Raw genomic sequence first — 115,343 nt, 5'->3', positions numbered from 1 at the left:
ATCCATCGGTTTTATTTATTAAGGCTGCGATAAAGAAATCGTTACTACCAATGGTGGAAGAAGGATTAGAATGGGTACTGATCAGTGGTCAGTTAGGCGTGGAACTATGGGCTGCTGAGGTTGTTTTTGAATTACAGATGGAATTTCCTGATTTAAAACTTGCGGTAATTACTCCATTTCTAGACCAGCAAGCATCATGGAAAGAGAATAACCGGGAATGGTATGAATCGATCCTGGCACAAGCGGATTTCATTGATTCTGTTACGAAAAAGGGCTATGAAAAACCATGGCAATTTCGCTTAAAAAATCAATTTTTTATTAAAAAAAGTGAAGGGCTCCTCCTTCTTTATGATCAGGAAAAGGAAGGAAGTCCAAAATATCTTTATGAAATGGCTTTGGAATACCGAAAAAAATATTCATACTCTATTGAACTAATAACATTTTATGATTTACAGATGATCGTGGAAGAAGAACAGATGAAACTGTCTGATTTTTAAGTTTTAGTCATTTTTACAGTTTTTATTCCATATATTGAATTGTTTTAAAAATCATAATACTTTCAATACAAATGAAAATTGACAAAACTACATATTTTTGAAAAAATAATAGGTAGTGATTGGCGAATACTGAGGTGAATGGAATGCTGTCAGATAAAGTAAAATTAACAGCCAAGGATATTTTAGAAAAAGAGTTTAAGTCTGGAGTACGCGGTTATAAACAAGAAGATGTTGATAAGTTTTTAGATTTAATCATTAAAGATTATGGAACTTTTCATCAGGAGATTGAAGATCTTCAACAGGAAAATCTTCGACTCCGGAAACAGCTTGAGGAAACTTCCAAAAGACAGCCAGCAGCACAACCTGCAGGAACAACGAATTTTGATATCTTGAAGCGCTTATCCAATCTTGAAAAACATGTTTTTGGTAACAAGCTTTACGATTAACAAAAAATAGGAAGATTTCCTGTTAATAACCATTGAATTACCAGCGTGAAATACATATAATAAATTGTATTCATTAATAACGTTCGGGTAATCGCTGTAAGATGCATTTGCATTCTTGCAGAGGAAAGTCCATGCTCGCACGAGCTGAGATGCTCGTAGTGTTCGTGCCTAGTGAATTCATAAGCTAGGGCAGTTGGGGCTAGCATCCAACTGACGGCCGGGAAAATACCTAAGTCCTTTTGGGATATGGTATGAATACCTATAAAAGTGCCACAGTGACGTAGTCTTTCCAGAAATGGAAAGGGTGGAACGGGTAAACCCCACGAGCGAGAAACCCAAATAATGGTAGGGGCACTTTCTCTGAGGAATTGAACAAGGAGAAGGACAGGCTCAAATTTGAGTCTGTAGATAGATGATTACCACCTAAGTACGAGACACACCCGTGTCGTTTGTAGTACACTGGTACAGAACATGGCTTACAGAACGTTATTAATGGGAATGAATGCTGGATATAAACGGCTCTCCTAATAAGGAGAGCTTTTTATTGTTATTAATCAGCAAACTGCATTCAAAAACCACTTTTTGTCAATAATGAAATCCATATACATACAAATGAAATGAATTAAGGGTGAAGAAATGGGAAAATATCAAATAATAGCTACTGCAGCCATGGGGCTGGAGGCCTTAGTTGCCAAAGAAGTCCGGGCATTAGGATATGACTGTGAAGTTGAAAATGGAAAGGTCACCTACATAGGGGATGAATCTGCTATTGCCCGCAGTAATTTATGGCTTCGAACGGCAGATCGAATTAAGATTAAAATCGGAGAATTTAGGGCATACACCTTTGATGAATTATTTGAAAAAACAAAGGCCCTGCCATGGGAGAAATTTTTACCCGAAGATGCTGAATTTCCCGTTGTGGGAAAATCAGTGAAGTCAAAGCTCTTTAGTGTATCTGATTGTCAGGCCATCGTGAAGAAAGCTGTTGTGGAACGGATGAAACAACACTACAAGCGAAGTACTTGGTTTGAAGAAAACGGTGCCTATTATCGGATCGAAGTAGCCTTACTAAAAGACGTTGCTACCATTACCCTTGACACGAGTGGTCAAGGGCTGCATAAACGCGGTTATCGAGTGGATCAAGGTGAGGCGCCTCTAAAGGAAACCCTTGCAGCTGCGCTAGTTCTACTCACTAATTGGAAAGCAGACCGTCCCTTTATGGACCCTTTCTGTGGTTCTGGAACGATTCCTATTGAAGCGGCAATGATCGGGCAAAATATTGCTCCAGGCTTTAACAGGGAATTTGTGTCGGAACGTTGGAATTGGATCCCTGCGAAAGTTTGGGATGATGCTAGAAATGAAGCTGAGGACTTAGCAAATTACGACCAGCCCTTAGATATTTTAGGGACAGATATCGACCATAGAATGGTGAAAATTGCCCAAGACAATGCGTTTGAGGCTGGATTTGGGGATTTGATCCATTTTAAGCAAATGCAGGTTAGAGACATTTCTACCAATAAGCAATACGGTGTCATTGTTGGGAATCCCCCTTATGGTGAAAGACTTGGGGAGAAAAAAGCAGTCGAACAAATGTATAAAGAAATGGGCGAGGCATTCAACGCACTTGATACATGGTCTAAATATATCTTAACTTCCAACGAGCAGTTCGAACAATTTTATGGTAAGCCCGCGACAAAAAAGAGAAAACTATTTAACGGCTTTATTCGTACGGATCTTTATCAATATTGGGGAAAAAGACCGCCGCGTCAAGATGATTTAAATCAAGACAAGTAATTCAAATGAAACATTATTTTTGTTGGAACACATGAAAGTTTTTTGGGGAGGGTACCATGCAAAAACGCTTGCCATTTGAAATTGCAAAAACGGAGTCTTTTTATGAAAAATTGGGTGAATGGATCGGAGACTTATTCTATGACATATTGCCCGAAGCAGGCTTCGAATTAAGAGATGAACAGATATATATGGCTTTTCAACTTGAAAATGCCTTCAAAGATAAAAAAGTAATGTTTGCTGAAGCCGGAGTTGGTACGGGGAAAACAATCGTTTACTTGCTTTATGCGATCATGTATGCTCGCTATACGAATCGCCCGGCTGTCATTGCCTGTGCAGATGAGACTTTAATTGAGCAGTTGGTGAAAAAAGAGGGAGATATCGCAAAGTTAGAGAAGGTCCTTGGACTCGATATCGATGTCCGCTTGGCTAAATCTCGAGATCAGTACCTATGTTTAAAAAAGCTGGATCAAACGAAGAACAATGACTTTTCCGATGAGATTGCAAGTATATATGAAAACCTGCCTGATTTCGTTCATTCTGTTGGCTCCATGCAAACTTTTGAAAAATATGGCGACAGAAGGGATTATCCAACATTATCTGATGAGAAGTGGAGTGAAGTTAGCTGGGATGCTGTCCAGGATTGTTTTTCATGTGAGAAGCGGCACCGCTGTGGGTTGACCCTACACAGAGAGTATTACCGCCACTCTGAGGATTTAATTATCTGTTCCCATGATTTTTATATGGAACATATTTGGACAAAAGAATCGAGGAAGCGTGAAGGACAGCTGCCGTTATTACCCGAACATTCTTCCGTTGTTTTTGACGAAGGGCATCTTCTTGAATATGCGGCACAGAAAGCATTAAGCTACCGTTTTACTGATTATACCTTAGAAACACTGCTTACAAGACTAATGGAAAATGAAGTCCGAGAAAAAACCTTATATAAGATAGAAGAGGCTTTATTAGATAATGAAGCATTTTTCGATGGAATTTCACAATTCTCCTCCCTTTCACAGGGGTCTGAAAAACAAATGATTACTAAGCACCCATTAGTATTGAAGACATGCAGAAAGCTTTTGTCCACTCTCCAATTCTTAGAAGAGGAATTAGTATTTGAAAGTGAGTTATATGTTATAAATGAATACGATTTGAAAATTGTAGAGGAATACCTGGAACAAATTACTTATTCTTTATCACTTTTTCTTCAGGAGTTAAATGGAATTACTTGGTTCGAAGAGAAAGGGGGAGAACGGACACTAGTGATTATGCCAAAAATGGTTGAAGAAGTAATGCGGGAAGAAGTGTTCACTCAGAAAAAACCGTTTATTTTCTCTTCTGCAACGCTTGCAAATCAAAAATCGTTCGAGTATATTTCAGCGAGTCTTGGTGTTGATGACTATCTTTCGTTCTCAGTGTCATCTCCTTTTGATTATGATGATAAGATGGACATTTACCTGCCTGCCTTTAAACAAGCAGATATGGACGGAAAAATTGACTATATTTTAAAGGGAATTCGCGAATCAGAGGGGCGTGCATTAATTCTTCTCAATAATAAAGAGGAGTTAGCATATCTTAAGAAAAATCTTTCTGGAGAAGTCACATATCCTATTTATTTTGAAGGCGATGAAGAAATTAGCACACTTGTTTCTAAATTTCAGAATGAAGAACATGCGATTCTTTGTTCCATCCATCTATGGGAAGGCCTCGATATTCCAGGAAGATCGCTTGAAAATGTGATGATCTTTTCACTTCCATTTCCACCGAATGATCCTGTCTTTACCGCAAAAAAAGCGGGTGTGGAAAATCCGTTTACGGAGGTTGAACTACCGTATATGCTCCTTCGCTTACGTCAAGGTGTGGGACGCTTGATACGGAGTGAACAGGATCAAGGGGCAGTTCATATTATGGTAAATGAACATATTGACCCAGATGTATTAGAGAGGGTTAAAGAAGTTTTGCCTACTGAACCTAAAGCATGATAAAAAACGGAAGCACCGTAAAGTGTGCTTCCGTTTTTATATATTATCTTCCTAATAATTTGAGTCCTTCAGAGGTCATTTTATCCGGAGACCATGCTGGTTCCCAAACCAGATTTACATCTACTTTTTTTGTTTCTTCAATCCCCTCAACACTGTATCGCACCCCGCTTGTTATGCTGTCATGGAGCGGGCAGCCTGGCGTCGTTAAGGTCATCGTAATCGTAACATCATTCGACTCTGTAATCTCAATATTATAAATTAATCCGAGGTCGACTACATTTATATTTAATTCTGGATCGTAAACACTTTTTAATGCACTTAAAATTTTTTCTTTGATATTCATCATAAACACCTCACTATTTTTTTAAAACGTGCAGGATACTGAATGCAATAATAATAAATATAATCGACAGGATGGTCTGACCGATATTAAACAAAACAGTTATATGAAAGGTTAAGGCACAAAAGACTGACAAAATCGCTGCAATAAATATTGAAAACAAGGGGGTAACAATTTTTTCATTCATCATTTCTTTTAATGAAGGGACCTTGTTTTTTCCAATTTCTTTACTATATTTAAATGTCCACCAAAGAAATGGAACGATTTTATATAAATAACTAACGATACTTAAGACGATCCAGAGTAATAAATAGGCGTAAACAAGCGCTCCTATAAGGTTCGTGAATCGAGGATTCCATAGCATGATAAACGCTGCCAAATGAATCAAATTCCCCAATCCAATCGCAACTAGTGCGAACGTAAATGGTTTATCTAATGTCTTTTTCAATCGTTTTTTGATAATAAGGCTAATATGCCAGCTGAAAATAGTAAAACCAACTAAAAGTAAAAAGAATCCAATTTTCAATAGCAGACTGTTATTGGTAAAGAATGAAATTAATGATAGGACAAGACCAGAAATATAAAACGTAAATACATATTTTGCTTGGACCATCGGAAAACCATGGGATAAGGAAAACATCGGCACCATCTTGTAAGAGAATCCGAAAATTAACAGTGTAAACCAGCCTGTAATCCCCAGTAATAAATGGGCTTTAAAGATGGATTGATAATATTCCCCAGCAAAACCTGTTTTTAAACAATATATTAGGGTAATCCCTAAGGAAATTGTAATAAATAAACAAACAAGTGCGGAACCTACAAAAGCAGTAAGAATAGTTGGTTTTGCTTGTGTTTTAAGGGTCATAAACATTTGGAATAAGAACATTAAGATCCCAAGCAGCATAAGGATGCCGGGCAGCATCGCATTTTGCGGCGACCAATACAACATCCCTGAAAATGAAACAATTCCAACGGCTGTTACGAAGAATTGAATAAATCCGAATGTTTCATTCCATATTTTAGTTAGGAAAGCAACTGGTACCAATTGATACATCGATCCCATGGCAGCCATTAATGACCAGCCTAAAACTAATAAATGGGCTGAAGACCAGATCACAGGAATTCTAAAAGTCCCTGAAGCTATTAATTGAGCATTGACTAATAGGAGAATTTGCGAAAGTACTAATGCAATTAAACTAAACAAAATAAATGAAAATGGAAGTTTAATATTTGTTTCACTTCCCATATTTTGAGGAAGCATGATCATTCACCCCGCTTACCGGAAGATTTCAATTTTAAAACTTCCGTCACTTTGTTGTTCTGTTCGTTGTTGATAACCCAATTCCTCAAGTTGCTCATAGAGAAACATGGGCCTTCTATCATTAATTATTGTTAATGTTTCATTTTCTCCGAGGGTTTCCAAGGCGGCTAAGGTTCGCATCATTGGTTGTGGCGGTTCTAAACCGCGATTATCTAAAATCATACAATTTCCCCTTCTTCCTTATGCTTTTTTTGTGAAAGTTACTTTCCAATGCTTATGATCAATTTCTTCTTCCTCGTGGGTAAAGCCTTTCGCCTTTAATACCGTGAAGAGTGGTGAGGGTTTAAAAGGGGCATGTAGGATAAAGATATCATTTCCTTTTAGCTCCTTAATTGCCTCCATAATTTTTTGGAAGGGTTCTATTTTATTCTTTAAATCTTCTCTTACATCTAGTTCAATAATTTTCTGTTCCATTGTATTTACATCTCCCTATATATAATTGAAATCTATTTATTAATAGAACAATTCCTGTTGAAGTGCATCCCGGTCGATAAGGTAATACCCCTCCTCGTCGAGTGTAATATAGTTTTTCTTTTTCACTTGATTAATCGTCCTGCTTACCGTTTCTCTTGAGGTACCAATCATATTAGCTAATTCACGATTGGTAAACTGTGTGGTGAGTCTATAACGGCCATCAATCATTTCTCCATTAGATTTACAAAGCCTAACCAGCAGTAAAATAATTTGTTCAAAAGTATTATGAAGTACCTGTGCTTCTAATCTTCCTTGTAAATCTACTATTTTTTCTCCCAATACTTTAAAGAGTTTAATACAAAGTTCTGGATAGGTAATGAGAATTTCTTCAAACTTATCAATCGGAATGATAATGAGATTAGCATCCTCCATTACTTCAGCATGGGCTGGAAAATTGCCCTTTCTGAAAAATCCTGCATGTGGAAACATTTCACCAGGCTCAAGGACGGAAATTAGTTGTTCTTTACCTGATAGGTCTGTTTTGCAAATCTTAATCTTTCCACTATGAATAAAAAACACGCGGTCAAGTGGATCATCCTGCATAAAAACATACATCTTATGTTTATAAAAACGAGTTTGTGCAATCTTCACGATTGGCTTCAGTTCTTCTGCTGACAATTCCTTAAAGATGGGGACAACAGATAATCTATTCACAATGTCTTCTTGCCTCATTAACATCACCTTCGTATTAGTAATTATGATTTAGTTAGATTGTAGCAATGTTTTACAAGTAATAATGTGACCTCCGTCATAGTTAACTAGTTTTTATGAAAATTATTCTCAGTCTAACAGGTGTGTGGCAAATATCACAGGAAAAGGATGAAATGCTTCACTTTGTGTCAGACTTGTGAAAGTTACAATACGTAAGGTAATGAAACACGAAAGGATGAAGGGTTATGGAAATACAACGAGGAACACCACCAAAAAAAGTGGTGAAGGCGAATAAAAATGCATTGCTTAAATCAGTATTAGTGATCACAATATTGCTCAGCTTCACTGTTTTACTAGTTGGGGGATATTGGATTTTTAAAGAACAGGCACCAAGACCTGTCGAAGTAACTAATGAAAAAGGTGAAGTTCTATTTACAAAAGAATCCATCATGGGTGGACAGGCCGTTTTTCAAAAGTACGGATTAATGGATTATGGTACTGTTTTAGGACACGGTTCATATATGGGTCCCGACTATACGGCTGAAGCTTTAAAGCTATATACTGAGGGAATGCAAGACTTTAGGGCAAATGAACAATATAGTAAAGACTATGCTTCTTTAAATGATAATGAAAAATCAGCAATTAAAAATAAAGTAATCAAAGAAATGCGGAAAAACCGTTATGACTCAAGCAGCGATACCATGAAGTTAACAAATGCACAGGCGTTTGGACTTGAAAGAGTTAGAGAGTACTATAAAGAGATATTCACTAAAGGTGACGGCTGGGGATTAAAGCCAAATCTAATTAAAGAAGGCGACATGCCTAAAACAGATCGTGCGTATGTTGCAAAAGGCGACCAAATTACTCAAATATCAGATTTCTTCTTCTGGACTGCCTGGCTTTCAAGTACGGTTCGTGAAGGTGATAAAATTACTTATACGAATAATTGGCCATATTATGAAGACGCGGGCAACCAATTATCCTTTTCAGCCGTTTGGTGGAGCGGGGCAAGCATTACATTATTTGTATTAATGGTAGGAATTATCCTATTCGTGTTCTACCGTTATAATTTTGGAATGCAGGAAGCGTATAAAGAAGGTAATTTCCCGCAGATTGATCTACGAAAAATGCCAGTGACAAGTTCACAAGTGAAAACAGGGAAATACTTCGTGATTGTTGCTGCTTTATTCTTTGTACAATGTATGTTTGGGGCTTTACTAGCTCACTATTATATCGAACCAGATAGTTTCTTCGGAATGAAGTGGATTCATGATATTCTTCCATTTAATATTTCAAAAGGTTACCACCTGCAGCTGGCTATTTTCTGGATAGCTACAGCCTGGCTTGGAATGGGAATTTATGTTGCACCGCTTGTTGGCGGGTATGAACCTAAGAAACAAGGTCTATTAGTAGATATTTTATTCTGGGCACTGGTTGTTCTTGTTGCCGGAAGTATGGTTGGAGAATGGCTTGGTGCAAATGGTTATTTAGGAAACAAGTGGTTCTTATTTGGACATACAGGTTGGGAATATATTGAACTAGGACGTGTTTGGCAGCTCATTCTCATTGTGGGGATGCTTATCTGGCTGTTTATTGTTTATCGTGGAGTCAGGGCAGGTCTTAAGCGAGAAACAGATAAAGGCGGACTCATTCACCTATTATTCTACTCAGCGATTGCTGTACCAGCTTTCTATATTTTTGCCTTATTTATCAACCCAGGTACCAGCTTTACATTTGCCGATTACTGGCGCTGGTGGATTATCCACTTATGGGTAGAAGGTATTTTTGAAGTGTTTGCAGTTGTAGTTATTGGTTTCTTATTGGTTCAACTGGGCCTCGTAACGAAGAAATCTACCGTAAGACAACTTTATTTCCAATTGATCCTTCTCTTGGGCAGCGGGGTAATCGGAATTGGGCACCATTATTACTACAATGGTTCTGCAGAAATTTGGCTGTCTCTCGGCGCTGTATTCTCTGCATTAGAAGTTATTCCGTTAACATTGTTAATCCTTGAAGCTTATGAGCAATACAAAATGATGCGTGAGGGTGGAGTAAATTTCCCTTACAAAGGAACATTCTGGTTCTTAATCTCAGTTGCCATTTGGAACTTAGTCGGTGCAGGTGTGCTTGGCTTCTTAATTAACCTACCTGCTGTCAGCTATTTCGAACATGGACAATTCTTAACCCCAGCACACGGCCATGGTTCGATGATGGGGGTATACGGTATGTTCGCATGTGCAGTACTCCTTTACTCCTTAAGAAATATTGTAAAGCCAGAAGCATGGAATGATAAATGGATTAAAATCAGCTGTATCTTGTTAAACATTGGACTCGCAGGAATGGTGTTCCTATCCTTACTTCCAGTCGGATTCATCCAAATTAAAGAAGCATTTAATCATGGATATGCAGCATCTCGTTCAGCATCTTTCTTACAAAAGGATATTGTTGAAACATTATTAACTTGGCGAGCGGTGCCTGACACCATATTCTTAATTGGCGTAGTGATATTGTTAATATTCTGTATTAAGGCGATCTTTAATTTGAGAAAGCCAACACATAAAGAAGGAGAAAAGCTTCCAGTTAAAGATTTATCAATAGATGAAGAGTAACCATTAAAAATCCGCAAAGGTCAGCTTTGCGGATTTTCTTTGCTCTTTTTCTCAAAACACTCAAAACAATAGATTTCTTTCTCCTCTGTATGGATACCGTTAAAAAAACCATCCAAACAATAAATTTCTTTACTACAGCATGTGCACTTTCCAATGAGTTCCTTCATTGTCATCCCCCGTTTAAGCAAAATCATGTTTTTGGTGTGATGCCTCTCACTAAGTTTTCATACAGGGTTTAATATAATAAAAGAGAAGTTAACAAATTAATAGGAGTGATAATAATGCAAACATACGCAAAAGTTATCAATGTACCAGATTTCCCACCACGTGAGAAACATCCTACCATTTTTAATGGTTTTGACGAACTAGCATCCGGTGAAACGATGATGATTGTCAATGACCACGATCCAAGACCATTGTTATATCAATTCATGATGGAAAGACCGGAGCAATTTTCTTGGGAGTACCTTGAAGAAGGTCCAGAAACTTGGAGGGTAGCTATTGCTAAAAAGTAGTTCCCATAAAAATTAATTTCAATTAAACTTGATTAACTTAACCATTGCTAAATTTTCCAATCTATTTATTTTCCAGGATTCATCCTCTTTTCCCTATATTTCTATTTTACAACAGAATTTCTTTCTGTTGTTTTTTTATTCCGATGGTTTAGCCATTTACCTATTTTTCTGAATAATGTGTTAAAATTTAAATGGGAATCTAAAGGGGGATATGGAATGAATAAGCAGCTACTAGAAAAAGAGTTTTTGGAATACGTGAAAAAGATGTCAGCCTATAATGAAGCATTAGGATTAATATATTGGGATTTAAGAACAGGGGCTCCCAAACAAGGTGTGGAGCGACGGTCTGAAGTGATTGGAATGCTTTCCTCCGAAGTATTTAAAATGTCTACCTCTGAGGAAATGGCTGCATATATAGCAAGTTTAGGAAAACAGCCACTGTCCGAAAGAACTAGAAAAATTCTCGATGAGTGCAAAAAAGATTATGAACGAAATAAAAGAATCCCCGCTGAGGAGTATAAAGAGTTTGTCATTCTCCAATCTAAGGCTGAAAGTGTTTGGGAGGAAGCGAAAGAACATTCAGATTTTGCTCTGTTCAGTCCTTACTTAGAAAAACTGGTTGCTATGACTAAGAAATTCGTAGGTTATTGGGGGCATGAACAAAACAAATACGATGTGTTATTAGATATGTATGAGCCTGGTATGACGATGAATGTATTAGATCAAGTATTTGCGGAACTAAGGGAGAAAATTGTGCCTTTAGTCAAACAAATTTCAGAGTCGTCAAACAAACCTAAAACTGATTTTCTATTTAAAAAATTTCCTAAGGAAAACCAACGTGAATTGAGTTTAAAAATTCTTGAAAAAATGGGTTATAATTTCAAAGCAGGCCGTCTGGATGAAACGGTTCATCCTTTTGCAACAGGATTAAACCCTTGTGATGTCCGTGTGACCACAAATTATAATGAAAACGACTTTCGTACTGCCGTTTTTGGGACGATACATGAAGGTGGTCATGCTTTATATGAACAGAATATTTCCAAATACTTAATTGGTACACCGCTTTGCACGGGTACCTCTATGGGGATTCATGAGTCGCAGTCCCTTTTTTATGAGAATATCCTGGGAAGAAGCTTTTCATTTTGGAAAAATAATTACCAACTGCTGAAGGACTATGCAACTGGACAATTTGACCAAGTGGAAATTGAAGATTTTTATCGTGCTATTAATGAATCGAAACCATCATTCATTAGAATTGAAGCGGACGAACTAACATATCCGCTCCATGTGATAATTCGTTATGAAATTGAAAAAGGGTTATTTAATGATGAAATTGAGGTGAAGGACTTACCAAAGTTATGGAATGATAAGTACGAAGAGTATTTGGGCATTCGTCCTGAAAATGATGCATTGGGTGTGCTGCAGGACGTCCATTGGGCGGGAGGCAGCTTTGGTTATTTCCCTTCCTATGCCTTAGGGTATATGTATGCAGCACAATTTAAGCAGAAAATGGCCGAAGATCTACCGAATTTTAATCAATTAGTCGAAGAGGGGAACCTTATTCCAATCAAAGAATGGCTGACAGCTAATATCCATCGATACGGCAAAATGAAAAAGCCGCTTGAAATCTTACAGGATGTTACCGGAGAGGGGCTAAATCCCCAATATTTAATTGATTATCTATATGAGAAGTTTGGAAAGGTATATAGATTAAATTAATGAGAAAAGACTTCAATCGAAAAGATTGAAGTCTTGTTTCATTATTAATATTTTGCTTTGAGAATTGTCCAGCTCCAGGGAGCTTGCGCTTTTCTTACTTACCATTTACTCCAGGTCTGGAATCCTTTTGAGCCTGGAGGGGAGTTTTGAATAATATCGATAAATGGAATCGTGTAAGCGAAAAGAATTAAGGCTGCGGCAATTCCTAGCCATAATTTCCAGTTTTCAAATACCATTGGTGTTTTTTCCTCAAGATTCTCAGCTACCGCTACAGGGAATTCTTCTTCCCCTTTAGGAGCAAAGAAGGCAAGATTGATGAATATGATAATCATCAGAATAATTCCTAGGAATAAAATTGTTCCACCCACTGCTTGTGCAATTTGATATGGAACCCATTCAGCTGCTTGTTTGGCTCCACCGTAAGTAGAGAAAGCAGAACGTCTTGGTCCGCCTAAAAGGCCTTGGAAATGCATGGCACCCGACATGAAGGCCATTCCAATGAACCATACCCAAGCTTGGATGATACCTAATTTATTCATAGCTTTTGTTAATTTGCGGCCGGTTAAATGTGGAACAAGCCAATAAGAAATCCCAAAGAACGTTAACACAACGGATGTTGCCGCAGTTAAATGGAAGTGACCAGTTACCCAAATGGTGTTATGCACCACTTGGTCCATTTGGTTGGAAGCGTTAATGATCCCACCAGCACCAGCAGGAATAAATGAAGCCATCCCAATAAATGGAACAGTAAACCTAGCGTCATTCCAAGGCAGAACTTTAAACCAGCCAAAAAGGCCTGTTGCTCCTTTTGAGCGACCATATCTTTCAAACGTAGCGAATAACGAGAAAGCAGTCATTAACGATGGAATAATAACCATGAATGTTAAGATAACCTGTAAGAACTTCCAAGCAGGGTCAATCCCTGGCTCTGTTAATTGGTGGTGAAAACCAACCGGAATCGAGAAGAGCAGAAACAAAATAAATGACAAGCGTGCCAATGAATCAGAGAAAATTTTTCCACCGATAATTTTCGGGATAATCGCATACCAGCACATGTACGCAGGTAAAAGCCAGAAATAAACGAGTGGGTGACCAAAATACCAAAATAAAGTCCGACTTACTAATACATCAACAGTATCCACTAATCCAAGAGACCAAGGAAGTAATTGGAACAATACCGTCGCTGCAACGCCCAATGTAGCAATAATCCACATGACAGTATTTATTACAGCCATAAAACTCAATAATGGACTTGGCTGACCTGGATTGTTTTTCCGCCATTTTGCATAGGTCATGATTTGAGCCGAACCATCAATCCAGCTTCCAATTACTACAAACGTTAAACCTAAGTAAAAAATCCAATGTGCTTTTAGTGGTGCATAAAAAGTGTAAAGTACTGAAGCTTCTTTAAGTAAAACCATGGTTGCTGCCATTAAAGTTCCTACTAACATTATCCAAAAACCGATCCAGCCGGTTCGCCGGGCAGCAGTTGAATGACCTCCAGTGGTTCTGCTTACCGCAGCATATTGAAATCCCATAATAAAAAACGTCGTTAAAACCAATCCCATTAACACACCATGGACAGTAAGGATTTGGTAATAATCTATGCCCCATGGAAGCTCCCATTTTCCGGAACGGACAAGGGTTTGTAATAGCCCCATTAAACCTCCAAGTGCAAGAGCAGAGAAGGCAACAAAAAAATGCGCCATTGAAAGCTTTGCATCTCGCGGGTCCACTTTTACTTTCGTTGTTATGGAGTTAGTCATTATTTTTTCACCTCAATCATCGAACTCATTAAATGATGTCCAGCACCACAATATTCATTACAAACAATTAAATATTCTCCTGCTTTATCAAATGTTGTCGTATATTCACTGACATAACCAGGCTCCAGCATCATGTTGATATTTGTTCCCGCAACCTCAAAGCCATGGACGACGTCTTTGGTTGTAGCAATAACTTTCACCTTTGCTCCAAGGGGTACTTCCACTTTTACTGGATTATAGGAGAAAGCCGAAGCAACATAGACTAACTCATAGTCCCAATCTTTCCCTTCAACCTTATGTAATCCCGGTTTATTAAAGGGTTTCGTTTGATCGACCTTATCTACATTAATCGTCGTTAAACAGCTCGGCGGCTTGTTGCCAAGATAGAACGCGCTTACACCTACAGTTGTTAAGAAAACAACCAGAGCGCCAATTCCAAAGGTTAGCCAAATTTTTTCGAATTTATGCATATGCATAATCTTTTCCCCCTTCAATCATTAAAAACGATCAACAAATAAGTAATAGACACTTACCCAAGTAACAACAATAAAAGCTCCTAATAAGAAAACGGACGCTAATGTCCCTTTAAGAGAAGAGCTGTCTTCAATTTCTGTTTTATTGTTTGTTTTAAGTTCCGCCTTCGCCATCCCCCGCACTCCCTTCAGAGTAAAAAATAATTGATTAGTTCTCTTTCATAATACAAAACAATTGTGATGAAAAAATAACAAATATCATAGTTCACGAATTGTTCATTCCTTAGGTATCTACTATGTTAATATTATAAAATTGATATAACAGTGATTTATATCACAATCACCCCAGGGTATTTGTGAATAAAATGTGAACTATCACACTTCCTCTGTGATAAAAGTAATTGAATAATCCTTCATAAACGATAAAAAGATATCTTTTGGAATCAATGTCACACTCTCGAAGTTCGAAAATATGATAATAATAAATCTTATTTTCCTCTAGAAAAGAGTGGATTTTTGTGGAAAAATATTATTGCGAACGATGTCGTCTCTTGTATGACAATGTGGAAATTTGTAAAATTTGTGGAACTTTAGTAAAAAATAAAATTAAGATTGAAGTTCAAAAGCAGCCTGATAAAAATTAGATCAAGAAAAGCATATTACTTGCTTTTCTTTAGGAAGTTAAAATTGGAAAACATTAGCTGATGAACGAAATTAGCATCCATTATATAATTTAAGAGCACAGCAACAACCTTCAAAACGTTTGCTCCCTTATAGAGAAACTTCGGTTTCTCCCTTAAAGGGGGCTTTTTTTTTATGTGCTGACCTATCTGCATAAATATCTTCAAGCTGGAAAAAATACCCTTACATAGCTCGAAGGAGATAAGATATGCCGACGATAATTTCAGTTGCAGAGGTAACGCCGCCATTTGAAGTAAACCAAAATCAAGCATCGGAGTTTGCCCGCGAGCTGTTTTCCGATTCTTTTAAGGACATTGAAAGACTTTTACGCGCCTTTCAAAATGGCCAAATTGTAAAAAGGCATTTTGTAAAAAATATTGATTGGTTTAAAGAAGATAAAACGTTTGAAGAAAAAAATACGGCTTATATTGAGTCAGCGGTTGAACTTGGAAGAGAAGCAATCGAGAAGTGTTTATATAATTCTGATTTCTTAACAAGGGAAATCCCTTATCAGGAGATTGACGCCATTTTTTTTATTTCAACCACCGGAATTGCTACTCCAAGCATCGAAGCGAGAATTATGAACTTACTTCCCTTCCTGCCTCATACTAAAAGGATTCCAATATGGGGACTAGGTTGTGCAGGTGGTGCTGCAGGGTTATCAAGAGCCCGTGAATACTGCCTTGCTTTTCCGAAAGCAAAGGTACTTGTACTCTCTGTGGAACTTTGCAGCTTGACCTTTCAGCGTAATGATCTATCGAAAAGTAATTTCATAGGTACATCCTTATTTGCTGATGGTGTTGCCTGTGCGTTAGTTTGCGGTGATGATTCAAATTATTGTGAATACAGAAAGAAGAAGACTTCACCCTTCATTATTGCAACTCAGTCAACACTTATGCCGGATTCCTTAGATGTGATGGGATGGGATATAAAGAGTAACGGGTTATATGTCGTTTTTTCTCGCGATATTCCTCATATAATTGAAAATTGGTTAAAGCCGAATGTAACGGAGTTTCTAGAAGAAAATCATGTAGAACTTAAAACAATTAAATATTTTATTGCCCATCCAGGTGGAAAAAAGGTAATCGATGCTTATGTAAAATCATTAGAAATTCCTCCCTCTATGACAAAGGTTTCACTTGATGTGCTAAAACAGTTTGGAAATATGTCTTCAGCGACAATCCTTTTTGTGCTGAAGCGATTCATGGAGAAAGAAATTCCAAAAGGTGCCTATGGTCTTGGTACTGCTCTTGGGCCAGGGTTTAGTTCAGAACTGCATTTAATGAGGTGGAGGTAAATGGAAGGATTTCTTGTATTCGAAATCATCATTGGCTTCATTATTTTTCAACGTGTGGTAGAACTTAGTATCGCAAAACGGAATGAAAAATGGATGAAGAACCAAGGTGCTATCGAATTTGGTAAAAAACATTATCGATTGATGGTTTTGATGCATGTACTGTTCTTCATTTGCCTAGTTGCTGAAAAAGTTTATGGGAATAGGGAACTCTCTAATTTTTGGCCGATCCTCTTATCAATTTTCTTATTGATGCAAATCATGAGGATTTGGGTGATTATTTCACTTGGAAGGTATTGGAACACGAAGATAATTGTTTTGCGAGATGCAAAGGTGAGAAAAAAAGGTCCTTATCTTTATATCAGACATCCCAATTATTTTGTGGTTGCGATTGAAATAGCTGTGGTACCTTTATTATTCAACTGCTATATAACGGCGTGTCTCTTTACTATCCTAAATAGCATTATCCTTATAGTTCGGATTACTGAAGAAGAAAAAGCGCTTATGGAACTGACGGAATATGAAGGGATATTTCAGGATTGTAATCGTTTTCTCCCCAAAGTTGTTAAAAAAGTGTGACAATTCGTTTAGGACTATTGAAAATGATTATCACCTATGTTAAAATTTGATTAACAATGAAAATCATTATCAACAACCTTGATAAGGAAGGTGTTACATATGGCTTTTGCTTTAGTTGGCGGAACGGTTATTATTTATGCATTTGTCATGAAGCACGTGTTAAAAAATGTTACCCATTAAAAATAAATATCTACTTTTTTGAGCCAAGGCCGGTAACCTTGGCTTATTGTCGTTTTTGGGAAAAATTTGTTTTAAGAAAAAATGTATCAGGATAGGAAAAGTTTGAATTATCGTATAAAATAAAAAATATTACAAAGTTGTTAAGGGGAATAAGTAATGATAAAAATAGCGAACCAAGAAGAAGCCATCCAGACATTGAAAACGAAAATCATTTCAATATATGAATATTTAATGAATCAAGAGGATTTTGAACATGCAAAAAAAATTAAACAATTAGCCAAAAAGTTAGAGAACAAAGAGTTTCTAATAGCTTTTTGCGGTCATTTTTCTGCAGGGAAATCGACAATGATAAACCAACTAGTGGGTGAAAAATTACTTCCATCGAGTCCAATTCCTACCAGTGCAAACTTGGTGAAAGTAAAAGCAGGGGAAGAATACGCCAAAGTCTTCTTCAAAAATGAAACACCTCGTATATATTTAGCTCCTTATGATTATGAATTAGTAAAGAATTATTGTAAAGACGGCGATCAAATTGAAGAAATCGAAATAAGTCACAGTGATACGGGTCTGCCCGAACATACTGTCATTATGGATACACCTGGCATTGATTCAGCTGACGATGCCCACCGAATTGCAACGGAGTCGGCCATCCATCTTGCTGATTTGATTCTTTACGTAATGGATTATAACCATGTCCAAGCAGAGTTGAATTTTTTATTTACAAAAGAATTGACTGAAGCAGGGAAAGAAGTTTACTTAGTCATAAACCAAATTGATAAACACAATGATGAAGAACTAAGTTTTCTGGAGTTTCAAAACAGTGTGGAAGATTCGTTTGCATCATGGGGGGTTAAACCAGCAAGAATATTTTATACTTCATTGAAGCATGAAACCCATCCCTTCAATGAATTTCACGATCTTCAAGGTTTTATTAGAGAAAAATTGGCCTCTAAAGATCAATTATTAGTTCCATCCATATTTCAATCTTTGAAGAAAATTACACAGGATCATATCCAGCAAAGGCATATATTAGATCAAGAGAATTTGGCACCTATTCTGGCGATTCTAGATGAATTATCAGATGAAGAAAGAAGTACATTGTCCAATGTTGCCGAAGAAGCGGAAAGTAACCTCAAGACATTAAAAGATGGGGTTGCTGGAACTGAAAAGGAATTTGATCATCAAATTGCTCAAATCCTTAAAAACGCCTATCTGATGCCCTTTCCAACCAGAGAATTGGCTGAAAGTTATTTGGAATCATGTCAGCCAGAATTTAAGATAGGATTTTTGTTTTCTAAGCAAAAGACAGCAGAAGAGAAAAAGGTAAGGCTGGATCGTTTCCAGCATGATATTCTTGATAAAACGAAAGCTCAGTTAGAATGGCATGTCCGCGAATTTTTACTGAGCACATTAAAAGAAACAGGACTTGATGAGGGGGAACTGCAGGGATTGGCACAATCTTATTCCATCAATGTTCCCACAAGTCTCTTAACAGAAGCAGTAAAGCCCGGTGCACGAGTATCTGGTGAATATGTATTACATTATACAGAAGATGTGGCCAATGAAATTAAAAAACTGGCACGAATCCAACTCACGACTTTTAAAGAGGAGTTTCTAAAAGCATTAAAGGAACGAACCACCAAATTAATAGGTAAGTATGAACAAGAACTAAAAAGCACGGATCGATATGTTAAGGCATTAACAGAATTAAAAAAATCGCAGCAGAAAATTACCTTGATGGAAACAAAAATCGAAGAGTTATTAACAACGGATGTTGTGCTGCAAGAAGATAGTTATCATCTTTTTGAACAGGATGAAGAAGAATTTGAGGTGGTCATAGCTCAGCCAACAACTAGCACTGATTCAACTGTCACCAAAACTTCTAAGCCTGAACCCTTTGAAAAATCCATATTTAAGGAAACGGAAATAAATTCATCGAAAGACCATTTAATAAAAACCGTAGAACGTCTCAGCCTAACTTCAACATTAATCAAAGACATTCCTGGGTTTCAAAAGCTCTCAACGGAATTAGCGGAAAAAGCAGAAAGACTTGCAAACAAAGGGTTTACCGTCGCATTATTTGGTGCTTTCAGTGCAGGCAAATCATCCTTTGCCAATGCACTTATGGGTGAAAAGGTACTACCTGTTTCACCAAATCCTACCACGGCTGCGATTAATAAAATTAAACCAGTTACGGAAAATCATCCTCATGGCACAGTGCTTGTTAAATTTAAAGATGCATCAGCCATGCTGGAAGATGTTAATCGTTCTTTAAAAGTATTTGAACACCAGGTTGCAGATTTAGAAGGTGCATCCAAGCAAATAGATCAGATCATGCTTCAAACAGGGCAAGAAGGTGGAGTTTTAGAAAAGACCCATTATGCCTTTTTGCAAGCATTTATGAAAGGCCATGCATCATATGGGAATTTGTTAGGAACTGTTCTCGAAACGGATGTTACTGAATTTAGCGAGTTCGTAGCAAAAGAAGAAAAATCTTGCTATGTCGAATGGATCGAGCTCTATTATGATTGCGAGCTAACCCGAAAAGGCATCACACTTGTTGATACACCTGGAGCAGATTCAATCAATGCTCGTCATACCGGTGTAGCCTTTGATTATATTAAAAATTCAGATGCGTGTTTTTTTGTTACTTATTACAACCATGCTTTTTCTAAAGCTGACCGTGAATTCTTAATCCAACTTGGGCGTGTGAAGGAATCATTCCAAATGGATAAAATGTTTTTTATTATCAATGCGATCGATCTTGCTGAGAGTGAGGAAGAGAAGGAAACGGTGATTGATTATGTTGAGGATCAACTTAGCAAATATGGGATAAGAAATCCTCATCTTTATCCTGTGTCTAGTTTATTAGCCTTAAAGGAAAAAACGGATGCTAATCAACAATTAGATTCAGGTCTGAATAAATTTGAACAGGCGTTTTATCGATTCATTACCAATGAATTAACAGAAATGGCTATCTCCTCAGCTAAGAAGGAAGTAACTCGTGTCCATGATTTAATCACTAATCTGATTCAAAGTTCACGCGAAGATCAATCGGTAAAAGAGAAAAAACGGGAGGATATTAGAAACCAGCAAGCGCTAATTCGAGAGTTATTTACTAATCAAACAGTAGGAACTTTACAAAACCGTTTGCATCAAGAAGCAGATGAGCTGGTTTATTACATTAAGAAACGGGTATTTTTACGCTTCGGGGATTTCTTTAGGGAGTCATTTAATCCAAGCTCTCTCAGGGATGATGGACGTAATTTAAAAAAAGTTTTACAAGGTGCGTTGGATGAATTTCTCGAAAGTCTAGGGTTTGATTTTGCTCAAGAAATGAGAGCAACTACTGTACGTATTGAGCGCTTTACTGAAAAGCAGATGACTGATTTCCAATCAAGTCTTATCAGGAACTTACAGGAAATTAATTCAGACCTTTCTTTTTCACCATTTGAAATGGAGCATAAAGAAACAATTGAATTTCCAAATGCCTTTAAAAATGTAAATAAACAAGTATTTACGAAAGCAATGTCTTATTTTAAAAATCCAAAATCCTTCTTTGAAAAAAATGAAAAGAAACAAATGAGTGATGAGCTTAATCAAGTGTTAGATATACCTGCAGAGGAATATTTAGCAGAAGAAGCGAAACGATTAAATAGTCACTATAGCGATGAAATCACAAAGGAATTCGATCGTCTACTAAAAGAAATGAACGCGCAAGTAAATGATTTTTATTTGAGTCATCTTTCGGCTTTAGACGGTGGAATCCCCATTGAATTTTTAAAGGATATCCAAACAAAGCTGGCATAGTAGTTCTAAGTTTAAATATCAAAATCGAGGAGGACGCTCTAGTGAAATATATTAAAGATCAGGAATGGGTCTTGAAAAGCTTAAATGAGAATCATGTCAGGATCATCGATTGCCGGTTTTCATTAGCCGAACCAGAAAAAGGCAAGCAAGAATACTTACAAGACCATATTCCAGGAGCAGTGTTCTTTGATTTAGAAAAAGACCTGTCCAGTCCTAAACAAACCTATGGCGGCAGGCATCCAATGCCAGTACTAGAAGAATTTATCCCCAAACTTGAGAATGCAGGGATTGAAGAAAACAAACTTGTAGTGGCCTATGATAATGGTGAAGGAGCGTATGCTGCCCGTTTTAGCTGGATGCTTCAATACCTCGGTCATGAAAATGTCTATGTGCTTGATGGTGGATATAAAGCTTGGGTAGAAGCATCTTATCCTGTAACCAAGGAAATTCCTGTCTTTGGAAAAACTGAATTCCATTTCCGGGTTCAACCTGAATTGCTGGCAACAACGGAAGAGGTAAGAGAAGTAGTTGAAAAACAGTTAACCAATAAAATCTTAATCGATTCGCGGGAAGAAAAACGATTTTTAGGTATAGAAGAACCAATTGATAAAAAAGCTGGGCATATTCCTGGAGCAATCAATATGCCATGGATGGAAGGATTAAGTGACAGTCATTATAAGCCTGTTGAGAAACAGAACCAAAGGTTCGAAAATCTCGACCATTCTAAGGAAATAATTGTATATTGTGGATCAGGAGTAACAGCTGCCCCTAATTACTTGGCTTTAAGAGAAGCTGGTTTTGAGAAAGTAAAGCTATATGTAGGAAGTTTTAGTGATTGGATCTCATATGAGGATAATAAGATAGAATAATATTTTGGGGCAACTTATGTTATAATGGAAATCGTGTTGTTTTTAAACACCCAAATAAGGAGGTCCAAAATGACGAATCAAAAACCTTCACTGATGCTTGTTGATGGAATGGCCTTGCTATTCCGTGCTTTTTACGCTACCGCAGTTACTGGACAATTTATGATAAATTCAAAAGGAACACCCACGAATGGAATTCATGGCTTTGTGAAGCATTTATTCACAGCTGTAAATTCTTTCAAGCCCACACATCTTGCAGTTTGTTGGGATATGGGAAGTAAGACCTTCCGTACTGAATTGTTTTCTGATTATAAAGGGAATCGTGGAGAAGCTCCGGTTGAGCTTATTCCGCAGTTTGATTTAGTAAAAGAGGTGGTGGCCTCTTTTGATATCCCAAATATCGGACTAGCTGGATACGAAGCCGATGATTGCATTGGAACCATTGCCAATCAATCGAAAGAATATGCACATGTCTCGATTTTAACGGGTGATCAGGATATGCTTCAGCTGCTTGATGACAGTATTTCCGTAATCTTGTTGAAAAAGGGCTATGGGAATTATCTTGTTCATACGCCAGAAACCTTTTTGGAAGAGAAGGGGATTACTCCTCGGCAAATGATCGATTTAAAAGCTCTAATGGGTGATACTAGTGATAATTATCCTGGTGTAAGAGGGATAGGAGAAAAGACAGCTCTAAAGCTCTTAAAGGAGTTCGAACATGTTGAAGGTATTATCTCCAATTTAGATCGCTTGTCCAAATCAAATAAGACTAAAATTGAACAGGATTTAGAAATGCTCCATTTATCGAGAATACTTGCAGAAATAAAATGTGATGTTCCCGTAAATTGTGCCTTAGATGAGGCGGGCTTAAGAATTGAAAAAGAAAAAGCATTGAATAAGTTAATGGAATTAGAACTTCGTGGATTGCAGCGCCTACTGCCAATAGACGAAGTGTTTGTTTCCTGAAAAAATGAGGTTGTCCATTTGAGACGACCTCATTTTTTTTTAGATTAGTGGATAAGGTATGCCGGAATTTCCGCTTTTTATTTTGTATTTTTCTTTTTAGCGGCATTTTCTAATTTGCTTTTCGGTTCTTCGGCAAACTCGGCATCTTGACCATATCCTTGAGGATTAACCCCTGGTGCTTTCACGCCGCGATTGGCTTGACCATTTTTACCCATAATCGTTCACCTCCCACTTTTTTAGTATTTCCTGTTGGAATAATAAAACTCAGGAATTCGAACAATAGTAGCAGGGGTGATTTGATGAACAAAGGTGTTTATTTAGCGCTTTTTAGCATCGGACTAGCACAGGGAATAAAAATTCCGATTCACTATATAAAAGAGAAAGAATGGCGCCCTGAACTATTCTTTGGAACTGGCGGGATGCCTAGCTCGCATTCAGCCGGGGTTTCTACTTTAACAACCTATATTGCCATGCAGCGTGGTCTGCCAACCTTTGATTTTGCCCTTTCCCTTATATACGGATTAATTGTCATGTATGATGCACAAGGGGTTAGAAGGCAAACAGGTGAGTTAACCTTAAAGGTTAATTCCATGAATGAATTAATTGAAAAAATTCATAAAGAGGAAAGCGTTGAATTTAAACAGGACTCTCCAAAAAAGTTAAAAGAGATGTTAGGTCATGAACCGGAAGAGGTTGTTGGCGGAGCCATCCTAGGTGTTTTGGTGGGAGTCATTGGTCACTTATGTACAAAAAAGAATAGAAAATTATCAAAATTTAAGTTAAGATTTTAAAGGGATGTTCAGAGTTTGTTGGGAGAGGGATGGCAAAGTCAGTGGGAACAGTCGAAGATTATTTGCATCACCTGAAAGGAAAGGGTTTTCAATTCCAAGAGGATGCAATTGGGTTTATTTTCTTTGGGAAGCACTATACAAACGCTTCAGATGAAATGATCAATACGGCCATTGAGATGACTCTTAAAGCACAAAGAAGTTTTGATGGAAGTTTTTACGTATCATTATTGGAAACCTTAATTTCAAACAAAATCAGCACTAGAAAAGAAGCGATTCAATTTGTTAAAGAAAAGGAACTATTAGCGATATAAACATGAGAAAACTCCCTTTTTAAAGGGGAGTTTTTTCATGAAACTTTATCTTCAATACTCTTACTTCTTTTAAGGAAAGTAATTTTTTGGGTGGGGAGTTCAGCAAATATCATGCCTGCAAATATTAGGAAACAGCCTATTAAAGCACTATAGGATAGTCGTTCTTGTGCCCAATAAAACCCTGTAATCGCAGCAAACACTGGCTCCATTGCAAAAATCAAGGCTACCCTTGTTGCTGAGGTATACTTTTGGAAATTGGTCTGAATTAAAAAGGCAAGCGCAGTCGCGAACAAGCTCGTGATGATTAAGGCAATAAGCACCTCTTGTCTAAATAGTATTTCGGGATTAAAAGACTTCCTCCAATCTTCAAAAAGGAAGGAGGATACGATTGAAAGAAAAGCTACAGTTGTAATTTGGATAATCGTTAACAGCAGTGTTGGATATTTATTGCTAAATTTACCAGTATAAATAATTTGAAGCGCGAAACTGATCGCACAAATGAAGACAAAGCCATCTCCCTTATTCAATGCAATTACATCAGTCATTGTCAGCAGAAATAAGCCAATCGTTGCTGTCAGCACACCGAAAACAGCATTTCTGGTGGGATACTGCTTTAATAACAGCATCGAAAATAATGGGACGAGGACAACGCTTAGCCCTGTTATAAATCCTGCTTTAGAAGAAGTAGTATATAATAGCCCGATGGTTTGGGTAGCATACCCAAGAAATAACCAAAATCCGATGAAAACACCGGATAAAAGTAACTTTCTATCCAATTTTTTTAACTGCTCTTTGTCAAATAGGAAAAGGCAGAGAATTAATATTATGGCTGCAGCAAGAAAGCGAATGCCATTAAAGGAAAATGGTTCAAGGAAATCAATAGCATTTTGAACTAATACAAACGTTGTACCCCAAATAATGGTGACAAGGAGCAAACTTAAATCAGCAAATAAAGGTTTTTTCATGAGTTTCATTGCTCCTCGGGAAGATTTTTTGGAATTGCCTGCCGTGCTAATTCATCTGCAACTTTATTTTCAGCACTCGGAATCCATTTCATAAAAAATAAAGGAATTTGTTTGGATAAAAGTAATGCGTGTTCAAGTAATGGTGTATAAAGCTTATTTTTAACAAACTCTTTTTCAACTGCCTGATTAACTAATTGGGAATCCGTTCGAAAAGACAAAACGGAATCCTGAAACCCTTTTTCTAAACATATTTCTAATGCTTTAATAAATGCATGATATTCTGCTTCATGATTTGACATGTTTCCAAGGGGAATGGAATATTTTTCAGTAATGCCATTTCCTTTAATAAAAATCCCGGCTCCGCTTGGTCCAGGATTTCCAGCACTTGCCCCGTCAATATAAACTTCAATCAATTTTGTTTCCTCCATATGTGTACTAATGAAAGTTTATCATATTTCTTTTAAGGCAGAAAATATTTATTCTTATAACAACTATGAAGAAGTGGGTATGATAAGAATATATCAGAATAGGTTAGGATGAAGTGGTAAAATTGCCGAATAGGAATCGATTATTTTAAATGCCATTGAATTCTTTAAAGAAAGGTTGAAGACATTGAAATATCGGTTAGAGTGGATGTATAAAACAAAAACTAATGAAAAGGTACAGTTTTCCTCTGAATTGGTATCAGGTGAAACAGCGATACAAATCGGCGAAGAGCTTGAAAGTACTGGCAAAGTATTGGATTTGTTTTTTTATGATGAGAAAGGCACCTCTTGGATCTTAAAGGAAATGAAAAAGTTGATGACTGAAATTGAAGAAGATCCACACGAAATAACCGTTTACTTTGACGGGGGTTTTCAAAAGGAAACAAATCAAGCAGGTCTTGGTGCAGTTATATTTTTTAAACAGGGAAGGAAGAAATATCGTATTCGAGCGAATGAACGAATTGATGAATTAGAGACAAACAATGAAGCAGAATATGCTGCTTTTTATTATGCCTTGAATATTTTAGAAGATTTAGGGGTACATCATCTATCTTGTGAATTTAAAGGGGACTCCCAGGTTGTGTTAAAACAATTAGAAGGGGAGTGGCCATGCTATGAAGATACACTTAACAGCTGGCTTGACCGAATTGAGGGGAAAATTAAAGAGTTAGGTTTAATCCCAAAATATACGACGATTAATAGAAAAGATAATAAAGAGGCAGATAAACTGGCAACACAAGCATTAGCGGGAAAAGAAATATTTGCAAAAACATTAATTCTTTAGGAAATGGGTGGGAAACTGTTGTGAAGGAAATCAACAGAAGAGAATTATTGAGTCATGTCGAATCTTTAATGGCTCATTACTGTGAAGGCTGCTTTTTACATCAACATATGAAAAAAGAAGGCGGGCGAAGATCAGCACACCGGTTTTGCATTTCCCAGTGTACAATAGGAGAACAACTCCAGGCGTTTGGGAAAAAATTAAGTTAATTCAATCACATAATTCCTGCAAAAATATAAAGGCTGACGATATTCGTCAGCCCAAATTGGTTAATTTAGATTATAGTTTTACAACGTTAGCTGCTTGTGGTCCACGGTTTCCTTCAACGATTTCAAAAGAAACTTCTTGGCCTTCTTCTAAAGATTTGAAGCCTTCGCCAGTGATAGCGCTGAAGTGTACGAATACATCGTCGCCGCCTTCTACTTCAATAAAACCAAAACCTTTTTCATTGTTAAACCATTTAACTTTACCGTTTTGCATTTACTTCTTCCTCCTAAGCCTTTCAAGCCACCCTTATGGTGCCAAAGATAAATATTATCATGTAGACAATCTGCACTAGTAAAATAATGCATATAGTAGATACATGATGCTTTAAATATACAATATTGAAAATTTACAGTCAAGGAAGGACTTAGGTTTTTTAGTGTATTTTTCATAGATTCTATGAAATTATTTAGATAATCGTTAGCAGGCACTAACATAAAACTACTTTTGCATCATATGTTTAAATAACCAATATACATGCAGGAGGCAGATACCATGTACCGATTTTCTATTGAAGGTGCGGAATGGATATTAAGATTTTCACCGCAAGTTTATATTGATTCAGTCGAAAAACAGGCGATATTAATGGCTCTGCTTCATATCGGTGCTGATTTAAGTAAATATTCTCATGGAAGTGCCTTTATCATTTTTACGAAAAAAGTTGGTGCGATAGTTTTCGAAGTTGAGAGAATTCCATCTTTAATATTAACAGTTTCAAATATTATCCCTGATGACAACTGGTATGATCATCCAAAGATTACCACGTTAAAACAAATAATGTAATGATAAGTTCATCCAGGGTGGCCATAAAAATGGCCATCCTTTTATTTATTCTCCAGCCGGCGCATTTGTCGTCATTTTGTCAAGGAAAATAATGGATGCCCAGTATTTTATCTCTTTACTAACGATGGATTTAATGGGTAAAATGGACTTCGGGATGCTTGTAAAAAAGGAGCAATCACATGAAATTAATTATTGCCGAAAAGCCGGATCAAGGTTCGACCTTAGCATCAATCTTTAAACATAAAAAACAAAATGGTTTTATTGAAATTTTTTCAAATGATGTTTTTCCAGAGGGAGCCTATGTCACTTGGGCCATTGGACATATATGCCAATTAGTTTCGCCTGAAAAATATCAACAAGGCTGGAAAAAATGGTCTTTAGATCATTTGCCAATGATCCCCGAACAGTTTGAATACGAGGTAACGAAGGATAAGGCAAAACAATTTGCCATCATTAAGAAATTGGTCTCTGACCCAAGGGTTACTGAAATTATTCATGCGGGTGATGCCGGGCGCGAGGGTGAGCTAATTATCCGCAATATCCTCAGGCTGACCAAATGTAACAAACCTATGAAAAGGCTGTGGATTTCTTCGTTAACCGCCAACAGTATTCGAGAAGGTTTTCAGAAGCTCTTGGATGAACAACAGACAAGGAGTTTATATTTTGAAGCCTATACCAGGGCTTGTGCTGACTGGGTGGTAGGTATGAATGCTTCACGGCTCTATAGCCTCTTATTGCAAAAACAAGGATTTTCCGATGTGTTTTCAGTTGGGCGAGTGCAAACCCCAACCTTAGCGTTAATTGTTAAAAGAGAACTAGAAATAGAGAACTTTAAGTCTGAACCTTTTTGGGAGGTTCTAGCACATTTTAATATGGACGGAAAAAAGTACACGGGAAAATGGCAGAATGATGGCGAAACTCGAGTAAACAAAAAAGAGTTAGCAGAAAAAGTTGCGGCTTTTTGTAAGAATAAACCCGCTGAGGTTAGTGAGGTTCAATCAGAAAGAAAAGAATTTCTCCCTCCACTCTTATACAATCTTTCGGCTCTCCAAGCTGAAGCGAATAAACGGTATAAGTTTTCTCCAAAGAAAACTCTCGATGTTATGCAAAAGCTCTATCAAAAAGGAAATGTTTCATACCCTCGTTCCGATTCACGGTATGTAACGAAAGAGGAAGCTAATACTTTCCCAGATATCTTAAACAAATTAAGTCATTTGAAAGATTACGCAAGCTTCTTTCCTTTGCCAATAGAATCGATTTCAGAAAACAAACGCTATGTAAATGAAAAAAAGGTCACGGACCACTATGCAATTATTCCAACGGAACAAATCCCAATTGTGGAACGGCTTACTCCGGATGAAAAGAAAATTTATGATTTAGTCGTAACAAGTTTAATAGTTGCACATTACAATAAGGCGATTGCGGAGTATACTACTGTAACAACATTAGTAGATAGCAGGGCGGCATTTATCTCAAAAGGAAAGGTACAAATTGAAGAAGGCTGGCGAAAGGTACTGAAACCAAAAGATAATGATGATGAGCCTGCACTGCCAAAGTTAACAGAAGGTGAGCAAGGTAAAACAGATAAAGTGGAAGTGAAAGAAAGTAAAACTCAGCCTCCAAAACGTTATACCGAAGGTCAATTGATTACGTTAATGAAAACAGCAGGTAAGCATATTGATGATAAGGAACTTGAAAAAATTCTCACTAAAACGGAGGGTCTTGGCACGGAAGCGACGAGAGCAGGCATCATTACGATGCTAAAGGATCGCTTATATATTGAGGTCAACAAAAATTTAGTCTATGCCACAGCAAAGGCCAAAATCTTGATTGAAGCCATCGGCAAGGAGATTTTAGCTTCGCCAGAGATGACCGCCAAGTGGGAACAGAAATTGAAGGAAATTTCCGAAGGATCTGCTGCGCCAAAACATTTCATGGAGCAAACGAAAAAGATGGTTTTTCATTTAATTTCGTCTAGTATAGATCAAGCGGCAAATTGGTCGTTTTCGGATGAAATGCGTGAAAATTTTGCACCAGGGAAGCAAAAGGGAAGAAAACAGTCATATACCAAACTAGGGCCTTGTAAAAAATGTGAGGGGTCTATGGTGGACAAGGGCAGTTTTTACGGCTGTTCCAATTACCAAAAAAATCATTGTGATTTTACTATATCTAAGAAGATTTTAGGTAAAAACATTACGCAAAAGAATATTAAGCTTCTTTTATCAGAAGGGAAAACAGAGCCGATTGAAGGGTTTGTTAATAAAGATAAAACTTTTAATGCCCGGCTTTATATAGACGAATCTGAAAAAAAGGTCAAATTTTTATTTGAACAAACGCCTCAAAATAAGGAAGTAATTATAGATAATTGATAAAGAGCCTTGTCACTATTTTTTTCTTATAGTACACTTTTAGTTGAGTAATTTTTTTGGAGGGTATGGGATGCCAACACCAAGTATGGAAGATTATATTGAACAAATATATATATTGATTGAAGAAAAAGGATACGCTCGGGTTTCAGATATTGCCGAAGCGCTGTCTGTACATCCCTCCTCAGTAACGAAAATGGTGCAAAAGCTTGATAAAGATGAGTACTTAGTTTATGAAAAATATAGAGGTCTTGTGTTAACAACAAAGGGTAAAAAGATTGGTAAACGCCTTGTCTTTAGACATGATTTGCTAGAACAATTCCTAAAAATCATTGGTGTAAAAGATGAAAATATTTATAACGATGTCGAAGGGATTGAGCACCATTTAAGTTGGGATTCCATCGATCGGATCGGTGACTTGGTTCAATTTTTTGAAGAGGATCAAAAGCGAATTGATGCATTAAATGAAATTCAAAAACAGAATGAAAATGAATAATAAAGCACCTAGCGGAATTACGCTAGGTGCTTTTAATATAAATCAGGGAATTGGTCAAAAGATTGGCTGCTCTCTGGTATTAAAGACATTTTCCCGTGTTCCTCAATCGCCTGGACCCCTTGGATTAGACCCTCTTCGGCCTCTTGTAACGCTTTTCGATACGAGATGATTCGACCCTCAGAAGTAACGAAGTTAATAATATCACCATTGTAATTGCGATGAAGTGCGACGATTGATTCCATCAAAACTCTCCCTTTTAGCTATTTTTTGGTGCTCTTACTTTTTCTATATTCTTTCTATTTTTACAAAAAATAAACTAAAAAAAGCATCGGAGGTTTAATTTCCGATGCTTTCTATTAACCCCAAAAAAAAGGAGTTTCTTGGTAGACATAATAATTGAGCCAGTTTGAAAAGAATAAGTGGCCATGGGACCGCCAGCGATTTATAGGAGGTTGCGTTGGATCATTATTTGGGAAGTAGTTTTCGGGAATATGGATTTCAAGCCCCTTCTTCACATCCCTTTCGTACTCCTGGGCAAGAGAATCTGATTCATATTCTAAATGTCCGGTAATCATCACATGCTTTCTGTCTTGCGATGCAATTAATAGGGCTCCTGCATCATCGGAAGCAGCTAATAATTTTAATTGTGAATTCTTTTTAATTGCTTCAATCGAAACATCTGTATAACGAGAATGTGGCGCGTAAAACTGATCATCAAAACCACGCAGCAAAATATCATTTTGTTCAAAAATCCGGTGGGCATAAATGCCGGAGCATTTTCTTTGTAATTCAAATTTCCCAATTCCGTAATGATAATGCAGTGCAGCTTGGGCTCCCCAACAAATATGTAGCGTCGAAGTGACATTTTCATTGGCCCAATCCATTATTTCTGTTAACTCTGACCAATATTTCACTTGATCAAATTCTAACAGCTCCACCGGGGCACCAGTAATAATCATCCCGTCAAATTTCAGGTTCTTCACTTGTGAAAAGGTCGTGTAAAATTGTTCGAGATGCTGTTTACTCGTATGGGTGGATTCATAAGAATTCGTTTTTAAAAAGTTTACATTTACTTGTAAGGGTGAGTTTCCTAATAATCGTAAAAGCTGTGTTTCTGCTCTTTCTTTTTCAGGCATTAAATTCAGAATAAGTATATTTAACGGTCGGATATCCTGAGTAATTGCACGTTCATTGTCCATGATGAAGATATTTTCTGTTTCAAGAATTTCCCTTGCTGGGAGAAGTTTTGGAATGTTAATTGGCAAGTGACCATCCCCTTTTTCTGGTTTAATTTCAGGTGTTTTACTTCATACTACATCCATTAATATAACTACTATATACGACAAAATGTCAATGAATATTTAAAATATTTAATAATAATATTATAAACATTATTGTAATTTCAGAAAAGATAATAATTTGTTCATAATTGGCAATCGGATTGAAAGCGCTTTTTTGATACAATGAAACCGTAGGTCAATTCTAATGCTGAATGCGGGGGATAAAGGTGGTATTAAATACAATAGTGAAATCAGACATTGAAATTGCACAAGACTCAAAGATGAGACCGATTGTTGAAATTGCCGAAAAAATTGGTCTAGAAGAGGATGATTTAGAGCTCTTTGGTAAATATAAGGCCAAAATTTCTAACGAAGCTCTTGCTAAACTGAGTACAAAGGAAAGTGGGAAAATCATCCTTGTCACTTCTATTAATCCAACACCGGCTGGCGAAGGAAAGTCGACCGTGACGGTTGGGCTAGCCGATGCTTTTAATAAGATTGGTAAAAAAACAATGATTGCCATAAGAGAGCCTTCCCTAGGTCCTACAATGGGTATTAAAGGCGGTGCGACTGGTGGTGGGTACTCACAAGTACTGCCAATGGAAGATATCAATTTACACTTTACTGGAGATCTTCATGCGATAACGACTGCAAACAATGCCCTCGCAGCATTAATCGACAATCATCTCCAACAAGGTAACGAACTTAACATTGATCAACGTAGAATTGTCTGGAAACGGGCGGTTGATTTAAATGACAGAGCCTTAAGAAAAGTAATCATCGGACTTGGCGGTCCTCTTCAAGGAGTGCCGCGGGAAGATGGTTTTGATATTACGGTCGCATCAGAAATTATGGCGGTTCTATGTTTAGCTGCAGACTTAAAAGATTTAAAGTTACGGTTATCACGGATGGTGGTTGCTTATAATTTTGATAAGAATCCGGTGACTGTTGGAGACCTAGGGGTTGAAGGTGCATTAACATTATTGTTGAAAGATGCGGTTAAACCCAACCTTGTACAAACAATTGAACACACGCCAGCACTAATTCATGGCGGTCCATTTGCTAATATCGCCCATGGATGTAACAGTGTAATTGCTACAACCACAGCAGCGAAATTAGCGGATTATGTTATTACAGAAGCAGGGTTTGGTGCTGATTTAGGCGCAGAGAAATTTTTACATATAAAATCGAGAAGTGCGGGTATTAAACCGGAAGCTGTTGTTATTGTTGCAACGATTCGTGCCTTGAAAATGCATGGTGGTGTAGCGAAGAGCGAGTTAGCAAATGAAAATATTCCATCATTAACGCTGGGCTTTGCGAACCTAAAGAAACACATTGAGACCATTCAGAGCTTTGGATTACCAGTTGTTGTGGCCGCTAACCAATTCATCACGGATACCAAGCAGGAGGTAGAAACATTACTTGAGTGGTGTAAAAGGGAAAATGTTCCTGTTGCCTTAACTGAAGTGTGGGAAAAAGGTGGAGCAGGCGGGATTGATTTAGCTAATACGCTTTTAGCTGTCATGGACAAGGAAAAAAATAACTTTAAACCGCTATATGACTTATCTGATCCGATCGAGAAAAAAGTTCGAACGATTGTTCAAAAAGTTTATGGCGGAAGCGATGTTGAATTTTCATCAAAAGCAAAAAAACAGTTAATTGATTTTGAAAAGTTTGGCTGGTCCCATTTGGCCGTTTGTATGGCGAAATCTCAGTATTCTTTATCTGATGATCCATCAAAGTTAGGCAGGCCATCGGATTTCAGTGTGACAGTCAGGGAATTTAAACCTTCAATTGGGGCCGGATTTATTGTTGCCTTAACAGGAGATGTCATGACGATGCCAGGTTTGCCAAAAAAACCTGCAGCTTTAAATATGGATGTCGATGAAAACGGGAATGCAATCGGGTTATTTTAAGAGGAGAGTCGAAAGTTTATGTTTGATCCAACCGCATTTGATAATATGAAAGTAGTGATTGAAGGGGCTCTTTATGATCTGGATATTAGTGGAGAAATCGTTATTACCGATCGAAACGATTCCATTAATATGGCTAAAATGTCGCGAAGATTTGACATGACATTTCGATTACCCGAAAAAAAGGTAAAAGCAACAATTGAACTGAAATCAGGTCTTTTTAATTTAGCAGCCGAGCTTTTACCATCTATACAATCAGAGGAGCAGGCAGGATGTATGTTAAGTCTGAAATTTATTGCAGCCAAAGAGGAATTGGACTTAGACTATTCCGCACTCAAAGCCCTTCTATTGGATATTTGGGGACCGACCAGAATAATAAATCAAAATGTTCTCTATGACCCGTTAAGTATTGACCCAGCTCATTCTCTTATAATAACGATTGAATTTGACAGACTGATTCATGAAGACCAAATTGAGGACTTAGTCGAAATGACGGAGTTTATTATCACAACGCTAAAGAGACTAAACGAGGAAATTAGTTGAAAATCCAAAACCAGCTTTTTATATTGGAAGCTGGTTTTGTTATTGTTCCTATAATATTTACAATATTCTAATTTTTATGTACGATTAATTTACATACTTATTTAAAATGATTAAAAAGGGGAGATGACGTTGGTCAAAACGGCATGGGTTACAGATAGCACTGCCTATTTAGACGATGAATTAAGAAATCATCCGGATTTATATACAATACCCTTAACAATTTTACTTGATGGAGAGGAATATTCAGATGGGATTGACTTAACATCTGCCCAATTATTTGATCGCTTAAAGCAGCTTAAAAATCCTCCAAAAACATCACAGCCTTCTATTGGGGCATTTCAGGCACTATACGAAAAATTGTCAGCGGATTATGATCATGTGGTTGCCGTACTTTTATCTGGAAAGTTAAGTGGTACGGTATCTTCAAGTGAGCAGGCAGCAAAATTGGTAGATATTCCGGTTACCACGTTAGATTCTAACATTCTTACTTATCCGATGACTGCCTTGCTTAAAAAGGGAATAGCCTTACTAGAAGCTGGTGCTAGTCTTGAATCGGTAGTCGATCAACTTGAAACAATTAAGAAAACGAACGAGACATATGTGCTTGTAGGCAGTTTAGAACAACTCCACCGAAGTGGCAGAATGTCAGGCTTGAAATTCTTTCTTGGCAGTATGCTTAATGTTAAACCAATTATATCCATCGTAGACGGAGCATTAAATGTAAAAGAAAAAGCAAGAAGCGAGAAAAAGGCGAAAGAGAAAATATTGGATTATTTACGATCATCCTATCAGCAGCATCACTTTAAAGAAGTATATATTTTATATGGATTACATGAGGAACAGGCTTCCAATTGGGAAAATGAAATCAAAAAGGAATTTCCTGAATTAGAGATAGTACATTGCCCCTTAGGAGCGGTAATCGGTGTACATGCAGGTGAAAATACGCTGGGGATTAGCTGGCACAATGGGTTGAAATAACTTTTTCTTGAACGGAGCATACTAATTTTGCATTTAATTTTAAATGAGAGGAAGATGCACAATTAGTAAGCAGGGTAGACAAAATGCGAATCAAACAAGAGAGCAAATTGAAAAACAAGACAAACGAAATGATATCGAACTCGGCAGTGAATTTCAGATTGGTAATACCAAATCGCAAAGTCAGAAAAAAAGTGGACGTCAAGCAAATAAAAAATAATCCCGTTTCTTCGGGGTTATTTTTTATTTGTTTTTCATGATAAAATAGCAAGGGTGAAAGTGGGTGTTCGAGAAAATGAAAAACCAAATGATAGAACAAACAGAAAATTATGTCCGCAATGAATTAGGGGAAGATGCTACTGGCCATGATTGGTTTCATGTGGACCGTGTTCGAAGAAATGCCCTACATATTTGCAAGGAAGAAACGGCAGGAAATCCGTTCATTATTGAAATGGCGGCCCTCCTCCATGACATATCAGATGAAAAGCTTAATGAAAGCTGTGAAAAAGGGGAAGAAAAACTGGAATCCTTTTTACAAACCTTACCGCTGACAGATAATGATAAAAGACATATAAAACAAATTATCGCAACGATTTCCTTTAAGGGTGGACAAACGACAACACTGTCCACGATTGAAGCAAAAATTGTTCAGGATGCTGACCGTTTAGATGCGATTGGAGCCATTGGGATTGCTAGGGCGTTTGCCTACGGCGGCAAAAAAGGGCAATCCATCTATGACCCGAGCATTTCAGTAAGAAATGAAATGACGGTAGAAGAGTATCGAAAAGGGAAATCAACAAGTGTTCATCATTTTTACGAAAAACTGCTTAAATTGAAAGACTTACTAAATACAGATACGGCACGAAAAATGGCAGAAAGTCGTCAACAAATGATGGTCACATTTTTAGGACAATTTTACCAAGAATGGGATGGACAAGTATGAAAATGCTCACAGTTGAAAATGTTTCAAAAACATATGGGGAAAAACAACTCTTTAATTCTATTTCCTTTACAATTGGGGAAAAAGAACGCGTCGGTTTAATCGGGGTCAATGGGACCGGTAAATCATCACTTTTAAAAATTATTGCGGGACTAGATACACCGGACGAAGGTAAACTCATCACGAGCAAAGATTATTCAATCACATTTTTAAACCAGCAACCGGAATTAGATGGGGATAAAACCGTCCTTGAACAAGTCTTTGCCGGGGAAGCACCCATCTTAAAACTGATGCGCTCCTATGAAAAAACTTTATTGGACCTTTCCGCTTCACCAAATGACACAAAAGTGCAAGAAGACCTTTTTCGTTTGCAAAAGCAGATGGATGCACTAAATGCCTGGGATGCGAGCACGAATGCCAAATCAATATTAATGAAATTAGGAATAGAAGATTTTACAAAAAGAATTGGTGAGATGTCCGGTGGTCAGAAGAAGCGTGTCGCATTAGCACAAGTTTTGATTGCTGAACCAGATTTACTTATTTTAGATGAACCAACCAACCATCTAGATTTTGATTCAGTGAAGTGGCTGGAAGAGTACTTAAGTAGATATAGCGGGTCGATTTTGCTTGTCACACATGACCGTTACTTTCTGGACCGAGTGGCCAATCGAATGTTTGAATTAGATGGCGGGGAAATATATAGTTATAAAGGCAATTATGCGGCCTTTCTAGAGGCAAAAGCGATTCGTGAAGAGAATGAGGCTGCGACTTTTGAAAAAAGAAAAAATCTTTTCAGAAGAGAACTTGAGTGGATCAGGCGCGGTGCAAAAGCAAGAACAACAAAACAAAAGGCCAGAATTCAACGATTCGAAGAGCTCGATGATAAGGTTTCAAGTGGAAAGCCAACCGCTGAGAAACTTGATATCACTTTAAATGGCAGCCGATTAGGCAAACAGGTTTTCGAATTGAAGGATGCATCCAAGCGATTTGGACCAAAAACGATCTTACATCACTTTGATTTGCTTGTGAAGCCTGGGGATCGAATAGGTATTATCGGGAAAAATGGGACAGGTAAATCAACACTGTTAAATATTCTTGCTAAACAAATCCCGCTGGATGAAGGGGAATTCGTCATGGGGCAGACGGTGAAAATCGCTTATTATACCCAAGAAAGTGAAGATATGGATGAAAATAAGCGGATGATTGAATACATTAAAGAGACAGCCGAAGTAGTAAATACCTCGGATGGGAAAACAATCTCAGCGGCCCAAATGCTCGAACGCTTTTTGTTTCCGCCATTTACGCACGGAACACCAATCCGCAAGTTATCGGGTGGAGAAAAACGACGTTTGTACTTATTGAAAATACTAATGACAGCACCAAATGTGCTTCTATTGGACGAACCTACCAATGACCTTGATACACAGACACTGACCGTTCTCGAAGATTATTTAGAGGATTTTCCAGGAGTGGTGATTACAGTTTCCCACGACCGCTATTTCTTAGATAAGGTAGCTGAGCAGCTTCTCGTTTTACAAGGGGAAGGGGCAATCGAATCCTTTTATGGAAATTATACAGAGTATCTTGAAAAGGAAGCAGCATTAGAGGCACAAAAAACAGTCACTGTTACCGCTAAGCCAACAAAACCAATTGAAAAAGAAAAAAAGAAAAGAATGACCTATTCAGAGAAAAAAGAATGGGAATCCATTGATGAAGACATCGAGACAACCGAAGCCCGCTTGGAAGAAATAGCTTCTGAAATGGCAAAGACAGGCAGTGATTTTACCAAGGCACAAGATTTAATGAAGCAAGAAACTGAATTGAACGAGAAACTCGAGCATTTAATTGAGCGCTGGTCATACTTGGCCGAACTTGCGGAAAAGGAATGAGGTGATCGTGTTGAGAATTAAGGCGATTGAACCAACGCCAAGTCCAAATACAATGAAAATCATACTAGATGAAGAACTTCCCATGGGGAAAAGCCATAATTATAAAAAAGAAACTGCTGCCGATGCACCAGCTAGGATTCAAGCCATCCTTCAAATTGATGGTATAAAAGGTGTTTATCATGTAGCAGATTTCCTTGCCATTGAACGAAATGCGAAATATGATTGGAAGGAATTATTGCCGCAAGTACGCCAAGCATTTGGAGAAAAAGCTGAGGAAATTAAACGAAACAATCAGATCAACGAACATTTTGGTGAGATCAAAGTTGAAATCCAAATGTTTAAAGATATACCCATCCAAGTAAAGCTGACGGACGGCACAACTGAAAAGCGGTTTGGCATGCCGGAATACTTTTTAAACGCTAGAGAACGGGCACAGCTGCCTGATGACCATTATCTTTTACTTAGAAAGTGGCAAAATCAAGGCGTCCGCTATGGAGATTTTGATCAGATCGGCCAGGAAGTGGTGGACGAACTTATTGCCGCCTATCCTGAGGTACGGCTTGAAGAATTGGTTGCAAAAGCTCAATCCACAGATCCTAAGCCGGAACAAAAATATAGTAAAAAACGCAAAAAAGTATCGGTAGAAGAGTTAAATCATCCGGATTGGCAAATTCGCTATCAGGTTCTGGAACAAATGGATGACCCTGAATTAGAGGATTTACCTGTCCTTGAAAAAGCATTATCCGACGAAAAGGCTTCGATCCGAAGGTTAGCAACCGTTTACCTCGGTATGATCAAGGAAAAGAAAGTACTGCCGTTACTATATAAGGCACTGAAAGATAAATCGGTGACTGTTCGCAGGACGGCAGGTGATTGTCTATCAGATTTAGGCTTTTCGGAAGCCACAGACGAAATGATGCAGGCATTACAGGATAAAAGCAAGCTTGTCCGCTGGCGGGCAGCTATGTTTTTATATGAAGCAGGCGATGCAAAAGCACTTCCAGCATTAAAAGCTGCCGAAAATGATTCGGAGTTTGAAGTCAGTTTGCAAATAAAAATGGCAATCGAAAGAATAGAAGGCGGCTCAGAAGCAAAGGGTTCTGTTTGGAAGCAGATGACGGAAGCCAGGAAGAGCGTTGAATAAAATTGCAAATAAGCAGTAGATTAGGTATTCTAAAGTGGATGAACCGAAACGGAGTGATTAAAATTGTCAAATGCATATGAAGAATATATGAAACAAATGGTTTTACCGATGCGTGAAGAATTAACAAGAGCCGGTTTTGAAGAGCTCTCAACAGCACAAGAGGTAGAACAATTTATGGAAAATGTGAGTGGTACAACGCTTGTTGTCGTAAATTCCGTATGCGGTTGTGCGGCTGGGTTGGCTCGTCCTGCGGCAACTCAAGCTGTCCTAAATAGCGAGAAAAAACCGAATCATATCGTAACCGTGTTTGCTGGACAGGATAAAGAAGCAACCGCAAAAATGCGTGAGTATTTTGAAGGAATTGAACCATCATCTCCTTCAATGGCATTATTAAAAGATAAACAAGTTGTTCATTTTATTCCAAGACATGATATTGAAGGAATGCCGATGGAATCAGTAATGCATAATTTACTTGGGGCATTCGAAGCCCATTGTTAATTATTAATTAGGATGTCAGCCGACATCCTCTTTTTTTTTTTGTGTTGAAGACGGAAATTTTTCCAATTATATGAAAAAAGCAGTATAATATTTTTATAGTAACTAATTTGAAATAATAATAGAAAATTGATAAAGAATAAGGTGATTAATAATGAATAATTGGGTCCGTAAAACGTTATTTGTACTAGTATCCGTTTTAACATTTGGACTTGTTACACCAACACAATTAATGGACCATATAAAAGCAGAGAATTTCACCGATCTTGATGCGTTTGAATCGCCGTCAGCAGAAAATACATATGGACAACTGAACAATTTTGAGGAAGAATCCGAGTTTAATAGAGACAAATTTATAGAAGATCTGATGAAACTAGCAGAAATCCAGTCTTATCAGAAATTTGGTACCAAAATAAAACCTGTCATCGAAAATGAATTTAAAGAAATTATTTTACCGAATATCGAAAGTGCGCTTGAGGAAATGGCCATTCAATTTCCTGAAGAAGATTTAAAAAATCTCACTATTACAGAACAACCCGGAGCAGGCCATTCGGAGAAAATATTTAATATTAAAAATCGAGGTACTGATAAAGATGTCCTTCGTTTCCATGTGAGACGGGATAATCCGCCACAAGAAGGCTACTGGTTTAATTTTCATTATCACACCTATCACGATGATTTTCAGAACCACCATGAATTGGGCGCCATTTATTGGGCTAAAAATACACCACCCAAATGGATGAGTTAAGTGATTTGCTAATAAGCACAAAAAAAATTTATTATAATAATTGAAACCTTTTTATGACAAACTCGTAAATAGACTATTACTTAAATTGGAGGAATGAAAAATGGCAGTAAGTTTATCAAAAGGTCAGAAAGTTGATTTAACAAAAACCAATCCAGGATTAACAAATGTGGTCGTTGGACTAGGTTGGGACACGAACAAATATGATGGCGGCAATGATTTTGACCTAGATTCTTCCGTTTTCTTATTGGGGGAAAATGGGAAAGTAACGAATGAAACTGACTTTATTTTCTATAATAATCCTCAAGGGGCAAATGGTGCTGTAGTACATACTGGTGATAATCGAACAGGCGCTGGCGATGGTGATGACGAGGGTGTAAAAGTAAATCTTACATCGATTCCTGCTAATATTCAACGCATTGCTTTTACTATTACAATTCATGATGCCGATAGCAGAAACCAAAACTTTGGACAGGTTTCAAATGCCTATGCCCGTATCTATAATGAAGCTAATGGGGAAGAATTAATTCGCTATGATTTAGGTGAGGACTTCTCGATTGAAACAGCCATTGTTGTCGGTGAATTATATCGCCACAATGGTGAATGGAAGTTCAGTGCCATCGGCAGCGGTTATCAAGGCGGATTAGCAGCACTTGCTACAGACTTCGGCTTACAAATTGGTTAATTATTAATTGTAAAAGATCCAGTTTCATACTGGGTCTTTTTACAAAAACTTTCTTAACAACTTGGGAGGAATTATTCTAAATGTCAGTTATTAATCATATCTTGGACACATATGCACAATTTTTTGATTTAGATATGTGGGGTAAGATATTAGTAGATCCGGTCAGCTGGGGACTTATTGGAACACTTATTATTTTAGAAGGTTTGCTTTCTGCAGATAATGCTCTTGTTTTAGCCGTAATGGTGAAACACTTGGAGCCTCAAAAGCGGAAAAAAGCTTTGTTTTACGGTTTATTAGGAGCATATATATTCCGATTTATCGCAATTGGAATTGGAGTATACTTAATCAAGTTTTGGGTCATCAAAGCTCTTGGGGCAGCGTATCTAGCTTGGTTGGCGATTAAGTATTTCATCGATAAGCGAAAAGGCGATACTGGTCATGATGAAGAGGAAGCAGAAGGAATTAATCAAGGTGGTTTACTAATCCGTTTATTTGGAACTTTCTGGGGAACCGTAGCAGCTGTTGAATTAATGGATATTGCTTTCTCCGTCGATAGCGTTCTTGCTGCATTTGGGGTCAGCAACCAAGTTTGGATTCTGTTTGTAGGTGGTATCCTCGGTGTGTTAATGATGCGAGGTGTCGCTGGTGTATTCCTTACCTTAATTGACAGAATTCCAGAACTTGAAACCACTGCTTATATCTTAATCCTGATTATTTCTATTAAGATGGCATTAACTTTACCGTTATTTAACATTCATATTGAATCATTACATTTCTTTATCATTCTCGCTATAACATTTGGCGCTACCTTTATTGTTCACTTCATGAATAAAAAGAAAGAAGCCAGTAAACAAAACCAATCATAAACTATTGATTAAAAAGGGGAGCTGACGAGAGTCCGTCTCCTCTATTTTTTAGCTTTAAAAGAGGAGAAATTGGTTATGGAATTTTTTACATACTTTTACGAGGATGAAATTAAACGCTTCTTCTATCAAAAACCGCAGACATTTACTAAATATTCTAACCTCGAACTCCTATCCTATGGTTTGGGAGCTACTCTTTATATGCCAGCAACACGCCCTAATATTCATCAAGAAATATTATCTAAAAAGCATGAAGGATTAACTTCTCTTGTCATCGACTTGGAAGATGCCGTAGGGGATCACGAGGTAATGGATGCGGAGGCAATGCTCATCCATGAATTGGTAATGTTACATGCAGAAATTAATAAGGGATTTCTAAGCTATAGGGATCTCCCACTAATGTTTATCAGAATTCGAAATCTCGAGCAGTTTAAAAGGGTAACCGCTCAATTAACTGATGCCATTCATCTTCTAACAGGGGTAGTGCTTCCAAAATTCAGCGCCGAAACAGGTGAAGAACTATTATTAGAGGTAAGTCGAATTCATACTAATCAGCATCCATTTTATGCTATGCCGGTTTTGGAGACAGCTAAGGTCATCCAAAAAGAAACAAGAATGGAAGAATTAATAAGTATAAAAAAACTGCTTGATCGCTTCAAGGAACATATTCTAAATGTCCGGATTGGGGCGACCGATTTTAGTGGATTATATGGAATACGCCGAAGTGCAGATACAACGGTGTATGATATTGCTGTTTTGAGAGATTGCATTTCTGACATAATCAATGTCTTTCAACGTTTTGACAGTCCTTACGTTGTTTCTGGTCCTGTCTGGGAGTATTTTTCTTCAAAAAAAAGAATGCTCAAGCCACAGTTAAGGCAAACCCCTTTTCGTGAAAGGTATGGCGATGAAGGGCTGAAATGGCGGGCGAAGTTAATTGATGATCATATGGATGGATTAATTCAGGAAATCCTCATGGATATCGCAAACGGGCTAACTGGAAAAACGATCATCCATCCTACACATATCAAAGTCGTTCAAGCCCTTAATGTGGTTTCCTACGAAGAATTCATTGATGCCAGCAATATCATTGCAGCAACAACAGGGGAAATTGGTGTAATGAAAAGTAATTTTGAAAATAAAATGAATGAGATTAAACCTCACTATTATTGGGCTAAGAAAACCATCTTAAAATCAAAGTTATACGGGGTGCTGCATGAAGAATTCACAACCATCGACCTTATTAAAAAAGAAGTATACGTATAATATTTTAGAATCGATTGAAACCGGGATAGAAGTGACTAAAAATCCGTATGAGTTATCCATCCAAGAGTTATTCACCATGGCGGCAAGGATAAATAAGAAGCGTTCGTTCCTTTTCGTAAGTAAGGTGCTTGGTAAACATATCCCGATAAATCCCCATAAAGGGCTGTTGACTGCTGCCCTCCTAGGTGCCAGATATTTAGAAATGGTTCAGGGAATCAAATATGTAGAAACGGAGAAACTATTAACCTCATTTAATAGAGAAGAATTATACAAGAGTAGTGCGTTTATTCCTACACATGTTAGTCCAGTAGTGATTGGCTTTGCTGAAACGGCCACAGCACTGGGGCATGCCTTCTTTGATTGTTTTCAAAACGCCGAATATTTCCATACCACTCGGGAAGAAATCAAGCAGTTGAGACCGGAAATTACCTTTGAAGAAGAGCATTCTCATGCAACATCCCACCGCTGCTATATTCCGTTAGAGATGATTCAAAATGAACGAGAAATAATCCTTGTTGATGATGAATTGACCACTGGTAAAACGGCCTTAAATATTATCAAATCCATTCATAATAAATTCCCGAGACGTTTTTATACGATCGTTTCCATTTTGGATTGGCGTTCAAAACAAGATCGAAAAAGATTTCAACAGTTTCAACAGGAACTTGGTATAAAAATTAATGTCGTAAGTTTGATAACGGGTACGGTACAGGTGAAGCAGATGCGAGAAATAGCAAACCACTCGCCAATCACCGAAAGGAAAGAGTGTGCTAAGGCAACCGTAGAATGGGTTGACATATCTTCTTTTTTTTCGAAAACAACCTTATCAGTGGATAACCCAATGAATCAATCAGCATTTATTTACGAAACAGGTCGATTTGGTCTGAGTAGTTCAGAAAATAATAATCTTCACCATATAGCCTCTCTAGCTGCGGCGAAATTGAATCAAAAAAGATCGGGGAATAAGACTCTTTGCTTAGGAACGGGAGAGTTTATGTATCTTCCCATGAAACTCGCATCTCTCATGGGCAATGGGGTTTTTTATCAATCGACCACCCGCAGCCCTATCTTCATCGAAAACAAAGTGGGTTATGGGGCAAGGTTCGGTGTATCTTTTCCAAATCCGGAAGACCTATCGATTACACACTTTGTTTACAACATCCCACCAGGATTCTACGATGAACTATTTATCTTTATGGAAAGAAAAGTAGAATTAGAGAGTTTACAGCCGCTCCTGAAGGAACTGGAAAAATTACAAATAAAGATGATTAAGCTTGTCTATTTTTCTAATAATCGAGGGGAACAAGATGAAAAGCACAACCAATAAACCAGCAAGCATTGGAAGTTATAAAGTGGAGGACGTTCAATTTCTATTAAAGGATTTAAGTGAGATTTCCCTAGAGGATACCACTGAGAATCGAGAAATACAGGTTCAATCAGGTGTTCACTACAGTGAATCATTACCAATTGAGTACCAGCCGCCAAAAGCCTATGTGGAATTATTCTGGTCCACTCTCAAGGAGTATAAGCAAAAAGTGGCCTTATGCATTGGGATTGTGTCCGAACGAATCTATCAATCGAAAGGTGATAAGACCGTGCTAGTGTCCCTTGCACGTGCAGGAACACCGGTTGGAATTTTGATAAAAAGATATATGCACATGAACTACCATGTTTCAGTGCCGCATTATAGTATATCTATCATTCGTGATAGAGGGATCGATGAAAATGCCTTAAAGTACATTTTAACTCAACATCCTAATGCTGAAATTCAGTTTGTTGATGGGTGGACGGGTAAGGGGGCCATTTCGAAAGAATTGACAAAAGCTTGTCACGAGTTCAAAAAAAAATATGGGGTCTCACTGGATGACACATTGGCAGTCATTGCCGACCCCGGCTACTGTACGACATTGTTTGGAACAAGGGAAGATTTTTTAATCCCAAGTGCTTGTCTTAACTCAACCGTATCTGGGTTGGTAAGCAGAACCGTTTTAAATGATCAATATATAAGCAAGGATGATTTCCATGGAGCGAAGTATTACCAGGAATTGATTTCCATCGATGTTTCCAATGAATATATTGATTTGATTAGTAGGGAATTTGAAAGCATTTCGGAGGAAGCGGCTGGAGTCGCTCGAAACATGGTTGACGAAAGAATAGAAACGGGATTCCTAGGGATGGAGGACGTCAAACGAATTCAAACTGAATTTGGAATTGAAAGCCCTCATTTTATTAAACCAGGTGTTGGAGAAACCACGCGCGTATTACTTCGCAGGGTTCCTTGGAAAATTCTGATGCGGGATCCTTCAAGTCCATTCGTCAAACATATTCTGATGCTCGCAGAAGAAAAGGGAGTAGAAGTTGTACCATATCCAAATTTAAAGTATTTATGCTGCGGCTTAATTAAATCGGTTAAGGAGAGTAACCCATGATTTTTGCATCTGACCTAGACCGTACTATAGTTTATTCGCAACGGGCGATCGAGGATCTGGGTAACGATGATCCGGTCGTCCTTAAACCAGTTGAAAGAAAAGATGATAACTGGGTTGCCTATATGACTGAAACATCCTTTTCAGCATTAAAAGAGTTAGCAATGAATAGTTTATTTATTCCTGTTACCACAAGAACAACAGAACAATTTAACCGTTTTCATATTTTTAAGGATGACATTCCAATTAAATATGCAATCACTTCAAATGGGGCTAATATCATTTATCAGGGTTTGTTGTTGAAAGATTGGTCAGTGCATATTATCGACCGTATGACGGAGGAATCAGTTCCTCAAAATGAACTGCTTGCTAAGCTAAAAAAGGAAGGATTCCAATTTGATGGGCAAATGAAGCAGGCGGAGAATTTATTTTTCTATTTCGTTTTAAACAGTCTTCCACCTGCTTCTGATCTCCAAGTAATTCATGAAGTGGCAGTTCTAAATGGTTGGAGAATATCCTTACAAGGGAGAAAACTCTACCTTATCCCTCGAGCAATTAACAAAGGGGACGCACTTGAATTTATCTCAAAACGAGAAGGATTGAAAGTATTGGCTGGTGCGGGTGATTCCATACTAGATTGGGACTTCCTAAAAAACTGCCTCTATCGTTTTGTCCCGGCCCATGGGGAACTGGCAAGGGTGTCAGGCACCAATGATTATACTCTGACAAAAAATAAGGGGATCGTTGCAGGGGAGGAAATTATCCTGCAATTTCTACAACTGCTTCGTCTTACAGTTTAATCTTTTTCTCTTTTCGAGTAAAAATGAAAAAATAAACACAGGAAAATATACTATACGTTCCTAAACAGAATAGGACCGACAAGGCTAATGATTGCAATATTGGAGATAGTAGAAACGTAAAGATGAAACTGAACACAAATAAATCTAGATAAACAAAAAGATCGGATACCATTACATCCATAACAGTATTTAATTCCTCTTGTATCTGCTCTGTCCGCGGCCGCTTATATAAAAAACGCACTTGAGTCACCTACTTTAGTGTGAGTACTCAATAGTATGTAAGGACAAGGAAAAAGGTGAAAAATGAGGGAAATACCTGTAGAATGAAACATTTTTTAAGGAGATTCGTATAAACAAATGAACCAATTAAATAACTGTGATATGATGTTATGGAAACCTTACATAATTTTCTAAACGCTTTAAAAAAAAGCTTTCGCTTCTAGAGGGAAGGGATTATGAATGAATCCACCATATAATCAGTTAAAGGTCCAACCTGTTGCCCTTTCATATGAAAATTGGCAGGCTTTGCTGAAGAAATCATTGCCAGAGCGGCCAAATTATTCATTAGAAAATGGCACTATTCACATTGGGCAAGTAATTGGGAAGTTCCTTGGAATACCTATCGACCAGGACCACTATTATAACGAGCTCTTTGATTATGTGAATAATCCGGAATGGGATTTGCATTTATTAAGTGAAGAATCACTGGATAAAACGATTAATAACCATCACTTTCAATCCATTCAAAAGGTCATCAATATCCATCGAGAACAAAAGCTGTCCATCAACCGATTTACCGCTTTTCTTGAAGGGGAACAGCTATTGTTGAAATCAAGGAACCCAGTTATACATCGGAAACTGCGCGAAGCGATGATTGCAACATTAGAGATGTTCGCTAAGAGTGAAAAAGACGGGTTAGTTAACCATGATTTAAGGCGGGTCCTGGTTGATCTTGTGAAATGGTCTATCAATCATTTAGAGCCAGTTTTGGAAAAGTGCGATCCACAAAAAGAAATGCCCAAATTTTTGTGGTATGGCGATTTTAAGAAAAGTCACCAATATTTTTTATATTATTTAATAAAGCTAGGCTGTGATCTGGTCATTTTTCATCCTGAAGGTAAGGATATCTTGGAAGGGATGATTCAAGAGGCAGTATTCTCTCATGAATACCCTAATCGCATCCTTGCAGAACCATTCCCTAGGGCAAAGCGGACTCGTAAAGCAACGGTTGCTTACCGTGCTTCCAAAGAAATTGAGACCATTTTAAACCAAGAGGGTTCTGGCCTTTACAAGCCATGGCAATTAAGGGATTACACACCGTCTTCAATTACGTTAAAAACCACGTATGATGAACTTTTTATCCTTGGCAAAGAAATAGCAATGATTCGGCCTGATTTTGAGGTGGGGAACGGACAAGTTAAAATTCCTTCCATCTTTGCTAAGGTTCAGGGAGTGAGTAAGAATCGTAAAGAGTACTGGGACCGCTTGCAATCACTGAGTGAATTAGAACATAGTTTACTGATTCGACGATTGCCAATCACGATGGAAAGCACGAGTGACTTTCGCTTTCATTATCGAAATGCCCACGGTAAGGACGGCTTGATTAACCCTGAAATCATGATGAAGTCACATTATTGGCCCTACTCATTCCTTTCCACCGGCTTACAAAAAGGAATTGCTAACGCAGTCAGAAGAATATGTGATAAACCAGGTTTAAAGCCCCTGCCAACGGAAACGATAGAAGACGTAAAAATGTATTTATTTACGCAGGCCTTGTTTATGCCTAAACCGATTATTCAGTTGATTGAGAAATTTGACTACTCTCAACATGTACCGAAGTTAATCATTTTCAATAATGAATTAGCCGGTATGCTGACAAGATCCGATGCAGCACTGCTTTTACTTTTAAATCAATTTGGGATCGATATCATCCTATATAATCCTCCAGGCCATAATGATATTGAAAATTTTCTTGACGACCTGTTATTTGATAAGCATTGGCTCGAAGATGTTGTTTTTGAATTGGAGTTTAAGGAACCGTCCATTTTCAAAAAAGGGCTTTTCCAAGGAATCTTAAAAAATTTAAGGGGAGATTAATAAGTGAATCTTACGCCTAATCCATCAAGCGGCTTAACGCCAGCAGGTGCAGATGACATCCTCACAGAAACAAAAGTCTCTGACATTAAACTTGCACTTCGGAAAGAACCAGAAATTCAAAATTTGGCCCGTACCATTGATGAACGTGACCAGATTCAAGTGCTAGAGTTTGGGAAGGAACCTGCTGTACAAATTTCCCGATTTTCTGACCAGATCCTAAATAATATGCGGACAACGAAAGTAGAGGACTCAGGGGAGCTACTTAAGCAACTGGGCCGCATCATGGAAAAGTTTGATGCAAAGGACTTTCAAAAGACGTCAGGCGGACTTTTCGGAAAGCTCTTTAAAAAGGGTGAAAAGATGGTCGAAAAGCTGTTTGGCAAGTACCAAACCATGGGCTCAGAAATTGACAAGGTATACATAGAAATATCAAAATATCAGCATGAAATGGTTGATTCAACCAATATGCTCGAACAAATGTATGAGCAAAACTATCAATACTATTTGACCCTTGAAAAATATATTGTTGCGGGTGAAATAAAAGTAGAGGAATTAAAGAATAATCAACTTCCACAGCTTGAAGCCCGGACAGCTGCTGGTGATCAGATGGCTTCCATGCAATTGGACTCGCTCAAAAATGTGATTGAGTTATTGGAACAGCGCATCTATGATCTGGAAATGGCAAAAATGGTTGCTCTGCAAACTGCTCCTCAGATTCGTCTTTTACAAAGAGGAAATACGAAACTGATTGGCAAAATTAATTCGGCATTTGTCACGACCATTCCGATTTTTAAGAATGGGTTAATTCAAGCGATGGCAGCAAAAAGACAAAAGCTAGTGGCTGATTCGATGAGTGAATTAGACCGCAGGACAAACGAAATGCTTCTTAAGAATGCGCAGAACATTTCGCAGCAAAGTACCGATATTGCGAGATTAGCTGGTGGTCCAAGTATTAAAATTGAGACGATTGAAGAATCGTGGAACATTATCATAAAGGGTATGCAGGAAACCAAGGCTATTGAAGAAGAAAATAAACGAATGCGGGCTGAAGGCACCAAACGTTTAGAGCAGCTGCAAGATAACTTTAAAAAATTGAAACAATCTTAATATAAAAATTTTTAATAGGAGTGATTAAATTGGCTATCAATTTACAAAAAGGTCAGCGTGTGGATTTAACAAAAAGCAATCCGGGATTATCTAAAATCATGGTCGGTTTAGGATGGGATCCAGTTCAAAGCGGCGGTGGCGGCGGCTTATTCGGAGGTTTGTTTGGCGGTGGCAGTGCAGCTAATGTGGACTGTGATGCCTCAGTAATTATGCTGGGCGCAAACGATAAGCTTCAAAACAACAAGGATGTTGTATACTTTGGAAACTTGCGAAGCAACGATGGCAGTGTACAACACTCAGGAGATAATCTAACAGGCGATGGTGACGGCGATGACGAGCAGGTAATGATCGATTTAAGCCGTGTTCCGGCCAATATTCAGAAACTTGTTTTCGTTGTAAATATTTATGACTGTGTTAAGAGGAAGCAGCATTTTGGAATGATTAAAAATGCATTTATCAGGGTCGTAAATCCAGGAAATAATCAAGAGTTACTTCACTACAACCTAACAGACAATTACAGCGGTTTAACTTGCCTTGTGACAGGAGAAATCTATCGTCACGGCAATGAATGGAAGTTTGCAGCTATTGGAAGTGGGACAAATGCAGCAAGCCTTAGTGAAGTCGTTCGTTCCTTTAGTTAAGTATCGTTAAAACGTTCGAATAGAGGTGATTCCTTATGGGCATTAACTTGTCTAAAGGGCAAAGGATTGATTTAACAAAAACAAACCCAGGCTTAACGAAAGTAATAGTGGGCCTAGGCTGGGATACAAATCGTTATCATGGCGGAAATGACTTTGACTTGGATGCATCGGCGTTTTTAGCTGATGCGAATGGAAGAGTCGTTAACGATTCGGACTTTATTTTTTACAATCAACTCGTTCACCCTTCTGGTTCAGTGGAACATACAGGAGATAATCGAACAGGTGAAGGTGACGGCGATGATGAACAGATCAAGATTGACTTCAGTAAAGTTCCATCACATATACAGCGAATCGCCATTACAGTAACCATTCATGATGCGGATGCAAGATTTCAGAATTTCGGTCAAGTTTCTAACGCTTTTGTCCGTCTTGTTGATGAAGAAACGGAGAATGAGGTATTGCGCTTTGATCTTGGCGAGGACTTTTCCGTCGAAACAGCTGTGGTATTTTGTGAACTTTATCGTCATAATGGTGATTGGAAATTTAACGCAATTGGCAGTGGTTTTGCTGGTGGATTAGCAGCCCTTTGCCGAAATTATGGTTTAGAAGTGTAACTTGAAGAAGCTGCCGTTATGGCAGCTTCTTCCCTTTTTTTATCCAGTAATTCCATATAATTTTCTGAAACCGCATTCGTGTTCCCATGTTATAATTCAAGTAATCTATGAATGACAAGGGGATGATAGGGTGCGAAAAACTATCGTTTCAGTATTAATCGCTGGTTTGTTTCTATCATCAATCACTACTTCGCAGGCTTCTGGTGCCGGTGTTTTGCTTGGTGATTATTCTACGAATTCACTGCTCTACCAATCACTTAAAGTCAATCAATCATTATCACTCCTCGATCAAATTATTGTCTTACCTAAGCAAAGTTTTGATCAAAAAGAAGCAGCAGAAATAATTAACCGAATTGACTCGATTCCTGACTCTATATTAGAAAAAATAATTAATAACGGAATCAGCATGAAATTATTTACTGGAAAACTTACGGATAATCCAACGGCAAGTCACCTGAAAGGGAAAATTCCTAGGGGGTATACCAATAATGTAACTTGGGATGATGTCCCTGGAATTGGTGGTTCTAAAGTGGTATTAGTTAAAATCGGTGCGAGTGATAAAGGACAAGGCCACGGTTCGATAAATTTGGAATTACATGAACTGGCGCATTCCATCGATCACTATGTGTTCAATGAAATTAGTGGTTCGAAAGAATTTATGAATTTGTTGGAAAATGAACATGAACAATTATTTCCAGGAAACAGCTATTTTCAATATCCAGAGGAATATTTTGCAGAAACATTCGCAATGTACTTTTTAAATTCTGATTCAAAAGAACTATTACGAATGAAAGCACCGAAAACATTTCAATTTATGAAACAGCTATCGCTTCACTAATGAGTCTTTGATTGTTAAAATAGATAAATATGTGCGATAAGGGAGTTGTCCGGGATGAAGCAATATTTAGATTTATGTAAGCATGTCCTTGAAAATGGAAACGAAAAGGGCGACCGAACAGGTACGGGCACGATTAGCACCTTCGGTTACCAAATGAGATTTAATTTAGCGGAAGGCTTTCCGCTCATGACTACGAAAAAACTGCATTTAAAATCAATTATCTATGAACTACTTTGGTTTTTAAACGGAGATACCAACGTTGGATATTTACAGGAGAATGGCGTCCGTATTTGGAATGAGTGGGCCGATGAAAACGGTGAATTGGGTCCGGTCTATGGCCACCAATGGCGGTCATGGACCGGGGCTGACGGTAAAACTGTTGATCAAATTAGCGAACTCATCGAACAAATCAAAACAAATCCTAATTCCAGAAGACTGCTGGTAAATGCATGGAATGTGGCGGAAATTGACAACATGGCGCTGCCACCGTGCCACTGCATGTTCCAATTTTACGTGGCAGACGGTAAATTGTCCTGTCAGCTGTACCAAAGGTCAGCAGATGTCTTTCTTGGCGTTCCGTTTAACATTGCATCCTATGCGCTTCTAACAATGATGATTGCACAGGTATGTGACCTAGAACCAGGCGAATTTATCCATACATTCGGTGATGTTCATATTTATCAAAATCATCTCGAACAAGTAAAGTTACAAATGGGGAGAGAGCCTCGTGCTTTGCCTGTCCTGAAAATAAATCCGTCCGTTAAAGATATCTACTCTTTTGAGTATGAAGACTTTACACTTGAAGGCTATGACCCACATCCACATATTAAAGGAGTGGTTAGTGTATGATTTCCTTTATTGTCGCGATGGACGAAAATAGAGTGATTGGGAAAGATAATCAACTTCCTTGGCATTTACCCGAGGATTTAAAGTTCTTTAAGCGGGTTACAATGGGCCACCCAATTGCGATGGGAAGAAAAACGCATGAATCCATTGGCCGTGTTCTTCCTGGCAGAGAGAATATTGTAATCACCCGCCAGGCTGATTACCGCAGTAAAGATTGTAAGGTTTTTACCTCCGTTGAGGAGTTTGTTAAGTATTGCAAAAAGCAATACGATGAAATCTTTGTGATTGGCGGAGCAGAAATATTCAAAGAGACATTCAGTGCTGCTGACCGGCTCTACATTACGCTTATTCATGATAAATTTGCAGGTGATACATTTTTTCCTGAGTTTGATTCAAGCGAATGGGAATTAGCTTCTCTTGAAAAAGGCCTAAGAGATGATAAAAATCCATATGATTATGAGTTTAGAATATATAATCGAAAGTCTAATGTGTAAATAACAAATAAATGATTGACTTCACTAGTTGTAATTGTTAAATTGTCAGTAGTAATTTATAATGTGATAAGAAATACTAAATATTACAATGATGTTTAGTTGATATTGTGAAATTACTATGAATTATTGATGATAACTTACCTAAATTGAATTTTAGGTAATATAATCATAGTAGCAATAATATAACAATTAAAGGGGCTGTACATCCATGTTTTCAAATATCGGAGTACCCGGATTGATTTTGATTTTAACACTTGCATTAATTATTTTCGGACCTAAGAAACTTCCAGAAATCGGACGTGCTTTCGGACAAACCTTAAAGGAATTTAAAAAGTCTACTCGTGAACTCACAGATGATGTAATGAGCGACATTGATGAAGAAAAGAAAAACTTGACTAAATAAGGTGTGAGATTTCCGTCTTACGCCTTTTCTTCTTTATAAATATCCTTTTGACTAAGGAAGTTCATGGTACATTTCGTATATAATCATAACTGAAGTTGTTTTACCTAGAGTACAAGCACGTGCTCTTTTTTAATCTTTTGATAATGGCAGGGGAAGTACATGGATGATAGAGAATTAAATTTAGTGGATCATTTAGAAGAACTGCGCAAACGGATTATTATTTCTGCACTTGCCTTTGTAGGTTTTTTTATTGTCGGTTTTATTTATGTTGATGATATCTATAAATGGTTTGTTGGAAATGAAAAATTACTAGTTCTCGGCCCTAGTGATATTATGTGGATCTATTTTATGCTGGCAACCGTAATTGCCGTGGCAGGAACCATTCCTGTCCTCGCCTTACAAATTTGGCTGTTTGTCAGACCAGCATTGAAACCGAATGAAAGAAGAATAACCCTTTCCTATGTTCCAGCTTTATTTTTCTTATTTATTATTGGACTAGCCTTTGGATATTTTGTCATTTTCCCTATGGTGTTAGACTTTTTAGTGAACATAGGTAAAGATATGTTTGTCACAAACTTCACAGCCGAAAGATATTTTAGTTTTATCTTAAACATGACGCTGCCATTCGGGGTATTATTTGAACTTCCAGTTGTTGTTATGTTTTTAACTTCGCTGGGTATTATCAATCCGTTTGTTCTTTCAAAAATTCGTAAATATGCTTACTTCGTGCTTATTATTATCGCGATCGTCATCACGCCACCAGACTTTATGTCTGATTTTGTGGTAACCGTACCACTTTTATTGCTTTATGAAATCAGCATTAATCTATCAAAATTTGTTTACCGTAAACGGTTGAAAAAGCAGCAAGAAGAGGAAACAGAAGAAATGGTTGAAGCGTAAATAAGCTGGAATAGCAAAAAGTGAGCCCTCATTTCAATAGGAATGGGGGCAATTTTTTAGCAATTGTTCAGTTCTTTCATCCAGGACTGAAATTTAAAGTAGTTACGGTTTTCATGAAAGTCTTCTATTTTAACCAACCTTGATGAGAAAACCAGCCCATCATATTGACCTGTTTTTATTATTGGGTAATAACTAATGACTATTAAAAAATTCATAAATATTTCTCATTCCAAGCAGAATAAGACACATTTCGAACCGCATTGGGTGTATAATATACACAAACGGGTGAAAAAGAGGATTGATATTTTGTTATTCAAGAGCCTAGAGTTCAAAAATGATATTGGACAGAAGGTTAAAATTATTGAAATTCCTGTATTGGAGGAAGATAGCGCTTATAAATTTATGATCCAAGTCCGTTTACAGACGTATGTTACGTCGCTCTACGAGGAAAAAAGCTTGAAAAAATGCTATTCCTTTAAAGATTATTTGAAAAAGATCATGAAATGGCCTGATTATGAACGCTTGTTTAAAATAGGAGAATTAAAGAATAACGCTTAATGCATTCAGAGCATCGCAGGGATTCCCCCAGCGGTGCTTTTTAATTTTAGGCTGTGTTAAAGGTTAATGTTGATTTTAGCACTCTGTTGATTGGAGTGGAAGGCGCGAAGACTCCTGCGGGAGTACGGGGCAGGGGAGACCCCGCAGGAGCAAAGCGACGAGGAGGCTCCCCGGCACGCCCGCGGAAAGCGAAGTGCCTGGAACGGAAATCAACAGACAAGTTTAACACAGCCTAATTTTAAAAAATCATCAAAAGTGATGTATGTTATTCCTTTCCACTGCACTTAACTGTATAATACAAAGCAGTACTGGTAGGGAAGTGACTTTTTTGAGAAAAATTAAAATTGTAACCGATTCAACAATGGACATGCCATTAGATATAGCCGAAAAACTTGATATTGTAGTAGTACCATTGTCCGTAACTATAAATGGAGAATCATACTTAGATAGAGTAGACATAGATGTGGCTGAATATATTCAAGTGATGAACCAATCTAACGAATTACCTAAAAGTTCGCAGCCGTCGGCTGGAACCTTCCTTGAAGTGTACGACCGGCTCGGAGATGAAGGATATGAGGTTTTATCGATCCACATGACAGGCAAAATGAGCGGTACCGTTCGTTCAGCTGAAAGCGCTGCACAGATGACAAAAACTAAAGTCACCGTTGTTGACTCGAAGTTTATTTCGTTGGCGCTCCAGTTCCAGGTTAAGGAAGCAGCGGAAATGGCGAAGCAGGGAAAGAGTATGGAGGAAATTCTATCACGCCTAGACAAGATACGTGAAAATACTAAACTTTATATTATGGTCGATACACTTGAAAACATGGTGAAGGGCGGCCGAATTGGAAAAGGGAAGGCATTTATTGGCTCGTTATTAAATATCAAGCCGATTGCCTCCCTTGAAGGGGCTGAATACAACCCCGTTGCCAAGGTTCGAAGTCATTCGCAGGTGGTTAAATACTTGGCTAAACAATTTACGGAAGATGTGAAAGAGAAAACCATTCTTGGTGCAGGTATTGTTCATGCCGAAGCGATTGAACTATCTTCTAAACTAAAAGCAGCAATCTCAGAATTAACAGGCTATCAGGATCTTTCAATTGATTATACAGGACCTACCATTAGTACCCATACTGGGCCTGGTACAATCGCTTTAATGTATTATTTTGAATAAATTTATCAAACGAAGGGTGTCAGGCACCATGTGAATTTTTTCGCATGGTGCCTGACACCCTTCTGTTTTTTCTTTTGGATAATATTAGTTGTTCTGGTAAAGATAAAAAAAATTGAATGGTTAAGGTGTTGCTTATGTTTAAGCGGAAATCGGAAAATAAACGATCAGAGGATAAGAAACCGCATAGTTTAAATGTGGATGATCTTAAGAAAGAATTGGAAACAGCGATAGGCGATTGTTCAGATCTGAATTTTCGAACCATAAATAAAAATGGGAAGAAAATTGTCTATTGCTTTTTAAGCAGCCTCATTGATAAAACAAGCTTTGATGAATTTCTTTTGTCACCTGTCCAGCAAAGTACACAAAATGAATGGACAACGGAAAGTCTTGCACAGATTCTCCCGATTGCTGAACTTTCGGTTGCTAATCAATTAAAAGAAGTTGTTTCCTCCTTAATAGAAGGAAAATCGTACATTTATATCGATGGTGAACCTTATGGGATACTTGCCAATGTCGGTTCAACTGTGGAAAGATCCCTTGAAAAGGCAGAAACCGAGTCACTTGTTTATGGGCCAAAGATTTCTTTTACCGAATCTCTAATTGGTAATTTAAATATTATTAGGAGTAATTTAAAAGATCCACAATTGTGTATGGAAGATATCACAATTGGAAAAAGGGTTAAGACCCCTGGAAAACTTGTCTATGTTAAGGATATCGCAGATGAAGAAAATGTGAATACCTTTCGGCAGAGGGTTACGGATTTAGAATATGATTACATACCGGATACGACGGTCTTAGGGCAGTTAATCGAGGATAATAGCTGGACGATTTTCCCGCAAATTATGTCAACCGAACTGCCAGACCGGGTCACTCTTTCCTTGATGAGGGGGCGAGTGGCAGTATTAATGGACCGGTCCCCGTCGGCTATTTATGGTCCAACACCCTTCCTTAGTTTCTTTGAATCAACCGAAGATGTCTATATGCGTTGGAATATGGGCTTTTTCTTACGGATGCTGCGGATTATTTCAATTTTTCTTTCAGTCTTATTGACTCCAGCTTATGTGGCTGTTTTGACCTATCATTATGAGGTTATTCCATCAGCACTGCTCATTTCTCTTGGTCAATCAAGGGCAAATGTTCCATTTCCACCAGTCCTCGAAGCCCTTCTCTTAGAATTTGTCATCGAACTTTTAAGGGAGGCGGGCGCAAGACTCCCTACTAAAGTAGGTCAAACAATGGGTATTGTTGGCGGTATCGTCATCGGACAGGCAGCGGTACAAGCAGGATTTACAAGTAATATCTTAATTATCATTATTGCACTTAGTGCCCTTGGGTCTTTTACATCACCTAGCTATTTAATGGGTACTGCCATTCGGATGGTTCGATTTCCAATCATAATTTTAGCTGGTTTTTGGGGGGGGATTGGGATTATGTTTTCGTTTTGTTTTATTCTAGTTCACCTATTAAGATTAACCACCATTGGGAGGCCATACCTTACCCCTATATATCCCTTTAGGTGGAAGGACTTAGGGTACAGTATTATCAAATTTCCGACTCAATATTTATCCTACAGGCCGTTAACAAACCGTCCTGTGGACAAACAGCTTTTTCCTAAACATAAAGGTGTTGAAAAAAAGGATGTAGATGAATAGGAGCGGTCAGGATGAAAATAAATGTGCAGCCAAAAGAAGGATTATTGGTTAATGCATTCCTGGTCATGTTTTTTATACACTCTGTACAAACAGGCGTAGGAATTGTTGGATTACCTAGAATTGTCTATATAGCAGCAAAACACGATGCGTGGATCTCTGTTTTTCTCGGAGGATTATTTTCGGCTTTTGTCTTAGCGATGATAGTTCTCATGCTTAAAAAATATGAAAGTGCAGATTTATATGGGATTCAAGTAGATGTGTTTGGAAAATGGCTTGGGAATGCATTGAATGTTTTTTATATGATGTATATGACCATAAGTTTTTTTGTGATCTTGATGAATTATATTGAAATTATCCAAGTGTGGATTTTTCCCGAAATGCCCACATGGCAAATATCGCTTGCTCTGATCCTCCTAACCATTTATGCCGTGAATGGCGGCATTCGTATCATTGTCGGTGTAGCTTTTATGTCTGTCTTAGGGACTCTTTGGATGGTTTTTATTCTAGTTGTACCAATGCAGTATGCTGATCCTAAAAATTTGCTGCCTCTTTTAAACACAGATCTGAAGCACATTATTTATGGGGTCTATAAAACCTCTTTATCACTTATGGGCTTTGAACTACTTATGTTCCTATATCCATATGTAAAAGATAAAAAAAAGATATTTATGTACACACAAATAGCGAACTTATATACAACGGTATTTTTCACGGCTGTGACAATGGTGTGCATTACTTTCTTCGCTGAAAACGGGTTGGCTCGGACTATTTGGCCTGTTTTATCAATGTTTAAAATTGTTAGGTTACCAAACTTAGAACGGTTTGAATTTATTGCCGTATCTTTTTGGATGTTAGTCATCTTGCCAAACATGTGCGCCTATTTGTGGGCGGCATCTAAGGGGTTTAATCGAATTATTAATTGGAAACAAAAAAAGGGGATTTGGATTATCGGTATCCTCGTATGGGGTGGCTCGTTTTTTATTAAAGCAAGGTATCAAATGAATGAATTGTCTGATTTTGTTGCGCAACTCGGATTTTTATCTGCCTTCTGTTATCCTGTACTCCTTTCAATGCTGGTATTGATGAAAAAATGGTTCCTAAGGAGGAAGAAATCAAGTGCAGAAGCTTCCTAAATGCAATCTAATTCTTTGGACAATATGTTTGATGACGATGATTCTCTGTGCTGGTTGTATACAGCAAAAGCCACTTGAAAAATTGGGATTAATTACGACCTCAGGTTATGATTTAGCAGGAAAAAATAAAATTAAAGGAACTGCGGTTGTTCAGAAATTTGATCCGATGACGCGAGCGGCAACGAAAGTAATTACATCTTATGCTAAAACAACCAAAGGTTTAAGACAACAAGAAAATCTTCAATCCAATCAGAAGCTTGTTTCAGGACAACTTCGTTCGGTTACCTATAGTCGAGAACTGGCAAAAAAAGGTATTATTCAACTGGTGGACACGTTAAATCGAGATGCCGCAATTGGAAATATGGTCTATTTAACAATAGCTGATCAAACGGCTTCAGAAATTATGCAAATTGAAAATAGAAATAAAGGGAATTTAAACCTAGGGACATATATGTACAATTTAATCAAACAAAATGTTGAGGGCGAACAAGTTATTTCTCCAACACTGCATGAGTTTAACCATAATTATTATGATATTGGCAGGGACCCTGTGCTGCCTATCCTAAAAGTTAAGGGAAAAGATGTGATTATTTCTGGGGTCGGCCTTTTTCAAGAAGACCGTTTAGTGGATGAATTAAAGCAAGGTGATCTTTTTTATTTAAAAATATTAGTGGATAAATATAAAGCCGGAACAAAAGAAATGGGATTCAAGACGGAACAATTAAAAAAACTTATCCTAAAAAATGAAAATTACACCAGGAAACCTATATTTAGTAAAATCTATGTTACTGTTGATAATATTCGGAGTAAGACTAAAATTAAGTTAGTCAATAAAAAAAACCTCCACTTTCGAGTAGATGTTAAATTGGATTCAAGGGTATTAGAAATGACTCAAGCCTTGGATTTAGGTAAACCTGCTTCCGTAAAATTTCTTCAAAAAAAGTTTGACCAACAGATGAAAAAGAAGGTTGAAGAATTACTGCTTCGTTTTAAGGAATTAGGAATTGATCCCGTTGGACTTGGAAATGAATATGAAGCACATCTCAGAGGAAAAACAATCACAAAGGAAGAGTGGGACAGGGTATATAAGGATGTAACATTTGATGTGCACGTCAAAAATACAATAGAACGAACCGGTGTAATTGATTAACAAACCAAATCCTTTCTTCTTTTTAAATTCTTTGTTAAACTAATCACGAAATGGAATAGAATAAAGGTTGCAGGTGATCGTATGAAAGCAAGGTTTCTATTAATTATCGTGGTTCTATTTACTTTGATCATGACGGCATGTGGACAAAAAGAAATAGAAAACGCAGTCGATTGGCCTGTAAAGGAGTTTACAGCTACTAATCAAGACAATAAATCCTTTGGTTTAAAGGATTTAAAGGGAAAAGTATGGATATCAGACTTTATTTTCACCAGCTGTGCAGATGTCTGTCCACCGATGACAGCGAATCTGACGAAATTACAAAAAATGGTCAAGGATGAAGGATTGAAGAATATTGAATTTGTTTCATTCAGTGTCGATCCAACGGTAGATACGCCGGAAGTAATGACACGGTATGCTGAGCAATTTCAAGTCGATTTTAATAATTGGACCTTCCTGACAGGGTACTCACAGGCATATATTGAAAACTTTGCTTTGAAAAATTATAAAGCACTGGTTAAAAAGCCTCAAGAGGGAAATCAGGTCATCCATGGGACTTCCCTTTATTTAGTAGACCAGAAAGGACATATTCGAAAATCCTATGATGGGTACAAGGATGTTCCATTTGATGAAATAATTGAGGATATGAAAACATTACAATAGACCTTTGGACGGGTCTATTTTTTTTGGCAGGAATAGGATATAGTACATATTGTTTTGAATGATTAAAGCCGTGCTATAATAAAAATAATTTAGAAGGTAGGTGAAATGAAGATGAAAAAGTTGTTCCCCCTTCTAATTCTCTCGGTATTATTCCTATGTTCATGTAATCCAGTTGACCAGTTGACACTACATTCTGAAAAGAAAACTGCTGCACAAGCCTTTGCACAAGTTCCCGCTGATTTTGTTCCCCGTAAATTAACTGTCTTAGCTGCGGGCGATTCACTTACCCAAGGGGTAGGCGATAGTACTAATAAAGGCGGCTACTTGCCATATTTAGAAACGATGCTTGAAAAAGAAAAGGGAATCAAGGAAGTTGATTTCTATAATTATGGTGTAAAAGGCAATCGGACAACTCAACTGTTAAAAAGATTGAAAACATCAGAACTGAAAGGTGCGCTTAAAAAGGCAGATTTGGTTATTTTAACAATTGGCGGAAACGATATCATGAAAGTAGTCAAGGATAATATTGCAAACCTTCAACTATCTAAGTTTACTGCTGAAAAAGAATCCTATTATAATCATTTAACGCAAATTTTGGACCTTATTCATCAGGAGAATCCCCATGCACAGGTGGTTTTAGTGGGATTGTACAATCCATTTTCTAAGTGGTTTTCAGAAATAAAAGAGTTGGATGAGATTGTAGCTGACTGGAATAAAACGGGGCAATTGGTCATTGCCAATTATCCAAATGCCTATTTTGTTCCAATTGAAGATATGTTTTTAAATGCAACAGAAGACCTTTTATTTACTGATAATTTCCATCCAAATGACAAAGGCTATGAGTTGATTGCACAAAGGTTGAATGAGACCTTAGAAGAACAAGTATTACCTGGATTGGATAAGCCCCCATATATGGTTAATACAGAGGAGAATTAGATGAAAAACAAATGGAAAATTGGATTCCTCATCTTGCTGGGAATCAACCTTTTGTTCGCTATTATTATTTTGTCCCTGATGATGTTCCCATCGGAAGGCCCGGAAACCAGCAAATCGAAGGGGCTGGTGGGTGAACATGTTTCCTTTCATGTTAAATCCAACAAGAATGATTTAAATCAGTTAATTAATCATTATCTTAAAGAAGAGGCTTTGGGATCGATTGACTATCAAGTCGTTCTGGGGGATGATGTAGAACTGTATGGTACTTTACCGTTTTTTAGTGAAGAATTAAATATGAAATTAACGTTTAAACCGAATGCCCTTGAAAATGGTGATTTGGTATTAAAGCAAAAATCAATGACAATCGGGAGTTTACACCTTCCCATTTCATATGTCCTAAATTTTATTAGTAATAATTATAAAATCCCAAAAGGTGTTGAGATCAGACCTAAAGATCGATTGATTTATATTAATATGCAACAATTGAAATTAAAAAGTGATATTAAGCTAAAAGCGGACAAATTTGACCTGAAAAAGGATGACATTAGGTTTACGATATTAGTACCAGTGAAATAGGTGCCTCGTTATACTAGAGGCACCTATTTTTAATCCTTAATTTTGATGAATTGGAATGCCGGTTCATTTTTAGTAAGTCCAACGAACACAATCGTATAGCTTTCATTTGGTAAAAATTGAACTCTGGACATCGGTAAGAGTACGTTTTTTGTGTCTGCCTCCCTAATCTCCAAATCTACTGTCATTGGTGTTAATCCTAAATAATCAGTAGCCTGCTTATAAGAAACTTTTGGGAAAACCACATCCCTGTCTTTCACTGCAATATCTAATGGCGGGGTATCTGGTGATAAGTTGATAAAGCGAACTTTTGATTCATTTGCTGGGACTGCTGGTTTATTCTGAAAAACTAACAAACGCATTTTCTTCACAGTGTCAATGGTTGCAAGTGTGTACGAGTTTCCAGGTTCAACGGTAATCTTTTTATTTAAAACACTGTCGACCATATTTCCCGCTGGGTAAATATCAATATGATGTTTTCCTGCTTTTAATGATAGGTAACTACTTACATTATTAAATGGTAAGCCCCTTATCACTCGGTGCCCATCAATATAAATATCAACGTTTGGGGAGTCAGGAGAGGTATGAAGAACGCGAATAGTCGCTTCTCCTTGGACTGGTTGGGGATTTGTTCTCATGAAGTTCATCGCTTTATTCATATATTGGATGTGCTTTAGGTAGTAATGCATGTGTAAATTTGGAAACGAATATTTATAAAATTGAGCCAACAAGTCATACATAGCTGCTTTTTGAAGATAATCGGGATAAGTTCTTTCCTCGGACATATTATCAACTCCTATCTAATGGATTACATCATAATTTATTCAAGCTTAAATAGGTAGGTGTCTAACTTCTTTTGCACAAATTTGAGATTTTTTTCCTCTTTATATTTACAAATGGAAATATTACACATATACTTAAAACAAATATATTTGAAAGTGGGTGACGTGCAATGTTAGATGAAACAATGAAAGCAATCAGTCAGTTGAATATTGTTAGTTGCACAGCCCAATGTCTACCTCGTTAGGGTTCCTTTGTACATTTATTCCAATAGTGAATAAACCATGGGCTGTGTGTGCCTATGGTTTTTTATTATGTAAAAATAATGATTCGCTGGAGGAATATAAATGAATTTAGTAGCAATGGGATTAACTGAAACGGTAAAACAACATTTTGATCATTTAAATACAAATGAAGAAATAATTCTAGGTCGTGTCGCACTTGAACATAAACATATGTATCGGGTCTGGACAGAGCAGGGGGAATTATTGTGTGAGGTATCCGGGAGATTTAGTTTTAATGCCCTCAACCGAGAGGACTTCCCAGCTGTTGGTGATTGGGTTGCACTAAAGCCGAGGTGCAACGAAGGTAAAGGAACGATTTTAGCCATCATGCCGCGGAATAGTAAGTTCTCAAGAAAGTCAGCAGGCTTAACATCAGAAGAGCAAATAGTGGCCACCAACGTCGACACAGTGTTTCTGGTCAATTCATTAAATGATGATTTGAATTTAAGGAGAATTGAACGCTATCTATTGCTTGCATGGGAAAGTGGGGCAAATCCTGTAATTGTTTTGAGTAAAGCAGACCTTTGTCAGGATCTTGATCGTAAGTTAGCTGAGGTTGAAGCAGTAAGTATGGGAGTTCCTGTGCTTGCTGTGAGTGCAGAAACGGAGAGTGGTTTAGAGAAATTAGAACCATTCTTGCAGCTGGGAAAAACAATTGCTTTGCTTGGATCCTCAGGTGTAGGAAAATCAACATTAACGAATCGCCTATTAGGTGAGGAAAAACAAGTGGTTCAGGATATCCGCTCGGCAGATGATAAAGGACGTCATACTACGACGCAACGTGAACTAATCCCTCTTCCCATGGCTGTGTCTTGATTGATACGCCAGGAATGAGGGAATTGCAGCTTTGGGAAAGCACGGACGGTTTATCGGAAACCTTTTCAGACATAGAAGAACTAGCCACCTCGTGCCGCTACCGGGATTGTCATCATATGAATGAGCCTGGCTGTGCGGTGGTGAGGGCGATTGAAGAAGGATTGGTAGCAGCTGAACGGTTAACAAGCTACAATAAACTGCAAAAAGAATTAGCATTTATTGAACGAAAGGCGGATAAACGGGCCCAAGCTGAAGTTAAAAAGCAATGGAAAAGTTTGAACAAACAAATGAAACAGCAACGAAAAAGCTATTAAAGGAAAGCTGAACAAGTTAGTCGAAATCGACCATGACTTGCTCAGTTTTTTTATGGTCCTTGAAATTGTATTTTTACTAAATCTTTCTGTATACTTTTAATCAAGAAAATATAGTTAAAGGGGTGGGACCTTGGAAAAGTCATTTCAAGTTGCAACATTTGCTGGCGGTTGTTTTTGGTGTATGGTGAAACCATTTGATGAACAGCCAGGAATTAAAAGTGTTATTTCTGGCTACACAGGGGGAACGGTTGAAAACCCGACATACCAACAAGTATGCTCAGATACAACCGGCCACTTTGAAGCAGTCCAGATTACGTATGATCCAGAGATATTTCCCTATCAGAAATTACTGGAGTTATTTTGGCAGCAAATCGACCCGACCGACCCAGGCGGGCAATTCTATGATCGTGGGCAGTCTTATCAAACGGCGATTTTCTACCATGATGAGAACCAAAAAGAACTTGCTGAACAGTCCAAACAAGCATTACAAGAAAGCGGTCGTTTTAGTAAGCCGATTGTTACACCAATTTTGCCTGCAAAGACCTTCTATCCAGCTGAAGACTATCATCAGCTGTATTATAAGAAAAATCGGGCCCATTATGAGTCCTATCATGTAGGATCGGGACGTGCAGGCTTTATTCAAAGTCATTGGGGGGAGAAATATGAAAAGTAAAGACCAATTGAAAAAGGAATTAACTCCAATTCAATATGAAGTTACGCAAAACAATGGCACCGAACCACCATTCCGAAATGAATATTGGAACGAAACGCGAGAGGGCATCTATGTGGATCTTGTTTCGGGGAAACCGTTATTTAGTTCATTGGATAAATTCGATGCTGGCTGTGGGTGGCCGAGCTTTACAAAACCGATTCAAGATGAAGAAGTGATTGAAAAAGCTGACTTTAGTCATTTTATGACACGGACCGAAGTAAGAAGTAAAGAAGCCGATTCCCATTTAGGACATGTATTTAACGACGGACCAGCGCCAACTGGGTTGAGGTATTGTATTAATTCTGCCGCTTTGCGGTTTATTCCAAGTGATAAACTCGAAGAGGAAGGGTACGGAGAGTTCGCAAAGCTATTCGAATCAAAATAAAAAGCCGCGCTATGCGGCTTTTTTCAATTTTACTGGCTGATGACCTATTTTGACTTTTGTTTAGAAGTCGATGTCATCCCGCCTGAAAGAATGAATTTCATCGCATCCTCGGGCTTAACGTCAATAATTTCGACTTGTTCCTTGGGAATTAAAAACGTGAACCCGGCTACTTGAAAGGTTTGTGGAATATAAACGGCCACATGGTCTTTTAAAGGAGAATAAAAGTCCTCTAATTGTTCAGAAGTAATAAAACCGAGACTGCGCATTTCGGTTCCTGGAATCACAACTAAGGCCACTTTAGAAAAAGATTTTTTCTCACCAAGAAAGGATTGCACGGTGTCCTTAATAACGGAATAGATTGTTTTGACAACTGGAATTTTATCGAGAAGCCTATCAATTAACCTGATGATCTTTCCTGAGATATATTTTGTGGATAGCCAGCCCAATATTGTAATTAAAATAAGGGTCGACAGTAAGCCAATGCCTGGGATGTAATCCTCTTTTAAATACGGCCTCAGTGTATTTCCCAATAAACCGTCTAAAAATAGAAAGGTTTTGTAAATGACATAGACCACGAGGATAATAGGGACAATCGTTAAAATACCGTTAATAAAGTTTTTCACTATCGATTTCATCGTTTCACCTACAATTTTTATCATTGTCTAACATAATATAGGCGAATGCACATGCAGGTCAAGTACCTACTACATATTGTATCAGTGTTAAGAAACAATTTTGCGAGGAGTGAATGTGCATGTTTTACGGACATGGTGGTTTTGGTGGTTGTGGTTGTGGATACCCTGCATATCCTGTAGGAGGCTGCGGAATCGGCGGTGGGTTTGCGTTAATTGTCGTTCTCTTTATCCTATTGATCATTATCGGAGCAAGCTGGGGCTGTTAATAGTGAACTAAAGGCTGACTCAAAACGAGTCAGCCATTTTCAATTCTTTGCAATTTTTTATATTATCCAATCGTTACTTTTTCCTTCGGATATTTGATCTTTTCCTTACTTCCTTTGCCTCTTAAAATAAGTAAACAAGTAACAATTCCGACTCTCCCAATAAACATAAGGATAATAATTAGAATTTGGCCAAATGTAGACAAACGAGGTGTTAACCCTAGCGATAACCCATTCGTCCCGAAAGCAGATGAAACCTCGAAGATAACCTCAAGAACAGTGCCGTTTTCAGTAATCGATAATACTAAAATAGAAAATAAACATAATAGCGCACCTGTCGTGATGACAATAAAGGATTTCAGAACATCCTCACTTAACAATTCACGTCTAAAGATCTTGATTGAACTTTTTCCTTGAGCATAAAATACAATGGCTAAAATGATAATAGCAAACGTAGTCGTTCGGATTCCGCCGCTTGCACTACTAGGAGAGCCTCCAATAAACATTAAAATGGACAAGAACAGTTGGTTGCTCGGTGTTAAGTCATTAATATTCATGGTTGCTAAGCCCGCACTTTTGGTAGTCACCGAATTAAATAACGAGTAGAAAAAGGATTGATGCCAACTTTTATCTGTAAAAAAGTGTTGACTATCAAAAATATATATAACTATAGCTCCAATTACGGTAAGAAGGACAAATGTTATGGTTGTTAACTTTGTATATAAAGTAAAATGAAATTTCTTCCTCCTATTAAGGTTTATTAAGAATTCATAAACCTCTACCATCACTGGAAAGCCAATCGCTCCCACAATCATCAATACAATAATAACCGACTGTACATAATAATCCCCGCTAAATGGACTGAGTGACTCATCTGTCAAATCAAATCCCGCATTGGTCGTGGCGCTGATGGATGCGAAAAATCCATGTTTAAATGCAGATAATATTCCGTTGTAATAATTCAAAAAACGAATCCCTAAAATGATTCCACCCACAAATTCAAACGAGATAAAAATAATTAATATTCGTTTTGCCAATTGGACCAGTCCAGAGAGTTTCGATTGATTTTGATCAATCATAATCAATTGACGTTCTTTTAAACCTACCTTTTTGCCAAGCATAATCCAAAGGAATGTACTTAAAGACATGACCCCTAATCCACCCAATTGGAGAATTAAGCATAGGAGGAAAATTCCAAAGTTGCTAAAAGTATCTTTAATGGAAATCACACTTAACCCGGTAACACTTATAGCACTAGCCGAGGTAAACATGGCATCAATAAAGCTGAGTTTAACATCCTCGCGATGGGCCATCGGGATTTTTAATAATAGTGTTGAAATGACTAAAGCAGATAAATAAAAAATAACGATTAATTGTACCGTTGAAATCTCTTTTGTTTTTAACTTTATTTTTTTGATTGCGCTCATCGGATTCATTCCTTCTGTATTCTAAAAGTAATTCTATATGAATCAATATGAAATGTAAAAGAATCCTTTTATTTAACAGACTTGGTTTCTGCTTTTCTTTGTAAATAACACGAAAGAAACATATCAACCATTCATACAATTTCTATAAGGACGGCTTAACTTATAAAGGAAGTGAATCCCTTTGGATCGAACTTTTCTCATAAAACCAATGCTCGATGACAAATATCCCGTCATTGACTATGGCCAAGGAATTTATTTATTTGATACAGATGGAAAAAAGTACTTAGACGCTGCTTCCGGTGCCGTAACAGCTAATATTGGTCATGGTGTTCCAGAAATCATCGAAGCAATGAATGAACAAGCGAAAAAGGTTTCATTTGTGTATCGTTCCCAATTTACAAGTAAGACAGCTGAAAATTTAGCTGAAAAGATGGCAGATATGCTTCCTGGTGATTTGAATTGGTGCTTCTTTGTGAACAGTGGTTCTGAGGCTACTGAAACGGCGATGAAAATGGCGATTCAGTATTGGCAGGAAAAGGGGGTGCAAACGAAATCAAAGGTGCTTTCAAGATGGGTGAGCTACCACGGGATAACCCTTGGAGCACTATCCATGTCAGGGCATACAGGAAGGAGAGCAAGATTTGTTCCACTTTTAGAGGATTTCCCAGTTATTCATCCCCCTTATTGCTACCGTTGCCCATTTAACCTCGATCCAACAAATTGTAATTACCTATGTGCCCATGAGCTAGAAACGGCGATTAAGCGAATCGGCGCTGATCAAATTGCGGCTTTTATCGCTGAACCAGTGATTGGTGCTGCAGGAGGAGCCATATCCCCACCCCCTGGCTATTACAAAATTTTAAAGCAAATTTGTGAGGAGAATGACATCCTTTTTATTGCAGATGAAGTCATGACAGGGTGTGGCAGAACAGGTACCATGCTGGCATGTGAACAATGGGGAATCGTCCCTGATATTGTCGCCTTAGGAAAAGGGATGGGTGCGGGGTATGCGCCGATTGCCGCCGCTATTGCTAGTGACAAAGTTATCGGACCGATATTGGCTGGTACAAAAGCCGTAATGAGTGGTCATACCTTGAGTGCAAATCCGCAGGCATGTGCGGCTGCTTTTGCGGTCCTTCAATATTTAGAGGAAAACAATATCATTCAGGAGGTTGAAAATAAGGGGAATTATTTAAGGGGCCAACTTGAAAATTTAAAGCAACACTACTCATTTATTGGTGATGTCCGCGGCAAAGGATTATTGCTAGGAATCGAGTTTGTTCAGAATTCTGCAACCAAAACCCCATTCCCTAGAAGCGCGCATGTAACACAAAGAATGGTTGAAGTGGCCAAGGAAAAAGGGCTGATTGTCTATCCAGCTGGTGCAGGAATGGATGGAATAAATGGTGACTCAATCATTATTTCTCCACCATTAACCATCACACAAAAAGAGATGGATGATCTGGTCAAATTACTAAAAGAAACATTTAGGGACTTCTTAAAGTCAACAGAATGAATGAAGAAAGGGGGGAAACTGGAATGGAAAATCCATTTGGAAAGGTAACTTCATTAAAGGCAGTCATGGAATATTTCCATGATGGAATGACATTAATGTTTGGCGGGTTTGGAGGGGTCGGCTCACCTCCTGACATAATTGATGGCATTCTTGAAAAAGGAGTTCGTGATCTTACATTAATAGGGAACGATACAGGATTCCCGCATATTGGCATTGGAAAATTAGTGAGCCAACAAAGAGCATCGAAAGTTATCGCATCTCATATCGGTTCCAATCCGTTTGCAGGACAGTTGATGCATGATGGAAAACTAGAGGTGGAATTTTCTCCACAGGGAATATTAGCTGAAAGAATCCGTGCCGGTGGTGTCGGACTGCCTGCGATTCTTTCTGATATCGGTTTGGACAATGAATTGGTTGTGAAAGACAAACCCTATATTTCTTTAGCAGATAGGAGGTATTTGCTTGAAACGGCCCTAACTGCAGAGGTGTCCATTGTTTATGCGAAAAAAGCCGACGAGTATGGGAATCTAATTTATGACAAAAGTGCCCGCAATACTAATCCACTCGTTGCCATGGCAGGGGATATCACAATTGCGGAAGTAGAAGAAATTGTTCCTTTAGGCACTCTTTCCCCCGACGCCATTATTACCCCTGGAGTGTTCGTGGATTATGTGATTTTGTCGAAGGGGGTCAATTGGAAATGGGCATGGGAGTAGATGTTCGAAATCAAATGGCGAAAAGAGCCGCAGAGGAAATTCATACCGGTATGGTTGTCAACTTAGGAATTGGTATTCCATCGCTTGTTCCGAATCATCTTTCAAGTGAGACAAAAGTGATGTTCCATGCGGAAAACGGTATTACCGGGATGGGTCCTAGCCCAAGTAAGGGTAAAGAAGATGAAAACTTATGTAATGCAGGAGGATTTCCAGTTACTTTGACTAAGGGCGGGTCTTATTGTGACAGTGCGATTTCGTTCGGTATGATTCGCCGGGGCAGAGTGGATTTAACCATTTTAGGATCGCTGCAGGTAAGTAATAGAGGAGACCTTGCTAATTGGATTGTCCCCGGGAAAAAAGTTCCAGGAATGGGCGGAGCCATGGAACTTGCGCAAAAAGCGAAAAAAGTCATTGTGGTTATGAATCACTGTGACAAACAAGGGAATCCCAAAATTGTTTCTTCTTGCACATTACCGTTAACTTCATCCGCCTGTGTGGACTTAATTATAACTGAATTAGCTGTTTTCAGGGTAACGGAAGAGGGTTTGCTATTAACAGAATTATTTGCCCCATACAGTTTAGAAACGGTTGTCACTAAAACTGGATGCGAATTCAAAATACGGGAAACTGTTCGTATGATTCCATATTAAGCAGAAGCGTTCTGAAGGAGTGAATCGTTTGAACAATAATGAAATGCGAATCAAACAGTGGATTAAAGAGAATCGAGCTCGTGGAGCGCGATTGCTACAAATAATGGTGCGAGAAAATAGCACTCGGGGAAACGAAAGTAGTACACAAGCAATTATCATTGAAAAATGCAGACAGTTAGGCTTAACCCTTGATATTTGGGAAATCGGCGGTAATGTGTTGACATCCCACCCAGCTTATTGCTGTGATCGAAAGAGTTTCGAAGGAAATCCAAATCTGGTGGCAGTGTTAAAAGGGACTGGCGGCGGGAAGTCGATGATTTTAAATGGCCATATTGATGTGGTCCCAGTTGGGGATGAATCAAGTTGGAACCATGACCCGTTCAGTGGGATAATTGAGTGTGGCAAGCTGTATGGCAGAGGCGCGACAGATATGAAGGGCGGCAACGCAGCGTTATTAATGGCGATGGAGTCAATAATTGCGAATGGAATTAAACTGAAAGGTGATGTAATTTTTCAAAGTGTGATAGAAGAAGAAAGCGGCGGAGCTGGTACCCTTGCAGCTGTATTAAGAGGGTATCATGCGGATGGGGCCATAATTCCTGAACCGACCAATTTGAGAATATTCCCGAAACAACAGGGATCCATGTGGTTTAGAATATCTGTCAAAGGAAGGGCAGCACACGGGGGTACGAGGTACAAAGGAATCAGCGCGATTGAAAAAGCGCTCTTAGTCATTCAAAGATTACAACAATTAGAGAAAGATAGAAATGCAAGAATGACCGATCCACTCTTTGACAAAATCCCCATTCCAATACCCATTAATATCGGAAAGCTTTCAAGTGGCGAATGGCCTTCTTCGGTGCCTGACACCGCAGTGATCGAAGGCAGGATGGGCGTATCTCCGGAGGAAACGATTCAATCTGCACAGCTGGAGATGGAAAAGTGCTTGAGTGAATTAGGTAAACATGACGAGTGGCTGCTTGAGAATCCACTGAAATTAGAATGGTTTGGCGGAAGATGGCTGCCGGGAAGTCTCGAAAATGATCATCCTTTGATGGCAGAATTGACAAAGAGTTTTATTGAAGTTAAGGGGGATAGCCCGATCATCGAGGCAAGCCCATGGGGAACAGATGGAGGTATTCTTTCCACGATTGGTAATACTCCCGTTGTGGTATTCGGACCAGGAATAACAGAAACCGCGCACGATGCCAATGAGCACATTATCCTCGAAGATATGTTTATTGCTAGTGAGATTATCGCGTTAACCCTTTTAAAATGGTGTGAGGCAGCTGAATAAGAAGCAGATTTTTTCCTATTTTATTCCCATAAAATTGATATAATTGAGATAGAAATGTCTGGCTTTTTTAGGGCCAGACATTTCTTCAGAATGCTGGAAAAATAATCGAAATGAGGTGAACTCGATGAATCAAACAGCATCCACTATTTTTCTAGAAGAGGACCATTATTTCCTTGAGATTTATCTTGACCCATTTAATAAACGTATCCGTGTAGATGATTACCGCGGCAATACAAAATTGTTGATAGAGAAGGTCGAAGAACTCGTTCTCAAACACAAAGCTGAAAAATTAATTGTTAAAGTCCGTCGTGAGGATTACTTCACTTTCTTGGAAAAAGGTCTTCAGCCAGAAGCCGTGGTAGACCGTTATTTTCTTGGCTCGGATGCCCATTTTTTCTCAAAGTTTTACACCCTGGACCGTAAAAAAAATGATCATTGGGTGATTGAGGATGGGATGATTCATAGTATTTATCAATTAGACTCCACCGTTCAAAAGGCATTTCCTCCGAAAGATTATGAATTAAGAAGGGCTGATGATAGTTGCGCCGAGGAACTTGCAGCACTATACAGTCAGGTTTTTCAAATTTATCCAACTCCATTACATGATCCCGAATATATTAAAAAGACAATGAAGGAAGGAACGATTTATTACACTTTCTTCCATTTAGGAAAAATTGTTAGTGCAGCTTCTGCAGAGGTTAATTCTCTTTATAAAAACGCAGAATTAACGGATTGTGCTACATTGACGGAACATCGAAAATACGGGTTGATGAAAATTATTCTCCAGGAACTAGAAGGAGAATTGCAGAAAAATGGAATTTATTGTGCTTATTCCATTGCCAGGTCATTATCCTTTGGGATGAATGCTGTCTTATTTCAGCTAGGCTATTCCTACCGGGGAAGGTTTATGAACAATTGTTATATCTATGATAAGTTGGAAAATATGAATATGTGGGTAAAAAATCTGGCAAACTGCTAAAATTTCGGCTTGCTGTGCCAATTTTTCGGCACCATAAAGTAGAAAATGAAGGGTGGTGAAGGTATGGTTTTATTAACCACTTTAACGCAAGAAGTTTTAACCGCGATTCTAAAATGTATCGATGAAGGGATTCATGTAGTTAATACAGAGGGGAAAACCATTTTTTACAATGAAGTTGCGGCCACTCATGATGGCATGGATGTGAAGGAGGTCCAGGGAAAGTATTTACTTGATGCATTTCCTTCTCTAACTGAAGATTCGAGTACCTTGCTAAAAGTAATTAAAACGGGAAAGCCCATTTATAATCAAACACAGGTCTATATGAACTTGCATGGGACAAGGATTGATACCATGAACACCACCTTGCCGATCTTTCTCGGAAATGAAATTATTGGTGCGGTTGAAATCGCGAAAGATTATTCGCGGATGAAACTGCTCGCGGAGCGACTATTAGATTTACAAAAAGGATTAAATAAAAGTAGTAGAAAGAAGGCGTTGAAACAAGTTACTTATACTTTAAATGATCTATTGACGGTAAATCCAGGGTTTCAAAGGATGAAAGATGGGGCAAAGAAACTGGCAAAATCAGATGCTCCTATTCTTGTCTATGGTGAGTCGGGTACAGGGAAAGAATTATTTGTGCAAGGCATGCATCATGAATCCCATCGGTCCAATGCCCCGTTTATTGCCCAAAACTGTGCTGCCATCCCTGAAACACTATTAGAAAGTATCCTTTTTGGCACAGCAAAAGGAAGTTATACCGGTGCCATAGATCGCAAAGGACTATTTGAACTGGCAGATGGTGGTACGTTATTCCTGGATGAACTACATACGATGCCGATCGAGATCCAGGCGAAGCTCTTACGGGTTTTAGAGGATGGGATGGTAAGAAGGGTCGGAAGTTCACAAAGTATTTTGGTGAATGTCCGTGTGATTGCCGCCATGAATGTATCCCCAAGTAAGGCCCTCCAAGAGCAAACACTAAGAGCTGACCTTTATTACCGCCTAAATGTCTTTACCTTTTCTCTTCCCCCTTTAAGGGAGCGAAAAGAAGATATTCTTTTTTTAACAGCCTATTTTATTAATGAATTTAACCAAAAACTCCACAAAAATATTAATGGATATGAGAAGAAGCTAGGGCTCTTCCTGACGAATTATCACTGGCCAGGGAATGTACGGGAATTAAAACACACAATTGAATATATGATGAATGTTTGTGAAGCAGGAGAGCAGTTGCGTTATGAAGATTTACCGAGTTTATTAAAACATCTTACTGGCACAGCCACAAATGACAGCGGTGAACAAGAAAATCTATCATTAAGGAAAAATCTCGAAAGATTAGAGAGGGATTTGATCATGAACGCCCTTGAATTATCTGAAGGAAATATTAATCAGGCTGCAAAGCTGTTAGAGATTCCTAGACAAACCTTACAATATAAATTGAAAAAAATAATAGACTAAGCCGCCGATTTTTCGGCGTATTTTTTTTGGCCAAAAACAACTAAAGTGAGTTCTACGCCTTTTTATGACATTGGTATAAATCTTGCATATTATTTTAGTGAAGCAAGATGGGAGGAACTGACAATGAAACAATTTTTATATAAACCAAGCAGGCATTGGAAAGATATAGAGTTGTGGAAAGATGTGACCGAGGAGCAGTGGAACGATTGGCTTTGGCAGTTAACAAATACGATTCGAACGTTAGATGATTTGAAAAAGGTAATCAATTTAACGCCTGATGAAGAAGAAGGCGTAAGAATTTCAACGAAAACCATTCCCTTAAATATTACACCATATTATGCCTCCTTAATGAATCCAGACGATCCGCGCTGTCCAATCAGGATGCAATCAGTCCCGATTTCAAAGGAAATTTACAAAACGAAATATGACTTGGAAGACCCATTATATGAGGATGAAGATTCACCAGTCTCAGGATTAACACACCGTTATCCGGACCGGGTTCTTTTCTTGGTAACCAATCAATGTTCGATGTATTGCCGTTACTGTACAAGGAGACGTTTTTCAGGTCAAATTGGCATGGGTGTTCCTAAGAAGCAGCTTGATGCGGCCATTTCCTATATTAGAAAAACCCCGCAAGTTCGTGACGTTTTGATTTCAGGGGGGGATGGCCTGCTGATAAATGATAATATCTTGGAGTACATCCTTAAAAACCTGCGAGAAATCGATCATATTGAAATAATCCGAATAGGAACACGAGCCCCTGTTGTGTTCCCACAGAGAATTACCGAAAACCTTTGTAATATTTTAAAGAAATATCATCCAATTTGGCTCAATACCCATTTTAATACTTCGATTGAAATTACAGAGGATTCTAAAAGAGCTTGTGAAATGCTGGCAAATGCCGGAGTTCCGGTTGGGAATCAGTCTGTTATCCTAGCAGGAATAAATGACAGTGTACCTATTATGAAGAAACTGATGCATGACCTTGTCAAAATCCGCGTCCGCCCGTATTACATTTATCAATGTGATTTATCAGAGGGGATAGGACATTTCCGTGCACCTGTCTCCAAAGGACTGGAGATTATTGAAGGTCTCCGCGGCCATACTTCTGGCTATGCAGTTCCAACTTTTGTTGTCGACGCACCTGGCGGCGGAGGTAAAATTGCCCTTCAGCCAAATTACCTAATCTCTCAAAGTCCGGAAAAGGTGATTCTCCGGAATTTTGAAGGGGTGATAACCTCCTACCCTGAACCGGAGAATTATGTCCCGGGAAGGGCGGAAGAATATTTTCAAGAGGTTTATCCGGATATGGAAGAGAAGCGTTCGCTTACAGGAATCGCAGGGATTATGAATGACCAGCATTTTAACCTTGTTCCTGAAGGGTTAACACGGCTAAATCGACGCAAAGATTATAACCAAGACCCTGCCCACACCACATTAAAGGATAAACGCAGCAAACGGGATGAATTAAAGGATAAGAAATTTAAGGCATTGACGCAGAAAGAAATGGAAGGTCAGAAACCAGCCAATAAAGGAAAATCACCTGAAACAATGAAGGATTAGGAGGGGTGTAAATGAAAATTGAATGTGAGTGGTGTAATAGCTCAAATGTGGTGAGGTTAACAGATTCTGTGTTTTGGGAATTACCTGATGGGACACGGGCAATTGAAATATCAGAAACCCCTACCCATTCCTGCCCTGACTGTAAGATGGTTTATCAAAGTGAACCAATCGTAAAAGAAATTGAAAATCAGTTGTATTTAATTGATTGTAAGCAGCTTGGAAAAGTGGTCAGCTTTGAAGAATTAATGGCGATTCCGAGATTACTAAAGAAAAATTATTTTGATTTTTCATCATAACGAAGCATCTCCACTCGCTGATTACTTTTAAACTATTTCGTTCCAAAACGCTGGACGCCTATCATTGAATCCGTTATAGTATTTCTAAGAAATCTGGATGAGAAAGGCGTTTCGAAATGATCAAATCCTTTTACCATTTTTTAATGAAATATAGGCATCCAGCACCAAAGGATGACATTAGTTTATTTGCGAATCATGCGTATTTAGATCATAGTTTTCCTAAAATATCAGAGGACTACGATGAAATCAGCTCTTATTTGGAGCTGAACGGTCATTATTTAGAATCCATGACTGTTTTTGATGAGGCATGGCAGCAATATTTGTTAACTGAACGAAAAGAATAGGAAATTAGAATCGTCTCTTGATGGGGCGATTTTTTCATTTTACAAATGCCATGCGCTTTTATGTAAACGGTGCATATACTATTGTAATCAAAACTCACGACTTATTATTGAGAGGATGGGAGGAAATGGCAAATAGAAAAAAACCGAAGTTTAAGATCGGTGATACGGTCGTGATTACCATATATGGAACAGTTGGCAAAGTGACAGATGTTAAGTGGCTAGATGGGAAGTATGTATATGAAGTAAATAAAAGTGACGGATTATTCATTGAATCCGCCTTACAGTTACTTTCAGAATTTGAGGGCGTTGTGATGGAGAAAGAACAAATTGACATCGAATATAATTTTTTCTTCGGTGATCTAGTTCAAGTAAGCGGTTATGGCGCAGACTTGTTTAAAGTCGTAGGCTTCCGAACAGAAATTTGGCGCTATAAGGAAGATGCCTGGGAAGATGTCATTTATGAGTTATCACGGGTTAGTGATGGTGAATGGCTAGAAGCAGGTGAAGAAGAATTAACACTTGTAGCCGATGCTGAAAATGCTGATACATTCATTCAAAAACTAGGTCTCCTATACTTAGTGAATAAGCAAGAAAAGGTAGTCGAAAATCCTAAAGTCCAGAACATGATCAGAAAAGCAGAATTTGACGAAATTGAAAGAAAAAAAGAAAAGAAGGAACTAATTGACAATTTATTGGACATATTTAATGATTACCGAATTTTATATGAAATGTTTCAGGATCAGGAATATTATCAAGTCATGCGTGTGATTATCAGAAAATTAGAAAGTCTCGTCAGTAACGATGGCAAAAGCCATGTATAATTACCACTTTGAAATTTCAAAAAGTAAATAAACAACAAACGGGATACCTGCCCATTTAATGAAGGAAAACATTCCATCTAAAAACTTTTCAATTAATTGGATAGTGAAACTATTCTCCCGATTCACATCATTAATCCATGCCTCTAATTTTAATTGTAAATTTGACATTCAAATCCACCCCTTGGAAAAATTCTTTTCATTCATCCTATGCTTGTCCAATCCAAAAAAGACATCATCCCCTGCTTAATTTTCCAAGTTTATTTTAGAAATTTGTTTTTAACCAATGGATATTCCGTTTACTCCTTAAAGTAACTAGCATGAAAATGCCATGTACATCATACATTCACTAAAAAGGGGGCGATGCTATGAGAGAAATTGAAGTTTTTATTGATACCGAAGAAATTGCCGAATTTTTCTTTCATGAGCTTGTAAAAAGGGGATACGTTCCTAGCGAAGAGGAGCTAGAAGAAATTGCAGACATCACCTTCGAGTATCTAATTGAGAAGAGTATTATCGACGAAGAAGAAGATGATGAATAAAAAAGAGGAAAAGAAGTTTTCCTTTATTATAGATTAATACGAAAGACGAGCATTCAATGCTCGCTTTTTGTTGTGTGTAGAACTATCCGTGAGACTTATTTAAATAATATTTCCAGATTATGAAACCTTTACTTTATGGATACGTATAATTATTTACGAAGGTGAGGAGGGGAATGAGATGTTAAAAAAAATCCTTAAAATGATTTTTGGAAGCAAGTCACATCACAAGTATAGTTCCTCAAGTGATGCCTGGAAGAAAAGGAATCACTATAAGCACAACAACTTAGGACACCATTATTATAAAAAGAAATATAAAAGTAGTAGTTTTTTTAGCAGCTAAATGTAATCGGGTGTTTAATTTATGATGAAGAAAATTGCTTTACTCATATCAAATTTATTGGAAAAACCCTTTCCAATAAATGAACTAATCGCTGAGCGATACCAGGTGATTACCCATCTTGGAGCAGGTGGTTATGGTCATAGTTATTTAGTGTATGATCTGCATTGCAGACATAAGAAAGTTCTAAAAGCCTTACGTCTCCATAAAAGATTGACAGCTTATGGGCGGGATAGCTTTGAATTAGAAAAAGAATTGTTACATTCAATTAATCATCCCAGTTTTCCAAGGTATTTTGAGGAAGGAATCTATAATAACATTCCCTTTTACACCATGGAATTTATTGCGGGCATGAATTTCGAACAGCTCATTTTTTCAGAAGGAAGGAAAATTTCAGAAAAAGAAGCCTTTCAAATTGTCCATGAATTACTTACACCACTAGAATATTTGCACAACCTTAAAATAGTCCATCGTGACATTCGCATTCCCAATGTCATTACCGATGGTTCAAACGTAAGGCTGATCGATTTAGGGTTGGGTAGACATTTCCATCAGGAAAATGACGTAGTAAAAACCAAGGAAAATCATTTGCGTAAAGAAATAAATCTCCAAGCGGATTTCTATGGACTTGGACATTTCCTTTTGTTTTTGCTGTATTCTAATTTTACTTTTTCAAAAGACATACATGAAAAAAGCTGGGAAGAGGAACTGAAAATCTCGAACCAAGCGAAACACATAATTAGAAGGCTCTTGCAAATCGAACCTGCATATGAGAACTGTGCTGAAATAAGAGCTGAAATAATAAATTTATACTTAATCTAGGAGGAAGAAAGATGTCTTTTTTTAACAAAGTATTTGCCAGTGTAGGAATTGGGTCTGCAGCTGTAGACACAAAGCTTGAAAAAGATACCTATATGCCAGGAGAGACAGTTAATGGTGTAGTTGAGATTAAAGGCGGCAAGGTGGAGCAGCAGGTAGATGAGATTTATCTAACCCTAAATACCACTTATTTAAGAGAGTCAGATGACAAAAAATATACTGTCACTGCCGCAATTGACAAGTTTAGATTGACTACTCCTTTTGTTATTCGTCCGAATGAGAAAAAAGACGTTCCATTTTCCTTTCAACTTCCGTTTGATACACCACTTTCGATTGGAAGGTCAAAAGTCTGGGTAACAACAGGCCTTGATATTAAAGGCGGGGTTGACCCCAGTGATAAAGATTATCTAAAAGTTGTCCCCAATCCATTGATGTCTGCTGTGTTTACTGCCATTGATCAGTTAGGCTTTAGAATTCGGGAGGCCGATTGTGAAGAAGCACCGCGGAGATTACGTGGAAGATTACCATTTGTTCAAGAATTTGAATTCGTCCCAACTTCAGGAGCATTTCGAGGCAAACTAGATGAATTAGAAGTTGTTTTCTTTCCGTCAGGGAATGGTAACCTCGATATCATGTTTCAAGTAGATAGGCGGGCAAGAGGGTTATCAGGGTTGTTCTCGGAAGCTTTAGGGACAGATGAGACCAATGTGCGCCTCTCCGTATCAAATGCAGATATCCCATATTTACAACAAAAAATTCAAAGTTTAATTCAACGATATTCATAAAACCAATGGAAATAGGGCCAGTATGGTCCTATTTTTTTATAACGTTCCATCTTTATTCGATAAATTTTCACAAGAATCATCCTGTCTGGATAAAAAAAGTGTTTTTCGACAAAAAAATGGGAGTTCTAGGGAGGAATCAAAAGGTGGCATCGCTAATTATTAGAATAGGCATTAAATTCAAATAATTTGGAGGTTCATGATGATCAAAGTATTAACAAGAAGAGCTAGTATGCAATATGATGTAACGATCTTTCAAACTCCAAAGTACCGAGAACATAAGGGTCATAAAGAGGTTTATCGAACCATGGTTCCGGCATCCAGCCGTAAAAAGTGCTTAGAGGAAACCTTCAGCCGCTTTAATGTTACTGATAGAATTCCTGCAAACTATAAGGGAAGATTTCTCTCCACTGGAGATATTGTATTAATTGATGAAGGCCGTGGCGGCCAGCATTATTATCAATTAAAACCTGGTGGATGGTTTCCTATAAACAGAATCGTTCTCCTATAACTCTAAAAAACCTAAGGTCAACTCCTTAGGTTTATTTTCTGCAGCTAAACGGTTGGTTCTCTTAATGTTTTCGTCCGCCTGTTGCATTGTGCTCTTTTGCATGTGCTTCGTGTTCAGCTACGATGGCCTCAGCAGGGATGTGGTTATTTTTCTTTGGTGAATTAATGCGGCTTCGATGTTTTTTACCCATGAATAATCTCCCTCCTATCTAAAAATAGCTTTCCACAAATTAAAAAATTCATGTCTATTTCATTGTAGAGTTTCTCATTGGAAAATGTTTATGATATATTGTCATTGATACAGTTTTAACCATTAAATACTGTGCGTAGTTCTTGATTGGAGGATTTTTAATGAGTGTACATATCGGTGCAAAAGAAAACGAAATAGCAGAGACAGTATTACTGCCTGGAGATCCGCTTCGGGCAAAATATATTGCAGAAACATTCTTAGAAGATGCGAAATGTTACAATGAAGTTCGGAATATGTTTGGTTTTACGGGGACTTATAAAGGAAAACGGATTTCTGTTCAAGGAACGGGAATGGGCGTACCCTCCATCTCAATTTATATAAATGAATTGATGCAAAGCTATAATGTTCAAAATCTAATTCGGGTGGGAACATGCGGAGCAATTCAAAAAGATGTAAAGGTTCGTGATGTCATACTTGCGATGACAAGCTCTACCGATTCTAATATAAATCGACTTACCTTTGGTCATGTTGATTTTGCCCCTGCAGCAAACTTCGATTTACTTCGGAAGGCATATGATGCTGGGGTGTCAAAAGGCCTTAACTTGAAAGTAGGAAATATTTTTACAGCAGATTCGTTTTACAATGATAATGCAGAGTTGGAAAAATGGGCTAAGTATCAAATTCTCGCGATTGAAATGGAGACAACAGCACTATATACATTAGCTGCTAAATTTGACCGCAAAGCGCTATCCGTTCTAACTGTTAGTGATCACATCCTAACAGGGGAAGAAACCACATCTGAAGAAAGACAACTAACCTTTAACGATATGATTGAAGTAGCATTAGAAGCAGCTATAAAGGAATAATCTCCACAAGCCTCTTCCATCTAGGATGAGGCTTTAAATTTATTTAGATAACAGGAACTCACCAATAAAATGGAGAATTAATATAAACAAACTTCTCTGTGATAAATATCATCGAAAGGCGTTTTAATTAGGCTTAAATTTAAAATAATATGATTTTGAAATTATTCCTTTGACGAAATATACACTCCGGGGGTATAGTATAAGTATTAGAGGTGATTAAAATGAAAGAGCAGCTCAAATTAGATATTACTGGAATGACATGTGCGGCCTGTTCGAGCAGAATAGAAAAGGTTCTAAATAAAATGGATGGTGTACAAGCAAATGTCAATTTGGCCATGGAGACAGCGGCTATTTCTTTTGATACTGAACAAGTTTCGAGTAATGATATTATTGCTAAAATAGAAAAACTTGGCTACGGTGCACGATTTGATGAAGCAGAACAAAAACAGCAATATAAAGAAGAGGAATTACAGAGGAAAAAACGGAAGTTTCTACTATCGGTTATTTTGTCCATTCCACTTTTATATACGATGCTTGCGCATATTCCATTGGATCTAGGATTGGTAATGCCACACCTTTTGATGAATCCATGGTTTCAATTGCTTTTGGCTACTCCTGTGCAATTTTATATTGGCGGTCAATTTTATGTAGGTGCTTTTAAAGCATTAAAAAATAAAAGTGCTAATATGGATGTCCTTGTTACCTTGGGAACTTCTGCAGCCTATTTTTACAGCCTTGCTGAAGGAGTGAAAACAATTGGAAACCGGGCCTATATGCCGCATCTTTATTTTGAAACTAGCGCCGTGCTGATTACTTTAATTCTTTTGGGAAAGTTATTTGAAACGATTGCAAAGGGGAAGACTACGCTTGCTATCTCTAAATTACTAAGTCTCCAAGCAAAGGAGGCTACAGTGATTAGAGATGGAAAGCAATGGCAAATCCCTATAGACGAGGTGAAGGTTTCCGATCTTTTATTAGTGAAACCAGGTGAAAAAATTCCCGTTGACGGTAAAGTAACTTTAGGTCAGTCATCTGTTGATGAGTCCATGATAACCGGTGAATCGATTCCCGTCGAAAAAGCTGTTGGTGATACAGTCATAGGTTCGACCATCAATAAAAATGGTACCTTGACAATAAAAGCAGTGAAAGTAGGTAAAGATACAGCACTTGCTGGAATAATTAAAATTGTCGAGGAAGCACAAGGCAGCAAAGCGCCAATTCAACGTGTCGCTGATACCATATCAGGATATTTTGTCCCCATTGTTGTGGCTATTTCGTTGATTACTTTTTTGATCTGGTATTTCCTTGTCCGCCCTGGTGAATTTTCTTCCGCCCTTGAAACAGCCATAGCTGTTCTGGTGATTGCATGTCCATGTGCACTCGGCCTGGCAACGCCGACATCAATTATGGTCGGGACAGGGAAAGGAGCAGAAATGGGTATTCTCTTTAAAGGCGGAGAACATTTAGAAACTGCTCACAAGATTAATGCAATCATTCTCGATAAAACAGGCACCATTACAAAAGGACAACCCATTGTCACTGATTTTATTGCATATCAGGAGGAGAAAAAGGTTCTCCAATATCTTGTATCCGCTGAGAAGTCTTCTGAACATCCATTAGCAGAAGCAATAGTAAGATACGGGATGGAAAAAAGATCAAGTACTCTTCCTGTTAAACGGTTTAAGGCTGTACCAGGGTATGGAATTGAAGCGAAAATTGGTGATGATGAAATATTCGTTGGCACCCGAAAGTTAATGAATCTGAAAAATATTGCCAGCCAAGCGGGAGAAAAAGATTTGTCTCGTTTAGAAAACGAAGGAAAAACAGCTATGTTTATTGCTATAAATTCAACTATGGTCGGTGTGGTTGCAGTAGCTGATACAGTGAAAGAAACAGCTAAAATAGCCGTGCAGCAATTACTGCATTTAGGGATTGATGTGTTTATGTTAACAGGTGATAATGAGCGGACCGCCAAGGCAATTGCACATCAAGTTGGAATCGCAAATGTCATTGCAGAAGTACTGCCAGAGGAAAAGGCTAATCATGTGAAAGAATTACAGTCAAAAGGTCTTAAAGTGGCGATGGTCGGTGATGGCATTAATGATGCCCCAGCTCTTGCAGTTGCTGATATCGGAATAGCAATTGGTACTGGGACAGATGTGGCCATTGAAGCAGCAGATATCACGATTCTTGGCGGTGAATTAACCTTAATTCCAAAAGCGATGGCTTTAAGTAAAAAAACAATGCAAAATATTCGTCAAAATCTGTTCTGGGCTCTTGTATACAATACAGGGGGAATACCGATAGCAGCTTTAGGATTGTTAGCCCCATGGGTTGCTGGTGCAGCCATGGCATTTAGTTCAGTTTCAGTAGTTTCTAATTCCCTTCGATTGAAGAGAATGAATATATAAAAATAAGTGAGGTAATCGTTATGGAGAAAACAACATTACAAGTTACAGGAATGACTTGCGGACATTGTGAAAAAGCTGTCAAAACAGCACTTCTAGGTGTTGAAGGGGTAAGCAAGGTAAATGTTTCACTAAAGGATGGAAAGGTTGAGGTAGATCATGATTCAAGTAAGGCCCCAGTCACGAAGCTAAAAGAAGCCGTCGAAGACCAAGGCTATGATGTAGAATAGATACGAACGGCACCTACTATTTGGTAGGTGCCGTTTATTGTGAATATCGGATTCCTGCGAATATTATTAATTTCATTAACTTTTCTTTGTTAATTTTCTGTAAAAGATGTTATTCTAATCACTAAGAGTTAATTTTTATGGTAAATGAAAGTGGTGAAGGCTTTGGAAGATGAGAAAATTGGACAAGAAAAAGTGGAAAATACCAATATTGAACAAGAGCAGACAAACGAAAACAAGACAGGATACATACGATTAAAGAAATTTCATTTTATCATGCTATTGTTTATGGTAGTGTTCCTTTCTGCGGGGATTACAACATTTGCACTTGCGTTTGGGGATGAAAAGGTAGTCACTGTAGGAACGGAACGACCAGAATTTAATAAACTTTATGAAGCATTTGATACATTAAAGTCTGGTTATTACAAAGAAATCGATCAAAAAAAGGCTATTAATGGAGCAATCAACGGAATGGTGGAGTCGCTCGATGACCCCTATTCTGATTATATGAGCAATGAAGAAGCTGAAAGCTTTCATGGCAGTATTTCTTCTTCGTTTGAAGGTATAGGTGCCGAAATTCAGGAAAAAGACGGGCATATTGTTATTGTATCTCCAATTAAAGGCTCTCCAGCTGAAAAAGCTGGTTTAAAACCTAATGATATGATTATGTCCGTGAATGGAAAAAGCCTCCAAGGCATGAATTCAACTCAAGCAGTAACCTTGATTCGTGGCAAAAAAGGTACGAAGGTAGTGTTGTCCATTCAACGGCCTGGAACAGATACACCAATGACAGTCCCAATTATTAGAGATGAGATTCCGATTGAAACAGTTTATGGTGAAATGGCTGGCGATGGTATTGCAAAGGTTCAAATTACCAGTTTTTCAAGCAATACGGCAAAGGAACTTGTAGAAAAACTCAATGAATTGAATGGTAAAGGAATGAAGGGACTCGTATTAGACTTACGTCAAAACCCAGGAGGTCTTTTAGATCAAGCCATCTCGATTTCCAGTATGTTCGTTCCAAAAGGAAAACTTATTTTAAAAGTAGAAGATCGTAATGGAAAGATCAAGGAGTATCCGTCGCAAAATGAAGGGAATCCAAATCTTCCTTTAGTTGTCTTGATTGATAAAGGCAGTGCTAGTGCATCAGAAATCCTTGCCGGAGCTGTAAAAGAATCAGCAGGTGTAAAACTAGTTGGAGAAAAGTCTTTTGGGAAGGGAACTGTGCAAACGGCTTCCGACTTTAAGGATGGTTCAAATCTTAAATTTACAACCGCAAAATGGTTAACACCTAACGGTAATTGGATCCATAAAAAGGGGATTAATCCTGATGTGGCAGTTGCCTTACCTGATTATGCAACCTTAACAATCATAAATCCGGATAAAGAACTAAAACAATCTAGTTCGGGAACAGAAGTACAGACTGCACAGAAAATGTTAAAAGCAGTTGGATATAACCCTGGCCGGACAGACGGGTTCTTTGATAAAAAGACAAAAGCTGCCGTAACTGCTTTTCAAAAGGCTCATAAGCTACCGGCTAATGGAATTCTAAAAGGCGATTCTACCTTAAAATTAATGGAATTATTAAGAGACAAAATTAAAAATAATGATACACAAATGCAAGAGGCGATAAAAGTATTAAAGGGAACGATGAAATAAACAATAGCGACCCGACTTCCCTAGAAGTTGGGTCCATTTTTTTAAGTAACCATCAATGAATGGAAGGGTTTTGACAATGAAAAAAGCTGAGGTTTATATTTTATCCGGTTTTTTAGGGAGCGGGAAAACCAGCCTTCTCAAACAATTATTAGAGGATGAACAGCGAACAGGAAGAAAAACGGCTGTCATGATGAATGAATTAGGCAAGGTCTCCATTGATTCTGATATAGTCGATGAGGAAGATGTTACATTAAAAGAACTGCTGGGCGGTTGTATTTGCTGTTCCATTCAGGATAAGCTTGAAGCCCAATTACAAGGTCTATTAGTAGAGGAAGAACCAGAAGTAATCTATATCGAAACAACCGGAGCTGCACACCCTGTGGAGGTTTTAGATGCGATTCTTTCTCCCTTATTTGCAGATAAATTAATCATAAAGGGGATTATCACCACCGTTGATGGGACAAGGTGGTTAGTTCGAAAATTATTAAGTCCACAACTTCAACAATTGATTCTAGAGCAGGTGAGACATGCGGACTATATTCTTGTTAACAAGTTGAATGAATTAACAGAGAGTGAGCAAGCAAAGATCACTTTTGAAATTCAGGCGATAAATCCAAATGCAAGATGCCTTCTGACTAATTTTTCTCAGGTTTCTATCGACCAGTTGCGAAAACTTTCCGTGTCAGTTGATAAGGTGACACAACCTGTCCATCTTAATTTAACGACCTTTGTTTACCAATTTGAATCAGCAATCAGCCAAACAGAATTTGAGGATTTTTTGAAAAAGCTGCCGGATACGATTTACCGTATTAAAGGCTATCTTAAGTTTGATTTTTCAAAGCTCCCTTTTTTATTTCAATTTTCTTACGGCATGCCCTTATATATGAAACAGGATATGAATATGCCATTAAACCTTGTCTTTATCGGTGAGAATATTGATTGGAACGGAATTAAAACACAATTAGAAAATCTTGAGAAATGACAAAAATACCGTGATTGAATGAATGATTATTTCCTCTTCAGGTAACTATTTTAATGTGGCAAAGTTTATTACTTTAAAGGAGGATGCGATGAAGAGGGTAGTTATTTTTTTTGTTTTTATTCATATCCTCCTAAATGGTCAAGAGGTTAAAGCTGCATCAAACATTAGTTATAATATTGAGATGTTGAATTGGAAGGAAGTTGATCAAATTCTTCCTAAATACACAAAATTTACTGTTTTGGATGTAGAAACGGGTAAAAAGTTTACAGTGCAAAGACGGGCGGGGAGCCACCATGCGGACGTACAACCCTTAACTTCCAAGGATACGAAGATCATGAAAAAAATATACGGGGGCAAATGGAGCTGGAAACGCAGGGCCATTATTGTTATTCATAAAGACCAGTGGATTGCAGGTTCCATGCATGGGATGCCCCATGGCGCAGGTGCACTTCAGAATAACTTTCCAGGACACTTTTGTATTCATTTCTATGGCAGTACCACACATCGTACGAACTCAATGGACTTATCGCATATGCTTATGGTATTGAAAGCTTCAGGGAAATTAAATCAGTATTTAGGTTCTGCGAATCCATATGAAGTCATAAATGCCTATGTAGCCGGATTTAAGCAGCAGGACAGCCGAATTACATCACTAGCCTCACTACAAAAAATTAATTGGCGACCCATTTTAGAAGATGTTGAAAATATCAGACTTTCTCGAATCGAACTATTGCCAGCAGAGGATTTAACGGAAGAAATCAGTTTGGACGTACCAGTGGAAATTGACTGGTATATTAAAAATAGAGGAAGACAAACTTTTAGGGGAGACATTCACCTAATTAGATTTTCACCGCTTGACGCATGGAAAGTGGATTCAAAGGATTTTCTTAAGGAAAATGGATTTTAAAAAACAAAAACATCCTCAAATTGGACACTCCAATTAGGGATGTTTTTGTTTGATGATCATGCTATAACGGCTGTTCACCAAATTTAATAAATGTTCGTTCATCTTCTATTAACCCACAAGCACCGCATTGTATTCGATAGTCTGGGCCATTGTAAGGGAGATGAAAGGGCTCTAAATCGTTTTCGGCATACTCTTTGATAACTTCCCCTGATTGTGGGTCAAGTTTAACAGAATGAGATACTTGTTGGATCACATTAAAACGGCTTCGATTGGTCTTGCAATTTGGACATTTATAAGGTGTCGACATATTAGGATTCTCCTTTCTCGGTCTTGTTAAAAGTTATTTTTTGCAATGTAGTAAGTAAATATGTAACAATGCAAGGGAAGACAAAAAGGGGGGATTGTTTTTGCCTATTGAAAAGGTATCCTTTGATTATTTATTAGAACAATATCGGCTGATTTGGAATCATCGGTTACTTGAAACGATGGGGCAAAGCAGTAAGGAGACATTGCTAGAAGCAATAAAAAAAGAGCTTCTCGATGAAAATTCACATCCGAGAGTAAGAAAGAACAAATTTGAGAAATATTTTTCTGCCATTAATAGAGTGAGTGATTCAACAGTTTCACCAGAAGCTAAGGTACAGTTAATAAAAATTCATAATAAAGTGATGGAAGAAATAAGATAGGAGAGAGAGACCTTGAAAAAGTTTTTCGTTTTATTGGTGATTGTTCTTTGTTTAAATATCGTTGTTTCCTGTAATAAAAAAGAACAAGAGGATAATCTGCCGCAAATGGTTGATGTAGACTTGTCGATCAAACCCAATCCAGGTGAACTGGGCAAGCCGGTCACATTTGAAGCGAAAGTTACCCAGGGAAAAGATCAGGTGGAGGATGCAGAAGTTATCTTTGAGATTTGGCGAGCAAAGAATGACAACCATGAAAAAGTAGAAATAAAACATTCTAAAAACGGAATCTATCGCCTTGAAAAATCTTTCAATCAAGAGGGGACGTATTATATCATCTCTCATGTGACTGCAAGAGATATGCACAACATGCCTAAAAAGGAATTTGTTGTCGGGACCCCAAGTGAACCTGAGGATGCTAATGCAAAGAATTCAATGGAAAACATGGATATGGATATGGATAATATGAAGGAATCAAATAATGGTAAATAAAGGATGGACAGCAGATTTGCTGTCCAATAAATTGAATACGTTTGCTTGGTTAAATTTCTGTAACGTCTATTTGTGAAAACTGCAAATCAATATTTTTAGGGATTTTAACTTCAAGTACGCCATCCTTGAAGATAGCAGATGCCCCTTTCTTTTTTACAATAGCTGGTAGGGTTATCGTGTGTTTATCTTCATGACGAGGAATATGCTCCACAATGAGTTGATTGGATGTGTGATAAATTCGAAGCTGCTTAATCCAATCTTCATGTTTTATTGAAATTCTAACGTATACATAATTATGGGTCTCAAATGCAGATGCATTTAATCCGTCACTATTAGATAAAGGTGAGGATCCTGATGATTGGAATCCCTGGAACATCTCTGCTGGATTTATTCCCGCTTTCATATTTCCAGGCATGATTTTCCCTAATACATCCTGAACATAATTATTAATTTCTTCCGGTTTCATTTTTGCCATCTTTTCCTTTATATTTTTATCAAAAGGGAATATATTCCACGGGAACAATGATCTCATCCTTTCCGTGTTACTTAGATATTTGTATCATATGCTAACACTTGCCCATGCGTTATAAAAACCTAAGTCAATATGAATGTACAAAAAATGTGACTAAACATGTCTCGTTAACAAATAGTTATGAGAGATACTAAACATAGAGAGGTAATGATTTGTGAATAAGAAAACAGCTCTGATTACGGGGGGAGCAACTGGTATTGGCAAAAAGACTGCTTTATATTTAGCGGAAAATGGTTATCAGTTAGCCATAAACTATCGTAATAGTGAAACAGAAGCAATTTCTTTAGCAAACCAATTGACTGAATGTTTTGGAACCAAAAACATTACTGTTCAAGGAGATGTGGCAATCGAGAAGGATTGTATCCGAATTGTTAATGAAACACTTGCTGTCTATAAGACTGTGGACGTTTTAGTACATAATGCAGGTCCATACATCCAAGAACGAAAAAAGCTCGCAGACTATTCCTTCGAAGAATGGAATTATGTAGTCCAGGGGAATTTAAGCTCTGTTTTTTATTTGTCTAAACTAGTTATCCCTTCCATGCGTAACAAAAAATGGGGGAGAATTATTACATTCGGGTATGATCGCGTTGAAACTTCACCAGGTTGGATATATCGGTCAGCCTTTGCTGCAGCAAAGACAGGTTTGGCCTCCCTAACAAGAACTATAGCGATAGAGGAAGCGGAATATGGAATTACAGCAAATATGGTTTGTCCAGGGGATATCATTAACCAATGGAAAGAAAGTAATATACATGATGCAAAGGAAATGGAAGGAAATGCACCGATTGGCAGGTATGGAACAGGCGAAGATATAGCCAGAGTCATTGCATTCTTGGTTGAAGAAAATTCAGATTTTATTACAGGGAGTATCATACCTATTACTGGGGGAATGGATGTATTAGGGAAGATACATAAGAATTAGTATAATTTTTTGAACTATTTGATTTTCTGAATGAAAACTCCTCCTTTTGTGGATAATAGATAATAATCATCTATGAAAGGAGCAAAGAATATGAGTTTTAATATGAACAGAATAAATCCTAATCAAACTCAGGTGTTTTTTCATGATGGCCGCTTTGAAACATTAACAAATGAGGAATTAGACGAATTTTTGCTCCAAATGGGTCTTAATGACGTGAATGAAGCGATTGAACAAAACGTAACAGAATAATAATTAATAAAATTCTAAACAAAAAGCAATCGGACAAAGCCGATTGCTTTTTTACGCTTCCAACAATTGTGAATCGTCTGATTGGACAGCGCCATTCCGCATAAGATAGAAAGTGTACTGATCCTTAGGTATTTCATACAAATCATATACATCACCATTAGCATTCAATTGTTCATATATAGATTTTCTCGTTTCGTTTGCTTTTATTACATAAGGTAGTTTTTCAGCTGCTTTGATTGAGCGAATATTAACCTTCCGTATTCTCATAAAGACGGTTTCGATTCCTAATTCATAAAATAGTTCCTGAAAAAAGGTATCTTTCGCCGGACTATTATAACCTTTGCCGTGGTAAGGCTTGCCAAGCCATGTTCCTAAAAATCCGGCATTTTCCTCAATATCAAAAAGGTTAATGGTACCAATCGGTACACCCCATTCATCAAGAATGGTTCGTGATATTAATTCACCACGGTCTTCGGCCTCAATGGTTTGTTTTGTCATAAATAAGAATTCTTCATAGGTATCAGCTTTTTGGCGCACAAATGGGAAGACATCAGGATGCGTCATTAATTCGTACAGTGTGTGGCTGTCATGAAGATCACGTTTTTTAAGCATGAATAACCCTCCATTAGGGCATTCCGATCCCATGTCAAAAGAAACGGTCCGGTCCACCCTCGAAATTTTTTATAAAGTTACTAAAAAATTTCGGGGTGGGAATCGAACCCACTAGAACCAGTAATACTGGTGGCGCACCATTTGCCTTCCCTATATCATTTTTTTGTTAACAAGAATATGTTCGTAAACCTCCAAAGATTTTAGGTTTTAAACGGCTTCACTAAAAGTATGATACAAGAAAAAAGCTAAAAAATAAATAGGTTTTTTGTGGATTTTTCGATAATATTTTTTACCAATTTTCAGCAATAATCTACGCTTCTTGATAGACCATTTCGCCGCCAATCATCGTCCATTTCGGCTTAGCCAAGTATTGGAAAGGATGATGGCTCCAAAGCACTAAATCGGCTTCCTTTCCCTCCTCGATACTTCCAACTTGACTGTCTATTCTTAAGTTCTTGGCCGGCAGAATTGTAATTCCTTCAAGTGCTTTCTGCTCTGGTAAACCCTCTCTGACAGCAAGGCTCGCACAAATATTTAAGTATTGGATGGGTGTATAGGGATGATCCGTGGTAATAGAAACTTCTACACCATGATTCGTCAGTTCTTGATAAGTTTTCCAGGTTTTATTCTTCAATTCGACTTTGGATCTTCGTGTTAAGGTTGGACCAACGGAAACTTTTAAATTCACCCCTGAAAGTTCACTTGCAATAAGATGGCCCTCAGTACAATGTTCTATTCTCAAGTCAAGATTAAATTCTTCTGCGAAGCGAAGAGCAGAAATAATATCATCAGCACGATGTGCGTGGATTCTAACGGGAATTTCTCTTTTGAGGGCCATAATAATCGGTGCGACTCTAGGCGAGTCTGGATTATCCGTGTGGATTGCTTGGTAAAAAGCCTCCCTAAGCATCCCCATAATTCCCATCCGCGTAATGGAATCACTGTTGCCATTGCTATGAATTCTTTTTGGATTTTCCCCTAAGGCAATTTTTAATCCTGCAATCTCTTGGATAATCATTTTTTTGATATTTTTACCTGTAGTTTTGATGACAGATGTTGTTCCTCCTATAACATTTGCACTGCCAGGCATGACATGAGCTGTGGTGATCCCGCTTTTAACTGCATCAGAGAATGCCGGGTCCAAAGGATATACCCCGTCGATAGCTCGGATATGTGGAGTAAGAGCTTCAGCTGTTTCATTGGCATCGTTTCCCGCCCAGCCGGTTCCTTCATCATAGAGACCTAAATGGGTATGGACATCAATAAAGCCTGGAAAAAGAAATTGGTTCCCACAATCAATGATTTTTACATTTAAATCTGTTGTAAGATTTTTCCCAACTTTAAGGATCTTCCCTGCATCAATTAAGATATCTCCATGTGGAATCGGCTTTGATGTAATAGGATATACCGTTGCATTTTTTAAAAGAATTTTTGTCATAATAAAACCTTTCTTCACATTGATAATAGTTATTTTATAAATTTTAACAATTTAGGTGCCTAGGGATTAGTTTCAATCAGAAAAAAATTTTTAAACAAAGTCGTATCATTTTGTAAAAGAATCAAGTGGGGTCTATAATGACAAGGAAGTTTAATGTTAACAATGAAAGGGCGAGGCAACATGGAAAACCAAGTAGGTTTGGTCCTAGAAGGTGGAGGAATGCGTGGTGTTTATACTGCAGGTATCCTTGAATACTTCTTGGAATCACAGTTATTTTTTCCATATGTTATTGGGGTATCTGCAGGTGCATGTAATGCAGCCTCCTATTTGTCGAAGCAAAAAGGGAGAAATAAAACCGTTACGATTGAATATGCTTCCGACCCTAGATATATTTCGTGGAAAAATTATTTTCGAAATCGGCAATTTTTTGGCATGGATTTTATTTTTGACGAAATTCCAAATAAACATGTCCCATTCCATTATGATGTTTTTTACAATAGTCCTTCAGAATTTGTTGTGGGGACAACAGATTGTTTGACAGGAGAGCCTGTTTATTTCAAGAAAAAGGATTACAGAGATGACCTTTTAACCGTAATACGGGCATCAAGCTCCCTTCCATTTATTGCACCTGAAGTCCGTTTTAAAGATAAAATATTACTTGATGGGGGGATTAGCGATCCCATTCCAATCAAGAAAGCACAACAGGATGGGTTTGCAAAAAATATCGTGATTCTTACAAGAAATGAAGGGTATTTGAAAAAGCCCTCAAAATTTCATTTTCTGGTAGATCGTAAGTATCCAGAATACAAAGGCTTGCAACAGTCCCTTAGGAACCGATATCGAATATATAATGAAACGGTCGAATATGTTGAGCAGGAAGAGAAAAAGGGGAATGTTTTGATTATCCGCCCATCCCAGCCATTAAAGGTCGGTAGAATGGAACGGAATCCCCATAGGCTGGAAGAGCTTTACAATCAGGGCTACGAAGATGCTAGAGCATCTATGTCAACGATAATTAACTATATTAAGAATTAAAAGAAGAGACCATTTCGTTTCTTCTTTTTTAGTGTAATTGCAAACTTCTATCATTTTTTTGGTTTATAGTAAATAAACTAAGAAAAGAGGAATTGATAAGGAGTTTTCTAGATGAAAATAAATGAATATTACCGGGATACAGCTCATTTGAACTTAAATGGTAGTATTGCTTCACTATTGCCAGTCATCATAATCATCGCTGGCAACCTTACTATTTTTAAAACAAAAGAAATCATGTTATTAACGATCCCATTTCTTATCTATAGTTTGGTTAGTTTCCAATTCTATCTATTTAGAAGACGGCAGTCGATTTCAATTGACAGACAGCTGAAGAAATCTGAGGCCGGAAGAAGGTCTTTATTTGAATCACGCCATTTACTAGTTTTCTTCCTGAACACTAAATCTTCTAGGCTGCTATTTTACTTTCCGAACGGGCATCTTGCTGGAATGATTAAGAGATACCGAGGCAGTGGGACGAAGAAGCTATCCTTTTCAAAAATTTATGCACTCTATTCGATGGAGAACCAGAACCAAGCCATAGGTTACTATAAGGTTAATGGTGGAAAAACGATAAAAATAGAGGTATTTAATCATCGAAGGCAATATTTAGGCAGTTTTGAGCGAAGTAAAAAGGATTGGAGAACATCCAAAAAGGAATTACTAGATTCGAAAGGAAAGTATATTGGTGCAGTAGAAGGTGCTGTTGCTTTTATGGATGAACAATTCATAAACCACGATCACTTTCAGGAAGCACGTCTTCGTCGTGGATGGATGCCATTGGAGTGGAGTCCCTTGTTTCCAGAGCCGAATACACCGGTACTTTCCATTAGAGAGAGTTTATCTGAACAAGACAAACTCCTTCGGATGTCATTTTTGATTAATGAATATTTTATCGAAAGATAGAAGTTTCGACAGTTTCCCTCACGAACATTGTTTGGTATGATAAATAGAATACTTATATCAAGGTAGTAGGGGGATAACAATGGAAGTCCAATTAATTAAAGGTCATGGATCGGGAAATGACTTTCTAATTATCGATGAAATGTCGAATCAATATGAATTTTCTGAGAGTGAACGAGCAGATCTCGCGAGAATGTTATGTAATCGTCAGTCTGAATTAGGGGCTGATGGAATTCTTTTCGTGATGAATAGCAAACATGCAGACGCGAGAATGCGTGTCTTTAACTCAGATGGGTCGGAAGCATCCATGTGTGGAAATGGATTGCGTCTTGTTGCAAGATATGTAAGTGAACACCTTGGTCAAAATAAAGCTGTTATTGAAACAATGAAAGCAAATTTAAAAGTGAGCAAACAAAATGAACTTTTACCAGATATTCATACCTACCAAGTGGAAATTTCCCCTGTGTTGTTTGAATTAAAAGCTCTGCCTTTAAATTTAAATAAACCGACCCTTTTCAATGAAAAAATTGAGGAACTATCAGCAGATTTAAGGTTTACGGCACTTGCTGTTCCTAATCCGCACCTCATTGCTATTGTTGAAGCAGAACACCTTGAAGGTGACCTGCAAAAACATCTTAGTGAAAAAGTAAATGGTCCCAATCATTTGTTCCCAGACGGTGTTAATGTAAGCTTTGTTAAACATTTACAACCTGGTGCTATATATGTTAGAACATTTGAGCGTGGTGTAGGTTTTACTAATGCCTGTGGGACTGCCATGTCAGCATCCACCCTCGTTACTTGTTTACTGGAATTAAATAAATTGGAAAACGTCGTAAATGTTTATAATAATGGTGGAAAAGTTCAATGTGTAGCCCATGAAAGCGAGGGTAAATACACGATTGACTTAATAGGGAATGCCACCTATCTTTATAGTGCTACAGTAAATGTGGATTTAGAGAATCGTTCATTTACAATTTCATCTAAAACAGAACTTTCTGAGCAGGCAACTTATGAGCAATTGCAAAATGAAGCAAAAAAGTTTGTTGAAACGAATATGAAAGGATAGGGTCAGCCCTATCCTTTTTTGTTTGCCCCATTTTTTAATACCTCCAACACAGGTCCAAATGGTTGAATGGATTTTGATTGAAAATAATCTGAAAAGGGATCTCCTTGTTGGCGAATTCGTTTTAATGCATTTTCCATATTAAATGAAACAGGTTTGAGTTTTTCAGTTACTTCGTCCCAATATAGGGGTGTGGCGACACCTGCATGTTCATTTCCCCGCATAGAATAGGGGGCAACAATGGTTTTCCCCTCGCTATGCTGCACATAATCAACATAAAGTCTGTTTCCGCGGTTTTTCTTCATTCTTTCAATTGTAAAGGAATCAGGATCCTTTGAAATCAAATATTCAGCAATAAAGCTTGTAAATAATCTTGTATCGTCATAAGTGAATTCATTTTCCGGCAAAGGCAGGTAGACTTGCAATCCTTTGTTTCCAGACGTTTTAATGAAAGCGATTAAATTTAATTGATTGAGGACTTCTTTGATTAACAATGCTGCTTTTACCGCCAATTGAAAGTGCTCAATAGAGGGCGGATCTAAATCAAATACAATCTCACTTGGTCCCCTGCTATCGGTGGTTTGAAAGGGGATGTGGAACTCAATGGCTAATTGATTGCCAAGCCAAACGAGTGTTTTTAAATTATTGCAGAGGATATAGTCAATCCCATCATCTGTGTGTTTTTGCACAAATTCTGGCGCATAATCTGGACAGTTTTTTTGATAAAACGCTTCACCGAACATCCCGTGCGGATAGCGGATGACGGTTAATAAGCGATTGTTTAAAAAGGGCAGAATATAGGGCGAAATTTCTCGCAAGTAATGAATATAGTCTGCTTTTTTAATCGTTAATTTTTCCCATAATGGTTTATCAGGGTGGGTTATATCTAGGTCTCCGGGCAGGTTTTTTTGTGCAAAGATAAAACGATCATATGTACACTCAGAGGGTTCTAAATCAAAGCGAAATCGATCAAAATGGGGCTCACGAAGTTGGTTTTCATAAAGCTCTAAATATTTCACCTCCAGGCATATGGCCGGTTCCACAATCATTAGTTGTCCTTCTTCACGAAGCATATTTTGTTTAATCGTTTGCTGGAGTGCTTGTTTTTCTTCTGGTTTAAATCCGAAAAGGACCTGACCAATGGGATGGATTTTTTTGTCCTTATAAACACTTACATAAAAATATCCATTGGTTTTATCATAGGCGTTGATAAAACAACTTACATATTTCCAATTTTTATACTTTAACCACTGTAAGGAGCGTTTTCCTTCCTCCCAAAGACTGTTTTTTTGTTTGGCAATAATTCCTTCCCCGTCAGATAATACAACCTTTTCCCAAAGCGGCTCAAATTCTTCATGTGCCTGGACAAGTTGAAGGAGTTGTTCGTTGTAGGGGTCAGCCTCAAGTTGAAAGCCGACTTTTTCGAATAATTTGATGAGTTCCTTTTTGCGTTGTTGAAAATCAAGTGAACGTAATGATTTCCCAGCGCTTTTCAGTATGTCAAACACCATTAGGCGACAAGGGGATTTACTGGCTTGCTCGCGAATCTTTTTTTCTGATCTTAATCGTCCGCGCACTTGAATCATCGAGAAATTGGCTTTGTGTGTGTTTTCTAATGAGACAAGTTCTCCGTCTAATTGTAGTGGTAGAAACGGTTTAAAGTGATTTTCATGTTTTAATAAAAATTCCTTTATTTCTGGGAATTGGGGGAGAAGAGATTTTTCATTCCGGCTAATAAGTTCAATTCCATGAGAACTCCATTCTAAAATGGCTCGAAATCCATCATATTTTACTTCGTAGAGCCATTCAGGATGAACAGGGAGATCAAATGTAAGGCTGGGCAGCATCGGCTTCATGGATAAATGGTCCCTTCTTTTTCATTTATTTTGTTTAAAAATACTTAGATTCATTCTTTTCCAAATGTTTTTAGGAATTGTGAATGTCTTGGGAACGCAAAATAATAACAAAAAGATTGGAGAAATACAGATGCATACGATGTGGAAGGGAAGTATTAGTTTCGGGCTTGTAAATATACCCATCAAACTCCATACAGCAACAGAAGATAAAGATATCAAACTTCGGACCCTGCATAACAAATGTCATGCTCCGATTAAATATGAGAAAATTTGTTCTGTCTGCGAGGAAGAAGTGAAACCAGAGGATATCGTTAAAGCGTATGAGTATACAAAAGGGAAATTTGTCGTTCTTGATAATGAAGAGCTTGAAAAGTTACGTAAGGAAAATGAGGATAAAGCAGTTGAAATTATTGATTTTGTTAAAATGGAACAAATTGATCCAATTTACTACGATCGCAGTTATTATATGTCTCCAAGCGAGGGGGGAGGCAAAGCCTATTCCCTGCTGAGAAAAGCATTACTAGAGTCAAAAAAAGTCGGTCTTGCCAAGATTATCATCCGTTCTAAAGAGCAATTAGCAGTTATACGTGTGTATGAAAATGTGTTAATCATGGAAACCATCCATTATCCGGATGAAGTTCGAAAAGCGGGTGATGTGCCAAGTGTACCTGCTGAAGACAAGGTAACCGAAAGAGAACTTGATACTGCAATCATGTTGATTGACCAATTGACATCAGATTTTAACCCTGAAAAATATACGGATGATTACAGAACTGCATTACTTGAACTAATTGAATCGAAACGAAATGGACAAGAAACCGTATCAGCAGCAACGAAGGAAGTCGCTTCAAATGTCACAGACTTAATGGCGGCATTACAAGCATCCATTGACCGGACGAAGCCTCCAAAAATGGCTGCGCCAAGAAAGAAAGCAGCGCCAAGAGTCAAAAAACGAGCATAGGGAAGTGTTGACAAAACCGATTCGAATCCATGAATCGGTTTTTATATTAGTTCTTTCATCCAAAAAATAAGCATATTTTTTAGAAATATAATTTTTTGGGGGAGATACTTTTGGCTTATAATGTGCTCATGATTGGTGATCCGGGGATTGATGATTCTTTTGCCATAATGTATGCCTTATTAAATCCAAAAATCAACCTAGTGGGTATTGTCAGTGGTTATGGCAATACACCGAAGGACAAATCAGTTAAAAATACAGCCTACTTGTTAACATTAGGCGGCAGAGCAGATATTCCAATCATTGCAGGCACCGCAGGACCGTTATTAGGTGAACCGATTACATATTACCCGGAGATACATGGCGAAGAAGGATTAGGACCTATTAAACCTCCTGATACAATAAAGAATGTGAAGGTATATGACATAAACAAAATCAGTGAGATAGTAACTCAATATGAAGGTAACCTTATAATTGTTTCGGTAGGGAGATTGACCGAGTTAGCCTTAATGTTTATCTTATATGGAAATGAAGCACTTAAAGGAGTAAATGCTTTCTTTATTATGGGTGGGGCTTTTTTAGTCCCAGGGAATATTAGTGCTGAAGCCGAAGCTAATTTTTTTGTTGACCCAATTGCTGCACATACGGTGATGGAAAAAGCACATAATATCAACTTATACCCATTAAATGTTACCAATAAAGCACTCATCACGCCCGAAATTATGGACTTTCTTAGCCAAAACAGCCCCACACCTTTCCGCCCGCTATTAAAACCGGCTTTTGATTATTACTTTAAAGCCTATCAGAAAAATGTCCCGGGTATAAAAGGAGCACCGCTTCATGACGTAGTACCGCTGATGGCGCTAACTGAACCTGATTTAGTGAAATATATCCCAAAACGAGTGAGAGTGGAGCAATTTGGGAATGCCAAGGGAAAAAGCATGGCAGACTTTCGACCAAAGCCAGATCAGGAACCCACTGAAACACTTGATAACATCGGGATGGAAATTGATGTAACGAAGTTTTCTGTCAACTTTGTAGAAATATTCTTACAAGGTGAATTTAATAAAGAATAATGAAACTAACTTCGAGTTTCATATACTGTTAGTATGAGACAAGTTTAACAAGTTATTATTATACTGAAATATTTTCTCTGAATTTCCTGGTTTTTGAAATTCAAATTGACGGTATGGCCAAAATCTGTTAAAATGAAGGTACGCTTTTAAGTTGGTTAAATATATATTGGTTTCAGTAGCCGTAACTGCACGAACATGTGGGTGATGTCTATTACCCGAAGGTGTCAGTACGTCTTTTTTATTTTTTTTAACTGAAAATTAAAGTGAACAATTATTTTGGGGGTTAATTCATGAATAACGGTAAAGTTAAATGGTTTAATGCAGAAAAAGGTTTTGGATTTATCGAAGCAGATGGCGGTCAAGACGTATTTGTTCACTTTTCAGCAATTCAATCAGAAGGCTTTAAAACTTTAGAAGAAGGCCAATCAGTATCATTCGAAATCGTTGAAGGTGCTCGTGGACCACAAGCTTCTAACGTTAAAACAGTTTAATTCTATTAAAATAAAAAGGTGATGCATTAGATTTAGCATCACCTTTTTATCTATAAAATTTATATTTGATAAACTAGTTTCAGTTGGCAATGGAACACTGCTAAATGATGTATTTCCATGTTATTTAGCTAACAAACAAAAGAGTAAAAACAGTCATGCACTAATTATAAGGGGTGATCGTTTTGGCGTTTGGTAGAAAAAGTGATGAGGAAATCAAATTAGAAGAAACGAAAATATGGGTGTGTAACTCAGCAACTTGTAAATGCTGGGTACGTGACAATTTTAAAAGCACGGATGTGCCATTATGCCCGATTTGTAAAAGTGAAATGAGTTTAACAACAAAAGAATTACAAGTGATTCATAACCATAGTAAAAACTTTATGTAATAAAAAACAGGGAGTGATTAATCACTCCCTGTTTTTTATTCTGATGCATGCTCTTTACAATAGGCAAGTACTAGTGCCTCTTCATCTTCCTCAAGGACAAAGTCTAGAACATTTTCACTCCCTTGTTCATAAAGGTAAAAATTGGTGATTTTCTCACCATTTTCATCGCTAACGAAAATAGTTCTTAGGCCAATTCCTTTATCCGAATATAGCTCATCTTCTTCATCAACCTCTAGTTCGAGGAAAAACTCATAGCGGTCACCTGATAATAAACCGAATGGATCTTCTAATTTTTCAACTGTGTGTCCAGTAATGTTCAAGTGTATCATCCTCTGCAAAATATTCATCCATCCTATTATACACATTTTTGTTTCAACAAGAAAAAATTGAATCGATTTTGATATTTTTAGCGTATATTGTGATTTTTATATATAACGCCATAAATCTCTGGCGTTTTTTAATATATTGAAAAACAGGAAAACCTACATATTATCCTGTGGTAATTTATGAACTTTCAGAAAACGTTCAAAAACATTCAAATAATGATTGTTTTTGAAAGAAAATGATTGAAATGTGCAATCGTTTTCAGTATTATATAGTTACCGAATAAAAAAACTAGGTGGTGATGACATGTTAACACCAGAACGTCATCGGATTATCATGCAATTATTAAAAGCGAAAAATGTAATAAAAATTAATGAAATTATGGAGTTAACCGAGTCTTCGGAGTCAACCATTCGCCGTGACCTCTCACAATTAGAGGAACAAAAGTTTTTAAAGAGAATTCATGGAGGTGCCTCAAGATTACAAGGTAAACTTCAAGAACCCAGTATGATTGAGAAATCATCCAAAAACCTTCAAGCAAAGCGGTTGATTGCACAATATGCAGCCAGTTTAGTGGACGAAGGTGATAGCATTTACCTTGATGCTGGCTCAACAGTTATTGAAATGATAGAATTCTTGAACTTTAAGGATATTGTTGTAGTCACGAATGGCTTAATGCATTTAAAACCTTTATTAGATAAAGGTATATCCACTTACTTAATTGGGGGCTTGGCAAAGCCTAATACCAATGCATTTATCGGAAGAGGAGCTTTAGCAGGTTTGGACCTTTACCGTTTTGATAAATGTTTCATGGGTGTGAATGGTATTCATCCGCAATTCGGCTATACAACACCGGATCAGGAGGAAGCTTTGGTAAAGCAAAAGGCAATGGCTCTTTCAAGAGAGACATTTGTGCTATCGGATAATACGAAATTTGCTGAAATTTCATTTTCCAAGGTTGCTGATATTCACGAAGCAGTCATTATCACGAATGAATTAGATGACGAAACACAAACGCAGTACTTAAATAGAACGACAATAAAGGTTGTGACAACATGATTTACACATTAACGTTAAATCCCTCTGTTGATTATATCGTTAAACTAGAGAGCTTTCAGCTCGGGGAATTAAACAGGACAGTGGAGGAAGCAAAATTTCCAGGTGGGAAAGGAATCAATGTGTCAACAGTTTTGAAGCATTTTGGCACAAGCAGTATAGCACTAGGTTTTATTGGTGGTTTTACCGGTGCGTACATTGAACAGTATCTTCAAAAGGAACTGATTGAAACAGATTTTGTCCAGGTTGATGAAGATACACGAATCAACGTAAAACTAAAAACGGGTCAAGAGTCAGAGATTAATGCAAATGGACCGAAAATCACGGCAGAAAACTTTTCATTATTAAAACAAAAAATAAAGAAACTAAGTGCGGATGATTTATTGGTACTGGCAGGAAGCATTCCTAGTAGTTTGCCGAAAACTACCTACGAGGAACTGGTCAAAATCTGCAGTGAAAGCAGTGCACAATTTGTGGTGGATGCAGAAGGGGATTTATTAAAAAAAGTTCTTCCTTATCGTCCATTATTAATCAAACCAAATCATCACGAGCTTGGGGAATTATTTGATGCTACCATTACAAACGCTGAAGAAGTTATTCCATTTGGGAAAAGACTCGTAGAGATGGGAGCAAAAAATGTCATTATTTCGCTCGCTGGTGAAGGGGCAGTGCTAATAAATAGTGAAACAACACTTTTGGCAGAAGTTCCAAAAGGAGAAGTGAAAAATTCAGTAGGTGCAGGTGACTCAATGGTCGCAGGTTTCTTAGCAGCCTATGTAAAAACTCGAAATATTGAGGAAGCTTTTCGATATAGCGTGGCCTCAGGAAGTGCAACAGCTTTTTCACTAGGTCTATGTACCAAGGAAAAAGTGGGAGAACTCCTGCCACAAGTTCATATAAAAGAGATCCTTTAAGGGAGAGAAAATCATGAAAATTACTGAATTGTTATCTAAAAATACGATTCTTTTAAATATAGAAGGCAATCAAAAAGAAGCAGCAATTGATCAGTTGGTTGATGTCCTTTCAAAGGCGGAGAAAATTTCTGATCGTGCTGAATTTAAAGCAGCCATCTTAAAGCGTGAAGAACAAAGTACCACAGGTATTGGGGATGGAATAGCTATCCCTCATGCGAAAACAAAAGTAGTAAATGAAGCAGCCATTGTCTTTGGAAAATCAGCGGCAGGTGTTAATTATGAATCATTGGATGGAAAACCAGCCCATTTATTTTTTATGATTGCTGCTCCGGATGGTGCGAATAATACACATTTAGAAGCATTAGCACGGCTCTCAGGCTTGTTAATGAAAGCGGAAGTTCGTTATGAGTTATTAAAGGCAACAACTCCTGAGGAAATCCTTGATACTATAAACCGCTACGATAAAGAAGATAAACAGGAAACCGTAACAAAAGAAACTAAGAATAATTTAATCGTAGCTGTAACAGGGTGTCCAACGGGTATTGCCCACACCTATATGGCAGCTGATTCTTTAAAAGCAAAGGCAGCTGAATTGGGTGTTGATATAAAGGTTGAGACAAATGGCTCAGGAGGAGCAAAAAATGTCCTAACTAAAGAGGAAATTGAAAATGCGACAGCAGTCATTATTGCTGCAGATATCAATGTCGAGATGGAAAGGTTTAAGGGTAAGCACGTAATCCAAGCAGCTGTAGCAGAAGGAATCCGTCGCCCTGCGCAATTGATCGACAAAGCGGTTAAACAAGACGCACCAATTTTTAAGGGGAATAACGGGCAAAGTGAAAAAGCAGAGGATCAAAAAGGATCTCGTACAGGCTTTTACAAGCACCTGATGAATGGCGTTTCAAATATGCTTCCCTTCGTGGTTGGAGGAGGAATATTAATCGCGATAAGCTTTATGTTCGGATATAATTCTGCTAATCCAGATGATCCATCCTATAACCCTATTGCAGCCGTTATTAAGGCCATTGGTGGAGATAATGCATTCGCATTAATTGTTCCAGTACTTGCAGGCTTTATTGCCCTCAGTATTGCTGATCGTCCAGGTTTCGCCCCAGGTATGGTAGGCGGTATGATGGCGGCTCATGGTGGAGCCGGTTTCCTTGGCGGTTTAGTTGCAGGTTTTCTAGCAGGTTACATTGTCTTACTGTTAAAGAAACTGTTTGCAGGTCTTCCACGTTCTCTTGAAGGAATTAAAAGTATCTTACTTTATCCACTATTTGGCATTGCGATAACCGGATTTTTAATGCATTATGTCGTAAACAATCCAGTTGCATGGGTGAACAAGGAAATTGCTGATTGGTTAACAGGTCTTGGAACAGGAAATGCCGTATTATTGGGTATAGTACTAGGACTTATGATGTCATTCGATATGGGTGGACCAGTTAACAAGGCTGCCTATGTATTTGGAACAGGATTATTAGCAAGTGGAGTCTATGAACCAATGGCGGCAATTATGGCTGCTGGTATGGTCCCGCCGCTAGCTATTGCACTTGCAACGACATTCTTCAAAAATAAATTTAATGATCAAGACAAAGATGCAGGAAAAGCTTGTTATGTCATGGGCTTATCCTTCATTACCGAAGGCGCGATCCCTTTTGCAGCGGCTGATCCATTACGTGTCATTCCTTCTGTTATGGCTGGTTCGGCCATCGCTGGTGCACTATCGATGGCATTCGGAATTGGTCTCCGTGCCCCACACGGCGGAATATTTGTTGTCCCATTGGTAGAAAATGGTGCCTTACTTTATGCACTTTCCATTATTGTGGGCTCTATTGTATCAGCATTATTAATCGGTCTTCTAAAAAAACCAGTAAAATAATATGTATATAAAGAGCTGAGGACTTACCTCAGCTCTTTTGGTCTTGTGCATTGGGTTTGATCGCCATCAATGCAACAATGGCTGCAATAATACTTAAACTACCTAATAGGATAAAAATCCAATGAGTTTCTTTCTTTAGTAACAATGCAATAATTGGTGGTCCTGCCGCCACTCCAATAAATCTCATTGAACTATAAATGGATGAAATGGTGCCTCTTTCTTCCTTTTCAACACCCTCAGTTATCAAGGCATCTAGACAAGGTAGCCCTAAACCAATACCTACTCCGCTAATAAGAAACATGGTAATTACGTACCAAAGTTTTATCGAAAACCACAAGGCACCAATCGATAGGGATGTAGCAATCACACCACCAAATGTCAACCACTTCATGAGAACTTTGTTTTTCTTAATCACTTTTCCGCTGATAAACGAGGATAAACAAAGAGCACCAAGTGGTAAAGCTAGAAAGAAACCTTTCTTGATATCCTTAATGCCATATTCTTTTTCAAAAAGCTCGGACAGATAAAACAAAATTCCAAAAAGGACAAACATTAAAATTCCACCAATAAAAAAGATGGCGTAAAGCCAGCGTCCCTTTTCAGTAAAGGTTTTTTTCACATTAATGAAGAAATCTTTAAATGGAATGGGTTTCTGTGTTGATTTTGGGCTTTTGACCAAGAACATAATCATCAAAACAGAAATGGCACAAAATACAGGAAAGGAAAAAAACGGCATAAACCAAATGATTCCCGCAAGAAAAGCCCCTAAAATAGGGCTTAATACCTTTCCAAACGTATTCGATGTTTCTATTAAACCCAGACAACAGCTAACATCATCCTCATTTTTAAACATATCCCCAACCAATGGCATAACGATTGGAGCTGCTCCAGCAGCTCCAACCCCCTGAAGGGCGCGGCCAGCTAAAATTATCCAATAAGCATCATTCATTTTCCATGCAGCAAAACCTGAAATCAGCCCGCCAATTCCAGCAATGATAAGGCTTGGAATAATGACTTTTTTTCGACCAATATGATCTGATAAGTATCCGGCAACAGGTATTAGGAAAATAGCAACAATCGAATAAACAGTAATAACCATACTGGTTTGAAAGGAAGAAATCGACAACTTTTTTTCCATTGAAGGTAGAACTGGAATTAACATCGAATTACCCAACGTCATGACTAGTGGAATGGAAGACAGTGAGATGATTGCCCACTTCTGATTAGCTATTTCATTCGATCGCTTTTGTCCCGCTGCTGATTGTTTCTTTTTGGCAGCTTTTGGATTTTGGCTTAAATGTTCAATATGCTCCATTAATCTTCAATCCCGCCTTCGTTATTTGCTACTATTACTATTTGCTTATTCAGTATAAAAAAACCTTGTTGGAATATCCTTTAACTGGAATAAATAAAAAAAGCTAGTGGCTTGGAAAATAGAACGGAAAACCTAATTTTCAAATTAATTAAAAAATTTATGAATTTTTCCCTTGACTTTAGAGAGAAATTTGCGTAGGATATAAATCAAAGTTAAATAATTAACTCGTTGAACAAGAGGAGTACACTTATTTATTTCTTCTAAGAGAGTCGGGGGAGGTGGGAGCCCGATAAGAAAGGATTTGTGGAATGGACTTGTGAGAGGCATCTTGAATCTAAGTAGGGATGCACGGGTCTCCACCGTTAAAAGGATAGGATATCGAACAGTTTGTTCCGTATCTGAAGAGGAAGCAGAGCAATCGGCTGCTTCAAACAGAGGTGGCACCACGACCATAGAATCGTCCTCTATATGCGTAAAATTTTTGCGCATATAGAGGACGATTTTTTTTTATTTAGAAGGGGGTCCAAACATGAAAACTAAAATGGATTTTTTCATAAAAGAAATTAAAGGAGACACGCTTACACCCATCTCCATCTTAAAAAAAATAAACGGGAAAAAGAAATTCCTATTAGAAAGCTCACATAAGTACAATGCCTCTGGCCGATATTCCTTTATTGGAGCAGAGCCTGCATTTGAACTTATTTCGAGGGGGGATCGGAATGAGATTCTAAAAGAGAATGGTGAAAATGAAGTGATAAAGGGTAATCCTCTAGAATTGTTAAAGAAACTAATCCCCCCCATGGATTTTGAAGAGTATCCCTTCCCATTTATTGGAGGCGCAGTTGGATTTGTAGGCTATGACATTATTAGGCAGTATGAAGTGATAGGAGAAGAATTTCCAAACGGTATGGAAATGCCGGATGTACACTTAATGTTTTATGAAGAAGTTATCGTCTTTGATCATCTTCAAGACAAGGTTTTGATTTGTGGTTGTCCTTTAACGAAGGAGAGCGACACCGCTGTAATTGAGAAAAGAATCAATCGCAGAATCGAGGAACTCAAGCAGCCGACTTTTTACCCAACAGAAGAGCCATTTGATTTTTCAGGCTTTGAATCTGAAACAACAAAAGAAACTTTTATCAAAAATGTAGAAATCGCGAAGGAACATATATTAGCTGGTGATATTTTCCAAGTGGTTCTTTCTAGGAGGATGAAATCAGCTTTTAACGGAGATCCATTATCACTTTATCGCAAACATCGGGCTAATAATCCAACACCCTATATGTTCTATATTGACTTTGACGGGTATACCGTGATTGGTTCATCTCCAGAGAGCTTAATTAAAACAAGAGCACAAACAGTTATTTCGAATCCTATCGCAGGTACAAAAAGACGAGGGAGGACAAATGAAGAAGATTTGTTGATTGAACAAGAATTGAAAAATGATGAAAAGGAACTAGCGGAGCATAAGATGCTAGTTGATCTTGGCAGAAATGACCTCGGAAAAATTTGCGAATTTGGGTCCGTTCAAGTGGATAAGTATATAGCGGTGGAGAAATACCGACATGTGATGCACCTTGTCTCAGAAGTAAGCGGTCATTTAAAATCCGACAAGACAGCCATAGATGCCCTCGCTGCCTGTCTTCCGGCCGGAACTGTTTCAGGTGCCCCTAAGGTTCGTGCGATGGAGATTATTAACTCATTGGAAAAGTCAAAACGAGGGTTATATTCAGGCGCTGTTGGATATATTTCCGCGGATGGAAATATGGATTTTGCCCTTGCGATTCGAACGACGATTTTAAAAGAGGGTTCGGCTTATATACAAGCTGGGGCTGGGATTGTATATGATTCGAATCCAGAGTCCGAATATCAAGAGACGATAAACAAACTAAACTCTTTCTTGGAGGGTGAGAAATGATTTTACTGATTGATAATTTTGACTCGTTTACATTCAACCTCTATCAATATCTAGGGGAACTTGGGGAACAAATAACAGTTTTTAGGAATAATCAGCTAAGCATGGAACAAATCAAGGAATTAAACCCTAAAGCAATCATTCTTTCCCCGGGACCAGGGAAGCCGGAGGATGCCGGAATTTGCATCGAAGTAATTCAAACATTTTTTAATAAGATCCCTATCTTAGGAATTTGCCTCGGTCATCAAGCGATCGGTGCAGCATTCGGTGGTGAGATTAAAAGGGCACCCCTAATCAAGCATGGTAAAACATCGTTCATATCGCATCGGTGCGATGGATTATTTGAAGGCCTGCCAAGCCCATTAGAAGTGATGCGGTATCATTCATTAATCATTGAAAAGAGTAGTATTCCTGAAGTGCTCGAAAGGATTGCACACTCGGACGATGATCAGGAAATTATGGCAATCAGGCATCGTGACTATCCTGTTTTTGGTCTACAGTTTCATCCGGAGTCGATCGGTACTCCTACTGGCAAACAAATCCTAAATAACTTTTTAAATGAGATAGAGAGGATGAAGAAAAATGAAGAATTATTTACTCCAATTAGCTGAACGTGAATCATTTTCTGAAAAACAAATGAAAGAAGCCGTTAGTTTCATTTTAGGGGAAGAGGTTTCAGAATCTGAAATTGCTGCCTTCTTAATGGGCTTGAAATCAAAAGGAGAAACAGTCGAAGAAATTACCGGAATAGTTAAAGCAATGAAGGCAAATACACTGAAATTTAATGAGAAATTCTCTGGCGTTCTAGATAATTGTGGAACCGGAGGAGATGGTTCTTCCAGTTTTAATGTGAGTACTACTTCTGCTTTTGTGATTGCCGGTGCGGGCATTCCGGTTGCCAAGCATGGCAATCGAAGTGTTTCGAGTAAAACGGGTAGTGCTGATGTACTTGAATACTTAGGGATTAATTTAAATCTGTCAGCAGAAAGAACAGAAGAAATTCTGCAGGAAATCGGCTTATCCTTTTTATTCGCGCCAAATGTTCATCCAAAATTAAAGAAAGTTATGACCGTTCGAAAACAATTAAAGATTCCAACGATATTTAACTTTATTGGACCACTTACAAACCCAATTGAGTTGGACTATCAATTGTTGGGTGTGTATCGGAGGGATTTATTGAATGTGTTTGCTGAAGTGCTTTTCAAGTTAGGACGCAAGCGGGCCGTTGTTATCAATGGAGCAGGCTTTATGGATGAAGCATCTCTTCAAGGGGAAAATCATTTAACTATTTTAGAGAACGGCGTAATTACAAGTCAATCATTCTTCCCAGAAGAAATCAATCTTCCACAATATGATAACAGTTGTATTAGAGGCGGAGATTCTAAAGAAAACGCTGAAATATTAATCAATGTGTTAAAAGGGGAAAAGGGCGCTTGCCGTGATACTGTGTTACTGAATTCCGGGCTTGGGATATTTACAGCAGGTAAAGCTAACTCCATTAAAGAGGGTATATTAGTGGCAAGAGAAATTATTGATTCTGGTGCTGCTTATGAAAAACTAAATACACTTATCGAAAAAACACAAGCAGCAGGGCAGAAAGAGGCGATATAAGTGGCAACCATCTTAGATAAGATCATTGACCAAAAGAAAAAAGAAGTTCGGATTCTTCGTGAAGGTAATCTCCAACAAGTTGAATTGAACAAGCCGAGAAGATCTTTTATTCAAAAGCTTAAAACAGCTGATCAAATATCGATAATCTCAGAGTTTAAGAGGGCATCACCATCGAAAGGGATCATTAATAACACGATTGAGCCTGCCTTTCAGGCGGGGCTTTATGAAGAATATGGTGCATCGGCTATATCCGTTTTAACGGATCAAACCTTTTTTAAAGGCAGTTTCTCTGATTTAAGAGCGGTTCGGAGCCAGGTAAATCTGCCGATTCTCTGTAAAGACTTTATTATTGATGAGGTGCAAATTAATCTGGCTGCTTCAAATGGGGCGGATCTCATCTTACTAATTGCAGCTGCATTAGACGATCAAAGATTAGTTGAACTTTTTCAATATGCGAAGGGATTAGGTCTTGAAGTATTAGTGGAAGTTCATAATCAGACTGAATTGGAAAGTGCACTTAAAACAAATGCGAAGTTGATTGGAGTTAATAATCGCGACTTAAAGACGTTTCATGTTTCACTTGAGGTAACTGAGAACTTAGCCTCGGAGGTAAAAAACTCTGGTGCATATCTCATTAGTGAAAGCGGGATTCATCACCAAGAAGATGTAGCACGAGTTAGAAATGCAGGAGCCAATGGAATATTAGTGGGTGAGGCATTAATGAAAAGTCCTAATGTGAAACAATCGTTTTTAGACTTTCGCTTGCCACTTATTTTAGGTGTCAAGAAATGAAAGTGAAAATCTGTGGAATTACTGATATCGAAACTGGTGTGGCGGCGGCACGTTATGGTGCTGATGCCATTGGATTCGTCTTTGCAGAAAGTAAGCGCAAGGTCACCATAGAGAAAGCACAAGAAATTATTGCTCATTTACCGAATGAGGTGTATAAGGTCGGTGTTTTTGTAAATGAAACAAGAGATGAAATAGAGAAAATTGCTGCTTCTGTGGGCCTTACCCATATCCAATTACACGGAGATGAAACAGGAGGTTTCAGTGAATCGCTGTCATTGCCTGTTATAAAATCAATTAGTTTTCAAGGAAATGAAGGCTTAGCTGCATTGGCCGATTTTCCATGTGAATTTATTTTATTAGACAGTCCTAAGGGAAAATACAGAGGCGGAAATGGAACGGTATTTAATTGGAATGAGGTCGATCCTCACCTAATTAAAAATCACAATATAATTCTTGCTGGTGGATTGCATGTTGATAATGTGGAAGAAGCGATAAGAATGATCAAACCATGTATGGTTGATGTTAGCTCGGGGGTAGAAACCAACGGGAAAAAGGATTTAGAAAAGATTAAAACATTTATAGAAAAAGCGAAAAGCATACCTGTAGGGAGGTAAAAGGGAATGAACACTTATACATTACCGAATGAGCAAGGCCACTTCGGCATTTTCGGGGGAAGATTTGTCCCTGAGACATTGATGAAAGCAGTAATTGAACTTGGTGAAGCGTATGAAAGCGCGAAAAAGGATCCTTCCTTTCAAGTGGAAATTCAAGATTTATTAAAAAACTATGTTGGTAGAGAAACCCCATTGTATTATGCAGATAACCTAACAAGACATGCCGGAGGAGCTAAGATTTTTCTTAAAAGAGAAGATTTAAACCATACAGGCGCCCATAAAATTAATAATGCGATTGGGCAGGCACTTTTAGCCGTACGAATGGGAAAGAAAAAAATCGTCGCTGAAACAGGAGCTGGCCAGCATGGTGTAGCAACCGCGACCGTTTGTGCCTTATTAAATCTTGAGTGTATCGTTTTTATGGGTGAAGAAGACATCAAAAGGCAAGCTCTTAATGTTTTTAGAATGGAATTGCTGGGTGCAAAGGTTGTTAGTGTTACCTCCGGAAGCGCCACATTAAAGGATGCAGTTAATGAGGCGTTAAGATACTGGGTAGAAAATGTAGATGATACACACTATTTATTGGGATCTGTTATGGGGCCGCATCCATTTCCTCAGATGGTCAGGGATTTCCAAAGCGTGATTGGCAAGGAAACAAAACAGCAGTTTCAACTAAGCGAAGGGGCGCTTCCGGATGCCGTGGTAGCCTGTATTGGCGGCGGGAGCAATGCGATGGGGATGTTCTATCCATTTATCGAGGATGAAGAGGTTAATCTCTATGGTGTAGAAGCAGCTGGACAGGGTGTGGATACAAAGTACCATGCAGCCTCCTTAACAAAAGGAAGTCCGGGGGTATTACATGGAGCACTCATGTACCTTTTACAAGACCAGGATGGTCAAGTTCAAGAAGCACATTCTATTTCGGCCGGGCTAGATTATCCTGGTATTGGACCGGAGCATAGCTATTTACATGATATTGGCCGTGCAAAATACCATTCGATTACTGATAAAGAAGCGCTAGACGCTTTTCAGCTTCTTTCTAAACTTGAAGGAATCATTCCAGCACTTGAGAGCGCGCATGCCATTGCCTTTGCAGTGAAGCTAGCTGCAGAAATGGACGAATCCCAAAAAATTGTAGTGTGCTTATCAGGGCGCGGTGATAAAGATGTTGATACGGTGAAAACACGTTTAAGAGAGGAGAGATAAGAAATGAACCGTTTTGAAAAAACTTTTGCATCTTTGAAAGAGAATAATAGAAAAGCGTTTGTCCCTTACATCATGGCAGGAGATGGCGGGCTGGAATGCTTGGTTGATCGCCTTCAATTATTAGAGAAATTTGGTGCAACGGCCATTGAAGTGGGGGTTCCATTTTCGGATCCAGTGGCCGATGGACCAACCATCCAGCAAGCGGGAATTAGATCACTTGGAAATGGTACAACGCTTAAAAGTATTATTACAGAACTAGGAAAGGCACGAAAGGAAATTAATGTTCCTATCCTGCTTATGACTTATTTAAATCCAATTTATCGCTATGGAATCAATGAATTTGTCCAAGATGTACGGAATGCAGGTGTGGACGGGTGTATTATTCCTGATTTACCGATCGAAGAGGAAGGAATTATTACACCGCAGCTAGAAGAAGCTGAAATAGAATTAATTCGGCTTGTCACACTCACAACACCAATTGAGCGAATCAAAACCATTGCAAATAAGGGCAAGGGATTTTTATACACGGTTACAATTAAGGGGATTACAGGTGTGAGAAATGAATATGATTCGGAATTGAATCAATTCTTACAGAATGTAAAAGCTCTAAGTCCAATCCCTGTCTTGGCGGGCTTCGGTATTTCAAGCCAAGAACAGATAGTAGACTTAACAAAGCACTGTGATGGAGTTATAGTTGGCAGTAAAATTGTCGATCAATTTCATAACGGAAAACTGGATGAGATGGAAAAGTTAATGTCTGTTTTTAAACCAATATCCAAAATGGTGTAACCGCACAGATTAATCGTCTTTCCTTGAATGCAAGGGATGTTTCCTGTATAATAGATACGTAATTGACATGAGTTTACTTTTTTTCGAAACTTCCCGTTGTGGAAGTTTTGTTTGTTTTCTAATAGATATTTTAATGTAATCATTAAGAGTAATTTTTTAAGGAGCGTAGATGATATGAAAGAAATGACGGTCGAAGAGCTTTTCGCGACAAAGAACCCAGTAATCATTGATATACGCTCACCAATTGAGTTTAAGGATGGCGCAATTCCAGGAGCGATTAATGTACCATTATTCACAGATGACGAACGGCAAGTAATCGGCACAATTTATAAACAAGAAGGACCTGCAGTTGCAAAATGGAAGGCAATGGAAATTGTTTCTCCTAAAATTCCTGACCTATTGCACACGATAAAGAATACCATTTCCAATGATACCGAGCTGATTATCCATTGTTGGCGAGGTGGGATGAGAAGTAAAGCAGTGGTCACGTTTCTCGAGTTTGCAGGTATTTATGCTAGTAGGCTAGTTGGTGGATATAAAGAGTACCGTCACTATATTCTTGAACAGTTACCAACAATGCTTCCCGGCAAAGCTGTTGTCCTTCATGGACTAACAGGGGTTGGGAAAACAGAGGTCTTAAAAATCTTAAAAAAAAGAGGCTATCCAATTTTAGATCTTGAAGAGATGGCAGGGCATCGCGGTTCGATATTCGGAACAATTGGCCAGGGGGATGGTCATAATCAAAAAACATTTGACTCCTTACTATTCAAAGGGCTTACCGAAATAAAGGGTGCTGAATTCTTTCTCGTGGAAGCAGAAAGCAAAAGAATCGGAAAAGCAGTCCAAACCGAGGAACTAATGGATAAAAAGATGAGAGGTATTAATATCAACCTAAATACCTCGATTGAACAAAGGGTAGCACATCTTGTGGCGGAATATGTACATCCTTATCAGAATGAGCCATGGTATTTTGATAAGATTTCTGATGGGATTGAAAAAGTGTTAAGACGTATTAAAGCGATTGACATCAGAAATTCACTTATCCAAGCGTTATCTGATCGAAATTATCCGGATATGATTCGCAATTTACTTGAACACTATTATGATCCAAGGTATGACCATGCGAAACAAGAGTATGAAGGGGAATTCATTGAGATTTTTGCTGATAATCCAGTGGAGGCAGCGGAAAAGATTGCAGGAGTACTTAAAGAATTATCCTTTTATCCTAACGCGTTTACAAGTAATGAGGTGAAAATGAAAAACCGCTGAATCCTTTCAGCGGTTTTTTCGTGTTACCGATTTTTAAATGGTTTTAGGCCGCGGCGTTTGATTTCATCTTTTAAAATCTTAATCCATTCTTTTTCCTTGTCAGACTTTAATGCATCCCGATACGAAACAACTAATTGCTCATTACTCATAATTTTCATACTTATGAATGCCTCCTCAAGAAAATGGATTGAATATTCAGTTTTTATAATTGTAATGGTTTTTTGACCATTTGAGAACCCAAAATTAATAAAATTTTTAAATAGTTCACAATTTCTTAATGCATTGATTTTGTTGCGCACCACCAGCCATTTTGATTATACTAGGAGTGGGACAAAGAACGAAAGGAAGGGTGCAGCAATGATTCATCTATCATGGCGTGATCGTGAAACTATCAAAAAAATAAAATGCGTTCATACGGATGCCAAAAAATATCTTGTCAATAATGCTTTAACGGCTGGGAAAGTCTATGATGTAAAAAATGAGACTGAAGAATTTTATTACATTGTTGATAATACAGGAAAAGTAGGCGGCTTTAACAAGGAATATTTTCAAGATGCATAAAAGGAGGACTGTGGAGCAAAGCCCGCAGTCTTTTCTTATGAAAAAGGGGGAGAATGATTAATGACTAAATTATGGAGCGATCTATTTTCGTTACAAGGGGAAACGGTAAAATTAATTCCTGTCAGTATGGATCATTTAGACGGTTTGTGGGAAGCAGCGGAACCAGATGAAATCTGGACGTATATGGCGACAAAAATTCGCTCAAAAGAGGATATGGAACGAATGATAGACGCTGCCATAAAGGCACGTGAACATGGAACAGATTATACCTTTACGGTTGTAGACAACAATGAACATATCATTGGGAGCACACGATTCTTAGATATACTCCCAAACCATAATAGTGCGGAAATTGGCTCGACGTGGTATCACCCGAATGTATGGCGGACCAAAGTAAATACTGAATGTAAATTTCTTTTATTAAGACATGCATTTGATGTTTGGAACCTTACTCGTGTTCAATTAAAAACGGACTCTCGAAATATAAGATCCCAAAAGGCGATTGCAAGAATCGGTGCCGTGAGAGAAGGAGTATTACGGAAAGATCGGATTATATCAGATGGATATGTAAGGGATACAGTATTTTTTAGTATCCTTCATGATGAATGGGCTGAGATAAGCACCCAATTAAAAGGCAGGTTGCAAAGGTAAGAAAACTGTCAAATTAATGGCAAATAACTACCCAAAAAAAGAAGCATCCAAGGACGCTTCTTTTTCAATCTGACTATTTTTGTTTGACTTGAACTTTTGGTGTCTTATTGGTTTGATAAAGACTTTTACTAATCATTGTTTGAATAATCAGGAACGTACCACCGACTACCCAATAAAGAGGAAGGGCTGCGGGTGCGTTAAATGAAAACATAACAATCATTAATGGGGAGAGTAAACCCATATATTTCATTTGGTCTGCCTGGGCGGAAGGCATATTTGACTGAGAAACTTTAAACTGGAAGTAGTAAATAACCCCGGCAATAATCG

126 protein-coding genes, 1 other RNA gene, 1 pseudogene and 1 other annotated feature (2 of these 129 cut by a window edge) are annotated in these 115,343 nt (G+C 37.9%); of the genes and pseudogenes, 100 read left to right on the top strand and 28 right to left on the bottom strand.

The window, feature by feature from the left end:
• The 5 genes from ACE198_RS06280 to ACE198_RS06260 all read left to right on the top strand — a co-directional run.
• Positions 1–497, top strand: the 3' portion of a protein-coding gene (locus ACE198_RS06280; RefSeq protein ID WP_375375016.1) for an SLOG family protein. The gene continues 61 nt to the left of window position 1, outside the view; 497 of the gene's 558 nt are visible here — the last part of the coding sequence; the start codon falls outside the window, past its left edge; the stop codon is at positions 495–497.
• Between the two features lie 143 nt (positions 498–640).
• Positions 641–943, top strand: a complete 303-nt coding sequence (gene gpsB / locus ACE198_RS06275) for a cell division regulator GpsB (RefSeq protein WP_026563881.1) — start codon at positions 641–643, stop codon at positions 941–943.
• Positions 944–1,022: 79 nt separating this feature from the next.
• An RNA gene (rnpB, locus tag ACE198_RS06270) (RNase P RNA component class B) lies at positions 1,023–1,427 on the top strand.
• Between the two features lie 152 nt (positions 1,428–1,579).
• On the top strand, positions 1,580–2,737 hold the full coding sequence (locus tag ACE198_RS06265) for a THUMP domain-containing class I SAM-dependent RNA methyltransferase (protein ID WP_375375015.1): 1,158 nt from the start codon (positions 1,580–1,582) through the stop codon (positions 2,735–2,737).
• 56 nt (positions 2,738–2,793) lie between these two features.
• Positions 2,794–4,716: an ATP-dependent DNA helicase gene (locus ACE198_RS06260; RefSeq protein WP_375375014.1), complete on the top strand. Its 1,923-nt coding sequence runs from the start codon at positions 2,794–2,796 to the stop codon at positions 4,714–4,716.
• A gap of 43 nt (positions 4,717–4,759) precedes the next feature.
• Here the strand turns inward: ACE198_RS06260 and ACE198_RS06255 are convergent, their stop codons facing one another.
• The 5 genes from ACE198_RS06255 to ACE198_RS06235 are packed head-to-tail and all read right to left on the bottom strand — an operon-like array spanning position 4,760 to position 7,523.
• On the bottom strand, positions 4,760–5,059 hold the full coding sequence (locus ACE198_RS06255; protein ID WP_098571183.1) for a metal-sulfur cluster assembly factor: 300 nt from the start codon (positions 5,057–5,059) through the stop codon (positions 4,760–4,762).
• 13 nt (positions 5,060–5,072) lie between these two features.
• Positions 5,073–6,317, bottom strand: coding sequence for a hypothetical protein (locus ACE198_RS06250; RefSeq protein ID WP_375375013.1), 1,245 nt, complete (start codon positions 6,315–6,317; stop codon positions 5,073–5,075).
• Between the two features lie 15 nt (positions 6,318–6,332).
• Complete coding sequence (locus tag ACE198_RS06245) at positions 6,333–6,539, bottom strand: DUF2249 domain-containing protein (protein WP_098571185.1); 207 nt, start codon at positions 6,537–6,539, stop codon at positions 6,333–6,335.
• An 18-nt stretch (positions 6,540–6,557) separates the two neighbouring features.
• Positions 6,558–6,791 (bottom strand): DUF2249 domain-containing protein, encoded by a 234-nt coding sequence (locus ACE198_RS06240; protein WP_098571186.1) that lies wholly within the window; start codon positions 6,789–6,791, stop codon positions 6,558–6,560.
• A 39-nt stretch (positions 6,792–6,830) separates the two neighbouring features.
• Positions 6,831–7,523, bottom strand: a complete 693-nt coding sequence (locus ACE198_RS06235; protein WP_375375012.1) for a Crp/Fnr family transcriptional regulator — start codon at positions 7,521–7,523, stop codon at positions 6,831–6,833.
• 224 nt (positions 7,524–7,747) lie between these two features.
• Between ACE198_RS06235 and ACE198_RS06230 the strand changes: the two genes are divergently transcribed.
• From ACE198_RS06230 to ACE198_RS06220, 3 genes are all read left to right on the top strand, one after another.
• Positions 7,748–10,111, top strand: coding sequence for a nitric-oxide reductase large subunit (locus ACE198_RS06230; RefSeq protein ID WP_375375011.1), 2,364 nt, complete (start codon positions 7,748–7,750; stop codon positions 10,109–10,111).
• 281 nt (positions 10,112–10,392) lie between these two features.
• Positions 10,393–10,626: a DUF2249 domain-containing protein gene (locus ACE198_RS06225; protein ID WP_098571189.1), complete on the top strand. Its 234-nt coding sequence runs from the start codon at positions 10,393–10,395 to the stop codon at positions 10,624–10,626.
• A 216-nt stretch (positions 10,627–10,842) separates the two neighbouring features.
• Positions 10,843–12,345, top strand: coding sequence for a carboxypeptidase M32 (locus ACE198_RS06220; RefSeq protein ID WP_375375010.1), 1,503 nt, complete (start codon positions 10,843–10,845; stop codon positions 12,343–12,345).
• A gap of 98 nt (positions 12,346–12,443) precedes the next feature.
• Here the strand turns inward: ACE198_RS06220 and ACE198_RS06215 are convergent, their stop codons facing one another.
• Genes ACE198_RS06215 through ACE198_RS06205 form a run of 3 tightly spaced genes read right to left on the bottom strand, consistent with a single transcriptional unit; the run spans position 12,444 to position 14,758 of the window.
• Positions 12,444–14,111: a b(o/a)3-type cytochrome-c oxidase subunit 1 gene (locus ACE198_RS06215; RefSeq protein ID WP_375375009.1), complete on the bottom strand. Its 1,668-nt coding sequence runs from the start codon at positions 14,109–14,111 to the stop codon at positions 12,444–12,446.
• The gene (locus ACE198_RS06210; protein WP_283874775.1) at positions 14,111–14,587 is read right to left on the bottom strand and encodes a cytochrome c oxidase subunit II; all 477 of its coding nucleotides are present in this window, start codon (positions 14,585–14,587) and stop codon (positions 14,111–14,113) included. The genes ACE198_RS06215 and ACE198_RS06210 overlap by 1 nt, the downstream gene beginning before the upstream one ends.
• Before the next feature lie 21 nt (positions 14,588–14,608).
• A complete protein-coding gene (locus ACE198_RS06205) occupies positions 14,609–14,758 on the bottom strand; it encodes a cytochrome c oxidase subunit 2A (RefSeq protein WP_251456888.1) in 150 nt (49 codons plus the stop codon).
• 715 nt (positions 14,759–15,473) lie between these two features.
• On the opposite strand from ACE198_RS06205, the gene ACE198_RS06200 reads away from it, so the two are divergent.
• From ACE198_RS06200 to ACE198_RS06180, 5 genes are all read left to right on the top strand, one after another.
• A complete protein-coding gene (locus ACE198_RS06200; protein ID WP_375375008.1) occupies positions 15,474–16,562 on the top strand; it encodes a type III polyketide synthase in 1,089 nt (362 codons plus the stop codon).
• Positions 16,563–17,138 carry an isoprenylcysteine carboxyl methyltransferase family protein gene (locus ACE198_RS06195; protein ID WP_375375007.1) on the top strand — a complete coding sequence of 192 codons (576 nt, stop codon included), beginning with the start codon at positions 16,563–16,565 and terminating at the stop codon, positions 17,136–17,138.
• Between the two features lie 336 nt (positions 17,139–17,474).
• Complete coding sequence (locus tag ACE198_RS06190; RefSeq protein ID WP_375375006.1) at positions 17,475–21,128, top strand: dynamin family protein; 3,654 nt, start codon at positions 17,475–17,477, stop codon at positions 21,126–21,128.
• A 41-nt stretch (positions 21,129–21,169) separates the two neighbouring features.
• Positions 21,170–21,997: a sulfurtransferase gene (locus ACE198_RS06185; protein ID WP_375375005.1), complete on the top strand. Its 828-nt coding sequence runs from the start codon at positions 21,170–21,172 to the stop codon at positions 21,995–21,997.
• A gap of 69 nt (positions 21,998–22,066) precedes the next feature.
• Entirely contained in the window at positions 22,067–22,960 is an 894-nt protein-coding gene (locus ACE198_RS06180) for a 5'-3' exonuclease (protein WP_375375004.1), read from the top strand.
• A 77-nt stretch (positions 22,961–23,037) separates the two neighbouring features.
• Here the strand turns inward: ACE198_RS06180 and sspL are convergent, their stop codons facing one another.
• On the bottom strand, positions 23,038–23,175 hold the full coding sequence (gene sspL, locus ACE198_RS06175) for a small, acid-soluble spore protein L (protein WP_026563862.1): 138 nt from the start codon (positions 23,173–23,175) through the stop codon (positions 23,038–23,040).
• A gap of 84 nt (positions 23,176–23,259) precedes the next feature.
• On the opposite strand from sspL, the gene ACE198_RS06170 reads away from it, so the two are divergent.
• On the top strand, positions 23,260–23,751 hold the full coding sequence (locus ACE198_RS06170) for a divergent PAP2 family protein (protein ID WP_375375003.1): 492 nt from the start codon (positions 23,260–23,262) through the stop codon (positions 23,749–23,751).
• Between the two features lie 29 nt (positions 23,752–23,780).
• A complete protein-coding gene (locus tag ACE198_RS06165; protein WP_257148371.1) occupies positions 23,781–24,062 on the top strand; it encodes a DUF6123 family protein in 282 nt (93 codons plus the stop codon).
• 35 nt (positions 24,063–24,097) lie between these two features.
• Here ACE198_RS06165 and ACE198_RS06160 read toward each other — a convergent pair whose 3' ends face one another.
• Both ACE198_RS06160 and ACE198_RS06155 read right to left on the bottom strand, forming a co-directional pair.
• Positions 24,098–25,027, bottom strand: a complete 930-nt coding sequence (locus ACE198_RS06160; protein ID WP_375375002.1) for a DMT family transporter — start codon at positions 25,025–25,027, stop codon at positions 24,098–24,100.
• Between the two features lie 5 nt (positions 25,028–25,032).
• Entirely contained in the window at positions 25,033–25,440 is a 408-nt protein-coding gene (locus ACE198_RS06155; protein ID WP_375375001.1) for a reverse transcriptase-like protein, read from the bottom strand.
• Between the two features lie 199 nt (positions 25,441–25,639).
• Here ACE198_RS06155 and ACE198_RS06150 point away from each other — a divergent pair, with 199 nt between their 5' ends.
• Both ACE198_RS06150 and ACE198_RS06145 read left to right on the top strand, forming a co-directional pair.
• Positions 25,640–26,296, top strand: a complete 657-nt coding sequence (locus ACE198_RS06150) for a reverse transcriptase-like protein (protein WP_375375000.1) — start codon at positions 25,640–25,642, stop codon at positions 26,294–26,296.
• A 20-nt stretch (positions 26,297–26,316) separates the two neighbouring features.
• Entirely contained in the window at positions 26,317–26,502 is a 186-nt protein-coding gene (locus ACE198_RS06145) for a zinc-finger domain-containing protein (protein WP_375374999.1), read from the top strand.
• Between the two features lie 70 nt (positions 26,503–26,572).
• On the opposite strand, the gene cspD is transcribed toward ACE198_RS06145, so the two are convergent.
• Complete coding sequence (gene cspD, locus ACE198_RS06140; RefSeq protein WP_026563856.1) at positions 26,573–26,773, bottom strand: cold-shock protein CspD; 201 nt, start codon at positions 26,771–26,773, stop codon at positions 26,573–26,575.
• A gap of 279 nt (positions 26,774–27,052) precedes the next feature.
• Here cspD and ACE198_RS06135 point away from each other — a divergent pair, with 279 nt between their 5' ends.
• The 3 genes from ACE198_RS06135 (at position 27,053) to mntR (ending at position 30,202) form a co-directional block, all read left to right on the top strand.
• Positions 27,053–27,340 carry a hypothetical protein gene (locus ACE198_RS06135; RefSeq protein WP_375374998.1) on the top strand — a complete coding sequence of 96 codons (288 nt, stop codon included), beginning with the start codon at positions 27,053–27,055 and terminating at the stop codon, positions 27,338–27,340.
• A gap of 179 nt (positions 27,341–27,519) precedes the next feature.
• Entirely contained in the window at positions 27,520–29,709 is a 2,190-nt protein-coding gene (locus tag ACE198_RS06130) for a DNA topoisomerase III (RefSeq protein WP_375374997.1), read from the top strand.
• Positions 29,710–29,779: 70 nt separating this feature from the next.
• Positions 29,780–30,202 carry a transcriptional regulator MntR gene (gene mntR, locus ACE198_RS06125; RefSeq protein WP_026563854.1) on the top strand — a complete coding sequence of 141 codons (423 nt, stop codon included), beginning with the start codon at positions 29,780–29,782 and terminating at the stop codon, positions 30,200–30,202.
• Positions 30,203–30,234: 32 nt separating this feature from the next.
• On the opposite strand, the gene ACE198_RS06120 is transcribed toward mntR, so the two are convergent.
• Together ACE198_RS06120 and metA are read right to left on the bottom strand one after the other, a co-directional pair.
• Positions 30,235–30,444, bottom strand: coding sequence for a DUF3892 domain-containing protein (locus ACE198_RS06120; RefSeq protein WP_251456872.1), 210 nt, complete (start codon positions 30,442–30,444; stop codon positions 30,235–30,237).
• A gap of 114 nt (positions 30,445–30,558) precedes the next feature.
• A complete protein-coding gene (gene metA, locus ACE198_RS06115) occupies positions 30,559–31,467 on the bottom strand; it encodes a homoserine O-acetyltransferase MetA (protein ID WP_375374996.1) in 909 nt (302 codons plus the stop codon).
• A gap of 242 nt (positions 31,468–31,709) precedes the next feature.
• Between metA and ACE198_RS06110 the strand changes: the two genes are divergently transcribed.
• The 32 genes from ACE198_RS06110 (at position 31,710) to ACE198_RS05955 (ending at position 61,942) form a co-directional block, all read left to right on the top strand.
• Positions 31,710–33,398: a formate--tetrahydrofolate ligase gene (locus tag ACE198_RS06110; RefSeq protein ID WP_375374995.1), complete on the top strand. Its 1,689-nt coding sequence runs from the start codon at positions 31,710–31,712 to the stop codon at positions 33,396–33,398.
• A gap of 18 nt (positions 33,399–33,416) precedes the next feature.
• A complete protein-coding gene (locus ACE198_RS06105; RefSeq protein ID WP_375374994.1) occupies positions 33,417–33,938 on the top strand; it encodes a hypothetical protein in 522 nt (173 codons plus the stop codon).
• A gap of 129 nt (positions 33,939–34,067) precedes the next feature.
• Positions 34,068–34,916: a DegV family protein gene (locus ACE198_RS06100; RefSeq protein WP_375374993.1), complete on the top strand. Its 849-nt coding sequence runs from the start codon at positions 34,068–34,070 to the stop codon at positions 34,914–34,916.
• 292 nt (positions 34,917–35,208) lie between these two features.
• On the top strand, positions 35,209–35,856 hold the full coding sequence (locus ACE198_RS06095) for an HD domain-containing protein (protein WP_375374992.1): 648 nt from the start codon (positions 35,209–35,211) through the stop codon (positions 35,854–35,856).
• Entirely contained in the window at positions 35,853–37,742 is a 1,890-nt protein-coding gene (locus ACE198_RS06090; RefSeq protein ID WP_375374991.1) for an ABC-F family ATP-binding cassette domain-containing protein, read from the top strand. The genes ACE198_RS06095 and ACE198_RS06090 overlap by 4 nt, the downstream gene beginning before the upstream one ends.
• A 10-nt stretch (positions 37,743–37,752) precedes the next feature.
• Positions 37,753–38,886: a conserved virulence factor C family protein gene (locus ACE198_RS06085; protein WP_375375059.1), complete on the top strand. Its 1,134-nt coding sequence runs from the start codon at positions 37,753–37,755 to the stop codon at positions 38,884–38,886.
• A 63-nt stretch (positions 38,887–38,949) separates the two neighbouring features.
• Positions 38,950–39,384, top strand: a complete 435-nt coding sequence (locus ACE198_RS06080) for a BrxA/BrxB family bacilliredoxin (protein ID WP_098571941.1) — start codon at positions 38,950–38,952, stop codon at positions 39,382–39,384.
• A 151-nt stretch (positions 39,385–39,535) separates the two neighbouring features.
• The gene (locus tag ACE198_RS06075; RefSeq protein ID WP_375374990.1) at positions 39,536–40,129 is read left to right on the top strand and encodes a YpjP family protein; all 594 of its coding nucleotides are present in this window, start codon (positions 39,536–39,538) and stop codon (positions 40,127–40,129) included.
• Positions 40,130–40,229: 100 nt separating this feature from the next.
• Positions 40,230–40,811 carry a TerD family protein gene (locus ACE198_RS06070; protein ID WP_251456858.1) on the top strand — a complete coding sequence of 194 codons (582 nt, stop codon included), beginning with the start codon at positions 40,230–40,232 and terminating at the stop codon, positions 40,809–40,811.
• A gap of 80 nt (positions 40,812–40,891) precedes the next feature.
• Positions 40,892–41,677 (top strand): TerC family protein, encoded by a 786-nt coding sequence (locus ACE198_RS06065; protein WP_251456857.1) that lies wholly within the window; start codon positions 40,892–40,894, stop codon positions 41,675–41,677.
• Between the two features lie 75 nt (positions 41,678–41,752).
• Entirely contained in the window at positions 41,753–42,940 is a 1,188-nt protein-coding gene (locus ACE198_RS06060) for an HpcH/HpaI aldolase/citrate lyase family protein (protein ID WP_375374989.1), read from the top strand.
• Positions 42,891–44,267 carry a phosphoribosyltransferase family protein gene (locus tag ACE198_RS06055; RefSeq protein WP_375374988.1) on the top strand — a complete coding sequence of 459 codons (1,377 nt, stop codon included), beginning with the start codon at positions 42,891–42,893 and terminating at the stop codon, positions 44,265–44,267. Before ACE198_RS06060 ends, ACE198_RS06055 begins: the two co-directional genes overlap by 50 nt.
• Positions 44,248–45,369 carry a cysteine protease StiP family protein gene (locus ACE198_RS06050; RefSeq protein WP_375374987.1) on the top strand — a complete coding sequence of 374 codons (1,122 nt, stop codon included), beginning with the start codon at positions 44,248–44,250 and terminating at the stop codon, positions 45,367–45,369. The genes ACE198_RS06055 and ACE198_RS06050 overlap by 20 nt, the downstream gene beginning before the upstream one ends.
• Positions 45,366–46,166, top strand: coding sequence for a hypothetical protein (locus ACE198_RS06045; protein WP_375374986.1), 801 nt, complete (start codon positions 45,366–45,368; stop codon positions 46,164–46,166). The genes ACE198_RS06050 and ACE198_RS06045 overlap by 4 nt, the downstream gene beginning before the upstream one ends.
• A 459-nt stretch (positions 46,167–46,625) precedes the next feature.
• Positions 46,626–48,263 carry a YceG family protein gene (locus tag ACE198_RS06040; protein WP_375374985.1) on the top strand — a complete coding sequence of 546 codons (1,638 nt, stop codon included), beginning with the start codon at positions 46,626–46,628 and terminating at the stop codon, positions 48,261–48,263.
• Positions 48,264–48,266: 3 nt separating this feature from the next.
• Positions 48,267–49,370 carry a toxic anion resistance protein gene (locus ACE198_RS06035; RefSeq protein ID WP_375374984.1) on the top strand — a complete coding sequence of 368 codons (1,104 nt, stop codon included), beginning with the start codon at positions 48,267–48,269 and terminating at the stop codon, positions 49,368–49,370.
• A 29-nt stretch (positions 49,371–49,399) separates the two neighbouring features.
• Complete coding sequence (locus tag ACE198_RS06030; protein ID WP_098571951.1) at positions 49,400–50,011, top strand: TerD family protein; 612 nt, start codon at positions 49,400–49,402, stop codon at positions 50,009–50,011.
• Positions 50,012–50,046: 35 nt separating this feature from the next.
• Complete coding sequence (locus ACE198_RS06025; RefSeq protein WP_375374983.1) at positions 50,047–50,625, top strand: TerD family protein; 579 nt, start codon at positions 50,047–50,049, stop codon at positions 50,623–50,625.
• 130 nt (positions 50,626–50,755) lie between these two features.
• A complete protein-coding gene (locus ACE198_RS06020; protein ID WP_251456842.1) occupies positions 50,756–51,463 on the top strand; it encodes an anthrax toxin lethal factor-related metalloendopeptidase in 708 nt (235 codons plus the stop codon).
• A 54-nt stretch (positions 51,464–51,517) separates the two neighbouring features.
• The gene (locus tag ACE198_RS06015; protein WP_375374982.1) at positions 51,518–52,312 is read left to right on the top strand and encodes a thymidylate synthase; all 795 of its coding nucleotides are present in this window, start codon (positions 51,518–51,520) and stop codon (positions 52,310–52,312) included.
• Positions 52,309–52,803, top strand: a complete 495-nt coding sequence (locus ACE198_RS06010; RefSeq protein ID WP_375374981.1) for a dihydrofolate reductase — start codon at positions 52,309–52,311, stop codon at positions 52,801–52,803. Before ACE198_RS06015 ends, ACE198_RS06010 begins: the two co-directional genes overlap by 4 nt.
• A 208-nt stretch (positions 52,804–53,011) precedes the next feature.
• The gene (locus ACE198_RS06005) at positions 53,012–53,206 is read left to right on the top strand and encodes a twin-arginine translocase TatA/TatE family subunit (RefSeq protein WP_098571956.1); all 195 of its coding nucleotides are present in this window, start codon (positions 53,012–53,014) and stop codon (positions 53,204–53,206) included.
• 159 nt (positions 53,207–53,365) lie between these two features.
• Complete coding sequence (tatC, locus tag ACE198_RS06000) at positions 53,366–54,106, top strand: twin-arginine translocase subunit TatC (protein WP_251456836.1); 741 nt, start codon at positions 53,366–53,368, stop codon at positions 54,104–54,106.
• A 306-nt stretch (positions 54,107–54,412) separates the two neighbouring features.
• Positions 54,413–54,664, top strand: a complete 252-nt coding sequence (locus ACE198_RS05995; protein ID WP_098571958.1) for a DUF2535 family protein — start codon at positions 54,413–54,415, stop codon at positions 54,662–54,664.
• Positions 54,665–54,717: 53 nt separating this feature from the next.
• Positions 54,718–54,900 carry a hypothetical protein gene (locus ACE198_RS05990; RefSeq protein WP_251456834.1) on the top strand — a complete coding sequence of 61 codons (183 nt, stop codon included), beginning with the start codon at positions 54,718–54,720 and terminating at the stop codon, positions 54,898–54,900.
• A gap of 92 nt (positions 54,901–54,992) precedes the next feature.
• Entirely contained in the window at positions 54,993–55,835 is an 843-nt protein-coding gene (locus ACE198_RS05985) for a DegV family protein (RefSeq protein WP_375374980.1), read from the top strand.
• A gap of 134 nt (positions 55,836–55,969) precedes the next feature.
• The gene (locus tag ACE198_RS05980) at positions 55,970–57,487 is read left to right on the top strand and encodes a spore germination protein (protein ID WP_251456830.1); all 1,518 of its coding nucleotides are present in this window, start codon (positions 55,970–55,972) and stop codon (positions 57,485–57,487) included.
• An 11-nt stretch (positions 57,488–57,498) separates the two neighbouring features.
• The gene (locus ACE198_RS05975) at positions 57,499–58,620 is read left to right on the top strand and encodes a GerAB/ArcD/ProY family transporter (protein ID WP_251456829.1); all 1,122 of its coding nucleotides are present in this window, start codon (positions 57,499–57,501) and stop codon (positions 58,618–58,620) included.
• Entirely contained in the window at positions 58,604–59,770 is a 1,167-nt protein-coding gene (locus ACE198_RS05970) for a Ger(x)C family spore germination protein (protein WP_375374979.1), read from the top strand. The genes ACE198_RS05975 and ACE198_RS05970 overlap by 17 nt, the downstream gene beginning before the upstream one ends.
• A gap of 81 nt (positions 59,771–59,851) precedes the next feature.
• On the top strand, positions 59,852–60,430 hold the full coding sequence (locus tag ACE198_RS05965; protein ID WP_251456825.1) for an SCO family protein: 579 nt from the start codon (positions 59,852–59,854) through the stop codon (positions 60,428–60,430).
• A gap of 111 nt (positions 60,431–60,541) precedes the next feature.
• Positions 60,542–61,366, top strand: coding sequence for an SGNH/GDSL hydrolase family protein (locus ACE198_RS05960; protein ID WP_375374978.1), 825 nt, complete (start codon positions 60,542–60,544; stop codon positions 61,364–61,366).
• Positions 61,367–61,942: a YpmS family protein gene (locus tag ACE198_RS05955; protein ID WP_098571964.1), complete on the top strand. Its 576-nt coding sequence runs from the start codon at positions 61,367–61,369 to the stop codon at positions 61,940–61,942.
• A 29-nt stretch (positions 61,943–61,971) separates the two neighbouring features.
• On the opposite strand, the gene ACE198_RS05950 is transcribed toward ACE198_RS05955, so the two are convergent.
• Positions 61,972–62,724 carry a DUF4397 domain-containing protein gene (locus ACE198_RS05950; RefSeq protein WP_375374977.1) on the bottom strand — a complete coding sequence of 251 codons (753 nt, stop codon included), beginning with the start codon at positions 62,722–62,724 and terminating at the stop codon, positions 61,972–61,974.
• A gap of 342 nt (positions 62,725–63,066) precedes the next feature.
• Here ACE198_RS05950 and rsgA point away from each other — a divergent pair.
• The 3 genes and pseudogenes from rsgA (at position 63,067) to msrB (ending at position 65,230) form a co-directional block, all read left to right on the top strand.
• A pseudogene (gene rsgA, locus ACE198_RS05945) lies at positions 63,067–64,133 on the top strand (ribosome small subunit-dependent GTPase A).
• A gap of 181 nt (positions 64,134–64,314) precedes the next feature.
• Positions 64,315–64,806, top strand: coding sequence for a peptide-methionine (S)-S-oxide reductase MsrA (gene msrA / locus ACE198_RS05940; RefSeq protein WP_373561656.1), 492 nt, complete (start codon positions 64,315–64,317; stop codon positions 64,804–64,806).
• Positions 64,796–65,230, top strand: a complete 435-nt coding sequence (gene msrB / locus ACE198_RS05935; RefSeq protein ID WP_098571968.1) for a peptide-methionine (R)-S-oxide reductase MsrB — start codon at positions 64,796–64,798, stop codon at positions 65,228–65,230. Before msrA ends, msrB begins: the two co-directional genes overlap by 11 nt.
• 44 nt (positions 65,231–65,274) lie before the next feature.
• On the opposite strand, the gene ACE198_RS05930 is transcribed toward msrB, so the two are convergent.
• The gene (locus ACE198_RS05930; RefSeq protein ID WP_098571969.1) at positions 65,275–65,865 is read right to left on the bottom strand and encodes a DUF502 domain-containing protein; all 591 of its coding nucleotides are present in this window, start codon (positions 65,863–65,865) and stop codon (positions 65,275–65,277) included.
• A 191-nt stretch (positions 65,866–66,056) separates the two neighbouring features.
• On the opposite strand from ACE198_RS05930, the gene ACE198_RS05925 reads away from it, so the two are divergent.
• Positions 66,057–66,131, top strand: coding sequence for a YjcZ family sporulation protein (locus ACE198_RS05925; protein ID WP_142332963.1), 75 nt, complete (start codon positions 66,057–66,059; stop codon positions 66,129–66,131).
• A 62-nt stretch (positions 66,132–66,193) separates the two neighbouring features.
• Here the strand turns inward: ACE198_RS05925 and ACE198_RS05920 are convergent, their stop codons facing one another.
• Positions 66,194–67,546, bottom strand: a complete 1,353-nt coding sequence (locus tag ACE198_RS05920) for a TrkH family potassium uptake protein (RefSeq protein WP_483870207.1) — start codon at positions 67,544–67,546, stop codon at positions 66,194–66,196.
• A gap of 190 nt (positions 67,547–67,736) precedes the next feature.
• Here ACE198_RS05920 and ACE198_RS05915 point away from each other — a divergent pair, with 190 nt between their 5' ends.
• The 10 genes from ACE198_RS05915 to ACE198_RS05870 all read left to right on the top strand — a co-directional run bounded on the left by ACE198_RS05915 (position 67,737) and on the right by ACE198_RS05870 (position 77,198).
• Entirely contained in the window at positions 67,737–69,071 is a 1,335-nt protein-coding gene (locus ACE198_RS05915; RefSeq protein WP_375374975.1) for an aspartate aminotransferase family protein, read from the top strand.
• A gap of 23 nt (positions 69,072–69,094) precedes the next feature.
• Positions 69,095–69,787, top strand: coding sequence for a CoA transferase subunit A (locus tag ACE198_RS05910; RefSeq protein WP_375374974.1), 693 nt, complete (start codon positions 69,095–69,097; stop codon positions 69,785–69,787).
• Positions 69,772–70,437 (top strand): 3-oxoacid CoA-transferase subunit B, encoded by a 666-nt coding sequence (locus ACE198_RS05905; protein WP_098571974.1) that lies wholly within the window; start codon positions 69,772–69,774, stop codon positions 70,435–70,437. The genes ACE198_RS05910 and ACE198_RS05905 overlap by 16 nt, the downstream gene beginning before the upstream one ends.
• A gap of 43 nt (positions 70,438–70,480) precedes the next feature.
• On the top strand, positions 70,481–71,734 hold the full coding sequence (locus ACE198_RS05900; protein ID WP_375375058.1) for a peptidase: 1,254 nt from the start codon (positions 70,481–70,483) through the stop codon (positions 71,732–71,734).
• A gap of 124 nt (positions 71,735–71,858) precedes the next feature.
• Positions 71,859–72,713, top strand: a complete 855-nt coding sequence (ablB, locus tag ACE198_RS05895) for a putative beta-lysine N-acetyltransferase (RefSeq protein WP_375374973.1) — start codon at positions 71,859–71,861, stop codon at positions 72,711–72,713.
• Between the two features lie 63 nt (positions 72,714–72,776).
• Entirely contained in the window at positions 72,777–74,174 is a 1,398-nt protein-coding gene (locus ACE198_RS05890; RefSeq protein ID WP_375374972.1) for a sigma-54 interaction domain-containing protein, read from the top strand.
• Between the two features lie 123 nt (positions 74,175–74,297).
• Positions 74,298–75,737: a lysine 2,3-aminomutase gene (gene kamA, locus ACE198_RS05885; protein WP_375374971.1), complete on the top strand. Its 1,440-nt coding sequence runs from the start codon at positions 74,298–74,300 to the stop codon at positions 75,735–75,737.
• An 11-nt stretch (positions 75,738–75,748) separates the two neighbouring features.
• Positions 75,749–76,033: a YokU family protein gene (locus tag ACE198_RS05880; RefSeq protein WP_098571978.1), complete on the top strand. Its 285-nt coding sequence runs from the start codon at positions 75,749–75,751 to the stop codon at positions 76,031–76,033.
• Positions 76,034–76,152: 119 nt separating this feature from the next.
• Positions 76,153–76,377: a YozE family protein gene (locus ACE198_RS05875; protein ID WP_375375057.1), complete on the top strand. Its 225-nt coding sequence runs from the start codon at positions 76,153–76,155 to the stop codon at positions 76,375–76,377.
• 125 nt (positions 76,378–76,502) lie between these two features.
• On the top strand, positions 76,503–77,198 hold the full coding sequence (locus ACE198_RS05870) for a hypothetical protein (RefSeq protein ID WP_375374970.1): 696 nt from the start codon (positions 76,503–76,505) through the stop codon (positions 77,196–77,198).
• On the opposite strand, the gene ACE198_RS05865 is transcribed toward ACE198_RS05870, so the two are convergent.
• On the bottom strand, positions 77,199–77,366 hold the full coding sequence (locus ACE198_RS05865; protein ID WP_375374969.1) for a hypothetical protein: 168 nt from the start codon (positions 77,364–77,366) through the stop codon (positions 77,199–77,201).
• 197 nt (positions 77,367–77,563) lie between these two features.
• On the opposite strand from ACE198_RS05865, the gene ACE198_RS05860 reads away from it, so the two are divergent.
• The 4 genes from ACE198_RS05860 (at position 77,564) to ACE198_RS05845 (ending at position 80,186) form a co-directional block, all read left to right on the top strand.
• A complete protein-coding gene (locus ACE198_RS05860) occupies positions 77,564–77,737 on the top strand; it encodes a YozD family protein (RefSeq protein WP_098571979.1) in 174 nt (57 codons plus the stop codon).
• 361 nt (positions 77,738–78,098) lie between these two features.
• Complete coding sequence (locus ACE198_RS05855) at positions 78,099–78,896, top strand: serine/threonine protein kinase (protein WP_375374968.1); 798 nt, start codon at positions 78,099–78,101, stop codon at positions 78,894–78,896.
• An 11-nt stretch (positions 78,897–78,907) separates the two neighbouring features.
• The gene (locus ACE198_RS05850) at positions 78,908–79,678 is read left to right on the top strand and encodes a sporulation protein (protein ID WP_375374967.1); all 771 of its coding nucleotides are present in this window, start codon (positions 78,908–78,910) and stop codon (positions 79,676–79,678) included.
• 196 nt (positions 79,679–79,874) lie between these two features.
• Entirely contained in the window at positions 79,875–80,186 is a 312-nt protein-coding gene (locus ACE198_RS05845; protein WP_375374966.1) for a YodL domain-containing protein, read from the top strand.
• Between the two features lie 61 nt (positions 80,187–80,247).
• Here the strand turns inward: ACE198_RS05845 and ACE198_RS05840 are convergent, their stop codons facing one another.
• Positions 80,248–80,376 (bottom strand): hypothetical protein, encoded by a 129-nt coding sequence (locus ACE198_RS05840; RefSeq protein ID WP_098575029.1) that lies wholly within the window; start codon positions 80,374–80,376, stop codon positions 80,248–80,250.
• A gap of 160 nt (positions 80,377–80,536) precedes the next feature.
• Between ACE198_RS05840 and deoD the strand changes: the two genes are divergently transcribed.
• The 6 genes from deoD (at position 80,537) to ACE198_RS05810 (ending at position 87,424) form a co-directional block, all read left to right on the top strand.
• Complete coding sequence (deoD, locus tag ACE198_RS05835; protein ID WP_375374965.1) at positions 80,537–81,241, top strand: purine-nucleoside phosphorylase; 705 nt, start codon at positions 80,537–80,539, stop codon at positions 81,239–81,241.
• A 221-nt stretch (positions 81,242–81,462) separates the two neighbouring features.
• Positions 81,463–83,652 (top strand): heavy metal translocating P-type ATPase, encoded by a 2,190-nt coding sequence (locus ACE198_RS05830; RefSeq protein ID WP_375374964.1) that lies wholly within the window; start codon positions 81,463–81,465, stop codon positions 83,650–83,652.
• Between the two features lie 20 nt (positions 83,653–83,672).
• Positions 83,673–83,879 carry a copper chaperone CopZ gene (gene copZ / locus ACE198_RS05825; protein WP_098575027.1) on the top strand — a complete coding sequence of 69 codons (207 nt, stop codon included), beginning with the start codon at positions 83,673–83,675 and terminating at the stop codon, positions 83,877–83,879.
• Between the two features lie 162 nt (positions 83,880–84,041).
• Positions 84,042–85,535, top strand: a complete 1,494-nt coding sequence (locus tag ACE198_RS05820) for a lmo1851 family serine protease (RefSeq protein ID WP_483870206.1) — start codon at positions 84,042–84,044, stop codon at positions 85,533–85,535.
• 76 nt (positions 85,536–85,611) lie between these two features.
• Positions 85,612–86,517 (top strand): CobW family GTP-binding protein, encoded by a 906-nt coding sequence (locus ACE198_RS05815; RefSeq protein ID WP_375374962.1) that lies wholly within the window; start codon positions 85,612–85,614, stop codon positions 86,515–86,517.
• An 88-nt stretch (positions 86,518–86,605) separates the two neighbouring features.
• A complete protein-coding gene (locus ACE198_RS05810) occupies positions 86,606–87,424 on the top strand; it encodes a hypothetical protein (protein WP_375374961.1) in 819 nt (272 codons plus the stop codon).
• Between the two features lie 61 nt (positions 87,425–87,485).
• Here ACE198_RS05810 and ACE198_RS05805 read toward each other — a convergent pair whose 3' ends face one another.
• The gene (locus ACE198_RS05805) at positions 87,486–87,731 is read right to left on the bottom strand and encodes a DNA alkylation repair protein (protein WP_098575023.1); all 246 of its coding nucleotides are present in this window, start codon (positions 87,729–87,731) and stop codon (positions 87,486–87,488) included.
• Between the two features lie 100 nt (positions 87,732–87,831).
• On the opposite strand from ACE198_RS05805, the gene ACE198_RS05800 reads away from it, so the two are divergent.
• Both ACE198_RS05800 and ACE198_RS05795 read left to right on the top strand, forming a co-directional pair.
• Positions 87,832–88,110, top strand: a complete 279-nt coding sequence (locus tag ACE198_RS05800; protein WP_098575022.1) for a hypothetical protein — start codon at positions 87,832–87,834, stop codon at positions 88,108–88,110.
• Positions 88,111–88,122: 12 nt separating this feature from the next.
• A complete protein-coding gene (locus tag ACE198_RS05795) occupies positions 88,123–88,599 on the top strand; it encodes a FixH family protein (RefSeq protein WP_375374960.1) in 477 nt (158 codons plus the stop codon).
• Positions 88,600–88,648: 49 nt separating this feature from the next.
• Here ACE198_RS05795 and ACE198_RS05790 read toward each other — a convergent pair whose 3' ends face one another.
• Entirely contained in the window at positions 88,649–89,065 is a 417-nt protein-coding gene (locus ACE198_RS05790; protein WP_375374959.1) for an Hsp20/alpha crystallin family protein, read from the bottom strand.
• Positions 89,066–89,285: 220 nt separating this feature from the next.
• Between ACE198_RS05790 and ACE198_RS05785 the strand changes: the two genes are divergently transcribed.
• Positions 89,286–90,056: an SDR family oxidoreductase gene (locus ACE198_RS05785; RefSeq protein ID WP_375374958.1), complete on the top strand. Its 771-nt coding sequence runs from the start codon at positions 89,286–89,288 to the stop codon at positions 90,054–90,056.
• Positions 90,057–90,146: 90 nt separating this feature from the next.
• Positions 90,147–90,305 (top strand): hypothetical protein, encoded by a 159-nt coding sequence (locus ACE198_RS05780; RefSeq protein WP_180230154.1) that lies wholly within the window; start codon positions 90,147–90,149, stop codon positions 90,303–90,305.
• Between the two features lie 51 nt (positions 90,306–90,356).
• Here ACE198_RS05780 and ACE198_RS05775 read toward each other — a convergent pair whose 3' ends face one another.
• Complete coding sequence (locus ACE198_RS05775; RefSeq protein WP_375374957.1) at positions 90,357–90,917, bottom strand: GNAT family N-acetyltransferase; 561 nt, start codon at positions 90,915–90,917, stop codon at positions 90,357–90,359.
• A 310-nt stretch (positions 90,918–91,227) separates the two neighbouring features.
• Positions 91,228–92,355 (bottom strand): amidohydrolase, encoded by a 1,128-nt coding sequence (locus ACE198_RS05770; RefSeq protein ID WP_375374956.1) that lies wholly within the window; start codon positions 92,353–92,355, stop codon positions 91,228–91,230.
• A 180-nt stretch (positions 92,356–92,535) separates the two neighbouring features.
• On the opposite strand from ACE198_RS05770, the gene ACE198_RS05765 reads away from it, so the two are divergent.
• The 3 genes from ACE198_RS05765 (at position 92,536) to dapF (ending at position 95,356) form a co-directional block, all read left to right on the top strand.
• Positions 92,536–93,390: a patatin-like phospholipase family protein gene (locus ACE198_RS05765; RefSeq protein ID WP_098575042.1), complete on the top strand. Its 855-nt coding sequence runs from the start codon at positions 92,536–92,538 to the stop codon at positions 93,388–93,390.
• Between the two features lie 111 nt (positions 93,391–93,501).
• Entirely contained in the window at positions 93,502–94,293 is a 792-nt protein-coding gene (locus tag ACE198_RS05760; RefSeq protein ID WP_375374955.1) for a hypothetical protein, read from the top strand.
• Between the two features lie 79 nt (positions 94,294–94,372).
• Positions 94,373–95,356, top strand: a complete 984-nt coding sequence (gene dapF, locus ACE198_RS05755; protein ID WP_375374954.1) for a diaminopimelate epimerase — start codon at positions 94,373–94,375, stop codon at positions 95,354–95,356.
• A gap of 8 nt (positions 95,357–95,364) precedes the next feature.
• Here the strand turns inward: dapF and ACE198_RS05750 are convergent, their stop codons facing one another.
• Positions 95,365–97,209: a DNA ligase D gene (locus ACE198_RS05750; RefSeq protein WP_375374953.1), complete on the bottom strand. Its 1,845-nt coding sequence runs from the start codon at positions 97,207–97,209 to the stop codon at positions 95,365–95,367.
• A gap of 130 nt (positions 97,210–97,339) precedes the next feature.
• On the opposite strand from ACE198_RS05750, the gene ku reads away from it, so the two are divergent.
• The 4 genes from ku (at position 97,340) to ACE198_RS05730 (ending at position 100,120) form a co-directional block, all read left to right on the top strand.
• Positions 97,340–98,170, top strand: coding sequence for a non-homologous end joining protein Ku (gene ku / locus ACE198_RS05745; RefSeq protein WP_375374952.1), 831 nt, complete (start codon positions 97,340–97,342; stop codon positions 98,168–98,170).
• 110 nt (positions 98,171–98,280) lie between these two features.
• Positions 98,281–99,243: a nucleoside hydrolase gene (locus ACE198_RS05740; protein ID WP_375374951.1), complete on the top strand. Its 963-nt coding sequence runs from the start codon at positions 98,281–98,283 to the stop codon at positions 99,241–99,243.
• Between the two features lie 290 nt (positions 99,244–99,533).
• Positions 99,534–99,734 (top strand): cold-shock protein, encoded by a 201-nt coding sequence (locus tag ACE198_RS05735; RefSeq protein WP_066256683.1) that lies wholly within the window; start codon positions 99,534–99,536, stop codon positions 99,732–99,734.
• A gap of 182 nt (positions 99,735–99,916) precedes the next feature.
• Complete coding sequence (locus ACE198_RS05730) at positions 99,917–100,120, top strand: cold-inducible protein YdjO-related protein (RefSeq protein ID WP_180230153.1); 204 nt, start codon at positions 99,917–99,919, stop codon at positions 100,118–100,120.
• Between the two features lie 35 nt (positions 100,121–100,155).
• Here the strand turns inward: ACE198_RS05730 and ACE198_RS05725 are convergent, their stop codons facing one another.
• Positions 100,156–100,449 (bottom strand): DUF6509 family protein, encoded by a 294-nt coding sequence (locus ACE198_RS05725; RefSeq protein WP_098575039.1) that lies wholly within the window; start codon positions 100,447–100,449, stop codon positions 100,156–100,158.
• A 301-nt stretch (positions 100,450–100,750) separates the two neighbouring features.
• On the opposite strand from ACE198_RS05725, the gene ACE198_RS05720 reads away from it, so the two are divergent.
• The 3 genes from ACE198_RS05720 to ACE198_RS05710 are packed head-to-tail and all read left to right on the top strand — an operon-like array spanning position 100,751 to position 104,293.
• Entirely contained in the window at positions 100,751–101,503 is a 753-nt protein-coding gene (locus tag ACE198_RS05720) for a DeoR/GlpR family DNA-binding transcription regulator (protein WP_375374950.1), read from the top strand.
• Positions 101,500–102,414 carry a 1-phosphofructokinase gene (gene pfkB / locus ACE198_RS05715; protein ID WP_375374949.1) on the top strand — a complete coding sequence of 305 codons (915 nt, stop codon included), beginning with the start codon at positions 101,500–101,502 and terminating at the stop codon, positions 102,412–102,414. Before ACE198_RS05720 ends, pfkB begins: the two co-directional genes overlap by 4 nt.
• A gap of 13 nt (positions 102,415–102,427) precedes the next feature.
• A complete protein-coding gene (locus ACE198_RS05710; RefSeq protein ID WP_375374948.1) occupies positions 102,428–104,293 on the top strand; it encodes a PTS fructose transporter subunit IIABC in 1,866 nt (621 codons plus the stop codon).
• A gap of 28 nt (positions 104,294–104,321) precedes the next feature.
• Here the strand turns inward: ACE198_RS05710 and bcbE are convergent, their stop codons facing one another.
• Positions 104,322–105,608, bottom strand: a complete 1,287-nt coding sequence (gene bcbE / locus ACE198_RS05705; RefSeq protein ID WP_375374947.1) for a bacillibactin exporter BcbE — start codon at positions 105,606–105,608, stop codon at positions 104,322–104,324.
• A 219-nt stretch (positions 105,609–105,827) separates the two neighbouring features.
• Positions 105,828–106,076, top strand: a binding site (T-box leader).
• 61 nt (positions 106,077–106,137) lie between these two features.
• On the opposite strand from bcbE, the gene trpE reads away from it, so the two are divergent.
• From trpE to mnmH, 8 genes are all read left to right on the top strand, one after another.
• Positions 106,138–107,526 carry an anthranilate synthase component I gene (gene trpE, locus ACE198_RS05700; RefSeq protein WP_375374946.1) on the top strand — a complete coding sequence of 463 codons (1,389 nt, stop codon included), beginning with the start codon at positions 106,138–106,140 and terminating at the stop codon, positions 107,524–107,526.
• On the top strand, positions 107,523–108,134 hold the full coding sequence (locus tag ACE198_RS05695; RefSeq protein WP_375374945.1) for an anthranilate synthase component II: 612 nt from the start codon (positions 107,523–107,525) through the stop codon (positions 108,132–108,134). Before trpE ends, ACE198_RS05695 begins: the two co-directional genes overlap by 4 nt.
• Positions 108,106–109,134: an anthranilate phosphoribosyltransferase gene (gene trpD, locus ACE198_RS05690; RefSeq protein WP_375374944.1), complete on the top strand. Its 1,029-nt coding sequence runs from the start codon at positions 108,106–108,108 to the stop codon at positions 109,132–109,134. Before ACE198_RS05695 ends, trpD begins: the two co-directional genes overlap by 29 nt.
• On the top strand, positions 109,135–109,926 hold the full coding sequence (gene trpC, locus ACE198_RS05685) for an indole-3-glycerol phosphate synthase TrpC (RefSeq protein ID WP_375374943.1): 792 nt from the start codon (positions 109,135–109,137) through the stop codon (positions 109,924–109,926).
• Entirely contained in the window at positions 109,923–110,540 is a 618-nt protein-coding gene (locus tag ACE198_RS05680; protein WP_375374942.1) for a phosphoribosylanthranilate isomerase, read from the top strand. Before trpC ends, ACE198_RS05680 begins: the two co-directional genes overlap by 4 nt.
• Positions 110,541–110,546: 6 nt before the next feature.
• Entirely contained in the window at positions 110,547–111,746 is a 1,200-nt protein-coding gene (gene trpB / locus ACE198_RS05675) for a tryptophan synthase subunit beta (RefSeq protein ID WP_375374941.1), read from the top strand.
• Between the two features lie 3 nt (positions 111,747–111,749).
• The gene (gene trpA / locus ACE198_RS05670) at positions 111,750–112,535 is read left to right on the top strand and encodes a tryptophan synthase subunit alpha (RefSeq protein ID WP_098575001.1); all 786 of its coding nucleotides are present in this window, start codon (positions 111,750–111,752) and stop codon (positions 112,533–112,535) included.
• Positions 112,536–112,709: 174 nt separating this feature from the next.
• Complete coding sequence (gene mnmH, locus ACE198_RS05665; protein WP_375374940.1) at positions 112,710–113,804, top strand: tRNA 2-selenouridine(34) synthase MnmH; 1,095 nt, start codon at positions 112,710–112,712, stop codon at positions 113,802–113,804.
• Positions 113,805–113,827: 23 nt separating this feature from the next.
• Here mnmH and sda read toward each other — a convergent pair whose 3' ends face one another.
• Positions 113,828–113,962, bottom strand: coding sequence for a sporulation histidine kinase inhibitor Sda (gene sda, locus ACE198_RS05660; protein WP_088088631.1), 135 nt, complete (start codon positions 113,960–113,962; stop codon positions 113,828–113,830).
• Positions 113,963–114,161: 199 nt separating this feature from the next.
• Between sda and ACE198_RS05655 the strand changes: the two genes are divergently transcribed.
• Both ACE198_RS05655 and ACE198_RS05650 read left to right on the top strand, forming a co-directional pair.
• Complete coding sequence (locus tag ACE198_RS05655) at positions 114,162–114,365, top strand: DUF6501 family protein (RefSeq protein WP_375374939.1); 204 nt, start codon at positions 114,162–114,164, stop codon at positions 114,363–114,365.
• Positions 114,366–114,425: 60 nt separating this feature from the next.
• Complete coding sequence (locus tag ACE198_RS05650) at positions 114,426–115,016, top strand: GNAT family N-acetyltransferase (protein WP_375374938.1); 591 nt, start codon at positions 114,426–114,428, stop codon at positions 115,014–115,016.
• Positions 115,017–115,089: 73 nt separating this feature from the next.
• Here ACE198_RS05650 and yidC read toward each other — a convergent pair whose 3' ends face one another.
• Positions 115,090–115,343: the final stretch of a membrane protein insertase YidC gene (yidC, locus tag ACE198_RS05645; protein ID WP_375374937.1), read on the bottom strand. 541 nt of this gene lie beyond the right edge of the window; only the last 254 of its 795 coding nucleotides appear in the window; the start codon falls outside the window, past its right edge — the gene reads right to left on this strand; the stop codon is at positions 115,090–115,092.

The sequence above is a fragment of the Neobacillus sp. KR4-4 genome (genome assembly GCF_042136325.1).
Taxonomy (GTDB): domain Bacteria; phylum Bacillota; class Bacilli; order Bacillales; family Cytobacillaceae; genus Neobacillus.
This window is presented reverse-complemented; position numbering and strand designations above follow the sequence as displayed.

Bases quoted from the DNA above. Each gene is read 5' to 3' on its own strand.
- gpsB (WP_026563881.1), top strand. From the start codon at position 641: ATGCTGTCAGATAAAGTAAAATTAACAGCCAAGGATATTTTAGAAAAA.
- ACE198_RS06265 (WP_375375015.1), top strand. From the start codon at position 1,580: ATGGGAAAATATCAAATAATAGCTACTGCAGCCATGGGGCTGGAGGCC.
- ACE198_RS06260 (WP_375375014.1), top strand. From the start codon at position 2,794: ATGCAAAAACGCTTGCCATTTGAAATTGCAAAAACGGAGTCTTTTTAT.
- ACE198_RS06255 (WP_098571183.1), bottom strand. From the start codon at position 5,059: ATGAATATCAAAGAAAAAATTTTAAGTGCATTAAAAAGTGTTTACGAT.
- ACE198_RS06250 (WP_375375013.1), bottom strand. From the start codon at position 6,317: ATGCTTCCTCAAAATATGGGAAGTGAAACAAATATTAAACTTCCATTT.
- ACE198_RS06245 (WP_098571185.1), bottom strand. From the start codon at position 6,539: ATGATTTTAGATAATCGCGGTTTAGAACCGCCACAACCAATGATGCGA.
- ACE198_RS06240 (WP_098571186.1), bottom strand. From the start codon at position 6,791: ATGGAACAGAAAATTATTGAACTAGATGTAAGAGAAGATTTAAAGAAT.
- ACE198_RS06235 (WP_375375012.1), bottom strand. From the start codon at position 7,523: ATGAGGCAAGAAGACATTGTGAATAGATTATCTGTTGTCCCCATCTTT.
- ACE198_RS06230 (WP_375375011.1), top strand. From the start codon at position 7,748: ATGGAAATACAACGAGGAACACCACCAAAAAAAGTGGTGAAGGCGAAT.
- ACE198_RS06225 (WP_098571189.1), top strand. From the start codon at position 10,393: ATGCAAACATACGCAAAAGTTATCAATGTACCAGATTTCCCACCACGT.
- ACE198_RS06220 (WP_375375010.1), top strand. From the start codon at position 10,843: ATGAATAAGCAGCTACTAGAAAAAGAGTTTTTGGAATACGTGAAAAAG.
- ACE198_RS06215 (WP_375375009.1), bottom strand. From the start codon at position 14,111: ATGACTAACTCCATAACAACGAAAGTAAAAGTGGACCCGCGAGATGCA.
- ACE198_RS06210 (WP_283874775.1), bottom strand. From the start codon at position 14,587: ATGCATATGCATAAATTCGAAAAAATTTGGCTAACCTTTGGAATTGGC.
- ACE198_RS06205 (WP_251456888.1), bottom strand. From the start codon at position 14,758: ATGGCGAAGGCGGAACTTAAAACAAACAATAAAACAGAAATTGAAGAC.
- ACE198_RS06200 (WP_375375008.1), top strand. From the start codon at position 15,474: ATGCCGACGATAATTTCAGTTGCAGAGGTAACGCCGCCATTTGAAGTA.
- ACE198_RS06195 (WP_375375007.1), top strand. From the start codon at position 16,563: ATGGAAGGATTTCTTGTATTCGAAATCATCATTGGCTTCATTATTTTT.
- ACE198_RS06190 (WP_375375006.1), top strand. From the start codon at position 17,475: ATGATAAAAATAGCGAACCAAGAAGAAGCCATCCAGACATTGAAAACG.
- ACE198_RS06180 (WP_375375004.1), top strand. From the start codon at position 22,067: ATGACGAATCAAAAACCTTCACTGATGCTTGTTGATGGAATGGCCTTG.
- sspL (WP_026563862.1), bottom strand. From the start codon at position 23,175: ATGGGTAAAAATGGTCAAGCCAATCGCGGCGTGAAAGCACCAGGGGTT.
- ACE198_RS06170 (WP_375375003.1), top strand. From the start codon at position 23,260: ATGAACAAAGGTGTTTATTTAGCGCTTTTTAGCATCGGACTAGCACAG.
- ACE198_RS06165 (WP_257148371.1), top strand. From the start codon at position 23,781: ATGGCAAAGTCAGTGGGAACAGTCGAAGATTATTTGCATCACCTGAAA.
- ACE198_RS06160 (WP_375375002.1), bottom strand. From the start codon at position 25,027: ATGAAAAAACCTTTATTTGCTGATTTAAGTTTGCTCCTTGTCACCATT.
- cspD (WP_026563856.1), bottom strand. From the start codon at position 26,773: ATGCAAAACGGTAAAGTTAAATGGTTTAACAATGAAAAAGGTTTTGGT.
- ACE198_RS06135 (WP_375374998.1), top strand. From the start codon at position 27,053: ATGTACCGATTTTCTATTGAAGGTGCGGAATGGATATTAAGATTTTCA.
- ACE198_RS06130 (WP_375374997.1), top strand. From the start codon at position 27,520: ATGAAATTAATTATTGCCGAAAAGCCGGATCAAGGTTCGACCTTAGCA.
- mntR (WP_026563854.1), top strand. From the start codon at position 29,780: ATGCCAACACCAAGTATGGAAGATTATATTGAACAAATATATATATTG.
- ACE198_RS06120 (WP_251456872.1), bottom strand. From the start codon at position 30,444: ATGGAATCAATCGTCGCACTTCATCGCAATTACAATGGTGATATTATT.
- ACE198_RS06105 (WP_375374994.1), top strand. From the start codon at position 33,417: ATGTTTGATCCAACCGCATTTGATAATATGAAAGTAGTGATTGAAGGG.
- ACE198_RS06095 (WP_375374992.1), top strand. From the start codon at position 35,209: ATGAAAAACCAAATGATAGAACAAACAGAAAATTATGTCCGCAATGAA.
- ACE198_RS06090 (WP_375374991.1), top strand. From the start codon at position 35,853: ATGAAAATGCTCACAGTTGAAAATGTTTCAAAAACATATGGGGAAAAA.
- ACE198_RS06075 (WP_375374990.1), top strand. From the start codon at position 39,536: ATGAATAATTGGGTCCGTAAAACGTTATTTGTACTAGTATCCGTTTTA.
- ACE198_RS06070 (WP_251456858.1), top strand. From the start codon at position 40,230: ATGGCAGTAAGTTTATCAAAAGGTCAGAAAGTTGATTTAACAAAAACC.
- ACE198_RS06065 (WP_251456857.1), top strand. From the start codon at position 40,892: ATGTCAGTTATTAATCATATCTTGGACACATATGCACAATTTTTTGAT.
- ACE198_RS06060 (WP_375374989.1), top strand. From the start codon at position 41,753: ATGGAATTTTTTACATACTTTTACGAGGATGAAATTAAACGCTTCTTC.
- ACE198_RS06055 (WP_375374988.1), top strand. From the start codon at position 42,891: ATGAAGAATTCACAACCATCGACCTTATTAAAAAAGAAGTATACGTAT.
- ACE198_RS06050 (WP_375374987.1), top strand. From the start codon at position 44,248: ATGAAAAGCACAACCAATAAACCAGCAAGCATTGGAAGTTATAAAGTG.
- ACE198_RS06045 (WP_375374986.1), top strand. From the start codon at position 45,366: ATGATTTTTGCATCTGACCTAGACCGTACTATAGTTTATTCGCAACGG.
- ACE198_RS06040 (WP_375374985.1), top strand. From the start codon at position 46,626: ATGAATCCACCATATAATCAGTTAAAGGTCCAACCTGTTGCCCTTTCA.
- ACE198_RS06025 (WP_375374983.1), top strand. From the start codon at position 50,047: ATGGGCATTAACTTGTCTAAAGGGCAAAGGATTGATTTAACAAAAACA.
- ACE198_RS06015 (WP_375374982.1), top strand. From the start codon at position 51,518: ATGAAGCAATATTTAGATTTATGTAAGCATGTCCTTGAAAATGGAAAC.
- ACE198_RS06010 (WP_375374981.1), top strand. From the start codon at position 52,309: ATGATTTCCTTTATTGTCGCGATGGACGAAAATAGAGTGATTGGGAAA.
- ACE198_RS06005 (WP_098571956.1), top strand. From the start codon at position 53,012: ATGTTTTCAAATATCGGAGTACCCGGATTGATTTTGATTTTAACACTT.
- tatC (WP_251456836.1), top strand. From the start codon at position 53,366: ATGGATGATAGAGAATTAAATTTAGTGGATCATTTAGAAGAACTGCGC.
- ACE198_RS05980 (WP_251456830.1), top strand. From the start codon at position 55,970: ATGTTTAAGCGGAAATCGGAAAATAAACGATCAGAGGATAAGAAACCG.
- ACE198_RS05975 (WP_251456829.1), top strand. From the start codon at position 57,499: ATGAAAATAAATGTGCAGCCAAAAGAAGGATTATTGGTTAATGCATTC.
- ACE198_RS05965 (WP_251456825.1), top strand. From the start codon at position 59,852: ATGAAAGCAAGGTTTCTATTAATTATCGTGGTTCTATTTACTTTGATC.
- ACE198_RS05960 (WP_375374978.1), top strand. From the start codon at position 60,542: ATGAAAAAGTTGTTCCCCCTTCTAATTCTCTCGGTATTATTCCTATGT.
- ACE198_RS05955 (WP_098571964.1), top strand. From the start codon at position 61,367: ATGAAAAACAAATGGAAAATTGGATTCCTCATCTTGCTGGGAATCAAC.
- ACE198_RS05950 (WP_375374977.1), bottom strand. From the start codon at position 62,724: ATGTCCGAGGAAAGAACTTATCCCGATTATCTTCAAAAAGCAGCTATG.
- msrA (WP_373561656.1), top strand. From the start codon at position 64,315: ATGGTGAAACCATTTGATGAACAGCCAGGAATTAAAAGTGTTATTTCT.
- msrB (WP_098571968.1), top strand. From the start codon at position 64,796: ATGAAAAGTAAAGACCAATTGAAAAAGGAATTAACTCCAATTCAATAT.
- ACE198_RS05930 (WP_098571969.1), bottom strand. From the start codon at position 65,865: ATGAAATCGATAGTGAAAAACTTTATTAACGGTATTTTAACGATTGTC.
- ACE198_RS05910 (WP_375374974.1), top strand. From the start codon at position 69,095: ATGGAAAATCCATTTGGAAAGGTAACTTCATTAAAGGCAGTCATGGAA.
- ACE198_RS05905 (WP_098571974.1), top strand. From the start codon at position 69,772: ATGGGCATGGGAGTAGATGTTCGAAATCAAATGGCGAAAAGAGCCGCA.
- ACE198_RS05900 (WP_375375058.1), top strand. From the start codon at position 70,481: ATGCGAATCAAACAGTGGATTAAAGAGAATCGAGCTCGTGGAGCGCGA.
- ablB (WP_375374973.1), top strand. From the start codon at position 71,859: ATGAATCAAACAGCATCCACTATTTTTCTAGAAGAGGACCATTATTTC.
- ACE198_RS05890 (WP_375374972.1), top strand. From the start codon at position 72,777: ATGGTTTTATTAACCACTTTAACGCAAGAAGTTTTAACCGCGATTCTA.
- kamA (WP_375374971.1), top strand. From the start codon at position 74,298: ATGAAACAATTTTTATATAAACCAAGCAGGCATTGGAAAGATATAGAG.
- ACE198_RS05880 (WP_098571978.1), top strand. From the start codon at position 75,749: ATGAAAATTGAATGTGAGTGGTGTAATAGCTCAAATGTGGTGAGGTTA.
- ACE198_RS05870 (WP_375374970.1), top strand. From the start codon at position 76,503: ATGGCAAATAGAAAAAAACCGAAGTTTAAGATCGGTGATACGGTCGTG.
- ACE198_RS05865 (WP_375374969.1), bottom strand. From the start codon at position 77,366: ATGTCAAATTTACAATTAAAATTAGAGGCATGGATTAATGATGTGAAT.
- ACE198_RS05860 (WP_098571979.1), top strand. From the start codon at position 77,564: ATGAGAGAAATTGAAGTTTTTATTGATACCGAAGAAATTGCCGAATTT.
- ACE198_RS05855 (WP_375374968.1), top strand. From the start codon at position 78,099: ATGATGAAGAAAATTGCTTTACTCATATCAAATTTATTGGAAAAACCC.
- ACE198_RS05850 (WP_375374967.1), top strand. From the start codon at position 78,908: ATGTCTTTTTTTAACAAAGTATTTGCCAGTGTAGGAATTGGGTCTGCA.
- ACE198_RS05845 (WP_375374966.1), top strand. From the start codon at position 79,875: ATGATGATCAAAGTATTAACAAGAAGAGCTAGTATGCAATATGATGTA.
- ACE198_RS05840 (WP_098575029.1), bottom strand. From the start codon at position 80,376: ATGGGTAAAAAACATCGAAGCCGCATTAATTCACCAAAGAAAAATAAC.
- deoD (WP_375374965.1), top strand. From the start codon at position 80,537: ATGAGTGTACATATCGGTGCAAAAGAAAACGAAATAGCAGAGACAGTA.
- ACE198_RS05830 (WP_375374964.1), top strand. From the start codon at position 81,463: ATGAAAGAGCAGCTCAAATTAGATATTACTGGAATGACATGTGCGGCC.
- copZ (WP_098575027.1), top strand. From the start codon at position 83,673: ATGGAGAAAACAACATTACAAGTTACAGGAATGACTTGCGGACATTGT.
- ACE198_RS05815 (WP_375374962.1), top strand. From the start codon at position 85,612: ATGAAAAAAGCTGAGGTTTATATTTTATCCGGTTTTTTAGGGAGCGGG.
- ACE198_RS05810 (WP_375374961.1), top strand. From the start codon at position 86,606: ATGAAGAGGGTAGTTATTTTTTTTGTTTTTATTCATATCCTCCTAAAT.
- ACE198_RS05805 (WP_098575023.1), bottom strand. From the start codon at position 87,731: ATGTCGACACCTTATAAATGTCCAAATTGCAAGACCAATCGAAGCCGT.
- ACE198_RS05790 (WP_375374959.1), bottom strand. From the start codon at position 89,065: ATGAAACCGGAAGAAATTAATAATTATGTTCAGGATGTATTAGGGAAA.
- ACE198_RS05780 (WP_180230154.1), top strand. From the start codon at position 90,147: ATGAGTTTTAATATGAACAGAATAAATCCTAATCAAACTCAGGTGTTT.
- ACE198_RS05775 (WP_375374957.1), bottom strand. From the start codon at position 90,917: ATGCTTAAAAAACGTGATCTTCATGACAGCCACACACTGTACGAATTA.
- ACE198_RS05770 (WP_375374956.1), bottom strand. From the start codon at position 92,355: ATGACAAAAATTCTTTTAAAAAATGCAACGGTATATCCTATTACATCA.
- ACE198_RS05765 (WP_098575042.1), top strand. From the start codon at position 92,536: ATGGAAAACCAAGTAGGTTTGGTCCTAGAAGGTGGAGGAATGCGTGGT.
- ACE198_RS05760 (WP_375374955.1), top strand. From the start codon at position 93,502: ATGAAAATAAATGAATATTACCGGGATACAGCTCATTTGAACTTAAAT.
- dapF (WP_375374954.1), top strand. From the start codon at position 94,373: ATGGAAGTCCAATTAATTAAAGGTCATGGATCGGGAAATGACTTTCTA.
- ACE198_RS05750 (WP_375374953.1), bottom strand. From the start codon at position 97,209: ATGAAGCCGATGCTGCCCAGCCTTACATTTGATCTCCCTGTTCATCCT.
- ku (WP_375374952.1), top strand. From the start codon at position 97,340: ATGCATACGATGTGGAAGGGAAGTATTAGTTTCGGGCTTGTAAATATA.
- ACE198_RS05735 (WP_066256683.1), top strand. From the start codon at position 99,534: ATGAATAACGGTAAAGTTAAATGGTTTAATGCAGAAAAAGGTTTTGGA.
- ACE198_RS05725 (WP_098575039.1), bottom strand. From the start codon at position 100,449: ATGATACACTTGAACATTACTGGACACACAGTTGAAAAATTAGAAGAT.
- ACE198_RS05720 (WP_375374950.1), top strand. From the start codon at position 100,751: ATGTTAACACCAGAACGTCATCGGATTATCATGCAATTATTAAAAGCG.
- pfkB (WP_375374949.1), top strand. From the start codon at position 101,500: ATGATTTACACATTAACGTTAAATCCCTCTGTTGATTATATCGTTAAA.
- ACE198_RS05710 (WP_375374948.1), top strand. From the start codon at position 102,428: ATGAAAATTACTGAATTGTTATCTAAAAATACGATTCTTTTAAATATA.
- bcbE (WP_375374947.1), bottom strand. From the start codon at position 105,608: ATGGAGCATATTGAACATTTAAGCCAAAATCCAAAAGCTGCCAAAAAG.
- trpE (WP_375374946.1), top strand. From the start codon at position 106,138: ATGAAAACTAAAATGGATTTTTTCATAAAAGAAATTAAAGGAGACACG.
- ACE198_RS05695 (WP_375374945.1), top strand. From the start codon at position 107,523: ATGATTTTACTGATTGATAATTTTGACTCGTTTACATTCAACCTCTAT.
- trpD (WP_375374944.1), top strand. From the start codon at position 108,106: ATGAAGAATTATTTACTCCAATTAGCTGAACGTGAATCATTTTCTGAA.
- ACE198_RS05680 (WP_375374942.1), top strand. From the start codon at position 109,923: ATGAAAGTGAAAATCTGTGGAATTACTGATATCGAAACTGGTGTGGCG.
- trpB (WP_375374941.1), top strand. From the start codon at position 110,547: ATGAACACTTATACATTACCGAATGAGCAAGGCCACTTCGGCATTTTC.
- trpA (WP_098575001.1), top strand. From the start codon at position 111,750: ATGAACCGTTTTGAAAAAACTTTTGCATCTTTGAAAGAGAATAATAGA.
- mnmH (WP_375374940.1), top strand. From the start codon at position 112,710: ATGAAAGAAATGACGGTCGAAGAGCTTTTCGCGACAAAGAACCCAGTA.
- sda (WP_088088631.1), bottom strand. From the start codon at position 113,962: ATGAAAATTATGAGTAATGAGCAATTAGTTGTTTCGTATCGGGATGCA.
- ACE198_RS05655 (WP_375374939.1), top strand. From the start codon at position 114,162: ATGATTCATCTATCATGGCGTGATCGTGAAACTATCAAAAAAATAAAA.
- ACE198_RS05650 (WP_375374938.1), top strand. From the start codon at position 114,426: ATGACTAAATTATGGAGCGATCTATTTTCGTTACAAGGGGAAACGGTA.